Here is a 115,343-nt window from a genome sequence, read left to right as displayed (position 1 = left end):
CAAGGCCATCTATCTTTCGGGTGCTGGTGTTGCGAACTACTCTTACGGTCTTCCTGATTTGGGAATGACCAGCTTAGACAATGTCTTGGAAGATGTACGTCGTATTACCGAACGTGTAGATACACCACTACTGGTTGATATTGACACAGGTTGGGGTGGGGCATTTAACATTGCACGTACCGTGAAACAAATGATTGCTGCTGGAGCTGCTGCTGTCCACATCGAAGACCAAGTGGCACAAAAACGCTGTGGTCATCGCCCAAATAAAGAGATCGTGACCCAACAAGAAATGGTCGATCGTGTCAAAGCTGCTGTTGATGCCAAAACGGATTCAAACTTTGTGGTGATGGCACGGACTGATGCCCTACAAAAGGAAGGCCTACAAGCAGTGATTGACCGTGCATGTGCTTGTGTGGAAGCAGGTGCTGATGCGATCTTTGCCGAAGCAATGACAGATATCACGATGTACAAGACCGTCTGTGATGCAGTCGGTGTCCCTGTACTGGCGAACATTACCGAATTTGGCGATACTCCATACTACACCAAAGAACAACTTGCAGAACAAGGCATCTCGATGGTGCTGTATCCGCTGTCACCGACCCGCGCTATGCAAAAGGCAGCACTGGAAGTGATGCATGCTATTCGCAATGACGGTACTCAGGTCAATGTACTGGATAAAATGCAACAACGAAAAGAACTCTATGAATTTCTCGATTATCACACCTTTGAAAACACATTAGATAAGCTGTTTAAACAGGAGAATTAAAAATGGCAGAAGGAAAAGTCCTTACAGGCGCAGGATTGCGTGGACAAGTTGCGGGAAAAACGGCACTTTCAACTGTAGGTAAAAGTGGCGCAGGCTTAACCTACCGTGGTTACGATGTGCAAGATTTGGCAGAAAATTGTCAATTTGAAGAAGTCGCTTATTTGATCTTCTTTGGTGAACTACCAACAGCAGAACAACTTATAGCCTACAAAGCGAAACTTAAATTACTACGCCAATTACCGCAAGCGTTGAAAGAAGTGCTTGAGCGTATTCCTGCAGACTCACACCCAATGGATGTGATGCGCACAGGCGTGTCCATGCTGGGTAATCTAGAAACGGAACACTCTTTTGCCGAACAACAAGATGTTGCTGACCGTATTCTTGCAACACTGCCTGCGATTATTTGCTACTGGTATCGTTTTAGTCATGATGGCGTGCGTATTGAAGAAAATACTGATGATGATTCAATTGGCGCTCAATTCCTGCATTTACTGCATGGTGAAAAGCCAAACGAATTGCATGAGCAGGTAATGAATGTATCTTTGATCCTTTATGCAGAGCATGAGTTCAACGCCTCTACATTTACTGCACGTGTGTGTGCTTCAACTTTATCCGATATGCATTCATGCATTACGGGTGCAATTGGTTCACTACGTGGTCCATTACACGGTGGTGCCAATGAAGCTGCGATGGAAATGATTGAAAACTGGACATCAGCTGATGAAGCTGAGCGTGAAATGTTGGGTAAACTAGAGCGTAAAGAAAAGATCATGGGCTTTGGTCATGCAATCTACAAAGACAATGATCCGCGCAATGGCATCATTAAGATTTGGTCAGAGCGCTTAGCCAAAGACGTAGGCGATACAGTGCTTTATCCAGTATCGGTACGCTGTGAAGAGGTGATGTGGCGTGAGAAAAAATTGTTCTGTAATGCAGACTTTTTCCATGCATCGGCATATCACTTTATGGGTATTGCAACCAAATTATTTACCCCAATCTTCGTGATGAGTCGTGTAACAGGCTGGGCAGCACATGTGATGGAACAACGTGCGGATAACCGTATTATTCGTCCGAGTGCAGACTATACTGGGCCTGAGCTACGTAAAGTTGTGCCAATTGAAGAGCGTACAGCTGCATAAGTGTGTCAACAAAAAAGCCTCTTCGGAGGCTTTTTTTATATCAATATCTGTTTCAAAAAAGTGCTTAGATGTCTGGACTGCTGTGATTATTTTTTAATTTCATATAAATGTTTAATTTTCATGAAATATTTTATAAATAGAAAAATATAGTTGCTATAATTTCGACCATTTTCATTCTTATTTTTCTCAATTGTAATTGATTTTATGAAGCTTAAATTTTTGTGTGCATCTGCACTATGTTTTGGGTTGTCTAACTCTGTCTTTGCTATGCCTTTTGACCCACTGATTGGGACGTGGAAGGTTATTGATGACCGAACAGGTTCTTATATTTCAGATATTGTGATTCGTAAGAACTCAAAAACAGCACAATATAGCGCAGTAGTGACGAAATATTATCCTTTGGCTGGCGCACCGATCAGTGATGTTTGTACAAAATGTCAGGGTGGGCTCAAGGATAAACCAATCTTTGGTATGCAAATTTTAAGCGGTTTAGTAGCTGATAAAACAGGCCAGACGTTTGCAAAAGGCGTATGGATAAATCCTCAAGATGGTCGTACATATAATATCAATACGGCACAAATCAACGCAGGTAAAGACCAACTGAAAGTACAAGCTTCAGCAAAAGATGCGAAGGGTGTGAGCAACATGACTTGGAAAAAGTTGTAAAAATCTCAAGATAAGGTAAAGATCGCCATCACACTTGAATGTGGTGGCTTTTTTGTAGGAAATCGCTCGACGTATGTGCTTTATAGGAAAGCTGACTACGCGTATTTGGAAGGGTGACCTTGAAAGTATATTTTTAAGAAGTCGAACTGACCACAATATTGTTTAAGTGAATATTTATTAAAATGAATTACTCATTGAAAATGATAACCATTATTATATGTTAATATTCGTTATCACATGATTTTGTACATGAAAAATGACTCATTTTTATAGAAAGACTTTAAATATTGTATTGGCTTCGTTATCCCTGTTGGGGTTTAGTTCAGGTTTATATGCAAAGCCAGAAATGAAACCTCTAGCTGCGAATATCGCAGAAGTGGGCTCTGAGTATTATAATTTTAAAATTAAAGAGTTTGCATCTAAAGACCCACAAAAAACATATAGAGTGTGGTTAGGTATTCCTAAAACAGCACAAAATGAACAAAAAGCTTATCCATCTGTTTTTATGTTGGATGGGAATTCTGCGATGTCTCATTTGAATGAGGATGTGCTGAAATCTTTACTGGAAAATGATGCGCCTATATTGGTTGCTATAGGTTATAAAACCAATTTGCCATTTGCCACAGCATTTCGCTCGCTGGACTATACGCCAGCGGATTTAGTGACTGGAAAACCTGCGCATGATCCTAGGAATCCAGAGCGGATGAGCGGGGGAAGTGCTGATTTTAGAAATGTGGTTTTGAAGGATATCGCCCCTTGGGTTGAGCAGAATGTAAAGTTGGATGCGCAAAAAAGAGCGTTATGGGGGCATTCATATGGAGGGCTTTTTGTGCTTGATAGTTTGCTTGATGGGCGCTATTTCAGCCATTTCTTTGCTGCAAGTCCATCTCTTTCTTGGGCTGATCAGCGTATAATGAAAAAAACTAAGAACGCAAAAATAGCCCAAGATTCGAAAAAGCATCTATTACTGATGGAAGGCGATCTTTTAGCAAATGTAGGCAGCCAGCAGAGTCCTAATTTTGATGCAAGTGGTATCAACAACAATAGAGAGGTGCTTGCTATAACTAAGCAACATGGAGTGGATGCTAAATTTTTAATCTATCCAAATTTAAAGCATGGTGAGGTGTTTAAAGCGTCTTTATTAGACGTGCTTTCAAATCAATGGTATTGATGGTATTTAAATTATCCGAACATAAAGAAAAGCCTGACCATATGATCAGGCTTTTTATTTTAAACAACGTTAAACAGGATTTTGTTCCAGTAGTACTTGGCCATATTGGGCGCGGAGTTCACGTTTTAGCATTTTACCCGTACCGCTCAGTGGAATATTGTCGACAAAAATCACACGGTCGGGAATCTGCCATTTCGCAATTTTGTCGGTATAGTAGTCTAAGACACCTTGTTCAGTGACCGTGCTATCGGGTTTCTTCACAGCGATGACAATAGGACGTTCATCCCATTTTGGATGTTCGGCTGCAATAACCGCTGCCATAAGAATATCTGAATGTCCCATTGCAAGGTTTTCAAGTTCAACCGATGAAATCCATTCGCCGCCAGACTTGATTAAATCTTTAGAGCGGTCACTGATGCATAAGAAGCCATCTTCATCTAGGGTTGCAATATCACCTGTGTCAAACCAGCCATCGGTCGTGAGTGCGGATTCATCTTTACCAAAGTAACTGTCAATAATCCAGTGACCCTTAATTTGTAGATTGCCAATCTGCTCACCATCGCGTGCAATTTCGTTGTTGCCTTTTTCTTCATCGGTCAGGCGTAAATCCACGCCAAAAGGCGGACGGCCTTGAGATAGACGCAGTTGGAAACGCTCTTGTTCAGAGAGCTGTTGATGTTTGGCTTTAAGTTGGTTGGCAGAGCCTAGAGGACTGGTTTCGGTCATGCCCCATGCATGGATGGTTTCACAGTTATATTCGGTTTTAAACGCCGCTAACATGGAGGGTGGGCAGGCTGAACCACCCACAACGTTGCGGTTCATACTTGTCAATTGACTACCTAATTGTTTTGCTGCTGCCAGTAAACCTTGCCAAATGGTTGGAACACCCAAAGCCACAGTAACTTTATACGAGTCAATCATATTCACTAGACTCGGCCCATCTAAACCAGGTCCAGGCAATACAACTGTACAACCTACCATAGCAGCGGCATAAGGTGTACCCCAAGCATTGACATGGAACATTGGCACTACAGGCAACATGATGTCATTTGCAGACAGATTAAGTGAGTCGGGTAGGCTGATGGCAAAACTATGCAAAATGGTGGAGCGGTGGCTATATAGCACACCTTTTGGATTTCCTGTTGTACCTGATGTATAGCACAAAGAGCTTGCGGTTTGCTCATCAAAGCTTGGCCATGTGAACTGTTCAGACTCTTTGCTGACCAAGTCATCATAAAATTTCACATCGGCGATTTTTTCTGTAATAGCCTCATCTGAGGCATCTAGGCAAATAAAGTGTTCAACATGTGGTAAATGTGCTTTTACCGCTGCAATGAGTGGCGCAAAGGTTTTATCAAATAACACCACACGATCTTGCGCATCATTGATAATAAAAATCAGTTGTTCTGGAAACAAGCGTGGGTTGATGGTATGGCAAATGTAACCACTACCAGAGATGGCATACCAAGATTCTAGGTGACGATGATTGTTCCATGCGATGGTCGCCACACGGTCGCTTTGCGAAAGCCCTAAACCTTTAAGCACATTGGCAAATCGTTTAGAGTTGGCTGCGACTTTGGCCCAGTTGGTTTCAGTAATACTGCCGTCTGTATTTTTAGAAATAATGGCTGTGTCGGCATGATAGCGTTCTGCGTGATCAATCAGATTGCTAATCAATAGCGGTTGAAACATCATACGTCCAAGCATGTATAAATATCCTTATCGTTGCTTTTTTATGAAATTATTTATTGGTTTCTCAAAACATCTGCTTTGAGCATTCATTGTATTTTTATCCTAGCTTGATCCAAATTTAAATCAAGTTTTGTTTCATCTTCTGCCGCATTTTTAAAAGTGATGTGAAGCAGAACTACAAGTAAATGAAACGCATCATTTAAAAAAGTAAATGACCATTGATCACTTTATGCTGTTATTCGACAAAAGGCACTTGAAATTTATAAAAAGTATGTTTAAAAATGTGTATAGCTCATGAAACATGAGTTGTGGGTATTTCAGGACGATATACTCGTTTTAAGAAGCTAATTTTTAAAAAATCACTTACAGGAGTTAAAAATGCTTCAGTTGTTTAAAAAATTATTTTGCATCCACGTTTATGAATATGAACAAATGACTGAAATCGGGGAGCATATGGAATGCCGGAAGTGTGGGGATTCTAAAACCGACTAAATTAAGTAAAAAAGTGAGCGCAGGCTCACTTTTTTAATGTCTATATTTTATGGCTTAGTTTGACTGAATGCAGTCAAAATTGCTTACAATAGCCTGATCACAGTGTTTAGCGTACCTAGATGATGACTAAAAATTTTCAAGCACAGACTTATATTGTTGATGATAATTTGAGTGATACCTTAAGCTGGCTGTGTCAGCATCAAGAGTGTTTTGATTCTTTTCACTATGATGCGATTCGCCAAACATTAATTGTACGCCATGCCAATGGTGAAGATGAGATCTTCCAAGGCGATTATCTGAATGCCAGTTATGGTATTTTAATTACTGCACATAATTTTGCTCAGTCATCTGAACGTTAAACAGATAGAGATTAAAAAAGCCCCTTATTGAAATAAGGGGCTTTTTTGTGCTTAGCAAATCTTGGGAATTAGCTTGCCATGGCATCTAGGCTCAGGTCCGCCACTGTCGGTTTTGGCTTTTCAGCCACTAAACCTAGTTTGCTGAACAGTTGACGGTCTTTACCTTCGCCTGCATTTGGTGTTGTTAGTAGTTTCTCACCCGAGAACAATGAGTTTGCACCCGCCATAAACGCAAGCGCTTGGTCTGAGTCAGAAAGTGCTTCACGACCTGCAGACAAGCGGATATAGCTGTGCGGCATGATAATACGTGCAACAGCAATAGTACGAATCCATTCTGTCACATCGAGTTTTTCGACATCTGCCAATGGCGTGCCTTCAATTGGAACCAACATGTTGATAGGTACAGATTCTGGGTGAATTGGCATTGTTGCAAGTTCTTGCAATAAACCAATACGGTCTTCTTTCTTTTCACCTAGACCAACAATACCACCGCTACACACCTTCATGCCTGCTTGGCGGACATATTCTAAGGTATTTAAACGGTCGTCAAAGGTACGTGTACTAATAATATGTGAATAATACTCGCGTGAAGTGTCGAGGTTATGGTTGTAATAATCTAAACCTGCATCTTTTAAACGTCCAGCTTGAGACTCATTCAGCATCCCTAAAGTCATACAAGTCTCTAAACCGAGTGCTTTTACTTCTTTAACCATTTCTAGTACATAAGGCATGTCGCGCTCATGTGGATTACGCCAAGCTGCGCCCATACAAAAACGAGATGAGCCTGATGCTAACGCTTCTTTTGCCTCAGAGATGACTTTGTCTACAGCAATGCGTTTTTCTGCTTCAAGTTTTGAGTCATAACGTGCTGACTGAGAGCAGTATTTACAATCTTCAGGGCATTTGCCTGTTTTAATCGACAATAAAGTACTTACTTGAATGGTATTGGCTTGGAAATGTTGGCGATGTACGGTCTGCGCTTGAAAGACGAGATCAAGAAAAGGCTGATCATACAAAGCTTCGATTTCTTCACGCGTCCAATCATTGCGTAGGTTCATAATGGCGATCCATTTTTAATTCTAACTTGTATACATCATACATTTAACGTGCCAACTTAAAAGGCATTATTGCTCAGTTTTAATAGTATCTCCCGATTATGTTTCTAATTTTATCTTTTTATGAGATTATGGAAATAGTTGCAAAGTTGAGCACTTTTCTCGAAATTTGGCTGCAAAATTCTATTTCTATGAATCTGTGGATGTGTTGAAAATGCGGCTAAATAGATAAAATAGATAAAATTATGCAAGCAACTGGCTGTTTGATTAAACCCTTTTGGATGGAGGGTGTTCGAAGCAAGTTTTACGACTTTTTCATCAGTTGCTCTTGGATGGCCCAGTCAATATGGACTTGCACAATATCGTTAAGCTCTGAGCGAGAAGTGTGTAATTGTTGCAAAATTTCATCCGAAAATGGTGCGTTGCCCAAACCAATCGCAACATTACGCATAAAGCTTTGATAGCCTGTTCGCCGCAGAGGACTCCCTTCAGTATTTGCCATAAAGGTACTTTCATCCCATTGCCAAAGGTCAAGCAGTTGGATGTCATCCAAGCCATGACGCGGGTTAAAATCATCAATCGGCGTGGTTTTGGCAAAGCTATTCCACGGGCAAATGAGCTGGCAGTCATCGCAACCAAACACACGGTTGCCGATACCACGGCGTAGTTCTACAGGGATAATGCCTTGGAACTCAATGGTTAAATAGGCAATGCATTTACGTGCATCTAGCAAATAAGGTTCAACAATCGCTTGAGTCGGGCAAATATCAATACATGCGCTACATGAGCCACAGTGTTTGGTCGTTGCTTGGTCAAAAGGTAACTCTAAAGAGGTAAAGAGTTCGCCTAAGACAAAAAATGAGCCTGATGTTTTATGGATGAGTAAGGTGTGTTTACCCACCCAGCCCATACCTGCATTTTCAGCCAATGATTTTTCAAAAATGGGTGCCGAGTCTGCGAAGGGGCGAGATTCAAAATCACCCACTTTGGCTTTGATTTTCTGCGAAAGGGTCTTTAAACGTCCACGCATGACTTTGTGATAGTCACGTCCACGTGCATAGCGCGCAATAATGGCACTATTTGGTGCAAAAGGCACAAGACGGGGTTCAGGCACGGCAACTAAATAATCCATACGCACACAAATAATACTTTTGGTGCCTGGAACAAGCAGGGTTGGATCTGCACGTTTTTCTAAGTTTTCAGCAAGAAAATGCATGTCACCATGATAACCAAGCTCTAAATATTTTTTAAAACGTGGCAATTCAACTTGAGCATCTGGTTTGGCGATGACACAATCAGAAAACCCCAAAGCCAGCGCTTCAGCTTTAATCCAAGCCTTAATTTGCTCTGGATTATATTGATCTACAGGGATTTTTGAGGAAGATATGAGTGTTGTCATAACCAAGAACAAAGGAAAAATCATGCATCAGCAAGTGTACCACAGCAGTGAGATTCAAGCATGGGAAGGGCGTTGGTTTGCGCAACAAAATAGTGCTTATGGGTTGATGCAACAAGTCGCATGGTCAACAACTGAGCAGGTGCTGCCTAGGCTTAAACAGCAGCAAGTCAAAAGTGTTGCGGTGTGTTGTGGTCAAGGCAACAATGCAGGTGATGGTTACTTAATTGCATCGTATCTAGCCGCGCAAGGTTATGATGTTGAAATTTATGCAGCGGCTTTGGGTGCATCTACATCACTGAAACAAGCGCATGCAGCGGCTGTGCAACAGGGGATAGTGATTCATACAGGCTTTGCTTTTCAACGTGCTTATGATGCGTATATTGATGCTTTGTTTGGGATTGGTTTAAACCGTGAACTCAGTTCAGACTGGCAAGCAGTGATTCAGCAAATCAATAGACAAGCAGGTTTAAAAATTGCCATCGACCTTCCGAGTGGTTTACAAGCCAACACGGGGCAGGCTTTACCTTGTGCTATTGTCGCTGATTATACCTTTACGGCTCTAGGTTTAAAGGCAGGTTTATTTACTGGACAGGGGAAGGCTTTTGCGGGGGAAGTCACGCTTGTTTCACTGCTTCCAGTAGACAGCGAATTAAAGTCTTTAGCGTCACTTGCTCCACAGCATGTGCAGCTTGAACGGCGTCAAGCCTTTGGGCATAAAGGAAGTTATGGGCATGTACTGGTGATTGGAGGGCATGCACAGATGGGCGGTGCAGTGATGCTGGCTGCAGAAGCTGCCTTTCATGCGGGTGCAGGCAAGGTGACGGTGGTGTGTGATGCAAAATACCATACTGCAATTTTAGCCCGTGCACCGAATATTATGCTGCGCGATATTAACCAAATGTCGCTCCAAGAACGTGAAGCATTGCTAGCACATGTGGATGCAGTCAGTTTTGGTATGGGGTTGGGACGAGACTCGTGGGCTCAACAGCAGTTTGAGGCATGGTTTCCACTCATTCAGATCAGTGCTTTACAGGTGGTGCTAGATGCAGATGCCTTATGGTTTTTGGCCTCAAAGCCAGTAAAGCTTGGTAAACAGGTCTACGCAACACCGCATCCGGGAGAAGCAGCGACTTTACTGGGCATAACTACTTTGGCGGTAGAATCTGACCGCATTGCAGCTGTTTATGCTCTACAAGAAAAATATGCAGGGCAATGGGTGCTGAAAGGTTCAGGAAGCTTGATTTTAGATACGCAACTTTGGATTTGTACCGCAGGTAATCCGGGGATGGGGACAGGTGGAATGGGGGATGTATTGGCAGGCATGATTGCCAGTTTAAAAGCACAGTTGCAAGATGACATTGCGTTACATCAAATTGTGACTTTACATGCCCAAGCAGGCGACCTTTTGGCTCAGCAAGGTGAGCGTGGTTTACAAGCACAGCATATGAGTCAGGCTATTTATACGGTCGTGAACCGAGAGCATACGGTATGAAAGCAGTAAAACTGACTATATTGGGCAAAGTTCAGGGTGTCGGATATCGACGTTGGTTTGCACAACATGCTGTTGCTTTAGGTTTAAAGGGTTATGTACTGAATCTGGATTCAGGTGCAGTTGAAGGATTGCTTTTGGGTGATGATGGTACGGTTGCCGAACTGGTGAATTTTGCTAAAGTCGGGCCAACTCATGCGTTAGTCCAGGATGTAGTCATCGTAGAACTGGCTTTAGAGCAGCAATCATTTACCGCTTTTGAAATACGTCGCGAATGACTAAGTATTCAAAATAAAAAAGGCGGAAGTTAAACTTCCGCCTTTTTTCTAAGCGTGTTAAATCTTAGTGATGGTGACCACCAGCACCGTGCGCATGGCCGTGCTGTAATTCGTCTTCAGTTGCATCGCGGATTTCTACGATTTCAACTTCGAAAGTTAAGTCTTGACCAGCAAGTGGGAAGTTCGCATCAACAATTACGTTTTCGCCTTCAACTGCTTTTACAGTTACGATTTGAACGCCATCATCAGTTTGAGCTTGGAACTGCATACCCGCTTGGATGTTGTCAACGCCTTGGAACATTTGCGCTGGAACTTCTTGAACAAGTTCAGGGTTGTATTCGCCATAACCTTCAGCAGCAGGAACAGTAACAGTGAATTTTTCACCTACAGTTTTGCCTAGCAATGCATTTTCTAAACCTGGGATGATGTTACCTGCGCCGTGCAAATATGCAAGTGGTTCACCTTGTGATTGGTCTAGCGTTTCGCCTTCTGCGTTAGTCAATTTGTAGTTGAAAGAAACCACGTGATCATTTGCGATAGCAGTCATGTTTTTCGTCCATTCATTTAGAATTTAAGGGGTATATCATAAAGTGAAAAGCAGCTTTTGTAGACTAAATTTAGTAAAAAACTGCATTTTCCACGTTCTTATGGCGTTTTTTTATTAGTGGGGACACATTTTTAGATTTCAATGCAATTTTATTTTTGGACCGACTTTTTTATTCATCAGATCCTTTGCGGTCATTAATCCAGCTTGAGTATAACCATGTAGGGTCGCTTGATGGAGTCGATATAAAGAAACATACATGGATTTTGCCAGCACGCCTTGCACATTGACTTGTCCAAGGAGTTCGCCGACTGCTTTATATTGGCTGAGGGAAACCAAAGAACCTTTGTCAGAAAATTTAAACATCGGCAAAGACTGACCGTGAATGCGCGCTTTGAGCGCTCGAACCAAAAAGGCAGCTTGTTGACTAGCCACTTGAGCGCGTGGGCCAAGAACTGGTTCATCGGCAGCAGGTTGGCAGTGCGCACAGTCTCCAAAGGCAAAAATATTGGGATCAGTACGAGTTTGCAATGTCGCGTAGACGATTAAGCGACCAATCTTATCTTTTTGGAAACTTTCAAGGCTATTTAAAACTTGAGGTGCTTTAATACCTGCCGCCCAAACTTTTAAATCAGCATCAATTTGTTGACCATCGGCAAAATAAATATGGTCTTTGTCTAATTTTGCAACACGGTGATGAGTGAGGACTTCAACACCAAGCTTTTCCAATTGCGCATGAGTGTGATTTGCCATTTTGGTGGATAGGGCGGGAAGAAGACGATCCGCTGCCTCAATCAAGGTGACTTTCACTTTGTTTGGGTCAATTTTATTGAGACCGTATTTAAAAAAGGTGCTTTTCGCATGGACCAATTCGGCAGCAAGCTCAACTCCTGTGGCACCTGCACCAATAATAGCAATATTGAGTGCGCGTGTTTCGGGACGGTTTTGTGCATCTAAATACAAATGTAGAAGGTCTTGCTGGAAAATTTCAGCTTGTTGGCGACTGTCGAGGAAATGGCAGTAATGTTTAGCGCCTTCGGTCGCAAAGTCGTTAGAGGTCGAACCAACTGCAAGGACTAAGCTGTCGTAGTTGAGTTCAAACTGCGTGGTTTCACTGCTTTGTTTGGCATATTGGCGTGCTTCAAGTTTTACTTGTTTATGTTCTTGGTCTAAGCCGACAAAACGACCCAAAACAAACTCATAATGATGTTTAGAGGCATGGGCAAAGTAATTGATTTCTTCAACACTAGGGTTGAGTGTACCAGCCGCAATTTCGTGGAGTAAGGGTTTCCAGATATGCGTCAGGTTTTGATCGACAAGGGTGATTTTTGCTTGTTTGGATTTTCCTAAGCTGTCTCCGAGTTGTGTTGCTAACTCTAGACCACCTGCACCGCCACCAATAATGACAATATGGTGTGGCACTTGTTCTGTTTGTACAGCCATATGAAGCAACCTATTTTATTATTAAAAAAAAGAAGATGACATTGAATATGCCATCTTCTTGATTTAATGATAATTAGATTGTCTTACAAGTTACATAAAGTATAAAACTCAAGATATGTCTTAAACCTAGCCTAGAGTATAGGTTTTGGCCTGAGGTTCATCGCTCGATAAAAATGGAAACAGGTTTTTGAACCAGATCATGAGTCTCTGGAAAATATTGGCTTCTTCAATATGTACGTCATCTTCTATAGTAAAAGTTTGAATAAGCTGGTTATTTTGATAAACCTGAACTTTAGCCAGTTGCATTACTTCTGCAAGTGGTGCAGTTAGTTTGTTCTGTAAAACTTCTATATTAAAATGTGTTTTAGTCGATTCTAAAGGTGCGATCGGTTGGATTGTACCATTGCCTGTATTGAGCATAATACGTTGATTGGTTTGATCAAAGGCATGTAAATCAATTGCATAAGGTTGATCGTACAATGATGTGGTCACAATTTTCGGTTGTTTGCTTTCGACTTTGAAAATTTTCAAAGTTGATTTGACAACGGGAAGTTCCGCAATGATTTGTTTATCCTTCAGCGCAACTTCGTTGCGTGTGTAGGTATAAGACAAATTCATGAGATTGTGCGCAACCTCTGCACGTTTTGCTGCACTTTGCGTTCCTAATACAATCACCACCAAACGACGGTTTGGGTTTTCAGGGTTCATTGTTGGGCGGTTCGCTGTTAGGGCTAGGTTATATCCCGCTGCTTTGGTATAACCCGTTTTTAAGCCATCGACTGTTGGGTCTTGTTTTAACAGAAGATTGGTCGCACGGTGAAAGCGTTGGTTATAACTAAAACTTTGCTGTTTTGAATAGTACAAATAGTCGGGTGTTTCATTCACTAAGGCTTGACCTAACAGCGCTAAGTCATGTGCAGTCGAATAGTGTTCGGGCATGGTAATACCTGCTGGGTTCTGAAAATGTGTTTCAGTCATTCCCAGTGCTTTGGCTTCTTGGTTCATTCGTGCCACAAAGTGAGGAATATCACCAGAAATACGTTCTGCCAAAGTCACCGCTGCATCATTGGCCGACATCACCACTAAACCCGCTAAAAGCTGATCAACTGAAATCTGTTCACCTTGTTTTAAATACATTTGCGACTCATCCCACATCACCGTACTAACCACAGGTGTCGCGGTAAGAATTTCGCTTTTGTTTAGTTTTCCTGCATTAATTTCTTTCAGTGCAATGTAGGCAACCATCATTTTGGTGAGCGAAGCGGGAGCACGCTGCACATGACTATTGTGTTCTGCAATGACTTGCCCTGATTGGCTGTCAAAAACGGTCCAAGCTTGAGCTTCAACTGTTTCAGGAACAATGTTGAGCAATGCGGCTTGAGTGAAACTTGAACACAAGGCGAAGAGTGTAGCGATAAAGTAGATGACAGCTTTCAATGAAATTCCCTAACTAAGCCATTCCGTGACTTTTAAACCGAAAACAGCTGCAAATGCTATGCCTTTTTTTCGCCAATGACCAGTCAAAAATGCAGACAAATGTGACTGTGACGCAAAACTGGCTTAAATAATGCTAAGCTAAGTTATAACTCATTTCATTTTATTTTGTATTGCCCATTATGTTGCATTATCAGATCGAATTTGACGATTATCGTCAGCACCTTATACACGTGACTTTACGTTTTGTAGCAGACCCAACACAGGTACTTTCATTACCGACTTGGATTCCGGGTAGTTACCTCATTCGTGAGTTTTCAAAGCATATTGAATCGGTTCGTGCTTATGATGAAGAAGGGCGGTTATTACAAATCCAAAAATTTGAAAAGAATAAATGGCGTCTTTTTAATACCGATCATGAATTGATTACGGTTGAATATGATGTATATGCTTATGATCTGTCGGTGCGCGGTGCGTATGTAGATCAAACCCGTTTATATGTCAATCCTGCATGTGCATGTTTAGGTCTGGAAGGTCAAGAGGATAAAGCTGTTGAAGTTGAACTGTTCCTTCCTGATGAGCTGAAACACTTCCAATTAGCGACAGGTATGGCTTCAAAAAGCCTTGTTAAAGGTCGTTTTACCTTAAAAGCCAAAAACTATGCTGAGCTAATTGATGCACCATTTGAGTTGGCAGAGCAGACTCGTTTTGCTTTTGAAGCCAATAGCATTCCACACGAGTTTGTAGTGTCAGGCAAACATGCCATGAATGCTGCACGTATGCAGCAAGACATTGAAAAAATCTGCGCAACAGAAATCTCAATGTTTGGCTCAGCGCCATTTGCAAACTACACCTTTATGACGATGGCTACAGCAAATAGTTATGGTGGTTTGGAGCATCCAAATTCAACCAGTTTGATTAGTCCACGTGAAGACTTGCCCAAAGTTAATGAGCCTGAAGAACCATCTGAAGACTATCAACGTTTCTTAGGTTTATGTAGTCATGAATACTTCCACTCATGGTTGGTCAAATTCATTCGTCCTGAAAACTTTGTCAATTATGATTTAAACAAAGAAGGCTATACCTCTTTGCTTTGGATTTTTGAAGGTTTCACGTCTTATTATGATGACCTGATTTTGCTGCGTAGCGGTGTGATTTCTCAAGCCTCATATATCAAACTACTCAAAATTCAGATTGATCGTTATTTACAAAATCCAGGTCGTTTTGTTCAGTCTGTGTCTGAGTCTAGCTTTGATGCATGGGTGAAATTTTACCGTCAGGATGAAAACTCGAACAATGCAGGCACCAGCTATTACAACAAAGGTTGTTTGGTTGCCCTATGCTTAGACTTGGGTTTACGGTTACGTGGTTCAAGTCTAGACTCGCTTATGCGTAAACTTTATGAAAACGCGCAAAAGGGCATACAAGTACATGAGCGTACAATTGTTGAGTTGTGTAATGAACTGACGGGTGATAACTGGATTGAGCAAATCAATCACTTAATTAACACCACAGATGAGTTGCCACTGGATCAACTTTTCCCTGAGTTTGGTTTAAGTTATAGCCTGAAAAATGACAAGTCATTACCGTTGGGTTTAAAGCTTGTAGATAAGCCAGAGGGTGTGTTGGTGCAAAGTGCGCGTCGTGATGGCGCTGCTGCTCAAGCTGGTCTTTCTGCCCATGATGTGATCATTGCGATTGATGGTCTCAAAGCAACGGTGAAATTGGTAGAAAAATACGCCAAGCAAGACGATACCTATAGCATTCTGGCATTCCGCCGTGATGAGTTGCTGAGCTTTGATGTAAAAGCTGCTGGTTCAGAACTGACCGAAGTTGAATTGAAAGTCGAAGATCAAGCGAAAGCAGAGAAGTGGCTCAAGCTTTAATGCTTAACCCACTTTATTTGTCATTCTGTTGAGGTAAAAACCGATGCCTAGGCATCGGTTTTTATATTTGTTCGTTTGTGAATGTTAACTACCACGATAAGTTGAATAACCGTACGGACTGATCAATAACGGAATATGATAATGATCCAATGAGCCATCAATCACAAAGACAACAGGTACTTCTGGAAAAAAAGAGCGCTGATTTTTTTGACGAAACCAATCACCTGTTTTAAAAGTAACTTTATAGACACCTTTTTGTAGACTGGTATCTTTAGGGTATAAATCATTGATACGCCCTTGATCATCCGTTGCCGCTGAATTGATTTCAGTCCATTTATCATTTTGTTGTGCTTCAAGCGTTACTTTGACATTAGCTGATGGTAAACCATTTTCTAAATTCAGTACGTGTACACTTAATGGGTTCTGTGCAAAACATAATGAAGAAAAACCAAGTCCAATGAGAGGAAGGAGTATTTTCATCATCTAATTGATCCTTAATGTTGCATAAAAGTATTAAGTTTAACCAAAGTCATAAAAATCATAGGTTTAAAAATGTAAAATTGGTTTAATAAGAAATAAATTTTTTGGCTTTTTTCTTCATCGAGTTTGCGAGTCTAAGCTCTATAATGAAGCAAGTGATTCTATTTTTCTCTAAATTCGCACTGTTTTAGGGATCTTGTTGTCAATTTGCCAGAAGATTGTAGAGCGTTTGCGGAAAACAGGAAGGATTAGAGTAAATATTCAGCATCATTTTTTTTCGAAATGTCGTTATCACAGGATATTACGTTGACTGAAAAGCAATGAAAGCCGATACTTTCAGGGTTTTATTCAAGCACATCGGTTCGCAGGGGCTGAGCCAGAAGCTCATCACCCTAAAAAACTCAATCTAACGCAAGGGGCTATATATGGCTGGTGGAAAGTCAACCATCATTTACACACTGACCGACGAGGCGCCATTGCTAGCGACTTACTCGCTACTGCCGATCATTGAGACCTTTACTAAACCTGCTGGTGTAGAGATCGTTAAAACTGATATCTCTGTTGCCGCACGTGTTCTCGCAGAATTTTCTGAATACCTAAAAGAAGAACAAAAAGTTCCAGACAATCTTGCAGAACTTGGTCGTCTTACACAAGATCCTGATACTAATATCATCAAACTGCCAAATATTAGTGCCTCTGTTGCTCAGCTAACAGCATGTATCAAAGAGCTTCAATCAAAAGGCTACGCGATTCCTGATTACCCAGAAAACCCTACTACTGAAGACGAAAAAGCGCTTAAAGCACGCTATGGTAAATGTCTTGGTTCAGCAGTGAACCCAGTATTACGTGAAGGTAACTCTGACCGTCGTGCGCCTGCTGCTGTTAAGAACTATGCGAAAAAACACCCGCACTCTATGAGCGAGTGGAAGCAATGGTCTCAAACTCACGTTTCTCACATGGATGAAGGTGACTTCTACCATGGTGAAAAATCAATGACTTTAGACCGTGCCCGCAATGTGAAAATGGAACTCGTGACAAAGTCTGGTGAAACCATCGTTCTTAAGCCAAAAGTTGCGCTTCAAGATGGCGAAATCATTGATTCAATGTTTATGAGCAAGAAAGCGCTTTGCGATTTCTATGAAAAAGAACTTGATGATTGTAAAGAAGCAGGCATTTTGTTCTCTTTACACGTGAAAGCAACCATGATGAAAGTTTCACACCCGATCGTTTTCGGTCACTGTGTGAAAATTTACTACAAAGATGCTTTTGAAAAACACGGTAAATTATTTGATGAGCTAGGTATTAACGTTAACAACGGTATGGCGGGTCTTTACGAGAAGATTGCAACTTTACCGACATCGTTACGTGAAGAAATCATCGAAGACTTACACGCTTGCCAAGAACACCGTCCAGCACTTGCAATGGTTGATTCTGCGAAAGGCATCACGAACTTCCATTCACCAAACGATGTAATTGTAGATGCTTCTATGCCTGCAATGATCCGTGGTGGCGGTAAAATGTGGGGCGCTGACGGCAAACCTTATGACTGTAAAGCAGTCATGCCTGAGTCAACTTTCGCACGTATCTACCAAGAAATGATCAATTTCTGTAAGTGGAATGGTAACTTTGACCCACGTACTATGGGTACAGTGCCGAACGTTGGTTTGATGGCGCAAAAAGCGGAAGAATACGGTTCACACGACAAGACCTTTGAAATCTCTGAGGCAGGTGTTGCAAACATCACTGACTTAGAAACTGGCGAAGTGTTGATGTCTCAGAACGTGGAAGAGGGTGACATCTGGCGTATGTGTCAGGTGAAAGATGCACCAATCCGTGACTGGGTGAAACTGGCAGTAACACGTGCGCGTAACTCAGGTATGCCTGCGATCTTCTGGCTTGACCCATACCGTCCACACGAAAATGAATTGATCAAGAAAGTACAAACGTATTTGAAAGATCATGACACAACTGGTTTAGACATTGAAATTATGTCTCAAGTCCGCGCGATGCGTTATACACTTGAACGGGTTGCACGTGGTCTAGATACGATTTCTGTAACGGGTAACATTCTGCGTGACTACCTCACTGATTTGTTCCCAATTATGGAGCTTGGTACATCTGCGAAGATGTTGTCTATCGTTCCGCTTATGGCGGGCGGTGGTATGTACGAAACTGGTGCGGGTGGTTCAGCGCCTAAACACGTACAGCAGCTTGTTGAAGAAAACCACTTACGTTGGGATTCTTTAGGTGAATTCTTGGCACTTGCTGTATCTTTAGAAGAGATGGGTATTAAAGAAGATAATGCGAAAGCAAAACTTCTTGCGAAGACTTTAGACCAAGCGACAGGCCAGTTACTGGATAATGATAAGTCTCCATCACGCCGTACTGGTGAGATTGATAACCGTGGCAGTCATTTCTACTTAGCGAAGTTCTGGGCTGAAGCTTTAGCAGCTCAAGACGAAGATGCTGACTTGAAAGCGAAGTTCGCTCCTCTTGCAAAAGCGCTTGCTGAAAATGAAGATAAGATTGTTGCTGAGCTTTCTCAAGTTCAGGGTCAAGCTGCGGACATCGGTGGTTACTATGCTGTAGATACTGCTAAAGTAAATGCTGTAATGCGTCCAAGCACGACTTTGAATGCAGTACTTGAAGCGATCTAAGTCAAAACTAAATCGGTAAATTTGCCGATGAAGTAAAAAAAGCCGATGTGAAAACATCGGCTTTTTTTATACTAAAAAATATTTCAAATGGCTAAAAAGATGAATAAGAAAAATTTGAATAGGGTTATAGCAATTTCAGTCATTTGGTTGGGTGGGATTGGCTTAACTTGGATATTTGGAAGTTTGAAATCACCAGAATCACTCAATAAATTAGGTGATTTCCTTGCAGGTGTTTTTGCACCTATTGCATTTCCTTGGTTAATTTTAGGTTATATCCAGCAAGGTAAGCAGTTAGATCAAAACACGAGAGCTTTGGAACAACAAGAAAAGGCGCTCAATTTGCAAATTGAGGAAATGCGAGAAAGTGTTAAGCAATAAACTGAATTAGCAGAAATTCAGCAAAAACAATTTGATGCAATCAATTATGCTTCCAATCCCAATTTATTGATTAGCTCATGTGAGTGTGAAATATACTCTGGGGGATACTCAGAGGAAGAAAACGAAGTCAATAATTTATGTAGTTTAAACCTCAAAATATTTAATAAAGGTATTGGGGAAGCTTTAGATATTAGGATAGAAGTAAACAATAAAAAATTTTTGATAAGTGAAAGAATTTTTGTAGATGAAGTCATTAATGTAGTAATTTATCTTGACCCTGATCTGGTTAAACTATCTAAAAATTTAGATTTTTTAAATATTGAGTTTACTCTTATTTGTGCAAATAAATTCAACTCTCAAATAAAAGAGCATTATGAAATTGAGGTATATTTTATTGAAGATTCATGGGAAACAGAGCGAGTAAATATTATAAAGAGATAAAATTATTGTTTAGATATTTATGATAAAAAAGCCCACTTTCGTGGGCTTTAAAACAATCAAATCTTAACGACCATTACGTCCACGACCACGTGGCGCTTTCGTATTGGGGCGAGTAGTACCATTGGTTTTACGTTTTGGCTTCTCGCTTTCGTCCATTTGCCAAATACGCTTTGTACCTGACTTTTTCACAGAACCATCTTTGTTCTTACGAACCATAGGCTTACCGCCTGTACCACCCGGTTTTTTCACATAAGAACGTGAACGGTAAGGTTCTTCAGCAGGAATATTTTGAAAGTCAGGGTATAAAAGTGGCTCAATTTCTTTAGTTTCACCAGGTTGTAAACCCATTTGAACCAGATCAATTGCACCAATTTTAGTACGGATTAAACGTAAAGTAGGAAAACCTACAGCAGCAGTCATACGACGTACTTGGCGGTTACGGCCTTCACAAATTGAAATTTCAACCCAAGATGTCGGCACGGATGCACGAAAACGTACAGGAGGATCACGTTCCCATAACCATTCAGGTTGTTCAACTTTAGATGCTTCAGCAGGTAAAGTCATACCATCTTTAAGTTCCACACCTTTACGCAACTGCTCAAGGGCTTCTTCAGTGACATCACCATCGACCTGAACCAAATAGGTTTTAAATTTTTTATTGGCAGGGTTGGTAATGTATTGGTTTAAACCACCATGGTCAGTTAAAAATACTAAGCCTTCAGAGTCCATATCCAAACGGCCAGCCAAGCGCAAAGTCGAGTCGCTGACAAAGTCAGACATCGTCATATGTGCTTCATCTTTACGGAACTGGGAGAGGACGTCATAGGGTTTATTCAAGATGACGATTTTCATTATAACCTACTAAAATATATCAATTAATTCTGATGTGGTTTCCTGATTACCCGTTTAAGTACCCGTTTTGGATGAGGTAGGGTGAAAATTAGGAATAAAATGCCCACTAAATTGTGGGCTACTATATCAGATTTAGGCTTATGCTCCTCAACTTTATTCTTAACGTAGGAGGAATACTAGAACACATCCTTATTAGAGAGTCTAACTGGTTGCTGGATATCTCCTGCATTAACCATGTTGTAAAACTTATCTTTTCCAATAGCTAACAGCTGCTTATGTTCACCTAGAATCTAGTTCACAATTAAATTTATTTTTAATAAACAATAAATTTAAATACTTAGGTTGCTAAAACAACAATTTATAAAATATTTGGTCCATGAACCTAGCTATGAATACATAGCTTCCTACTAAAAAGGTCTTAAGAATAGACTAAGTTTGTCTAGGAGAGTGGTGGTAGTCCAACCACTAACTAAAAGGTGTCTACAAAATCGGTGGCTATTCACTCTAAAGATATACTTGATGGCTATAGGGTTTTTATTTAAAGAAAGAACCAACAAACATAACTAAGACACCAGGTAACATTCCTAAGAAGCTTGCTGCCTTTGCATCCATATGATTATTTACTTTTTCACGAAATACATGAGGACCAATAAACGTCCCTACAATACTGATGATTAGTCCAATAAATATTAAAAAATCTCCCACAGCCTTTCCTTCCTTTTTTATTTCGTATAACGTGCATTATGTTAATTTTAGAATAACTTAAAGTTCTGCAAGCACTAATTTCGCTTGTGAGTGCCCATTATTAGTGGCTTTTCTATACCACTCAAGTGCCTTTTTATCATCTTTTCCTATACCTTGACCATTCTGATACAGTGATCCAAGATTATACTGTGCCTGAGCATTACCTTGATTAGCCGCCTTGCTATACCATTCAAATGCTTTTTCATAATTTTGTACAACACCTTCGCCATTGTCATACATCAAGGCAAGGTTAGTCTGTGCTAGATCATCTCCCTGTATAGCTGATTTTTCATACCACTCAAATGCCTTTTTATTATCTTGCGCTACACCCTGACCGCGATAATACATCAACCCAAGGGTATTTTGTGCCATCGCAAATCCTTGATTAGCTACTAAACTGTATAGTCCAAATGCTTTTTGATCATCTTTTTCTACACCTTGACCATTCTGATACAGCAGTCCAAGATTATACTGTGCCATTGCAAACCCTTGATTAGCTGCCCTGCTATACCACTCAAATGCTTTTTCATAATTCTGTATAACACCTTCACCATTGTCATACATCCATCCAAGGTTATATTGTGCCAACACATCACCATTTTCAGCTTCTCTTAATAAATCATCTGAGAACGTTGGATTCGCTAAGATTTCTATGGAAAAGACCAACCCAAAAGTAATAGCGATAAGTTTGAAAAATTTCATTTTCTGCCTTTGAATCGAAATAATATTTAATTCGTTAGATTATTAATAATACTTTATAAGAATGGAAATTTGAATGTATTTAACTTATGTTCACCTAGAATCTAAAAATGGGAGCTTTTAGCTCCCATTTTTAATTTCGTATCAGTGTATTATGCTAATTTTAGAGAAAATAAAGAATCATTTGGACTAATCAATGACATTAAAAGCGTTATATATAGAACTTTATTATGGAGAATATTCTCACTCAGAAACGATAAAAAAATTAATTGAATACGTTGATAAAAATGAAAGTATTCCTGTTGAACTACTAGAGTTATATCCTAACTATGAACCACTATTACTTAATGTAATACAGGCAAAAGATTCTGAATTTTCATCTAATTGTTTAGAGGCTGAAATAATGGCAGCTAATTTCTTTTTAGATGTTTTAGCTGACTATAAAAATGGTAATTTAAGCCCTCTTAAACTATGTACAATTTTTAGTAATTTAGAAAGTGGATTCCTTGATGCTCCACGAGGACTTAAAAATAGCATAGCTTACTATCCGGAATGGATAGGTGACCTCTATGATGCTTGTGACTGGTGCGATGAAACATGGACAATCGAAAATTCGCCTCATTTAATAGATGCTATACAACATCAAATTAATGTAATTCATGAGTGGCTTTTGAAGCCCCATTTAACATAATAGCACTTATATGAAACTCTTGAAACTTTAATATAAGTATCAATGTCTTAGTTATATATGTTCTAGTGCTTAGTGGGCTTGAACGTATTTTTTGGTGATTTCTATAGTTGTAAAAAAAGCTCTCAAGTGAGGGCTTCCAGTCTCTCATTTTTGATTCGGCTTAGGAGGCTGTATTAATTATAAAATGAGAATAAAAATCATTTACGTTTGGTGTTTGTTTTTGTACTATACATGCGGCAATTAGGTAGTCAAATCTCTCCAATGGACACAAAAGGTAAATATTGATCGTGAATAATTCAAAAATGAAAATGAAGCCTTTAGCTTACTCAATAATATTAATTACAAATATTTGTTTTATACATCCATCTTTTGCCGAACAGAATACGATTGATACAGTTCAAGATAACAATTCTCCTGAGACCTTACCTGTCATTAATTTAAAAGCTCAGGAATCGACTTCTAATTTAAGTAAAAAAACACAAACTGGTGTGCTGGGTAACAAATCAATTTTAGATACACCATTTTCTATTACAGTGGTCGATAGCAGCGATATAGAAAAAAGAGGTGCTGATACTGTTGGTCAAATATTTATTAATGATCCTGCTGTCTATAGTCAAAGTGCAGCAAAAGCTACTAACTGGTGGGGCACATCAGTTCGCGGTTTAGGAGTAAAAAACTTTTATATTGATGGAATGCCGATGAGTCTCAATTGGGGTGGTGACTACCCAGCAGAGTTTGCCGATAGTGTTACTGTACTGAAGGGGTTAACAGGATTTATGTATGGGTTTGGCTCACCAGGTGGTGCCATCAGTTATCAATTAAAACGTGCTAAAGAAAATCCTGAAACTGATATTACGGTTGGCTACCGTAATCCAACATTATTTAATGTTTTGGTTGATCATAGCGATCATGTAGATGCTATTGATATGGACTATAGGGTTACTCTTGGAGGGGAGAAAGGCGAAGCATATAATGGCAGTGATCAAAATCGTTTCATAGCATCATTAGCTTTAGATAAGAAAATCTCAGATAACCTAACCTGGAAAGCAAATATTTCTTATGAAGATAAGAAAACTGAACATGAACCACCAATATTTTCTTTAAGTAAATTAACAGATGGTTTGCCTAAAGCTACGTATGACTATGATAAGTTAATCGTCGATAATTCATTTTATAAGACTAAGTTATTTACCGCTAATACAGCAATAAATTGGCAATTTGATCCAGATTGGTCACTTGATTATCAAGTTGGATATACGCGTAAACTACAGCAATCCAATCTTGTTTTTAATTATTTAACCAACACATCAGGCGATTACACTGGAAGTTTATATCAGTTTGCATATCTTGAAAAAAGCTTTATTAATCAGATTGTTCTTGCAGGGAATTTTTCAACAGGTAGTGTTAAGCATGAACTAAACACGGGTTTAGGTTATACAAATAGCACTGTTCAAAATTCTAATTATTATTGGAATGGTAGTCTAACAGCAGATGGCTATATTGGAAATATTTTTGAAAATCAGAATTATATAATTACACATCCTAAGGATTATTCACTAAAACCTAAAAGCTCTGACATTAGTCAATCCTATGCATTTATAAGCGATACTTTGAATTTTAATGATAAATTTCAAGCCATTTTAGGTGCTCGTTATACGTATTACGATTCTGAGGATCTTGATTATAATCCAGCATCAAATTCGGGGTATAGCACAAAAGCAACTACACCTACTTTTGCATTGATATATAAACCAACAAAAAATAGTACGACGTATTTGAGTTATGTTGAGAGTCTTGAGAATGGAGGGATTGTAGGCTCAACCTATAAGAATGCTGGAGAGGTTTTAGATGCGACGATTAGTAAACAATATGAATTAGGGCTTAAGTATGATGCAAATCTATTTTCTGCAACAGCTGCTATCTTTAAAATTCAACGTGCTGCAACTATCACAGATGCAAATAATTATTTAAGTCAAGATGGCATAACGAATTACAATGGCATTGAACTTAACACCAATTTTAAACCTACATCTAAGTTAAAAATTGGTGCGGGTATGATGTATATGGATGCAGAGATTGATAAGGTTAGTGCATCTAATATTGCTTTGATAGGTAATCGTCCAGCAGGTGTTGCAAAGTGGACTGGTACTTTAAATGGAGAGTATTTAATAGATAGTATTGCTGGCTTAAGTTTACATGGCAATGTTAGATATAATGGTGATTCTTATACAGCTAATACAAATACAGTAGAAATACCATCATATATCTTAGTCAATGGCGGACTGGCATATCAATTTAATCTGGGTGGGCATGATGCTACTTTGAATGCCAATATGAATAATATTTTAAATAAAAAGTATTGGGCATCAAGTGGTACATGGGCGAGCATTGGCGAGGGTAGAAATGGTGTGGTGTCACTGAATGTTAAGTGGTAATTTAAAATTAGAATATTCCATATAATATATTATATTCAGCAGACTAAATAATGAGGGTTATACATTGGCTCTCATAATTTAGTTACTGTACTTCAGTAGATCGATAATTAGGATTTACTTAAAATAAGCTGTCTAATCTTAACTGCTTTCTCAAAAGTGATCTAGTTTGTGCTTTAGGTTCCATCAGTTTGTAGTCTCCATCAATAGTTCTGGTTTATCGTTTTTATTTTTGAAGAAAGCATAAAATGATAGACCAATATTTTCTATCCTTGTCCCAATTTCCGCATAACTCCCAGTCAATTACTGGTGTGGATTTAGCTTTCATTGCTTGCGCGAGCATAAAGGGTAACTGTATGAGGGGGGTGATACTTTCATAATTTATGCATTCCAACTATCAATAATATCAGCCCAATCTTGTAGCATTTTTCTACGATCATTTAAATACTTGGCATGATTGTATGCTGCCCGTGTTTTATTTGCTTCAGCATGTGCAAGTTGTGTTTCGATCCAGTCAGAATTGTAGCGAAGGCTATTTAATTCGGTTGATGCTGTAGCTCTGATGTCATGAGCTGTTACTTGATTTAAGCCGATATAAGTCAGCATCTTGTTTAGTGTAGTTCTAGAGATCATGCAGTCTCTTTTTTGTGGAGAAGGGAATACATATTTTTGGTCTTTAGTAAAAGCATACTGTTCATTCAAGATATTAAGCAGTTGATCAGAGATGGGAACGATATGAATTCTATTTTTCTTCATTGTACGTTCTTGTTTTAAGCGTTTTGAAACTTTTGGGAATTTGATAATCCTTTCTTTAAAGTCCACAAAGTTCCATTCCATTTTTCTAATCTCAACAGTTCTGAGCGTAGAATAGAGCATTGCCAAACATGCATTCTTGACCGTTGTAGAACCACCATAAATGTCAATCTTTTCTCGTAGAGCATTCTTCTCATGCTTTTCGAATGGTCGATCATGTTCTATCTTAGGAGACTCAATGGCTTCGCTTACAGCATAGGTGGGATCATTCTCAACACGAAGAGTCACAATTGCATAACGCATAACTAAACCAATAAATCTACGATTAATGTTAGCTGCAGATTCACCTGTACCATGCTTTCCTTGGTTTAATACACGTTCAACGGTGTTCTTCATAATGGATAAGATATCTGCTGAGCTAACGTCTTTAATTGGTTTATTGCCAAAGGCTTTGTAGACATCCTTTTCCATTGAGTTGTTAAAGCGTGCAATATAGTCCTCAGATTTATATTCCATCTTTTCTTGAACGTATTCTTTAGCGATAGCTTTAAACGTGGGGATATTCGCTCTTTGAATAAAAATTAAAAACCCGAAAAATGGTAAAGACATCATTATAAAAGATGTGATTGCCGATGCGTTCTTGCAACAGATTTTAATGCGTCCTGCAGATTACTCAGTGATTGCGACTCTAAACCTGAATGGTGACTATATTTCTGATGCGCTGGCTGCTGAAGTCGGAGGGATTGGTATTGCGCTGGGTGCGAATATTGGTGGGGCGATTTCTGTTTATGAAGCCACGCACGGAACAGCACCAAAATATGCTGGTCAGGATAAAGTCAATTCAGGTTCTATTATTCTTTCTGCTGAAATGATGCTACGGGATATGGGTTGGGTAGAAGCTGTAGATTTGATTATTAAAGGTATTTCAGGAGAAATTGAGGCGAAAACGGTCACTTATGATTTTGAGCGTTTAATGCCGAATGCAACCTTATTACGTTGTTCAGAGTTTGGTGAGGCTATTATTGCCAATATGGAATAAGTCTTAATTGAACAGACTGTAAGAAAACTCGCACTTGTTGCGGTTTTCTTTTTATAAGTTGAAAATAGCTATTGAAATATGTTTGCAATGTAAGACTAGGTTAAGACATTCGTGCTTTAGGTGAGTGAAAGTACAGTCTAACAACACGATAGTTTGATTTATAAAGGGAAATTAGAATTGTCATTACATTGAAGTACTTTGATACAGCTTATAGCTTGGGTTTTTGAGCCAGTGTTGTATGGTGGTCTTTGTCGAATGTTACGGCAGATGATCAAAGGAGTAGTCTCGTGGCTAATCAACAAAATCAGCAGCAGCGTCAACAGCAACCCAATCAACCGCAACAAAAGCCAGATCAGCAACAACAGCAACAGCAGCCAAATCAAGGCCAGCAAAAACAACCGAACCAAAACCAACAGAATCCAAATCAGCAACGTTAAAGTTGTCGTGATTTAATGAATTTATCTTAAAACACAGCACGGAGGAATCACGCAAAAGGAATTGGACTAACAGGAGGACTCTATGTCGAATAATGTTGTGAAAACATTAAAACAGAAGATCAAAGCTCGTTTAAAAAAGATTTCTAAGCATCAGTCTAAGCTGAAAGCCTTAGAGAAAAAACTGAAGAAGCGTAAGTAGTTTTACGTAGTTTATTTGAAGAAAAGCCCTCATTTTATATGAGGGCTTTGCCGTTACATATATAAGATATCTTTCAATATATGAAGCATTTAGTATGAATAAGTAACTTTATCTTATTTGCATATCTAAAAATTAGCTGAGTAGTTGAATCATGTCTCGTTTAGTTCTGAGTGGAGCTATTTTAAGTACAAATCTGCTGATGAGTGGATGTCAGCCACCGGCTTCGGGTGAAGCAGCGGGTTTGAGTTACCCCTATTTATATTGGCAGTTATATAAGACGCCTTTAGCGAAAAATTTAAATGTGCCTGTAGAAGGAGTAAGCCACAAGCAGATACAGGACACTTGGGGGGCTGCACGTGGGCAGGGACGAAAACATCAAGGTATTGATATCTTCGCTAAACGCGGAACACCAGTCTTAAGCGCCACATCAGGCATTGTATTGGATGTTGGGATCAATAGTCTAGGTGGACAAGTGGTGTGGGTGATGGGACCTAACTTAAGCCGTCACTACTATGCACATTTAGATGCTTATGCGCCTGATATTCAAACGGGGGATTGGGTTGAAGTGGGAGAGGTATTGGGCTATGTCGGAAACACGGGCAATGCTAAGAATACGCCACCACATTTGCACTATGGAATTTATAGGACTGGAAAAGGAGCTGTGAATCCTTATCCGTATTTAACTTTAAATGCATTGAAATAGCCAAGTTTTGATCTACAGTTGTAAAAGTTCGAATGCATTCATTGTTTTGCTCATAGATGGTTCATCAATTTTTTTCTTATTCTTACATCGTTCATTTGTAATATTTAGGGGTAAGTTAAAATATCACACGTATTTAACATGGACGACCCTCTATAAAGTAACCTACTAACGCAAGTAGGTTACTTTTTTGATTCTCTTTAATATGAAGGCTTAAAAGGCCTTCTTTTTACTGGTTGGATTGGAGGTGGATGTCGTACGGGTAAAATAAAACAATTGCAGTGTTCCTAAACCGAGGACTCCAGCAGCAAGCATAAACTGAAAGTGATATGACCAACCCAAATGCTGCAAGGTACTAAAACTTAAACCACCAACCAGCTGTACCGTTGCAAAGCTAAGTGTTGCCATACTCCACAGTTTTTTATAGGCCAAGCCGTAGAGTTGTAAGATGGTGTAGGAGGTGAGAAAGACCACTGCAGGGTTCAGTAGGCCTGTGAGAAATGAAGACAGGAGCGTAAATACAGGCGAAAAACTCAGAACTGCAATAAACACTGCCGCAATATAGACACTGTATAAAATCTTTAAAGCCAGAAAGTTGCCAAATTTACGTGCTAAAGCATAAGCTGTTGCAGCACCTAGAGCACTGCCTAGGCCATATAAAATCCAGTTAAAATTGATCCAATATAAATTTAGCGTTAAAACATGGCTTAAATAATCAATCCAAAACAAAGAATGGGGAATATACGCAAAGGCGCTGCAGGCATACACAATGAGTAAGCTATAGTAAATTTTATTCACTGTATGAGTCTGGGGCTGGCTTGTAGGAATACTGTGCAGTTGCTTTTGGAAAGGACGAACCAGTGTCCATAATAACCATGTAATGACAAATGCAAAGCCACAGAGAATGAACCATGCGCTGGTGATGGCAATGCGGTCTAAATACGGCATAAACAGCGTGGCTGCCAATACACCAATTCCTATTCCGCTAAATCCAATTAGATTAATTTTAAAACGGTGCTGTAACTCACTGTACTGCGCCACAATGCTGGGCGATAGAATCATCAGCAAACCACCGCTGATACCTGAAATGATGCGCCACACCAAATACCAAACTTCATTAAAATGTGCAAATGCACAGGCAAATAGGCTGATTGAACCAAACAACGCAGCAAAAATGATATAGATCGGCATTTTTGCATTTTGTGGCAGCCTCATCGCCCAGAACGCGCCGATCAGATAGCCCAGCAGATTAGCACTACCGAGTAGGCTGGCGAAATTGTGTGACCATTCATAGGCTTCGCGAGTGGACGGCAGTAGAGCGGTATAAGAAAAACGTAAGATGCCAATTCCCAAGCACATACTCAGGCAGAGAAAGAGACTCAGTTGTACGGTGCTCGAGAACGTCCTGTTCATCATCATTTGACTATTTGTTTAAAAAACACACTTGAACTATAAGGTGAAATTTACAATAAAACAATCGAGTAATGTTCGCCTTTAGTCGAGCGGAGTAAAGGTGAAGCCAATTTACTCAGTGTCTTTAAGTGTATTGATATCCACTGCATCACCAATGGTATAAAAATGTCCGCCTGCAACATGATGGATACTTTTCCATTCCTCTGCGGCTTCATGGTAGTACCAATGCCCATCTCTAAAAACGCGATCATCTGCATAAGCGGCAATGACTTTGCCAATAAACAAGTCATGCTGCTGCTGATTATGCGGTTCAGGAATGAGTTCACACAGAATCCATGCGCTACAGCCTTTGACCACGGGGATTGGGCTGTGACCAAACTGAAAAAGTTCGACCCCACACTGACGCAACTTTTCAGGCGCATCATATTGACTGATCATGCCGAGTGCGTAGACCATTTTCAGCTGTTTAAGTGTAGGGACTTGCAGTGCAAATAGACCTGATTTTTCAATAATACTGCGGGTTTTCGTCGATTTGTCGAGTACGACCGTCACTTTGGCGGGGCTAAACTCTAGGGCGCATGCCCAAGCTGCAGTCATGACATCAGTGCTTTCATCATCTTGACTAGAAACCAGCACGGTTGGGCCGTGGTTGAGTAGCCGATATGCTTTTTCTAAAGGCACGGGCAGAATGTGAGGATTAAGCAGAGATTGATTCATGTAAAAGAACACTTTAACAGCCGTTTAAATGCTTTATACCACATTCTAAAACTGCCAATTCAGCCTAAATTTGTACATTCAGCGTGGAATATGGCGCAAAACAGTAAGCCCGTTTAAATTTTGATTTATAATTATGACAGCATCATTTAGGGAAACAATATGAATATCCCCTTAATCGTCAATGTCATCATTTTTATTGCATTGCTTATTTTACTTGGTCAAACCCGTAAAACCGATTGGAGTTTAGCGAAGAAAGTACTGGCAGGTCTCTGTCTTGGTATTGTTTTTGGTCTCGCTTTACATGGGTTTTATGGTACGCACTCGCCTGTACTGCAAGAGTCGGTACAGTGGTTTAATGTGGTCGGTAAAGGCTATGTCAAACTATTACAAATGGTGGTAATGCCTTTGGTGTTTGTTTCCATTTTAGGCGCTGTGATTAAGCTGCACGATGCAGGTTCATTGGGTAAAATTAGTTTTATTAGCATTGGAACCTTGTTATTTACCACAGCGATTGCTGCATTTGTCGGCGTGGTGGTGACCAATTTGTTTGGCTTAACTGCGGCAGGTTTGGTACAAGGGACACAAGAAACTGAACGTTTAAATACGATTCAAACTGACTATGTCGGGCAAGTGGCTGATTTGCAAGTGCCTGATTTATTTCTGTCATTTATTCCGAGCAATCCTTTTGCCGAGCTGACAGGGGCACATCCAACTTCCATTATCAGTGTAGTCATTTTTGCAGTGTTTTTAGGCATTGCAGGCTTGAACCTAATGAAAGCGGATGCTGAGAAAGGGCAAAAGCTGTTGTCTGCAATTGAGATCTTACAAGCGTGGGTCATGAAGTTGGTGCGTTTGATTATGATGCTCACTCCTTACGGTGTGTTCGCACTCATGACCAATATTGTGGCCAACTCTAAAATGGCGGACATCTTAAACTTAGGTGGCTTCTTGGTTGCGTCTTATATCGGCTTGGCGATTATGTTTATCGTGCACGCCGTGACTTTGGCGCTCACAGGTATGAACCCAATTCAGTTCTTTAAAAAGGTTTGGCCTGTGCTGACTTTTGCGTTTACCAGCCGTTCAAGTGCTGCCAGTATTCCTTTAAATATTGAAGCACAAACACGACGTCTGGGCGTACCTGAGTCAATTGCCAGCTTCTCAGCCTCATTTGGTACGACCATTGGGCAAAACGGCTGTGCTGGGCTATATCCTGCAATGTTGGCTGTTATGGTCGCACCGACAGTAGGTATTAATCCACTCGATCCGCTTTGGATTTTGACTTTGGTTTGTGTCGTGACCTTGAGCTCGATTGGGGTGGCAGGTGTAGGTGGTGGTGCAACATTTGCAGCGCTGATTGTCCTGCCAATGTTGGGCTTGCCTGTGACTTTGGTTGCACTGCTCATTTCAATTGAGCCTTTGATTGATATGGGTCGTACGGCTTTGAATGTGAATGGTTCGATGACCGCAGGTGTCGTGACCAGCCAAGTTTTAGGTCAAACAGATAAGCGCATTTTTGAGCAAGACAATGTGGACTTAAAAGAAGTCTAAGCTGAGTAATATATCGCCGATGAACTGAAAAGAAGCCTATCTTCATGATTAGGCTTCTTTTTATTGGGGGTGTATCCATAAATGACAAAAAACTGTATCTACTTTTTTGCTCAGTTTTTTGCAAAATAAAGCCTCAATTTAGGAGAAAAACGATGAAAATGTATCAAGTCGATGCCTTTACAACTGAATTATTCAAAGGTAATCCTGCAGCTGTGATTGTGCATGATGAATGGTTAGCAGTAGATTTGATGCAGAATATTGCCTTGGAAAATAACTTGGCAGAAACGGCTTTTGTGAAAGTCATTGATGCTGAAAACTTTGAAATTCGCTGGTTCACTCCTCAGGTTGAAGTGGACTTTTGTGGGCACGCGACTTTAGCCAGTAGTTTCGTTCTGTTTCGTGATTATACCGATGCTAAACGTATCCAGTTTCATGTCAAAGACTTGGGTGTTTTTATCATTGATCAAGATGCTGACGGCAAGATTCATATGAATTTTCCAATTCGTGCACCGCAAAAGTTAGAAGACTATCCTGCGGAAATTCATGAGTTGGTCGATTGTGAAATTAAAGAAGTCTATTTAAACCCACAGGCTTATATTTTAGTCTGTGAGTCTGAGCAGGCAGTTAAAGATGCCAAGCCGAACTTAGATAAAATTCGTCAAATGGCAGAAAAGCATAAAGTCAGTACTGCGATTACGGCTGAAAACTTAGATGTTACCTTGACTTCAACGTCGCAAGATTATGATTATATCGCGCGTTATTTCGCACCGCATAAAGGCATCAATGAAGACCCTGTGACAGGCTCCATGCATACAGGTCTTGCACCCTTGTGGGCGGAGAAGTTGGGTAAAACCTCATTGCTTGCCTATCAGGCATCGAGCCGTGGAGGATTGCTTTATTGCGATATTCAGTCTGAAACGCGGATCCAAATTTCTGGCTATGCCAAGTTATATATGACGGCTGAATTGTACTTAGATTAAGTTGTAATTCTCTTAAAATAAAACTACTGGTGAAAAATAAGCATTGATTAAAATGCTGTTTTTCACCAAATTACTATAAAAATAATTTCACTTTCCTCTATGATGTTGAGAATCATTCATATTTTGTCGAATTATTTGGAAAAATAATGTTAATGCGTTTTAAAACATTGAGTTTGTCGGTATTGCTACTTGGCTTTGGGGGTACAGTATGGGCACAACCCGTATTGGTAAAATCGGAACAGAAAATTGAAGAATATAAATTAGATAACGGTTTACGCATTATTCTTGCGCCAAACGATAAAGAAAATAAAGTGTATATGAATATGGTCTATTTGACTGGTTCATTGAACGATCCTAAAGGAAAGGGTGGTTTAGCGCATCTATTGGAACACTTAGCATTCAAGGGAACTAAAAATGTGCCAGGAGACGAATTTCAGCGCCGTTTAGATCAATACGGTTTAATGAATAATGCCAGTACAGATTATTATTCAACCAAATATATTAATGTGGTTCGTCCTGAACAAAATGCGATTAATGAGCTGATTCATCTTGAAGCTGAGCGTATGGATGGCTTGGTGCTCCAAGAAAAATATGTACCGTCTGAAATCGCGATTGTAAAACGTGAGCGTGAAGTCCGTATGGATCAGCCTTTTTCGGTACTCATGGATCAAATGTGGAAGTCTGCTTATGGTAATCAATATTTAGGGCGTTTACCGATTGGTGATTTAAACGAGTTACAGTCAATCAAAATGGCTGAACTGAATAAGTTTTATCGTGACTGGTATGCACCGAATAATGCGGTGTTTGTCATTTCAGGGAAGTTTGACCAAGCTGCTGTACTGAAGCAGATTGATGAAAAGTTTAGTGCGATTCAAGCGCGCGCTGTGCCTGCGAAAGTTAAAGTACCTGTCTTAGATGCCAGCAAGATTAAAGATCGCCAGTTTGTCGTGAAAAAAGGCAGTAACTTCGCCAAATACAATATTTACCTGAATGGTAAAAACGAGAACATTAAGACCGCGCTGGCGGTGTCGCCGTATTTATATACCATGCAACCTAGCGGGCATTTGTACCAAAGTATTGTAGAAACGGGAACGGCGACAGCAGTTCAGTCAACCACGTGGTTAGACCAAGATTTCAATATGGTGTTTATGGGCGCAGTTTATGCCCCCAACCATGATGTGAAGAAAGTCGAGTCAGCTTTGGTTGCTGGGGTCGAAAAAACACCAAAATTCAACGAGGTTGAGCTTAACCGTGTGAAGAGCATGATTAAAAATGCACAAGAAAGCATGTTCAGTAGTGCAACGGCAGTCGGTGGCATGCTCAGTGACTATGTGGTTTCTGCCAATGGTGATTGGACACAATACTTTAAAGATCAGCAACAGTTACAACAGCTTACCGTTACGCAAGTTAATCAACGTTTAGATGACTTTTTGATCCCAGAGCATCGGATTTCAGGTACTATTTTACCGACCCCAGAAGATCAGAAAAAAGCACTTGAACAAGCGGCAGCAGCCACCCCAGCAAAAACTTTAGATCAGCAAGCCGTTGCTGAAGAGCCATTGAAAGATGCAAGTGTGTATAAAGCGGAAGTTGCTGAGTATGTAAAAAGTTCAAAGCAATATTTAGAAAGTGCTGAAAAACAAATTCAGCGTGGCAAGCTAAAAAATGGTATGCAATATGCGCTGTACCCGAGTACCACGCGTGACGATAAGACCTATGCCACCATTTCGATTGACTTTGGTACGGCAGAAAGTTTGTTTAATAAGGCCGAGTTATTAGACCTGACTTCTTATTTACTGCTCAGAGCGTCAACTCAATATAGTTTGCAAGACATTGCTGATCATTCTATTGATGCGGGCGGTGGTGCAAGTGCAGCAAGTAATGGTAACGGCATCAATATCTCAATCGTGGCGAAGAAAGAAAAGTTTGATGAATTTTTTAACTTTGTTGTAGATGTCCTTAAAAATCCAACTTTTGAACAAAGCCAGTTTGATTTGATTAAGTCACAAAGCTTAGCAAGTCTAGATCGACCATATACTGAGCCTGAAACTGTAGCGGCTTTAACCATTGCGCGTTTACTTGAAACTTATCCAATGGGGGATATCCGCCATCACTTTGAGCCTGAATATGCCAAGAAGCAGTATCAGGCTGCAACACAAGCACAGGTTAAACAGCTGTATCAGCAATTTTTTGCAATGAATCATGCACAAATTTCGGTGACGGGTGTGATTGATACGAAAAAGATGAAAAAGACTTTAAATCAGGCTTTTGCAAACTGGAATTCGGCAGCGCCTTATCAGCGGATTACTTCTGACTTTACGGCATATAAAGCGCAGCGGGTACACGCGCTGTCAGAGCAGCGTGAGTTTGGTAGCTATCAGAGCATTATGACGTTCCCAGTGGGCACGTATCACCCAGATGCACCTGCTTTACAGGTACTCGAGCACATCTTAGGTGAGTCGCAGTTGTCCTCTCGTTTGGCGCAAGAGCTACGTGAAAAGAATGCCTTGGTCTATGGTTTTGGCAGTAGCATTTCGTTGGATGACTGGACGGAGTCAGGGGCGTTGACGATTGATGCAAACTATAGCGCAGGCAAATCAACTCAAGTGTCTCAAGCCGTGTATAAAGTGTTGAATGAGTTACTGGCAAAAGGCGTTACTGAACAGGAAGTCGAAGCTGCAAAGGCTGATATTTTGAAAAAGCGTGTGACTGCACTTGAAGATAGTCGCAATATCCATCGCATGTTGATTCCTCAAATGAAGCGCAATCGTACTTTACTGGATCGTGAGCAACGCGATTTAGCTTTGGCTAAAATCAGTAAAGCCGATGTTGATACGGTGATTCAGAAATATATTCAGCTGGATCAGTTGGTTGAAGTGATGGCTGACCAATATGGCAAAGCGCAGCCAGCGTTGAAAAAGTAAAGATCTCAGTTCTCACCTAAAAAGAACCCCTCAATATAGAGGGGTTCTTTGTTATAAGCCTTATGAAGCAGTTTTCTTAGTTGTCTATTCAAGCCGATAAAACTGTTTGGCATTGTGATGAAATACGCGCTCTAAAGCATCAGGGTCATACGCTGCGACGACATCACTAAAGGCATCAATAATATTGACCAACGATGTACTGACTGAATCCATCGGAAAGTTAGAGGCAAACATCACTCGATAGGTGCCAAAACAGGCGAGAGCATGCGTAATCATGGGATGTGCCAGATCAAAGACTTCTTGTTTGGACGCCAATCGGTCTTCTTTATGAAAACGATGTCCTAATACCGGCATGAAGAGTCCCGACATTTTGGTATAGACGTTTGGACAGCTTGCAAGCTCAGCTAAGTCGTCTTTCCAACGGAAGAAAATATTTTCCCGCGCTGTTTGTGTCATCCCTGTATTTGCACCAATTGGACCAAATAAACCTGCGGGTGTACCCAAATGGTCTAGCACAATGGAGGTTTCAGGGAACTGCTTGGCTAGATAAATCACATCTTCAAGCTGTGTGGAATAAACCCAAGCATCAAAACTCAAGTTGTATTGGGACAGTACTTCGAAGCCTTTGAGAAATTTTTTATTGCGATATAAGTGTGGCTCATCTGTCCACGCATGGATTGCTTTGTCTTCATGAAAAGACGCCATTTTACGAATACCACGAAAGTGTGGTGAAGCTTTATGGTGTAATTTTAGGATCTTCTTAAAGTTACGATCACGCGGATCAGCTGTTGCGACAATGCCACCCAATTTGACCGTATCTACCCCAAAAGCTAAAGACTCAATAAACTGAGTTTCCTCAACCACACCTTTGCCTTTGCTGTGATGCCAACTGGCTTCAACATGTACCACTTGTTCTACTGTGTATGGGCCAGTATCGTGTTTATAGTCATGAGGCAAATAAGGACGTGTGATATGACGGGTTAGACCGACAGTTTCAATCAGATCTTTAGGTTTCACCAAACGAACCATTTTGTCCAAAAGCTTAGGATGCTTGCCCAATAATTTGACTGCCAAAGCCGCTGCATGTGGCGTGTTATAGGGGTCCCACTGGTGAATGTGCGGATCAATGAGTGCAAAGTCCAAATGCTGCATGTTTTTCCCTAAATTATATTCTTTCAGGATTACCTTACTGCAAATTGAGGTATTGCAACATTGTATTTCATTTCAAATACGACGAAATGAAAAAAGCCTGCACGAGGCAGGCTTTGATTGATCAGTGATCGTGTTTGTGGTCATGCTTATTGGCATGAAATTCTTCGTTATGACGGAAACGAAGATAGTTTTCAAACTGTTCACAATATTCATCATAGTTGTCTTCCAGCATCATTTGGAATTGCTGCAAAATATAAGACATGACTTGCTCTTTGGCATCACGCATTTCGTCGCCATCTTTAAAGTTGTTGGCTGCTACCCACGTGTTAAAACGGGCTGTACCAAACAACATTGCTGCGCTGACTTGGCCACGCATTTCAGCAGGTTTCACTTGTGAACCTTTTTCAGTGCGACAAAAATCGTTTGCTTGCTTAATAAATTCATCTGCACGTTCAAAGAATTTAGCATTCAACGCTTCTTCTTCGGTGACATCTGTTGCTTCAATCTTCTGAACCATGAACTTGTCCTAAAATACATAAATAACTCAGACTGCATTATAGGCAAAGCCTTGCAGAAACTAAACCTTTGCCTTAATCTAAAAATAGCCTAAGCAGTAAAATAGAGAATATTCATGCAAGATGCGATTGCGGTACAAAGTTTAAAAAGTGATATTGCATTATTGCGTCAAAACATTTGGCCACCACAAAATTTGGCCAATGTCGAAGGCTTACCGATTTATTACGCTACAAAAGCAGAGGTCGAAGACTACTACCGTCAGTGGACGGGTTTGATTGAGCGGGCGCAAGACTTATTCCAACCCTTTATGGAAGATGAGGTACTGGACGCGATTCATTTACCCAGTCATTTGAATTTACCGCTATTTTATTTTCACGTCGATCGTATTCGGATTAATAAAACCCGTGCCAAAGAGTCTAAAAGTTTTCGCGGTATTGCGAGCTTAATCGAAAAATGTGGGCAGTTTGAACCCGAGCAAATCCAAGCCATGCGCACTTGGTTAGACAGCGATGATAACGCAGCCTTGGTTGCGCATAGGGAGTTTATTGACCTCAGAACCTATGTGTTTCAGCATGGGCAGAGTGAATATACCCGTACCCGATTTTATGTAAATGGTATCGTGTTAAGTACCGAAGCACACTTTGAACTGGTCGATGCGCGAGACAAACCACGTAAACAGCGTAGCGATAGTTATAATGATCCACTCGCAGATAACAACACGTGGAAAGTATACGGCAAGTATCGCTAACTTAGGTGCTGGCAGAATTCACTTATAGAAGAACCTTTCACTGCTGATGTGTGTTCTGATTTAAACGTCTATTTTAACTTTTTGGTTTGACTGAACTGCATCAGCTGTTGTTCAAGCAATTTCAACATTCTATTTTTTTCCGCAGCCATCCAGCCCGCAGCAAAACTATAGGCAACATTGGGTTCTGTAGCTTGTTGAAATAAGGCTTCTGCAACGACCAAATCGTTATAGTATCCCAAGCTTTCTTGCACTACTTTGAGATTTTTTAAATAGGTTTTTAACGCTTTTGCATCGAGTAGAGACGCCACAAACTCAATGCTATAACGCAGTTGTTTGACTTGTTTGCGAATACGGTGTTTTTCTTCATCCTCAAGCTGGCTAAAGTGCTCGGCATGTGCACATATTTTATCGTGTAAAGCATGGATTACTTTAAGTGCATGCTTTTTCAGTTTGGCTTTTGAAGGCGAATCTAGTTTTTGCTCTGTAAATAAAATCAATTCAAGCCAAAGTTGCGTCGTTTCGGGTCGTTGAAATAGGGCAGAGATATCAGTGATGACTTCTGTACTTGGCGCAAGATGATCTAATGGATAACCTGCCTCAATCAGTTGAGGAAGTAAATCTTCATTTAAGGCATCAATGTCGCGGGTTCCACCTAAGGCTTGAAAAATAGTGGTAAGTTCCGTTTTCCAGTGCGGTTGAATGGCGTCCGACCATGCAGCAAAACTTTTCAGTGCGCTACGTAATCGGCGGATTGCCACGCGGGCTTGGTGGACATGTTCACTAGAGTATTGCTGTCGCGCAATTGAACTAGCATTAGGGAGTAGGTGCTGTAAGCAATTGGCCACTATGCTTTGCAGAGCCTCAACTTCGCTTGAGCTTCTGTCCAGTGCAAGAGATGTTTGATACTGCGCAGGAAAGTAACTTTGCTGACGGACAGCTAGAAGTCCATAGTCAGATTTACTGTGTGTGTCGAGCAACAGTTGATACTTTTGAATCCAAGGCCGTATAAGTGCGATAAGATCCTCTATAGCTCCTTGTTTTAATTCAAATTCGATCTCGAAAATATCTACACTGCTTTGTTCCTTAAAAATTTTTCCAATATCGAGTGCAATCTCAACTGTACTGTTCCCAACATCCTGCAAAACACGTAAACGTTGGATGTTAGTTTCAAAGAGCAACTTAAGGGTTGGAAGTGGAAGCCCCAAAGCGCGCTTTAATTGTTTATAGACAGCAGGATAAGCATCATAGCTATGTAAGTCGAGAGTCGTTGTTTCAGGTGGTGCTATATCAAATTCAAGTTCAAATCGACTCAGCGCTTTAGCGTTGTTCACGGCTTTGAAGGTTTGTTTCCATTCATCATTTTCCTGACGACGTCGAATCGCGATGCAATGTTTAGCAAGGGTTTGTTCAGCTGTATCAAAGTATTGTGCTGCCAGATGAATCGGTTCAGCCTTGAGCAAGCTAAAAGCTTTTTGTAAGGCCTTACGCTTCTTAACTGGAACTTGAAACTTAAACTCAATCTCTTGCATAGCGCTTACTCATAACGACCTGCATTTAACTATATGCTAAATCGAATAAAAAAAGACCAATTTTGAATAAATATAAGCTAAAAGAGCAGAAACAGTGTGATAGAGGTCACTTTTAAAATAATGAGGTGGAAGTTAAATGTATGAGGATTAGTAAGTACTGATAGTTGCCGTGAAGTGACGATAACTTTACATTGAGTAGGAATGTATCGCCTTACTTTTTAAGAAAAAAAATGAATATAACCTGTATTGTTCTGATGATAGGCCGTTTTGCCATAGATAAATTAGTGGTTTGGAAGATAACAACCACGATTTTCTATCGTGGTTTTACGACTTTTCAGGTCTTGTGGAGGGGCGATAGCAGTCATATATTTATATAACTGCTTATTATGGTATGCAGAGCGTTATTTCAAGAATTTACGGCTGACTAAGAACTGTTCTGTGGCATCTAAAAGTTTATCTGCATAGACTTCAAGTTTTGCTGTGAGCCAGCCCAAAACAAACCAATCACTGGCTTCAAGTTCTGTCTGTTGAATGTACGTAGCAGAAGTCGCTAAGATTTGATATTCATGTGCGGCTTGTTGGGCATCATTTAACGCTTTACTGTATTTCTGCAAATTTTTCACATCATAAATTGACGTTAAAATAGGAAAGCTAAACTTCAGTTCCTTAATTTTCTGTGCCAATACATCTAAGCTTTCAAAGTGACTAATATCCGCAGCATTTAAGCTTTCTTGTAGCTGTCGATATTGGTTTTGCAGGGTGTTATGTGCATAGGTTTTTAAATCTTGCTTTTGCACTTGATCATGTGAGCTTAAACTAAACGTTAATAATTCAAGATAATGATGGACGTTTTGGGTCGATTTAACTAAATTTCCAAGCTTTTCTTGAGCATACAATATGTCTTTAGCAAGATTTTCTGTTGTGGTTGGATTTTGTAAAAATGCACCTAAGGTATCTTGCATGTGTTGCAAATGCTGTAGTTGGTCGAATTGATGCTTAAATGCACCCAGTTGCATTGCCCATTTATCAGAAATATTGCTATTCCAGTCTTTGAATAACGCTAGCGTTAGTTGTAAGTGCTCTAAAGCAGTTTGTGCTTGATCAATATGACTTTGCTCAGCAACACCTGCCGAAATTGCGGCAATATTGGGCAGTAAGTGCTGCATTTGCTGACCAATCAGCAAACTCAGGTTATGTGCCGCACTTTCTTTTTTTGATAAGACAAATTCCTTTTCAAAACGTGCTGGGCTAACGGTTTGCTCAAGTGCCAGTAAGTTACCCATTTCGGCTTTACTACGAACATCTAACCACAGTTGATACTTCTTCACCCATTCAAAACTAAAAGCCAAAAGCGACTGCACAGAGCCTGATTTGAGTTCAAACTCTACTTCATGGATGGTCTGTTCTCGACCAGATGCACGAACCACACCGACATCCAAACAGACTTCAATTTCAGCATCCTCAAACTCAATAACGCGATAGGTACGTTGGATATCCGTTTCAAAGGTGAGCTTTAACGCAGTTGCATCTGATCCTAAAGCTTGGGTTAAAATCTGTTGAGCTTCTGGAATAGCTTCATAAATACTGAGGTCGAGTTCAGGAGATGACTCTAACTCACCCAAATTGTGATTATGTTCAAAACGGTGTAAATGACTTTTACCTGCGGCTTTGAGTGTTTGAATCCAGCAAGTGCCTTCAAGACGCTGACGCAAAGCAGCGCCGTGTTGAGCCAAAAGGCGGTCAGGCGTATCAAAATACTTGGCTTGAAGTTGAATATTTTCAGATTTTTTAGGATCTAAAGCTTTAAGAAGGGCGGTACGTCGTGCTTCGCTAATCTGAAATTTTAATTCAATTTCAACCATGAAAAATTCCTAATTTGAGGGGCTAGGTCAGTGCCAAGCCTTTATGTATTTAGATGCATGATCTGTAGTTTGTTTTATGTGCGCTAAAGGCACACCAATGGACAACTGAATTGTAGCGAAAAAGAGACCGTATGTAAGACTTGACGACACAATAAAACAAAGTTGCAGTGAGAGATTGATCAAAAAACAATTCTGTTTTTATTGGAAACTTTCTTAGAGGCGATTGCACTTTGCAGACTGAACATTTTCGGCTATGTTGGTAGAAAACCATCAGGATGATGACAGATGAATGCACAGGTTGAACCGAAACAGGAACGTGATGTAGAACCTAATTTTCAGTTGCCGATTAAGGACTTTCAGCAGTTTTATCGTTTTTATCTAACAGAACACCGTAACATCATGAGCCGTCGGTTGCATGTCACGGGCAGTTCGATGGGGCTGTACTTTTTCTCTAAAGCCATACTTAAACGCAAACCACGTTATTTTGTATACGGTTTAGTCTCTGGCTATGCCTGTGCGTGGGTAGGTCATTTTGTTTTTGAAAAAAATAAGCCAGCCAGTTTTAAACAGCCTGTGTATAGTTTTATCTCGGATTGGCGCATGTTCTTCGATGTGTTACGCGGAAACCTTAGCTTACAAGATCGTACTTTGGATAAAATTCCAAGTGAGTGAAGTACTTTATGACCAAATGATGAAAATATTCGTCGCAACCCGAAATTAACAGTTGCAATGTTAAAGTGAATGTTCTAATAATGAAGTCGTTGTATATATTTTCATCTTATTGCAAGTAGGCACATTTAGCTTATCTTTGCTTTGAGTTTTCCAAGCCTAGAGTGACCTTCTCTAGGCTTTTTTTATGTCATATTCAAATAAAATACGCGGCTTTTTAGCTTTTTATGATGTTGTTTGAACATCACTGGTTTAAAAAGCTAAAAAGCCGTTTAGATCGCTGCTCATCTCTTATTCTTGTTATGAAGTTGTTATTTTAATTTTGTTCTTGTTACCTTATGTATCCATTAAACTGCGAAAGCGTTGGGGTGGCTATCACTGATAATAGGTATTTTTAGACGGCACTTGTTTAGTCGCGACTTTTTTGTACAAAGCAGTATGTTTTCAATCTCAATTCATTAAGGTTAGATTGATTTTTAGCTTTATAATAGAACAACATAACCCAAAGGTAGAATTAAATGCGCGGTTTATATCTAATTACAAATGATGATCCATTAGAGCTACTTTTGGCTAAGTTGGAGGGTGCGATGGCAACTGGTGAAATTGCGATTTTGCAATATCGTCGTAAGAAAGTACCCAAAGAACAGCAAGACTATGAAGTTGAGTACATGAAAGCTATGTGTGCTGAATATCGAGTTCCTTTTGTGATTAATGATGACTTGGAAATGGCGGTTAAGTACGGCGTTGGGGTGCATTTGGGACAAGATGATGGTGAAGTTGCTGAAGCTGTTGCCCGTTTGCCTCAAGGCGTGGTTATCGGTCGTACTTGTCTAAACTCGATTGAACTTGCTGAAAAAGCGATTGCTGAAGGGGCAACTTATGTGGCTTTTGGTGCAATATATGCAACTCATACCAAGCCAGAAGCAGGTCATATTGGTTTGGAGACTTTAAAAGAAGCCAAAGCCAGATTGAATGTGCCCATTTGTGCAATTGGCGGTTTAACAGTTGAAAATTCAAGTGAAGTGATTGATGCGGGTGCCGACCTTTGCGCAGTGATTAGTGATATATTAGGTCGATCAATGTCTGCGATTCCCGATCGTATTGAACAGTGGGCTGATTTATTTGCATCTAAAGCTTAAGTGTTTTAGATGTCTTTTTATTTTTTGAGTTGAGTAATTTCATGAGCTTATCTCCAAAGCAAGAACAATTGTTTAAACAAGCTAGCAAACATATTCCAGGTGGTGTGAACTCACCTGTACGTGCCTTTAATAGTGTAGGTGGAACGCCTGTCTTTATTGAAAAGGCGCAAGGTGCGTATTTGTATGATGTGGATGGTAAACGCTATGTGGACTACGTAGGCTCATGGGGACCAATGATTTTAGGTCATGCTCATCCTGAAATTATTAAAGCTGTACAAAGTGCTGCGGTAGATGGTTTAAGTTTTGGTGCACCTACTGTACATGAAACGACTTTGGCCGACATTATTTGCGAAATTATGCCGTCAATTGAGTTGGTACGTATGACCAATTCAGGTACTGAAGCAACTATGACTGCGATTCGTCTTGCGCGAGGCTACACAGGTCGTGACAAGATTGTCAAATTTGAAGGCTGTTACCACGGTCATTCAGACTCGTTATTGGTTAAAGCGGGTTCAGGCTTGTTAACCAATGGTGAGGGGGAAGCCACCTCAGCGGGCGTTCCTGCTGACTTTGCCAAACATACGCTCACACTTCCATATAACGATATTGCGACCTTAAAAGAGTGCTTTGCTAAGTTTGGTTCCGAGATTGCAGGGGTGATTGTTGAACCTGTAGCAGGGAACATGAACCTTGTGAAACCAATTGATGGATTCTTGCAAGCGATTCGTGATGTGTGTGATGAATATGGTTCTGTTTTTATCATTGATGAAGTGATGACAGGTTTCCGTGTTGGGCTAGGCGGTGCGCAAGCTCACTATGGCGTGACCCCAGATTTAACCACCTTGGGCAAAATTATTGGTGCAGGCTTACCTGTTGGTGCATTTGGCGGTAAACGAGAAGTGATGGAGTGTATTGCTCCACTGGGTAAAGTTTACCAAGCTGGAACATTGTCGGGGAATCCACTTGCAATGCGTGCAGGGATTGAGATGTTTAAGCACCTGCGCCAAGAGGGATTCTACGAAAAATTGACAGCGCAGCTAGAAAAACTTCTTGCTGGTTTACAAGTAGCGGCCAATGAAGCAGGTATTGCTTTTAAAACACAACAAGTAGGTGGTATGTTTGGTTTGTACTTTACCGATCAAGAAGACATTACCAGCTTCGACTCGATGCTCAAGTGCGATATCGACGCATTCCGTAAATTCTTCCATGGCATGTTAGACCGTGGCGTGAACCTTGCACCTTCAGCATTTGAAGCAGGTTTTATTTCTGCCGCACATACAGATGAAGACATTGAATTTACTCTTCAGGCCGCAAAAGATGTTTTTGCCAGCATGAAGTAAATTTTCAGTTCTATCATTATACAGCCCATCTTAATTGATGGGCTTTTTTGTATTAGGTATTTGGAGGAATGAAAAATGAAAATCAAACATTGTTTAACGTTGGTAGATGCTGAATTTATACTAAGTCATGCTTTTGATTATGCTCAGACGCATGAACTTAATGTAAGTATTGCTGTTGTAGATGAAACAGGAGTTTTACTGACAATGAAGCGAATGGATGGAGCATCGCCTATGACAGCAAATTTATGTATTGAAAAAGCCAAATGTTCAGCAATGAGTCGTCGCCCATCAAAGTTATTTGAAGACTTGATTCGATCTGGGCAGATGGGTTTTCTGAGCATGCAAAGCTTTTCGGGAATGCTCGAAGGTGGCGAACCGATTATGTATGAAGGGCAATTGGTTGGAGCAATCGGAGTATCAGGTGCAAAATCTTTTCAAGATGCTGAAATTGCGCAACATGCACTTTCTATATTTTTTGCACAGTTCAATTTCGAAACTTGAGGGCTTCAAAGCAGCTACAAAATATGGTTGAGTAAAATTCGCAAGGATGCGAGCAATTTTAAAATTCTAGTTGTGAACTAAATCACAATATAAAAAATGGATTATTAAAACAAGATTTTTTTTAAAAATAAATAAATCATATATTTATATTAATATGTAAAAACAAAATACATATAATAAAAATTATTTTAAATATTACATGGGGTTTTTGTTACACGAAAAAACATTAATTTCGACTATTTTGGTTGGTGATATAAAAATTAAATAATTTTGAAATAAATAATATTCATTTTTATAAATACAACCAATATATTTGCATTTATATTTTCTGAGGCGTATTTTAACAGTTGGAAAATAATTCTTAGTTTTAACAATAAGCCTAATAATAAAAGTGAGTCCATAATATGATTGAGTGGCTACAAGGTGAATTAAAACATAGTCCCGAAATTCTATTGTTTTTGTCTTTGGCAATAGGCTTTTGGATTGGTCAATTTCAATTTGGTAAGTTTCAATTTGGTGGTGTCGCAGGATCATTGCTGGTTGCAGTGATTCTCAGTTTGATTGGTGTCCCTGTTGATAATGGTGTGAAAGCCATTCTGTTTGCCCTATTTATTTATGCGGTTGGGTTTGAAAGTGGGCCGCAATTCTTCAAATCTCTCGGACCTCAGTCGATTAAAGAAATTTTACTGGCTGCCTTTATGGCCATTTGCGGACTTATCACCGTGCTTGCTATGGCAAAAATCTTTGATCTAGATAAAGGTTTGGCTGCAGGCTTAGCCGCTGGTGGTATGACACAGTCTGCCATTATTGGCACAGCAGGCGATGCTCTCTCGCGCTTAGATTTGCCCATGGCAGAGATTCAACGACTGCAAGCCAATGTCGCAATTGGCTATGCCGTGACTTATATTTTTGGTTCTCTAGGTGCGATTATTATTTGTGTGAACATCTTGCCGAAATTTATGGGGCGAGAAATTCATGATGATGCACTTAAAGCGCAGTCTGAGCGTTTAAAAGGTGCTTTTGAACTTGCCCCAGGTCAAGAACTGGCGATGCCAGAAATTGTAGGACGGATTTATAAAGTCCAACAAGCCTCTGGAAAAACAATTGCAGAATTAGAAGCCCAAAAATCAGGCATTACCATTGAGCGGCTTAAACGTAAAGATCAGTTTATTGATGTATCTCCTGAAATTACGTTACAAACAGATGATGTGGTTCTCATTGTCGGTCGCAGAGCAAGTGTTGTTTCTATTGCAGAGAATATTGGTTCAGAACTCCAATCGTCCCAAGGCATGGAAATGGTCATGGATACGACGGATGTCATTTTAAGAAATTCTAAATACATCAATCGAACACTAGGCGATGTCAAAGCCAAGACGCCTGATTATCTTAAACACGGTATTTATGTATTGGGCATTAAACGTCAAGACGAAACACAACTCTTAAATGATGAAACCATGTTGCGTCAAGGCGATGTGGTGACCGTATACGGAACCAAAAGTGATCTTGAGCGTTTAGTCAAAGAAGCAGGTAAGGCCTTACCAGAGAGCTTAAAAACAGACTGGATCTTCCATGGCGCGGGTTTAGTGGTGGGTCTATTAATTGGCTTATTCGTCGTGCGTATCGGTGATGTTCCTCTGACGCTTGGTGCTGGCGGTGGAGCACTTTTATCAGGTCTGTTGTTTGGTTGGTTACGTAGCCGAAATCAAGTTCATGGCAATATGCCTCTAGCCGCTTCGCAGTTACTTAAAGATTTAGGTCTTGCAGGATTTGTGGCTGCTGTTGGTTTACAGTCAGGCTTACAGGCCATTCAAACCATTAAAGACAGTGGCTTGTCATTATTTATGATTGGTGTGGTGGTCACCGTTGTGCCACTCATTCTTTCGATGCTTTTTGCACGTTATGTTCTGCGTTATGACAATGTCGCAGTCATGGCAGGTGCCTTAACTGGTTCACGCAGTGCAAACCCTGCATTTGGTGGAGTGCTTGATAAAGCAGGCAATTCAATTCCTACAGTTCCTTTTGCAATTACCTATGCATTGGCCAATGTTTTCCTCACCTTGCTGGGTCCACTGATTGTGGGTTTAGCTTAAAAATTGATGTTTAACAATAAATCTTTGGCTTCACTATAATTAAAGGAGACTTCCCATGGGGAACGTTGATTACTCAAAATACGCAAAACTAAGCCCATTTGAATTAAAAGATAAACTGATTGCACTCGCAGAAAGTCGAACTGATCGGATGATGCTGAACGCAGGTCGAGGAAACCCAAACTTCCTTGCAACTGTGCCTCGTAGGGCTTTTTTCCAGCTGGGTTTATTTTCTGCAACCGAATCTGAATTTTCATTTTCATATATGCCAGAAGGGCTCGGGGGCTTTCCACGACCTGTCGGTTTGCAATCTCGCTTTGATAACTTTGTACTTGAAAATCGTGATAAGCCAGGCGTAGTGTTTTTAGGAAAAGCAATTTCTTACGTCAGAGACCAGCTGGGCTTAGATCCTGATGCATTTTTACTGGAAATGGTTGAAGGTATTTTGGGTTGTAATTATCCTGTTCCAGATCGCATGTTACGCCTCAGCGAAACCATCATTAAAGAATATGTGCTGCGTGAAATGGGCGTGCAAGGTATGCCAAAAGATGGCTTAGATCTGTTTGCTGTAGAGGGCGGAACAGCAGCAATGGCATATATTTTTAACTCGCTTAAAGAAAATAAAATTATTGCTACGGGTGATCGAATTGCTATTGGTACCCCGATTTTTACCCCTTACTTAGAGATTCCAAAACTCAATGATTATCAGCTAGAAGAAGTATTGATTGAAGCAGATCCAAAACAAGGATGGCAATACCCAGAGTCAGAGCTCCGCAAACTAGAAGATCCATCAATTAAAGCTTTCTTCTTGGTGAATCCAAGTAATCCGCCCTCAGTTAAAATGAGTGATGAAGGCTTGGCGATTTTGGCAGATATTGTTAAAAAACGTCCTGATCTGATTATTTTGACCGATGATGTGTATGGAACATTTGCTGATAATTTCAAATCATTATTCGCCATTTGTCCAGATAACACCATTTTGGTTTATTCGTTCTCCAAATACTTTGGTGCGACAGGCTGGCGTCTTGGGGTCATCGCCATGACCAACAATAATATTTTGGATAAGAAGCTTACTGAATTATCTAAAAAAGACAAAAAAGAACTAGAAGAACGCTATTCATCACTTACGACTGACCCATCGAGTATCAAATTTATTGATCGTCTGGTGGCAGATAGTCGTAATGTGGCCTTAAATCACACCGCTGGACTGTCTACACCACAACAGGTTCAAATGGTTTTATTTGCGTTATTTAACTTAATGGATTCACGTCAAAGTTATAAAAAAGCAGTTAAATCTGTGGTGCGTGAGCGTGATGCAGCACTGTATCGACAACTGGGTGTTGATGTTCCTCAAGATCCAAATGCAGTCGATTACTATACACTGGTGAATTTGGAAAATACTTCGCGGACGCTTTATGGTGATGAGTTTGCAGACTGGGTTATGAAAAATAAAAACCCAACTGAGTTACTTTTCCGTGTAGCGGATGAAACGGGCGTGGTTTTACTTCCAGGCTCTGGTTTTGGTGTACAACATCCTTCCGCACGCGCATCTTTGGCAAATCTGAATGAATTTCAATATGCAGCCATTGGTGATTCATTACGACGCTTTGCGGAAGAGTCTTATCAGGAATATCTAAAATCTAAAAAGAAAAAGTAAGCTTGAACGGTGTGGATTAAACCAGTTGTAAAAAAGCCCATCTCATTTGATGGGCTTTTTTATATTATTTTAGATGCAGAATAAAAAAGAGACGTTAGGTAGATAGGGACGAAAGCTTTTCAATATGCGAAGAGTAGAAAATATATAATTCAGTATTTCTTTACTTGACTGAATTTTTAAATAAAGCATCTGATAGAACAGAAAGGCTATAATTTTCATGAAATACTTGATAATCAATGTCTTGGATATATTTAATATGCTTATTTCACTATAAAATGGATGGTTTAGGAGTAAGTATATAAAATCCATTAATCTCTATTTTCACAATTGGAACTTTCTGGGAATCTAGATGAAGTCACTTTTAGGGGGGTATTAATTACAAATTACGTTGATTAACTCTTGAATGTGAACATCTAAGGTATCCAAAGTAGTGAGCGGTAAAATAGTATCTTTAAATATTAAAGGCAGTTCCGTACAGCCTAATATAATGGCATCAATATCATCTTCCTCATGCATTCGTTGCACAATTTGGAGCATCTGTTTTTGTGTTTCAACGGAAACAATCCCATGTTCTAATTCGCTAGAAATTTTGTCTGCAATAAATAACTGCTCATCCGCGTGAGGCATTACAATATTTATTCCAGCTTCTACAAAAGGCTTTTTAAAAAACGTTGCCTGCATTGTAAACTGTGTTCCGAATAGCCCAATTTTTGCATAATTTTGACGTTGTGCTTCTTTTTTTGTCGCCTCCACAATACTTATTAAGGGTACTGTTGAATTGGCTTGAAGTTGATCAAACACAATATGAGGGGTGTTGCCTGTTAAGGCAATAATTTCTGCACCACCAGCAATGAGGCTATTAATTCCTTTCATTAAGTATGAAATCAGCCCTTCAAAATCTTCATGCTCACAGAACGCTAAAACTTCAAATACATTTAGGCTTTCGATTGCTAAGTTGGGGAAGAATGTTGGTCCAACTTTTTCCTGTAAGGAATAAACCAGTTTTTTATAATAAAGCAGGGTAGATTCGGGTCCAATACCACCAATTAATCCAAGTTTTTTCATTTTTGAGCCTCTAGTCGACGTTCTGTTGTGGTTTTCCCCGCGACACCCCAATTGTCCATTTCAACTTCATCAATAATGACCATCGTTGTTGCTGGATTTTTATTTAAAACGGTGACTAAGAGCTGAGTAATCCCGTCAATAATTTGCTTCTTTTGTTCAATCGTAGGCGCTTCATTTCCACCTGTCACTTTCACATTTACGAAAGGCATCGACATCCTCTACACATTATAAAATTAAGGTCTCGAATGTTAGAGGGTATTTTTCTTCAATAAAATTAAATAATATTGAGTAAATCGTTTAATTTTATTGAATCATGGAAATTAGCCAACTTAAAACACTTATTGTGCTTATTGAAACTGGAAGTATTACTGGTGCAGCCAAAAAGTTAAACCGAGTACCTTCCGCAATTACTATTCGCTTACAACAGCTTGAGGAGTATTTGGGAGTGTCACTTTTTATTCGAGAGAAAAAAAGTTTAGTTGCGACACCCAAAGCATTATTACTATATCAATATGCAAAGCAAATCGTAGCACTGGCGTATGAAGCTGAAAATACAATCAAAGCTGATCAGCCTAGTGGGCCTTTACGAGTGGGTGCATTGGAAAGTATGGCGGCAACAAGATTACCCGCACCACTGGCTCAGTTATATTCGATTTATCCTGCAATTAAATTGGAACTGGTTACAGGTATACGCGATGGTTTATATCAATCTTTACTGGATGGCGAGTTAGATGTGGTTCTAATTGGAGATGCTCCTCAAAATCCACTGTTGAATCGTTCGCTCATTTATGATGAAGAACTTATAATTATTGCGCCTAAGGAGCATCCTAAAATTTTAATGCCGTCAGATGCTGAAAGTGCAACTATTCTTGCATTTAAAGAGGGTTGTTCTTATCGGGATCGACTTTTAAACTGGTATCAGTCCTTTAATATCACACCAAAAAGGATAGCTGAGGTTGCATCCTATCACGCAATTCTAGGTGGTGTAGCCGCGGGCATGGGGATTGCGATTATTCCTAAAACGATGTTAGATACTTTTCCAAATCAAGATTTATTGTCCGTACATTATATAGATTCAGCATTAGGACGCATCCAGATTGAATTAATTTGGAGAAAAGAATTAATTTCTGCAAATATTCAAGCTTTAGAAAAGTGCCTCCTGAATAGGACGTAAATGATTGATTTAATCTTATTCTCGTATGAAACTTTTGGTGATCTTTTTTGCATATTTTATTGGTCAATCTTATGATGTTTCTAGCGTTTGAATAGAAACTATTGAATTCAAAAATAAAAATGGGGGAAGAGTGGATAAATACTTACTGGTCGCCTTGGTGGTTGGTGCATGTATACTTTTGGTGATTTACACTCAACTTGCACCAACAGGTGGGCAAAAAAACTTTAAGCAAATTGTGCAACAGGCATTTAGTCGTTATAAAGTGATTGAAAAAAATTACACCATTATGATTTGTGAGATCAACCATCGCAATGAACCAGAAGAGTTGGTCTTTATCCGTATTGACCCTGCTCAAAAGAAAAATTTGCGCACTTCGGGAAGAATGCTGATCGCTACTTATCCCAAAGCACCTTCGGTACGTGAAATGCGTAAAGATTTTAAAGGCTATGTCACTTAATTCATTAGCGTCGACGAGAGCTACTACGGCTGCGTCCACGTGCCATGCCGCCTAAAGCATTGAGTACAGCAAGTTTGGTCATACTGCCCGAAGCATGCGCATGACAGATGGCAGCAGCAAGCGCATCGGCGGCATCTTGCTGTGGTTTGATGCTTAGGTTTAAAAGTTTCATCACCATCATTTGTACTTGTTCTTTATCTGCAGCACCGTAACCGACCACAGACTGTTTAATTTGACGGGCTGTGTATTCGGCAACTTGTAAGTCTAGGTTTACTAGTGCAGCAATTGCGGCACCACGTGCTTGCCCGAGCTTCAGTGCAGAGTCAGGGTTTTGTGCCATAAAGACTTGTTCAACAGCAGCTTCAGTTGGACCATGAAATTTTACAATACGATCAATCCCTGCAAAAATACGCTTTAGACGCTCAGGCATTTCAGCTGTTTCAGTACGAATGGTGCCAGCATCGACAAAAATTAGTTTTTGACCTTCTTTTTGAATAATACCGTAGCCTGTGAGGCGAGAACCGGGGTCAATACCAATAATTAATGACATGCAAGCCCTTTAAAAAAAATAATATGCCCATATTGTTACATAAGCGGATGAAAAAAGCTTGATGTAGATTGAGCAGTTGATCATTGCACCTTATTCATTTTGTTGAGATTAGATTAATTTTCATGAAATTATTTCTTTTTATATTGGCTGGTGTCATTCTCGAAGTTTTCGTATGGATTGGCGTGGGCGACCTCGTTGGTAGTATGTGGTACGTATTCTTCTGGTTTATTGCTGCTTTCTTTATTGGTATGAGCCTGATTCGCAAGTACTCAGCAGGTTTAATGCCGCAAATGCAGCAAATGCAAACAGGGCAGATGAGCGGTGATCCTGCATTAACCAGTAATCTACCTAAAATTATTGCAGGTTTTCTTTTATTGATTCCTGGTTTGCTAACGGACGTGCTAGCTGTGCTTTTACTTATCCCTGCGGTGCAAAAAGCCATGACAGGCGCATTGATGAAAGTGATGATGAAGCGTCAACAAACGATGATGGAAAAAATGATGGGTGGCATGATGGGCGATATGAATGGCATGGGCGGTGGGGCTCAAGGTCAAAACCCATTTGCAGACATCATGCGTCAGATGCAGGAAATGCAGCAACAGCAGGGTGGTTCAGGCTACCGTGACTCGAGTATTATTGATGGCGAAGCACGAGAAGTAACGCCCGATGCGAAAAAAATTGAAATGAAAGATGTGAATAAATAATTTCATGCCTAATTTTAAAGCCGAGTTCAAACTCGGCTTTTTTTATTGCTTTAAAAATGTTGAGGTGTTGATGATTTAAAATAAATATAACAAACGATATAATTATTTTTTAAAATTATACTTCTTTTTATGTCATTGCTTTTCACGATTTGTGCTTTGCATTTTGTTGCACAGCTTAGTCCCGGTCCTGATGTTTTACTGATTGCCAAAAGTTCAGCTTCGACCACACAAAAAAATACGTTAAAAACTATCTTAGGTATTTCCGTTGGCATCGTGGTTTGGGTGGTTTTAACCTTGTTAGGTTTTACTGTACTCATCGACAAAATGCCATGGATTCAACAGCTATTGATGTTGGTTGGTGGGGTGTTTCTCGCACGTATGGGCTGGTTCATGTTGAAAACAGGCATCAACACAATACAGCAAGACGCAATGCTGGATGATGGTCAAAAACTGGCTACACCGAAGGCCAACCATTATTTCATGTCAGGGTTGCTGACGAACTTGTCCAACCCGAAAACGCTGATTTATTTTAGTAGTGTGTTTTCACTAGCCTTGAGTTCTAGCGCAAGTCCTTACTTAAAAATGCAGCTTGCGGTGATTATTCCAATTCAAACTTTTATGACTTTTGCATTGTTGATGATGCTTTTGTCATTACCTAAAATTAAGGCGGCTTATCAGCGTTCAGGAAGTTATATCGACATTTTTTCTGGTGGGTTGTTCCTGATTTTTGCTTTATGGCTTTGGTATGATGCTCTTGCAATCTACATCTAAGTTCTCTTTAAGTTCTTTAGATGATGGGATCTGTTCCAAGGTGGAGGCCTCGTCTTTTTTACTCTGTGTATAACGGTTAGGCTGCAATGTCGCTTCGGTATTTTCTGAGCCCTTATAGCTACGACTACGGTTGGCACGTTCGCGTAAACCGCCTTTTTTGATCAACTGAACCATTCTTTCTTCCTCATCGTTGCATCGTATTTTAATAAACAATCGCTAGAAAACTAAAGGGTTTTAAGCAAATATGATGGAATACGTCAAAAACTATTATGTTACAAAATGAAATTGTCATGATTGGGTGTTATAACAAGGAATTGTTTTTAATTCAGTTGATTAGTTTTACGGTGTAAGTTTTTGCTGACAGCATTTCAGGTTAATGGTACTTGTGCCTCAACAAATACTCACATAAGATAAATTAATCTAACATTCTGTGAGGCAGGGTGATGGACAATAAAAACAAGAAAGTAAGAAAACAAAGGGGGAAAGTTATGCTCTATCAATATCACTGCGCTTGTTGCGAAACAGTTGTCGCATCAACAGACAAAGACTGCCCAAACTGTGGATCACACAATATTAGAAGCCCTTTTGGATTTTGGATTTTCTGTATTGTTGCATGTTTAGCAGCGGCCATTATTGTTAAATCTGTACAAGTTTATTTGACGGATCGAAATAGTGAACCTACCGCTGTGACTTCACTTTTTGATGTGCTTAATCATGAAAATAAACCAAAGTAAGTGATGTTCAATGACTTCACGATTGAACTGATGGGCTATTTTCCATCAGTGAAAATAAAAAAACCCGCATTAAGCGGGTTTCTTTTGGAATCAAACTTATAGACCAGCTGCAGCTTTAAGCGCTTCCACTTTGTCAGTTTTTTCCCATGTAAATGCAGTATCTGAACCTTCGCGACCGAAGTGACCATAAGCAGCAGTTTGCTTATACATCGGTTGAATGAGGTCAAGCATACGAGTGATACCGTATGGACGTAAGTCGAAGTGTTCACGGACTAATGCAATGATCAGCTCTTCAGATACTTTTGCTGTATTGAAGGTATTGATTGAAATAGACGTTGGCTCAGCCACACCAATGGCATACGACACTTGGATTTCACATTTGTCTGCAAGACCCGCAGCTACAATGTTTTTCGCAACATAACGACCTGCGTAAGCAGCAGAACGGTCAACTTTAGATGGATCTTTACCAGAGAAAGCACCACCACCGTGACGTGCCATACCACCGTAGGTGTCTACGATGATTTTACGGCCTGTTAAACCACAGTCGCCCACTGGGCCACCAATCACAAACATTCCTGTTGGGTTGATGTGGAATTTGGTGTCTGCATGGAACATCTCAGCAGGAATTACTTTTTTCACGATTTCTTCAATCACAGCTTCTTTTAAGTTGCTTTGAGAAATTTCAGGATCGTGCTGGGTAGACAGAACCACTGCGTCTAAACGAACAGGCATGCCATTTTCATAAGCAAAAGTCACTTGGCTTTTTGCATCTGGACGTAACCATGGTAAAGCACCACTGCGACGTAGTTCAGCTTGCTTTTCCATTAAACGGTGTGCGTATGAAATTGGAGCAGGCATAAGCACGTCAGTTTCACGGCTTGCATAACCAAACATTAAACCTTGGTCACCTGCGCCTTGATCTTCAGGCTTTTGGCGGTCTACACCTTGAGCAATCTCTGGTGACTGTTTACCAATCATGTTGATCACAGCACAGGTTGAACCATCAAAACCTAGGTCAGAATGGTGATAGCCAATGCCATTTACGGTTTGGCGTACTACTGCTTCAAAGTCAACATTTGCAGTTGTTGTGATTTCACCGGCAAGTACTACCGCACCCGTTTTTACAAGCGTTTCACAAGCAACCCGCGCATATGGGTCTTCTTTTAAGATCGCATCCAAGATAGCATCACTGATTTGGTCAGCCATTTTATCTGGATGGCCTTCGCTTACAGATTCCGAGGTAAATACAGCGTACTCGCGCATAAGTCCTATCACAGTTAATTTAAAAGACGCAATATGGTACATCGACTTAGCCGTTTGAGCCAGTTCTACACGACCAAAATGACTGAATTTATTTCAATTCAACGACTTTTTATCTGATATAGGCATCTAAAAAATTGATATAGCGTTTATTTTTAGTTCGAAATGGCAAATTAACGGGTTTTTCTTCAAAATATAGAGGCATGTATTTTGGAGTGTTATGCGCTGTTTATATTTTAATATAAAACAAAAACTTGACTTGTTTTTTATTGGTTTTCTTGTTTTAGCATTAAATAAAAAATGCTCAAAATATGTATCAGAAAAGAATCTATAATTTGTCCTAATTCATGAAAAATCTAAAAAAATGAATAAAATTCACCATGCGTGTTTAATTGTATGTAAAAAATACAAATGTATGCTGTGATGTGTTTGATACTCAAAGATAACGGTTTGTTCTGATTAGTGAATAGGATGATTGAGCTTTGTTTTTAAAAGTTGAAGATTCTATCGTATGGGATTTGAACCAGAGAAAAGCTAGTGAGGCATTTCTGAGTGAAATTGTTGTGATTTTAGGCAATGCCCGCATTTATTAGACATTGATGATGAATAAATAGCGAAATATTGTCCATTAGGCTTTACCCATTCCTCTTTTTTTAAGACAATACACCTATCTTTGAATTCTATTCATCTTACTCTTTAAATCATTTGTTTGGACTCTGACCTATGACAACCCCGCTTAACGAACGTCGTATTGCAAACGCAATTCGTGTATTGGCAATGGATGCTGTGCAAAAAGCAAACTCTGGACATCCAGGTGCGCCAATGGGGATGGCTGATATCGCTGATGTGGTATGGCGTGAGTTTTTCAACCATAACCCGACTAACCCACAATGGGCGAACCGTGACCGTTTTGTACTATCAAATGGTCATGGCTCTATGCTGCAATATGCGTTATTGCACCTTACGGGCTATGATTTATCAATTGAAGATTTAAAAGCATTCCGTCAACTGCACTCTAAAACGCCGGGTCACCCAGAATTAGGTTATGCGCCAGGTATTGAAACTACGACTGGTCCGCTTGGTCAGGGGATTGCAAACGCAGTTGGTTTTGCTTTAGCTGAAAAAACTTTAGCAGCGCAGTTCAATAAAGATGGCTTAAGTGTTGTTGACCATTTCACTTATTGCTTCTTAGGTGATGGCTGTTTAATGGAAGGTGTTTCTCATGAAGCATGTTCACTTGCAGGTACTTTAGGTCTGGGTAAACTGATTGCTTACTATGACGACAACGGTATTTCGATTGATGGTGAAGTAGAAGGTTGGTTCTCTGACGATACAGAGCAACGTTTCTTGGCTTACGGTTGGCAAGTTCTTAAAGCTGATGGTCATGATGCAGATGCATTACGTGCTGCAACTTTGCAAGCAAAAGCTGAAACGAAAAAACCAACGATCATTATCTGCAAAACGATTATTGGCCTAGGTTCACCAAACAAACAAGGTAAAGAAGACTGTCACGGTGCGCCACTTGGTAATGACGAAATCGCATTAACACGTGAAGCATTAGGTTGGGCAGAAGGTCCATTTGAAATTCCTGTTGACGTTTATGCAGCATGGGATGCAAAAGCAAAAGGCACAGCTTCTGAAGCGGCTTGGGATGAGTTATTTGCGCAATATGCAGCAAAATATCCAACTGAAGCAGTTGAATTGAAACGTCGCCTTTCAGGTGAATTGCCAGCTGAATTTCTGGCTCAAGCCGATGCGTTTATTGCTGAAACTAATGCAAAAGCCGAAACCATTGCTACACGTAAAGCAAGCCAAAACACATTGCAAGCATTCGGTCCATTATTGCCTGAATTATTAGGCGGTTCTGCGGACTTGGCTGGTTCTAACTTAACACTTTGGAAAGGTTGCCAAGGTGTTCAAGACAATCCAGCGGGTAACTACGTACACTATGGCGTACGTGAGTTTGGTATGACTGCAATTGCAAACGGTGTTGCGCTTCACGGTGGTTTCATTCCTTACGTTGCAACATTCCTTATGTTTATGGAATATGCGCGTAATGCAGTACGTATGTCTGCGTTGATGAAACAACGTGTAATCCATGTATATACACATGACTCAATTGGTTTGGGTGAAGATGGTCCAACGCATCAACCTGTAGAGCAAATTGCATCTTTACGCGGTACACCAAACTTAAATACTTGGCGTCCATGTGACACCGTTGAAGCCGCTGTGTCTTGGAAATCTGCACTTGTACGTTCAGAAGGCCCAACTGCGTTGATCTTCTCTCGTCAAAACCTACCATTCCAAGCACGTACAGATGCACAAATTGCAAATGTAGCGAAAGGTGGTTATGTATTGGCTGAAGAAAAGGGCGAATTAAAAGCGATTATTATCGCGACAGGCTCTGAAGTATCTTTAGCAATGGAAGCACATGCACAGCTTGAAGGTGTGCGTGTCGTATCTATGCCATGCGCAGAAGAATTTGTGAAGCAAGATGTAGCGTACCGTGAAGCGGTTCTTCCATCAAATATTCGTGCACGTGTTGCTGTTGAAGCAGCGCACGTAGACTACTGGTGGAAGTTTGTAGGTCTTGATGGTCGTGTAATTGGTATGACGACTTATGGTGAATCTGCACCAGCGAAAGACTTATACCAATACTTCGGTATTACCACTGAAGCGGTCGTTGCTGCAGTAAAAGAATTGACAGCTTAATCCCCCTCGGTTGACTGTTAAAAAGACGCCCCAGTTTAGGGGCGTCTTTTATTTTGAATGACATATACAACATGCAAAATACTGATGCCAGTAGTTGCATAAATTTTAGGTGAAGATATGAGCTTATATGATCAAATTCATGACGAAGTCGTGTTAATGGATGCGGGCGAACAGAAGTGGATTGGACCAGATCTACCTTTGGAAGCGATGGTGGCGGTTGAACTACTATTGCAAGACTTGGCAGAGGATAAGCAAATTAAGATTCGCCGTAAAAACCATGAAAAACAGACGGGTATGAAGCTGATTGATCGGATTTTGATTGAAAAATTATGATGGTTTTCACGTCTAAAAGAAGCCTTATTGAAGTGATTCAATAAGGCTTTTTCTTTGGGTAGATTTCGGTTTAAATATGAACAATAGAAAAACGAAATGTTACGAAAGATCGGATCAAAATAAGATGTAGAAAAATATTCAAATTGTGCGACTGGACGAAATAAATCAGTCCTATTGGCTGGTGTTGTAGCAGGCCTATCAACGTTTTATCTGGCTGATCTGGATCAGTAAATCTTTGAACATACATGGAATAAACTTACCGATCCTAAGCTTGTACATATGTATGGTTTTTCCACGAAACTCGATGAGCAAATTGTAGGCATTGTGCATGTGATCGAACATGATAGTTGTTGGACGTTAAAGCCTTATGCATATCTACAAGATCTATTTACGCATGAGGAGTATCGTGGGCTAGGGGTTGCAAGAGCTTTAATCGAACATGTCAAAATGCATACCGAAAAGCGAGCATGTGATCGAGTCTATTGGCTTACCCATCAGAATAATTTAGTCGCTCAGCAACTCTATAATAAAGTCGCGAAGAAAACAGGTTTTATTCAATATAAAATGTAGTGCTAAGACTACATTTTAGAACAAATTTATCGTTCTAAACTTGCAACATATCGTTTTATCTTTATGGGTGTATTCGCTGTAAAACTCTATAAACTAAACAGTATTCCAGTGTGAGATAAAAACATGAACTTTAAAGCTTTAACAATCGGTTTGGCTGTTGCAACTGCAACGACATTTGCTATGGCGAAACCTGTAGCATATCAAATTGACCCTACACATACTGCAACAGTGTTTTCATGGAACCACTTCGGTTTTTCAACACCATCTGCAAACTTTAGCGACATTCAGGGTGTCATTAATGTTGATAATGCAAAACCTGCAAATTCGTATGTGAATGTAACGATTCCATTATCTAGCTTGAATACCAATGTAAAAGCTTTGGATGAGCACTTACAGGGTGCAGATTTCTTTGATGCAGCAAAATATCCAAACATCACTTTTAAAAGTACTAAAGTACAAGCGGTTGGTGCAAACAAATACAAAATCACAGGTGACTTAACTGTTAAAAACGTGACTAAGCCTGTTGTATTGGATGCTGTATTGAATAAGCAAGGTGAGCATCCAATGACGAAAGCTCAATCTATTGGTTTCAATGCGACAACTTCATTTGACCGTTCTGCATTTGGTGTAGGAGCTTATGTGCCGAATGTAGGTGATAAGATCACAGTGAATATCACGACTGAAGCATCGGTTGCAAAATAATTTTTGTAATACAAAAGCTTATCAAGGAAGGAGAGAGCCTTGGTAAGCTTTTTTGTTTCTAACATCCTTACAAAAAATGTGATCGTTCTGCTCAAAATAATAATAAAACTAATAGGTTTATAGAAATTTTACCCAAAATGCGAGTATCGGAATTTATTTAACGTGGTTTAAACTTGTGCATTACTATGATTTTTTAGAAGTAATGCTATTTAATTATTAGAAATTCAGCAAAAAAATGCGCAGACAGCAGTCCAAAAGCTTCTTGAACTTAATAGTTAGTGGAAAAGTCATAAAATCAATTGGTGAATTTCACACTAATGATTTCCTCCCTTAGAAAAGCATGTATGTTGAATAGAATAACTATGTATTTACTGCAAATATTTATTTTAAGCTGAATATTAGAAAGATCCTTTTTTAATTAAAATACTTATTTGATGGGGAATCATAAATTTTTCATCTATATAGAGGGGGAATTTAATAAAAAATGGCTAGATTAATCTGACACACCCACCCATTATGATAGAAAAATAAAAGTGAGTAGCTGATTTATTGATTAATCTTTACGGCTTGCAATGTTTGATTCTTTTGGGGTTATCTTAAAACCAAATATGTGGATGAATAAAGCCTTTTTTAGGGCTTTATTCATCTAAATTATACTTGGATATATGAATTAAGCTGTTATGGCGTTACTTTTGTTAAGGATGATATTAATTTGGTTTCGTAGTCATTTAGGACATTGTCAATATTTTCAATCCATTTGGTGCCATTGGCAACTTGTGCAGATTTAACTACTTTACTGTAAACATGAACAGGTTCAGCAGCTAAATTTTTTGTATTGCTAATATCTGTGTCAATTTCAGAATGGATTTTGATGGATGCAAATCCTGGTTGGAACCATGACCAAAACTTATTGATTTTAATGTTGAGAACAAAGTCGGCATTTGCTCGGTTAGTTTCATTATTTTCAAGAACTACATACCCAGATCGTTCGAGAGCGAGGGTAGTACGTTTTTGTAATAATTCTGAGACAGTTTCTTTTTCTAACAAAATATCGCCTAAAGCTTTTCCATATCCATTTCTTTTACGAGCAACAGCTTTTGCTTTATCTGCTTCAGTTGCCTTAGCCAAGCCATCTTTTAAAGATGGGATGTCGGCAGTTGCAGGTTTATCTTCGAAAGTTCGGTCATCTTCAACGAGTGCAATCACTACTTTTTTAGAATTTGCTACTTCTTGATAAGATGTAGGATTATGAGGTGTAGGGACTTGAATCAGTCCACGAGATGTTGCACAACCAGAAAGTGTAGTTATTAACAGCCCCAAAGTAAGAATTATGAAAGAGTGTTTCACTAGTACCCCTAAATATTTATATAGTTGGAAAAACGGGATAAATATAAAGAAATAACCCATAAAATGAAAGAGAATTATTCTCATTTGTTAAATTATTAATTGTCGTTGAATATTAAAATATAAAGTCTAGAGTTCTGTGTTTGAATTGAAAGAGCGCCTGCTAATAAGAACTTCTTTATATGCCCCTAGTTGAAAATCATTGGACTTTATAAATAATACTTTATTTATTTGTAAGATTTTCTACATATTCTTGCCATTCGATGCTTTGATTTTATTCTTATCTGAAATATCACTATATTTTTCTGGAGCTGTATATTTATAACTAACTTAGTTACTCTTTTTATTTTGAGAAAGATGAAAATATGTGCTTTGAATATTGAGCTCACACCGTAGCCCAATAGGGTTAAAAAATAAGTGATATATTTTAAAAAAGCACCTACTAGAAAGAGTTCAGAGGTGCTTTTTTATAGCATGTCAGATAAGCAATACTAAAAGAATGGGTAAGGTATCACTATACTCTATAAAGTTTGAACTCGTTTTCATTTGTATTAAGAAGCAGTTTTCACTTCAACCAGCTGTTGCATGTACGTTGCTATAACCTGACCTGAGACTTGCTCTAAGGGTGCTGCAAAACGTAGATTGTCTGCACGTAGGGCTGGAATATTAATCCGTGCTTGGCGCAGCTCTGCGGTATGCCCGATCAACCATTTTTCTAAACCATCGGTGGCGACTTCAGGGTGGAACTGTAAACCGAGAATGTTTTTGCCTACACGAAACGCTTGGTTAGGATAAACCTCTGAGCTGGCTAAAAGTTCAGCCTGCGCAGGGAGTTCAAACGTATCTCCATGCCAATGCAGGACTTCAGTTCCTTCAAGTGCTTGTAATGGATTATGCTCAAGAGTATGGAGCTGTAACTGACTCCAGCCAATTTCTTTACTATGACCTGCATACACTTTTGCACCCAAAGCATGTGCGATTAACTGTGCACCGAGGCAAATGCCTAAAGTGGGTAAATTTTTTTCTAAACGCACTTTCAGTAGGTCTATTTCTTGTTGTAGAAATGGGTAGTCTTCGGTTTCATACACCCCGATAGGGCCACCTAAGATGACGGTTAAACCGTCATAACTTAATGCTTTAGCTAAGTCATCTTTACCTGCTTCAAAATATCGTACCCGATAACCCAATTGATATAACACATCTTCCCATGCGCCTAGATCTTCAAACGCAAGATGCTGAATGGCGTAAATAGTATCAGGTAATACAGTCATGACAGGCTCGTTTATTGGTACTAAGGAGCCTAAAAATGTACAGGGAAATGAGCCGAAGTTGAAGTCAAGAACGAAGAAAATATGTAGAAAAACACGACAAATGGAATCATTCACTTTGTTTAAGTTGCAACATATTTTTAATCATCCATTTACTTGAGTTTAAGATCTCATGTTGTAAATGTTCATCAGCCATGCTGCGTGCCATGACAATAGCTCCGACCAGTTGGCACAGTACAGCCCAAGCTTGTGTTTCACTGCCCAGATGCTGTGTAAATAAAGCATGACCACGAAGCATTTCCTGTTGAAAGCATTGTTTTGTGCTTTCGCTACTACGTGCAACTTCTGTTGCCAAGGCGGGAATGACACAACCATGATCTGGGCGCAGGACATGAGAGAAAGCTAAATAGCGATCTAGTTCAAAATCAATCCAGTCAGATAGTTTTTCATGAGGATTGGCTTGCCATGCCTGAAAACTGTGTTGTAGCTCTGACTCAATGAGTGCTTCAAATAATTCGTGTTTTGACGAAAAATGTGAATAAAAAGCGCCGCTGGTCATTTGAGCGGCTTGCATAAAGCTATCGACACCAGTACTGGCAAAACCTTGTTTTTTGGCCAGTTGGCCACTGATTTTAAGTAACTCTTTACGTTTTTCTTCTTTATAGCCTGTTTTGTAGCGCATAGTGATTTCATCAAAATATTATTGACTGATTTTGAAAACTATAACATAGTGATCGTTATAATAACGATCGTTATTTTATAAAAGGGAAATATTTATGGATAGAACACAGCAAGAACAACAGTCGCAATTGACCGAAGCTAAAAAGAAAGTGGCATTGGTGATTGGTGCAGGCGATGCAACAGGGGGGGAAATTGCAAAACGTTTTGCCCGTGGCGGTTATATTAGCTGTATGACGCGAAGAAATGCCGAAAAGCTCCAGCCCTTAATTGCAGAAATAGAAGCTGAAGGGGGGATTGCGTATGGTTTCGCTTCCGATGCACGTAAAGAAGATCAAGTCATTGCTTTGGTGGAAGAAATTGAAGCCAATATTGGTGAAATTGATGTTTTGGTGTTTAACATTGGGGCGAATGTGCCGTGTAGTATTTTAGAAGAAACTGCACGTAAGTATTTTAAAATTTGGGAGATGGCATGCTTCGGTGCATTTTTGACAGGGCGTGAAGTAGCGAAGCGAATGGTACTGCGGGAGCGAGGGAGCATTATCTTCACAGGGGCAACCGCAGGAATAAGAGGTGCAGCAAACTTTGCCGCTTTTGCAGGTGCAAAGCATGCATTACGTGCTTTAGCCCAAAGTATGGCGCGTGAATTGGGACCTAAAAATATTCATGTAGCCCATGTGGTGGTTGATGGTGCAATTGATACAGACTTCATCAAAGACACTTTCCCGGAGTTGTATGCACGTAAAGAGCAGGATGGCATTTTAAACCCTGTACATATTGCAGAAAATTATTGGCATTTGTCGCAGCAACCGCGTGATGCATGGACGCATGAGTTGGATTTAAGACCTTGGATGGAAACGTGGTAAAAGGACAAAGCATGAAAACCGTAGAATTTTATTTTGACTTGGGCAGCCCGTATAGTTATTTGGCCTACTATCGGTTACGGCAAATGGCCGAGCAACAAAGTTTTCAAATCATATATAAACCTATTTTATTGGGTGGCGTATTTAAGGAGACAGGGAATAGAAGTCCGATAGAGATCCCGAGTAAAGGTATTTATTCCATGTTAGATATGCAGCGTTGGGCGGATTATTACGGCATTCCCATGCAAATGAACCCACATTTTCCCATGAATACTTTAACCTTGATGCGTATTTTGACAGGCGTTCAATTGTTGCATTTAGAAAAGTTTGAGCAAGTTTTAAAACTTTTATTCGATGCGATGTTTGGTACACCCAAAAACCTTAATGAACCTGCTGTCTTAGCAGAGGTGTTAAAACCAAGTGGCTTTTCTGTAGATGACATCATGAGTATGGTTCAGTCGGATGTGGTGAAGCAAAAACTGATCACTGAAACGGAACTGGCCATTCAACGGGGCATTTTCGGTGCACCGACATTCTTTGTGCGGGATGAGATGTACTGGGGACAAGATCGCTTACATTTTGTTGAGCAAGCACTGCAAAAGTAAGTTAGATAGAGAGCAGATTAGCCAAAGTAATGGCTAATCTGCTTCAGAATTAAAATAAACGTTTAGGGGTATGCGCAGTGTCCAGACTCACCATTTCGTGTTCGTCTTTTAGCTCAACCCCAGAATAGCCAAGTTTTTTTGAACCACGCATGAGTGACATTAGCCGTTGTGTTGCAATTAGAATACTTAAACCCGCAGGACGAACATTAGAAATACAGTTTCTTTTTGCGTCTAGGGTACCAGTACTAGCTTTCCATGTGTAATAAATCCCCATGCTGTCTGGTGAGCTGAGACCAGGGCGTTCTCCAATCAGCATGACCAACATTGTAGCGTGTAGGCATTCGGCAACTTGGTCACCCAAAGCAACTCGGCTGCCTGTTGCAATAACGATAGGAGCAATAGACCAATGCTCAGCTTGCAAATGTGGGATGAGGTGCTGAATAAACGGTACGGCATTTTCTTCAATTGCACGTGCAGAAAGACCATCCCCAATCACAATACAAACATCATAAGCTTGTGGGTTACTTGCTTTAAATGTTTGTAAGCCACGATAGGATTCACTATTAAGCAAACGCCCTAGATCTGGACGTTTTAGATATTCCTGCTTGTCTTCGGCTTGGCTATGTACGGTTAAACTATCCAAACTTTGGTTTTTAAAACTAGAGACCAATAGATCGACATCTAAAGCTTGATGTACTGCATCCTGTGCTTCAGCATGGGCCAGTTGGAATTTCAGCATTTCATGCGTAGGAATACTACAACCTGCACGTCCGATTGCAATTCGTGCATCGGTAAATTTTTTAAGATTTTCCCAAACATCCTGATGCTGTTCGGATTGATAGTTTTCGAGAGGAACAAGTGACATAGGTTGCTCCTTATATATGTAAAAGTTTTTCAAACTGAGGTGGCATGTGTTCAGGCCACTGAATGTATTGTTGCTGTTGTTTAAAAATCCCTTGTTCGGCGAGCCACGTATCAAATTCAGGTGCGGCTTTTAGACCCAGAAGCTGTCTTAAATACAAGGCATCATGAAACGATGTGGTTTGATAGTTCAGCATGACATCGTCTGAACCTGGAATGCCCATAATAAAGTTCAACCCTGCTGCACCAAAGAGGGTGAGTAATACATCCATGTCATTTTGGTCAGCATCGGCATGGTTGGTATAGCAAATGTCACATCCCATTGGTAAGCCGAGAAGCTTGCCACAAAAATGATCTTCTAAACCTGCTCGGATAATTTGTTTGCCATTGTATAAATATTCTGGACCAATAAATCCAACCACGGTATTGACCAACAGAGGGTTAAATTTACGTGCGACTGCATAAGCGCGAACTTCTATGGTTTGTTGATCAACGCCGTGATGGGCATTGCTGGATAAAGCACTGCCTTGACCCGTTTCAAAGTACATCACGTTTTGTCCCACAGTGCCGCGTTTCAAAGCGAGTGTCGCTTCATAACCTTCACGGAGTAACTCAAGATTAATCCCGAAGCCGTCGTTGGCAAGTTGAGTTCCTGCAATAGATTGAAACATCAGGTCAATCGGCACATTTTTTTCAGCCAGTTGAATGCCTGAACTGATATGGGTTAGCACACAGGATTGGGTTGGAATTTGATGCTCTTGAATAATATGATCGAGGAGTTTTAAGAGCTCTGATAAATTTTGGAGGTTATCCGTTGCGGGGTTAATCCCTATGACTGCATCACCATTGCCATACATCAGTCCGTCCAAAATACTGGCCGATATCCCCAAGAGATCATCTGTAGGGTGATTGGGTTGCAAACGAGTGGAAAGATGCCCTTTTAAACCGATGGTGTTGCGAAATTGGGTGATGACTTCACATTTGCTGGCCACCAAAATCAAGTCTTGATTACGCATAATTTTACTGACAGCGGCTACCATTTCAGGTGTTAAACCTAAGGCAAGTTGCTGTAACTTTTCTGTGCTTGCATCTGCACTGAGCAACCAGTTGCGAAAGTCACCTACAGTGAAATGTGAAATAGGGGCAAATAAATCACTACGGTGCTCATCAATGATTAAGCGTGTGATTTCATCTTGTTCATAGTCAATTAATGCTTCAGTTAAAAATTGTTTGAGTGGAACCTCTGCCAAAGCCATTTGTGCAGCAACACGTTCCGTTGCATGTTCAGCTGCAACACCTGCCAATTGATCTCCCGATCGCAATGGTGTTGCCTTTGCCATAAGCGTTTTTAAGTCATTAAAAACATAATGTTGATGTCCAATCAAAGTTTTATAAGCCATTTTGAAAGGTCCTCTTATAATTCTTGCTCAGCCTTGCGAATATTTTCAAACTCTTCTTCAGGTGTTCCTTGCACCAGTTTATGCCGACTATAAAAGATGAAGTAAGCAATAAATACCACATAGATACCAGCCGCCATAAACCAAACTTTAGGGTCGACCACAAAGCCTGCAATTACTGCGATACTGGCTAAAATTAAGGCAATAGATGAAGTCGCAATGCCACCTGGTGTTTTGTATGGGCGTGGTAGTTCAGGGCGACTGATGCGGAGTTTGATGTGGGACAGCATCATTAAAACATAGGAAATAGTCGCACCAAACACGGCCATTAAAATAAGTAGATCACCTTCACCAGTTAGCGACAGTAAAAAGCCAATGATGCCAGGGATGATAATGGCTAAATAAGGTGCTTTATTTTTATTTGTGAGTGACAGGGATGTCGGTAAATAACCTGCACGAGATAATGCAAAAATTTGGCGTGAATAGGCGTAGATAATAGAGAAGAAACTTGCAATTAAGCCAGCCAAACCCACAAAATTGACAAAACTAGCAAGCCACGTATTTGGTCCATAGACTGCAACAAGTGCATCGACCAATGGGGCACCTGATTCTTTTAATTGATCTGCACCAGCTGCTCCAACACCAAGAAACAAAATGAGCATGGCAAATGCAGCAAGGATAAGCATGGAACCGATTAAACCACGCGGGAGTGATTTAGATGGATCTTTAGCTTCTTCTGCTGCAAGTGGTACACCCTCAACGGCTAAGAAGAACCAAATTGCATAAGGCACGGCAGCCCATATCCCAATATAGCCCATAGGTAAGAAATTGCTTGCCCCAATATTTTCAGTTTGAGCAATATTAAACAGATTGGCACTGTTGAAATGGGGTGCCATTGCGACGAAAAATACAAATAAGGCCACAGCAGCAACTGCGGTAATCACAAAGATGATTTTCAGTGCCTCACCCGCACCTTTGAGATGAATGCCCATAAAAATCAGATAGCAGATCAAATAGATGATCCATCCACCGATACCAAATAATGATTCACAGTAAGCACCAATAAAGCAGGCAATAGCAGCAGGTGCGATGGCGTACTCGATTAAAATTGCAGTACCTGTGAGATAACCGCCTAAGGGGCCGAAAGCTGTGCGGGCGAAACTATAACCTCCACCAGCTGTGGGAAGCATGGTCGCCATTTCAGACATGGCAAGGCACATACATAGATACATAATGGCAACTACGACTGTTGCAATGAACATACCGCCCCAGCCACCTTGAGCTAAACCGAAGTTCCAGCCTGCAAAGTCACCAGAAATGACATAAGCCACGCCTAAACCGACTAAAAGTAGCCAGCCGACAGCACCTTGTTTAAGTTGTCTTTTTTCAAAATAATCGTCAGAAGTTTGCACTGTTTGTGTTGATAAAGATATTGAATCTTTAAGCGGAGAGTCTGTCATAGGAAGCTCCATATCTTAAGTTTTTATAGATGGCTTGGTTCATACAATGTTTAAGCAATTTCAGTACCAAGCAATCAGACATCCTGTCTAATTTTGTGTGTAACGCAGAGATAAATTATTATTTTTGAAGGTTGAAGGTTGAAGGTTGAAGGTTGAAGGTTGAAGGTTGAAGGTTGAAGGTTGAAGGTTGAAGGTTGAAGGTTGAAGGTTGAAGGTTGAAGGTTGAAGGTGTTTAGGGTAACGAATCACCCTAAACACATCATGCACAAATATATTTATGCTTAGAAGAAGCCCATTGGCTTAGTGGCATAGCTTACAAGCAAGTTTTTAGTTTGTTGGTAATGATCAAGCATCATTTTGTGGTTTTCACGACCAATGCCAGATTTTTTGTAACCACCAAATGCCGCATGCGCAGGGTAGATATGATAACAGTTGGTCCAAACACGACCCGCTTCAATTGCACGACCCGCGCGATAAGACGTATGAGCAGAACGTGACCATACTCCTGCACCTAGACCGTAAATGGTGTCATTTGCAATTTTAATCGCATCATCAAAGTCTTTGAACGTTGTAACCGAAAGCACTGGTCCAAAAATTTCCTCTTGGAAAATTTTCATGTCGTTTGTGCCTTTGAAAATGGTTGGTTCGATATAGAAACCTGTACCCACTTCATTACGTTCACTACCACCCGTCAGTAATTGAGCACCTTCATTACGTCCTGTTGCGATACAGCCTAAAATTTTCTCTTGTTGTTCTAAAGAAGCTTGTGCACCAATCATCGTTTCAGTGTCTAGTGGGTGACCTGTTTTGATGCGTTTGACACGTTCAATTGCTTTTTCCAAGAATTTATCGGCTATGCTTTCTTGAACTAATGCACGTGAAGGGCAAGTACAAATCTCACCTTGGTTCAACGCAAACATAGCAAAGCCTTCAAGCGCTTTGTCAAGATAATCATCGTCTTGATCCATAATATCTTCAAAGAAGATGTTAGGAGATTTACCACCAAGCTCTAAAGTTACTGGAATAATATTTTCAGTTGCATACTGCATAATCATTTGCCCAACAGCGGTTGAGCCTGTGAATGCAATTTTTGCAATACGTGGGTTAGTTGCAAGTGGACGGCCTACTTCAACTCCATAACCATTTACAATGTTTAAAATACCTGGTGGGAGTAAGTCTTGAATCAGTTCAACCAAGACTAAAATACTTACAGGCGTTTGCTCAGCTGGTTTAAGAACAATACAGTTACCTGCTGCAAGGGCTGGAGCAATTTTCCATGTTGCCATTAAAATTGGGAAGTTCCATGGAATAATTTGTCCCACAACACCTAATGGCTCGTGGAAGTGATAGGCAATAGTGTCTTCATCAATTTCAGAAATACCACCTTCTTGTGCACGAATACAACTTGCAAAATATCGGAAATGATCAATTGCAAGTGGAATATCTGCAGCTAAGGTTTCACGTACTGGTTTACCGTTATCCCAAGTTTCAGCTACAGCCAATTTCTCTAGATTTTCCTCTAGACGATCAGCAATTTTAAGGAGTAAATTAGAACGTGTAGTTGGAGAAGATTTATTCCATTGTGCTTTAGCTTTGTGTGCAGCATCGAGAGCAAGCTCAATATCTTCAGCAGATGAACGTGGGATTTTAGTAAAGGCTTTACCGTCGACAGGAGAGATATTTTCAAAGTATTCACCTTTTATTGGAGCAACCCACTCGCCACCAATAAAGTTTTCATACTGTGCTTTAAATTCTACTTTTGAACCAGGTTGGTTAGGGTCTACGTAGCGCATATTGAAGTTCCTTTGCTTATTGATTTTTTAAAAGCATCTACAGCTTTGGTATAAGGTACATCAGTACAATATTTAAGTAGCATACCTAATATAAGGTTGGAAAAAGGTTGGAAGGATGCAGGTTTACAAGCTTCCGACAAATGTTTACAACCATGCAATACAGTGGATGTGTATCAGGAATTGTTTTGAGAATAAGGAATGATGGCAATGCAACATTTAATACAGAAAAGACAAGAAATAGAAAAGCTTAGAACCAGCAGCAGTATTTCGACGGTACAAGCTGAACAGCTCGGAAAAAGCATTGCAAGTTCGTGGCAGCGTTCTAATTCGGCAGAGATTCCTAAGGATCGTTTTGCAGCGCCCATTTCTGAAGGTTCGATGTCACAAGGTTCAGCATTACAACATGCTTTAAGTTACTGCGCGGATGAGCTCAAGCATATTGCACAGCAGTCCTCAATGGTCGTTGCTGTGGGTGATATTGGTAGTACGATTATTTGGAGTGCTTCAAGTAAGCAAATGCGTAATGCTGCGGAAAGTGTACATTTTGTAGAAGGCGGGCAGTGGAGAGAGGAGTTGGTGGGGACTAATGCATTGGCATTGTCACTTAAAACCCAACAATCGAGTTGTGTGTTTTCTAATGAACATTATATGAGTTCCATCCATGATTGGGTTTGCTATGCAGCACCAATCATCGACCCCTATTCAAAACATGTTTTGGGGGTAATTGATTTATCGACCACATGGAAAAATCATAATAGCCTTGGTTTACTGGCAGCAGAGCGCTGTGCATCTATCATTCAAACAGCATTATTGGAATACCAGCGTCAACAACTGTATATTCGTGCTTTTGGTGTGCCACAAGTGCTTTTTAATGGCAAAGTGATGGTGCTCACACCACGTCAAATTGAAATTCTGACTATTTTAGCGCTATGTCCACAAGGTATGACTTTAGATACCTTACATCAGGCTTTATATGGTGAGCGAAAAGTGAGTATAGGCACACTTAAAGCAGAAATGTCGCAATTAAGGGATTTGTTGGGGGGAATGTTGGGATCTCGTCCTTACCGAATTTTGGCGCATATAGAAGCAGATTTCCTACAAGCAGAGCAGGCATTAGATGCTGCATATATCGAGACGGCTTTAAAGCTTTGCTCAGGTGTGTTATTGCCTAAAACAGAAAGTCCGTTTCTTTGCGCATGGCGCGACTGTTTGGAGTCACGTTTAAGTAGCGCGATTTTTAAAGCCAATGAAACTGATATGCTCTTTAAGCATGTAGCACGCTACCCAGAAGCAATTGATGCTGTTGAACGACTTATTGAGCTGACACCGAGTGGACACCCGGCGCATCAGCTACTTGAGAAATACAAAATTTAATAGTTTTGATTTGAGTTATGGAATAGGTTAATAAAAATTTTGCGATTAAATCTTCTTTTGTTCTAGCCACTGAAATAACTTGGTATAGACTTCGGCACGAACATCTGGTGCAGATAAGACTAAGTCGTGTAAACCATTTTGAATGGTCTCGACACAGATGTCACCTTGTAGATTTTTCGCCTGTTTTTCAATGTCTTTGACATCTAAAATTACATCACTGGTTTGTGCAGCTACGCCCCATTTTTTTGGGTTGAGTGTTTGATGTGAATGCATAATCAGTGCAGGAACAGAAAGCTTTAAACCGCCACAATGAATTTCTTTTTGCGCTTCATGGATGGCACGGACAAAACTGATGCGAACCATAGAATAACTTGGTTGTTTCCACTGCAAATCAAAGTTCCACTCGCCGTGTTCACTCTGATGTAGGCTTGGTACATACCATTTATTCAGTTCACTTGGAAATTTTAAGTCTGGGAAATGCTTTGCAAGTCGGCTGAGTTGTGGCACGCCAAGTTTGCGTTTAATTGGATGCATATTAAAATCATAAAAAGGACTGTTGGCCCATAGCGCTTTGATTAGAGGGTGTTGTGGATGGTGCGCTGCATATAGTGTGGTAATCAAACCGCCAGTCGAGTGTCCTGCCAGTACAACAGAAAGATGACCTTCAGCACCAATAATCTCAAGAGCTTGAGTAATTTCATCGTCATATTCGCGCAGATCACGGACATTGTAGTAGTTTTGGTGGCTTAAACGGGAGCGACCATATTTTCTTAAATCAAGTGCGTAAAAGTCGTAACCATGCTGATTGAACTGTTCAGCCATTTCTGTTTGGAAGAAGTAGTCAATAAATCCATGAATATACAGCACTGCTTTGGTTGTGGTTTGCGTGGCTTTTTTACGAATGAGAGTTGCGCAAACTTCACCTTCGTAGTCATTAGCAAAACTGAGTTTGAGTTGTTCGTAGTCTTCACCAAGGACATCTGGTTGATACGCAAGCGGGTTTTGTAGTGCTGACATAGTTCACTCTGGTTGTTATTGTCATGAGTTCCCTTATCCTTGATGAAGTCAGAATTTTTGTCAACCACAAATAAAAAAAGACAATTTAAGTGCAAAGGTAAGCAAGGATTAGGCTTACCCGAATGAAACAGTATGGACGTCTGTTTCATTCCACTTAAATTGTCAAAGCAAACAAAGTGTTAAGGAGAGAACTTAGACAGCCGCTTTAAAATCTACTACTGAAGCACTTGATTTGAGCGCCGCTTTAAAGATGTCAACCACTTGAGCATGGGTTGCTTTACGAGGGTTAGTCAGCATGCAGGCATCTTTTTGCGCGTTTTCAGACATAATGCCCAAATCTTGTTCTTTTACACCCAGTTCAGACAAGCTTGATGGAATACCAATAGATGCAGATAATTCACGAATCGCATCAATGGCAGCATAGCCAGCTTCTGTCACAGTTAAACCTGCGGTGTTGACTCCCATCAGTTCTGCAATACGTGCATAACGATCAGGGCAGGCAATTAAGTTGAACTCACATACATGTGGCAGTAAAACTGCGTTACATACACCGTGTGGTAGGTTATAGAAACCACCAAGTTGGTGTGCCATTGCATGAACATAACCTAGAGATGCATTGTTAAATGCCATACCTGCTAAGTATTGTGCATAACTCATGGCATCACGTGCTTCAAGGTTCTCACCGTTTGCAACGGCTGGGCTTAACCACTCACTGATCATCGAAATGGCTTTCTCGGCACAAGCATCGGTAATTGGGTTAGCAGCTGTTGATACATAAGCCTCTACCGCATGTGTTAATGCATCCATACCTGTTGCTGCTGTTAAGCTTGCAGGTTTTGCAATCATCAGTTTAGGATCATCAATTGCAATAAGAGGAGTACAGCGCCAGTCTACAATCGCCATTTTTACATGAGTATCTGTATTGGTAATAATACAGAAACGCGTCATTTCTGAAGCTGTACCTGCTGTTGTGTTGATTGCAATCAGAGGAGTCATTGGAACGGTGCTTTTATCAATCCCTTCGTAGTCACGAATATGACCACCACCAGCAGTGACAAGCCCAATACCTTTTGCGCAGTCATGAGACGAACCACCGCCTAAAGACACGATAAAGTCACAACCTTGCTCATTATAAGCAGTTACACCGTTATGTACGTTAATGTCAGTTGGGTTTGGTTCCGCACCTGGGAAGATATGACTATCAACACCAGCATCTTTGAGATATCCTGCGATGGTGTCTGCTACGCCAAATTTGAATAAGCCAGCATCGGTTACGATCAGTGCTTTCTTCGCACCGAGGTTTTGTGCTTTACCACCAATTTCTTTGGCACAGCCTGGGCCAAACAGTGAAACACAAGGGATATAAAAACCGTTCGTTTGATCTGCAATATTTTTAAAAGCCATGGTGCGATTCCTTCTACCATATTTATGTTGTTATCGGTGCTCATTACCGTTTTTAGAGTATCGAATGATTCAAAAAACTTGTGTACCTACCAAATACCTACCATGCGTAAGGAAATGGAAAATACTGATTCTAAATCGAAAAAATAGCTATGATGAAAAGGCATAGCCTGCATGTGTGGAATTGTTTATATTGGTTTTGAAGCGGGATGAACGTCGCCAAATTCGATGAGGATTCACTGTGGACAGAAACGATAGGATTAAGCAATATCAAAACTTTGCCGTCGTGTTAAGGCAAGTTGTTCCGAGTGTTCAGCAGCTTTATCATGAGCAGTCTATGTTTCTCTCCACGCTCAGTGTGCACAATGTTTTGGGGATTGATGCAAAGCAACGCCAGATTCAAATTTTAAACCATTGCTTTCATATTCAGTTCTATCCACCGACCGAAAACAAAACGATTTGTGTCCCACAGTTTATGTATAAGGGGCACTACGCTGAATCACTTGAAGAGTTTTGTTTACATGACATTGTCTTCTGGGTGGGTGAGCAGACTCCACAGCATTCTTTGTATTTACGTAATAAAGTAAAACAGTTACGCCAGTTGTTATTGCAACAGGTTTTTGTTGTGGTTGGGGGGCTAAGCCGGATCCAAACGATTTTGACTGAAATAGAGCACAGCCATGCAGAGCTCTTTCAGCAACTGTGTAAATATATGGGCAGAATAGAACTTTCAGCAACGGATAACAATTTGCTGACTTTACTTGAGCAGTTATGTTACTTAGATGCAGATCAAGCAGAGGATATTCTGCCTATTCAGTCCTTGATGCATAGTTATGATGAGCTGTGTTTTAGTGCCAAGCAATTTCTAGAACCACATGTTTATCGCATCGTAGAAACAGCATTTCCTGAACGTTTTTGTTTACAAGAGCTGATAGATCATGGGCATGATATTTATTTGTTGTATCCGCATGCGAAAGAGCAGCCTGAACTGTTGGGTTTTGCACGTTTAATGAATCGTGATCTTTGGTCATTGCCTGATTTGCTGGCAAAGCAACATTTTTTAGAGGTGCAGACTAAAGTTTGGCAAAAAAAAGTTGCTAAACTCCCTATTTTCGATGAAAAACGTACAGTGAATTGGTTATTCAAACAAAAAGCTGTCGTGACAGACTGGGTTAGCCACAACATTCAACATAGTAGTGTACGTGTTGCTGTGACTGCTTTGAGTTATTTGGATACACAGTCTTATCATCCTGAAATTATTTTAGTAGCTTTAAGGTACTTTCAGCATGTTGCAGCACGTTTGTTTATCCAAAGCTGTTATGAACATGCTATAGAACAGCAATGGTTTGAGTTGGAAGCCAACCAGCATGTCGTCTTAAAAAATAGACGCCAAGATATGGATGATCAGCGTATAGCAATCAGCCCGTCGATTTTGTATTTGGATGAATGGTTAGAACTACTGCACCGTGTAGTACAGCAGCAACCCGAATGGGGTAAAAAAGTTTATACAAAATTGAGTCGAGTCATGCAGGCTTACATTCAGCATTTAGATAAAATTGCACAAAAACTACCTGCTGAATTAGTGATTTATTTCAGTGAAGAAAACCAACAACATCGTGATTTTTATCGCCAATTGCAGCAGTACAAACTGCCTATCGAAAGCTTTAGACAACTTTTTTATCTGAATCATCCGCCATTGCGGGTTGCGGTGTTTGATGCTTATGTCCGAGATTATTTACCTGAACATTTCGAGACGCAAAAGGATGTTTTAAAAAATGTCACATGGAATGGCCTATTTCATCAGGCTGTGCAATGGCATGATCAATTACATAGCCAAGAGTTACTTGCTGAACTGAAACGGAAAGTCGGCCATGTGTCATGGCAACCGATCAGTCATGAAGCTTATTATTTTATTGAAAGTTGGGTATTTGAGGAGCTTAAAGATATTGATCGCATCATCGCAGAGTCTCGTCGGTTTAGACATTGTTTAGCGGCAAGCTTTGCTGAACGAATTATTGTCAATGAATACGTGGCCTTTCATATGAGTCATACTGATGCACAGCGCCACTTAACACTTGGCTGCTATTATATCGCGGGACAGTTGTTATTTGATCAGTTGGAATATCCAAACAACCAAAAGGCACTTCCTGACGATGTGTTAGTGGCAGAGCAGTTTATTGCGATGCTCAACCAAGAACGACAAAAGGGCTGTTAAAATTTCAACAACACTCGACTTAATTTGTCGCACAAGAACTTCTATATGACGAGATCTGCTTAACTTTTTAGCAAAAACTCGGTAGGCTATAGCCGTTCATCAATGGTATAGGTCTTATGAAGCAAGAAACTGCACTCAAACTTCTAAAAGCGGGCGAAAATGTCTTTTTAACTGGTTCCGCTGGTGCAGGAAAAACCTATACATTGAACCAATACATTAATTACTTAAAAGCCCGTAAAGTGCCTGTGGCGATCACAGCCTCTACAGGTATAGCTGCAACACATATGAATGGTATGACGATTCATACTTGGGCTGGTATAGGTATTAAAGATGCGTTAGGGGAAGATGAACTCAAACGCATGAAAGAACGTAAATATTTAAAAGAGCATTTAGAAAATGCCCAAGTGTTAATTATTGATGAAATTTCGATGCTACATGCGAAACAGCTCAATTTGGTCAATAAAGTTTTAAAATTCTTTAAAGAAAGTGAAGAACCATTTGGTGGAATTCAGGTCATTGTTGCAGGGGATTTTTTCCAGTTACCGCCCGTGGGGAAAAATGAAGAACGTAATCGCGATAAGTTCTGTTTTATGTCTGATGCTTGGGTGGAAGCCAAGTTTCGTGTGTGCTATTTGACCGAGCAGCACCGTCAGGGCAATGACTACCTCAACGATATTTTAAATGCTATCCGTAGCCAAACGATCCGCTCCGAGCATTTGCAAGCTTTACAAGCCACACGTCAGCAGGATATTGGTGAAACATTCACACGTTTATACACCCATAATATGGACGTGGACACCATCAACTTCAAACATTTGAATGAAATTGAAAATGAAGGTCGTCAGTTTGAGGCGGTGTGTGATGGCAATGACAAGCTTATTGAAACGTTAAAGTCGTCTGTGCGCGCACCTGAAAACCTCACTCTCAAGAAAAATGCCAAAGTGATGTTTGTAAAGAACAACTTTGACGTGGGGTATATTAACGGTAGTTTGGGTGAGGTGGTTGGCTTTGAAGAAGATGATGATTTCGGAGTCTTACCAAAAGTAAAACTGACTGATGGTACAGTACTGGTGGTTGAGCCTGAAACATGGTCGGTGGACAATGATGCAGGTAAAACCATTGCCAGTTTTCAGCAGATTCCATTGCGCTTAGCGTGGGCCATCACCATTCACAAATCTCAAGGCATGACTTTAGCAGCAGCAGAAATTAACCTGAGCCATACTTTTGAAAAAGGACAGGGCTATGTGGCTTTGTCACGGTTAAAGACTTTGGATGGTTTAAGACTACTGGGTTTTAATGAACAAGCCTTAGAGCTAGACAGTCTTGCCATTAAAGCAGATCGACGTTTCCAAGAACTTTCCGATGAAGCCGAAACACACTTTGAGGTCATTGATCTAGAGCCACAACACAAGGCCTTTATTCGTCACTGTGGCGGAACGCTCAATGAAGTTGAGATTGAGCGTAATGAAAAGAAAATTGCCCGTAATGCAGGTAAAGCCAACTATGCTTCTGCAACACTCGATGAAACACGTGAACTTTTTGAAGGTGGTTATGAAATTGCCGATATCGCCCAAGAGCGAGGGTTGACGGCTGCAACGATTATCAACCATTTGGCGAAGCTACATAAAGAACAGGGCTTAGACATTTCTGTAGCTCATCCAGGCGAAGAAGTGGTAGAGCAAGTGCGAAAGATTTATAAACGTCTCATGAAACGTCAGCAAGCTGAACACTTTAGTGAAGATGGCGCAATTAAACTACGTCCGATTGTAGAGTTAACCAATCCGCGTATGGGCTATGACCAAGTGCGCTTGGCCTTACTCTATATTGAATAATGCTGCCGCAGTTGTACGATTCATACCGAAATTTCTTACTTACTTTGCTGTTAAGTTCGGTTAAACTGAATTTTAAGGGATAAGAATAACGTAAAATCGTAATGAAATTGACAGCTTGGTACATGTTACGCAAATTTGTTTATAACAATTTGCATAATGAAGACTATGAGACACCCTTAAGCCGAGGGCTGAACTATTTCCTCATTGTACTGATTATGAGTAATGCTGCTGCTGTGCTGTTGGAGTCGGTACAGAAGTACTATGTGTTGTATCAGGACTTTTTTTATTATTTTGAAATCTTCTCGATCATCGTTTTTACGATTGAATATCTCTTACGTTTTTGGTCAATTGCTGAAGCTAATAGTTTTGAGTCGGATTGGAAAAACCGCCTAAATTGGGTCAAAAGTGGTGGGGCAATTATCGACCTCTTGGCGATTTTACCTGCATATTTAAACTTCTTTGTTCAGTTCGATTTACGTTTTTTAAGAATCGTTCGTTTGCTTCGACTTCTCAAGTTAACCCGCTACTTTGTCTCTCTACAAATTCTATTGAGGGTCATTGAGCGCGAAAAAGGCTCATTTCAAGCGGTTATTTTCATTTTAATGATTATGATCATTATGGCAGCTGCGGGGGTGTATTTGATTGAAAGTCAGGCACAACCTGAGGTTTTCAGCTCTATTCCAGCTTCCATGTGGTGGGCTGTGGTTACACTGACCACCGTAGGATATGGCGATGTGACACCTATTACACCGCTAGGACGTTTCTTGGGTGCGATCATTACTATTTTAGGTGTAGGTTTAGCAGCATTACCCGCAGGTATCTTGGCAAATGGTTTGGCCAATGAACTAGAGCAGCGCAAAGAACAACTAGAACTCAGATTTCGAGAGTTAATCCAGAATAGCGACATTGACTTTGTCCTAGAAACAGAGAAAATTGAGGAAGTTCGTAAAGAGGTTGGACTGACCAAAGAACAAACACAAGATATTATTTTGCAGCTTATACGTGAGCAAAAAGAAGAGTCATTAAAACAAGAGCGTGATCAGTATGCGTATTGTCCACATTGTGGGAAGAAGCTACCTGAATAAATCGGTGTAAAGAGGCATGTGTATCAACGTTCAAATCGAATGTTGATACACATGCCTTACTTTATCTGAATAGAAATCTAGATTGGTCTAACAGGTTTGATTTACATCATCTTTAGATATAGACATTGACTTTTTTTCATGCTGAAAGGCGAGTAGCAAGATGATTAGACCGCCTAGACTTAATAAGGTACCTACCCAAATCGGTGCTAACCAGCCCAGATTTTGGCTAATGAGCCAGCCACCAATAAAAGCACCAAAAGCATTGGCAATATTAAAGGCAGAGTGATTGAGTGAAGCAGCTAGACCTTGGGCATGACCAGCAACATCCATTAAGCGGGTTTGCAGTAAAGGTCCTAGACCAGCAATACTGAAACTCACTAAAAATAGCGCAATAAGAGCCGTCGCAAGATGATCCATTGATAATGCACAAAGCACATAAGAACAGGCATTGGATATCAATACCCAAATGATGGCTTTGTTTAGGTTTTTATCGGCAAAGTGTCCTGCAACAGCACCTCCAATCACTAAACCTAGCCCGATACATGCCAGTGCAAAAGGAACAACTTGAATGCTGGCATGGGTATATTCAGTCAAAATGGGTGATACATAACTATAAACCGAAAAGAGTCCACCAAAACCAATTGCCCCTACAGCAAGAGTCATCCACATTTGTGTATTTTTAAGTCCGCGGAGCTCATTTTGAATGCTTGCAGTGTGATCACGTTGCATTTGGGGTAGACCAAAACAAATCGCGACAACAGTTAAAAATGCGATAGATGCCGAAAACTCAAAACCTGCCCGCCAACCATAGAGTTGTCCGAGCCAAGTTGCAAGAGGTACGCCAATCACGGTCGCGACATTTAGGCCCATCATCAGCATTGCAACAGCAAAAGCACGCTTTTGTTTTCCTGCAAACTCTGCTACCACCAAAGCGGCAATACCAAAGTATGCGCCGTGTGGAAAGCCTGCAATAAAACGTGAGATCAGCATAGACTCATAGCTGTTTGCGAGTGCTGTACTGGCATTGGCAATACCATAAAACAACATGAGTCCAATTAAGAGTGTTTTACGCGGAACTTTTGCAGCCAAAATGGCAATGACAGGTGCACCAATGGTCACGCCTAAAGCGTAGGCACTAATGAAATGTCCTGTGATAGGAATACTAAGCTTGAAACTCTGCGATATCTCTTGGATGAGTCCCATCGCAACGAATTCAGTCGTACCAATACAAAAACCACCGAGTGCCAAGGCTAAAATAATGACAGATAAGTGACCTGTTGATGGGCTGCTATTTTTTTGAATGGACATAAATAGAGAGTGAAATGAAAAATATTATACGTTCTTTATCACATAAAAATTAGGTTGTTCAAAAATATTATAAGTTAATTCAATAACACTAAAATCTATGCGATGCCTGAGTATTCTTAAATACAGTATCTATTGGTTTGTCTACATTTAATTGATTATTCCATAAAGTCATGCCTAATTTAGATAAAGCAAAAATAGCGCCAACTCAGTGAATATTTGAAATGTGACTTCAGCTACGATACATGTATTTAAGATTGTCCCGTCCCAATTAATAAGGTCAGTAGACCTGCGGCAATTAATGGGCCCACAGGTACACCACGCAGTAATGCAACCCCTGCTACAGTTCCAACCAACAGACCTGCAACTACATCTGGTTGATTCGACATGAGTTTCACACCGCGTCCACCTAACCATGCAACTAAAACGCCAATCGCAATCGCTAATAATGATTTAAGGCTTAAGAAAGATTTAAAAATACTTTCACCGCTAATTTTACCACTGGCAATAGGAACTAAAACGGCAATCGTTAAAATAATAATGCCGATATTTAATCCATGTTGTTGGATTAGTGGGAAGTATTCGCTCAGTGGCGTCATGCGTAAAATAATGAGTACAGCCGCAGCAATGGTTACCGCAGAATTGTGACTGAAAATACCGCAAGCCAGCAGGATGAGGAGGACGATCAGGTTCAAATCTAAGTTCGGCATAGGGGGGGAGACTGGTCAAAAAAACATGTGCATTGTAACGTTTTTTTAGCCAGTCTGCCGAATGATCCGAGTCCTTTGATTGATGTTCCTGTATTTCAGTATAAAATGAGCCTTTATTTGAAAAAGTGGTGTGCTGATGCTGTTGGAAAAAATGTTGCAGTCGCAAGGATTCGGTTCGCGGAAGCATTGCCAACAGTTGATTAAAAATGCAACCATCGAAATTGATGGGCAGATCATTACAGACCCTAAACATAAACTCAAATTAGATGGTTTGCACTTTAAAGTACATGATGAGAGTTTTGAATATCGTGAAAAAGTCTATATTGCCTTAAATAAACCTCAGGGTTATGAATGTTCACATCAGGCAACACACCACTTTAGTGTTTTCGATTTGTTTGATGATGTGCTCTTGAATCGTGGTATTCAGTGTGTTGGACGTCTGGATCAAGACACGACTGGCATGTTGTTGCTTACTGATGATGGTCAATTCTTACAGGCATTGACACATCCTAAAAAGCATGTGGCCAAAGTGTATCGCATGCAAACGGCTGATCCTATTACAGATGAACAAATCCAGCAGTTAGAACAAGGCGTTGAGTTACGTAATGAAAAAGGGATATTTGCAGCAACAGGGGTAAAACGATTAGCTGAATGTGAACTGCAAATGACGGTGCATCAGGGAGTGTATCATCAAGTAAAGCGTATGCTTGCAGCTGTCGGCAATAAGGTGGAATGTTTGCATCGTCAGCAAATTGGAGAACTCGACTTAATCACATTGTCTGATTTAGTCGAGGGAAGATGGGTGTATTTAAATGAGGAACAAGTCGCTTTAGCCAAGACTCGTCATAGCGGCCCTCATGAAAACGGCATATAAATCAGTAGCTATAAGAAGCAATGATAGGTTTTAAATTCGCTATCCGCTACAAAACCCATAGCCTCATATAGGCTGTGGGACTGGTAGTTATTTTTTTGCGTTTCAAGTGTTATGCGAATCGCTTTTTCATGACGAGCAAACAAAATTGCGGTATCAATGAGTTGTTTTGCAGAGCCATGACGACGATGTGGCGGTGAGACATAGACATCATCTAAAATATAATACGTTGCACAAGCCACGGAAGAAAAGCCTAAGTATAATAAGACAAAACCAGTAATCACATCGTCTTTGACATGAATAAAAATCACGCTTTGTTCATTTTCAAGACGAAGTTTGAGGAACTTTTGGGAAAGGCTTAAGTTGGAAGATGCGCCATAGAATTGGCGATATTCATCGAATAATACAGCAAGTTTTTCTAAGTCTTCTAAGGTGGCACGTCTTACGATCATGTATTACTCCATGCTGTTTTTTATAATGTTTACATGAAGCATACCGAAGTTTTGAACAGGATATTTCTAAAATTTGTTTAGAAATGCAACACTGTTAAGTTTTGTCACTTTCACCCAAAATTGCAGCTAATTCTTCAAATAGATCAATGTGTTCATCATCGGCAAATAAATCATTAGTGGCTGTAGAGTCGGGGCTTGTGATTTGTTCGACTGCTTTTTGTTCTTGCTTTAACTTACGTAATTTAATGAGTTGCTCTAAGTTGATGTTCTGATTTTCAATTGAAAATGGGATAGATTTGGTTAAAACCACTTGTTTGAAGAACAAACGAACGGCTTGTGCAGGTGTAATCCCCAATTGTTTAAACACGGCAAATGCTTGTTTCTTTTCTTGGGAATCGAGTCGAATTTGATAGACTTCTGTTTTTCTCATGATTTATTAAATAATTTGAATCACTTAAAGGGTAGAAGTTATTTTAATCAATTTCATTGTAATTTCAATATTCATACAATGGAATTTTAAATTGTTTTGTAATGACAATTATATTACAGTGTCAATTCAAAGTGAGAGTTGAACAGCATAAGTTGTTGAGTTATTGGGTCTTTAAATGATAATTTCTTGGCTAAAAGCTGTAATGGTTGGCTGAAATCATCGTCGGTTTTGTGTACAACTTTAGGATAGAACGGGTCATTTTTAATCGGGCAGCTTAAAGAATTAAGGTGTACACGCAGTTGATGCTGTTTTCCTGTATGTGGTTTAAGCTCGTATTTTGCCCATGTTGAGTCATATTCCAACAGCGAAATATCTGTTTCACTATTGGGTGCTTTGTCTAATACCCGCATAGTGTAGAACGGTTCACCTTTTTGCATGTGTACCCTTACAGTTCGTGGGAAATTAAGTTCTGGGTTAAAAGGTGCAATTGCATGGTAGGTCTTTTGCACCCGCCGTTCCGCAAACATTTGTTGATAAGCCCCACGCGTTTCAATGCGCTTGGAGAAAAGTACTAAGCCTGCAGTTTCACGGTCTAAGCGATGGATAGGGGTTAAATGCTCAATACCTGTCTGTTGTTTTAGGCGAACTAAAAGAGTTTGTTGAACATATTGTCCCGTTGGACTGATAGTTAGAAAATGTGGCTTATCTACCACTAAGAAATGATCATTTTCAAATAAAATCTCATGCTGAAATGGTACTTCAATTTCACGCGCTAAAAAGCGGTAATAAAACACATGTTGATTTTCAAGATATGCCGAATCTGTGCTGAGCACATTACCTACAGCGTCATAGACCAAGCCATCATGAAAACGCTGTCGCCATTCCGCAGCTTCAATGTGCTGAAATTGCGCACATAAATAAGCAAATATGCTTTTAGGCATAGGTTGAAGTTTAGGTAAGTACACCTTACTGGCACTGACGCCATTGAGCATAGGTGGACAAAATTCAGAAGTTTGGTGGTTGGACATGTTTTTTGTAGGTAATATCTAGGCGGTTGATACAGGAAAATACGAGTTTTCAAACTTGCGACTTGGGCATTTTATGGGTGCGATGCTATCATAATTACTCTTTTGCCACTTGTCGTGAGTATTATGCAGTATTCATTCAACTTAACACTCAATAATGAACAAGATACCCAAAATTTAGCGAAAATTTTGGCACAGCATTTTACGACGGGTGTGGTGTATTTGATTGGGGATTTGGGTGCGGGTAAAACTACGCTAACACGCCACTATTTACAGCATTTAGGGCATCAAGGTTCAGTGAAAAGCCCAACCTATACCTTGGTTGAACCTTACCAAGTGCAAGGGCATGATATTTTCCATTTTGACTTGTATCGTTTAAACGATCCGTATGAGTTGGAGTTAATGGGCATTCGTGACTATTTAGAAACACCCAATGCACTGTTTTTATTTGAATGGCCATCTAAAGGGGGAGATGAAATCCCTGCGGCGGACTTAATTATTGATATTCAAAAATCTGAAGATGAGCTGACACGACATGCCACATTGAGTTTTCAGTCAGTAGCATTATTACAAGCTTTAGAGAGCCAATTAAACAATGCGTGATGATTTAAAGATACGTCGTATTCATACTCTAAATCCTGCTTTAGCCAACCAAATTGCAGCAGGTGAAGTCATTGAACGCCCTGCGTCTGTGGTCAAAGAGTTACTCGAAAACTCGATTGATGCAGGTGCGACAGAGTTGATTATTCGGGTAGAGCAAGGCGGCAGTACTTTAATTGAAATCATGGACAATGGTCGAGGGATTCACGCTGAAGATCTCCCTTTGGCGGTGATGCGCCATGCGACCAGTAAAATCCAAACTGTAGAAGATTTACATGCAATTGTCAGCTTGGGTTTTCGTGGAGAGGCTTTGGCGTCTATTGCCGCAGTTTCGCGTTTAACCTTGACCAGTAGTCAAGCGGATGATGGGATTGGCTATCAAGTCGAAGTTAATGGAACTGCATTTGACCATCAAGAGATTCAGGCTGTAGCTGCACCGAAAGGTACACATATTCGGGTACAAGATTTATTTTTTAATGTGCCTGCACGTCGCAAATTTCTCAAAAAACCTGGCACAGAGTTTGGTCATATTGAAGAAATCGTTCGACGTTTAGCATTGACTCATTTCGATATTCGTTTTGTGCTTGAACATAATCAAAGCATCAAGTTGAACTTACCGATTGCTGATAGTGGTGAGTTACGTTTTCAGCGCGTACAACAGTTACTCGGTCGTGCATTTACTGAAAATGCGTATTGGATGGATGCGGATAGTATCAACATGCGTTTAACAGGTTGGTTGGGACATCCCTCCGATGCGCGGGCTCAGGCTGACTTGCAGTATGTTTATGTGAATGGTCGAATTGTTAAAGATAAAACTATCTCTCATGCGCTACGTATGGCTTATGACGGTATTTTACATGGTCATCAGCACGCAGGTTATTTGTTGTTTTTAGAAGTCGACCCTGAAAATATTGATGTCAATGTACATCCAACCAAACATGAAATTCGTTTTTTAAATCAGCGTGAAGTGCATGAGTTTGTCCGGCACTATGCCAAAGAGACTTTATCGCAGTTTCAAACGGCAACCGCAGATTTATCTGATGCAATGAAGATTGCAGAGGATCAAGTTTTGATGTCTGTGCAGCCTCGCTATCAAGAGCCTTTGCAGTTGCATCGTCATGTTGAGCCTGAACAAACTGGTGAGCAAGCCCCATCGGATGTGCTCACTGACTTTAGTTCAAATCAACCGCAAGGTGTTCATTATTCTGCGCAAACCTCGCGTTATCAGGGTTCACAACAGCTTAATAATGCCTTGCAAAGTTATTTAGCGCCTTTGCGTGATACGTCATCTAGTGTTGATCAAGCTCAGCCTTTGGCTGATTTTACAGTGCAAAGCCCTAAAGTCGATGAACATCCGTTGGGAATAGCCATTGCACAATTGCACGGTATTTATGTGTTGGCTCAAAATACAGAAGGACTGATTATTGTTGATATGCATGCAGCCCATGAACGTATTCTGCTACAGCAAATGAAGTCCGCATGGGATAAACCAGAGTTCTGGACTTCTCAGCAGTTACTCATTCCCAAAGTGATTAATATCACACGGATGCAAGCGACAAGAGTGGAAGAGCTCAAAGATCAATTGGCGCGTTTAGGTCTTGAAATTGATCAATATGGTGATGAGCAGGTGATTGTTCGTGGTGTGCCTGCGATTTTACATAAAGCCAATTTTGAGGCGCTGGTACCTGAATTACTTAATGATTTGGATCCAAATGATGAAGCGCAGGGCTTACTGCAAAAGCGTGATCAAATTTTAGCGGGTATGGCCTGTCATGGTGCTGTCCGCGCGCATCGCATTTTAGGTCTTGCTGAAATGAATGCTTTGCTTCGTCAAATGGAACAAACTGAATTTGCCAGCCAATGTAACCATGGTCGCCCAACTTGGCGTGCGTTTCCATTGGCTCAACTAGATAAGCTTTTTGCTCGAGGAGAGTAGTTGTACATGTCAACTCAATTGCCGGTCATCAATTTAATGGGGCCAACTGCAAGTGGTAAAACTGCTTTGGCATGTCAGCTCTATGAGCAAGGGAATTTTGAACTCATTTCTGTAGACTCAGCACTGGTCTTTAAGGATATGGATATTGGTACAGCTAAGCCGACCAAAGAGGAGTTGCTGCAATATCCACATCATTTGATTGATATTATTACACCTTTAGAAGTGTATTCCGCTGCAAATTTTGTTGAGGATGCTTGTCGCCTGATTGACGATATGCATTTACGTGGCAAAACTCCGATTTTAGTCGGTGGAACCATGCTCTATTTTAAAGCACTATTAGAGGGGCTTTCGAGTAATTTACCTAGTGCTGATTATGCTGTTCGTGCCGAGATTGAGTCTAAAGCTGAAAGTGAGGGTTGGAACGCAGTTTATGCAGAATTATGCAGTGTGGACCCTTTGGCGGGCGATAAATTTAAAGTGAGTGATAAACAACGGATTATTCGTGCTTTAGAAGTTTATAAGTTGACTGGGCAGCCCATTACTAAGCTTCAGGCAGAACAGCCTAAAAATGTACCTTATCGTTATAGTTTTCATAATTATGCCTTAGTGCCAGATCGAGCTGAATTGCACCAAAGAATTGCACAGCGCTTGAAAATTATGTGGGATATCGGATTTTTAAATGAAGTGGAAGCTCTTATGAAAAAATACGATTTAAAGGAAAATTTACCTTCTATGCGCTCAGTTGGGTATCGACAAGCACTCGAATTTTTACAAAAAGGAGATAAAACTGTCGAAAAACAACAAGAAATGGAGCATAAAGCACTTTTTGCGACACGACAACTTGCCAAACGTCAATACACTTGGTTAAGATCTTTGCAAGAAGTACATAAATTTACAACCTATTCAACGATCACGCAGGCACAAGAAGACTTGCGAAACTGCTACGGATAAAGCAAAATTTAGCTACTGTCTTTTTTATAATTTTTAATTGAAAAATAAAGATAGTTTTTTGCGCTGATTTTTAATTTTTTTTGGAGTTATAACATGTCTAAAGGTCAAACTTTGCAAGATCCGTTCTTAAATTCTCTCCGTAAAGAACGTATTCCTGTATCTATCTTCCTTGTGAATGGTATTAAATTACAAGGTCATATTGAATCTTTCGACCAATATGTTGTTTTATTAAAAAATACGGTAAGCCAAATGGTTTACAAACATGCAATTTCTACTGTTGTTCCTGCACGTAATCCACGTCCTGCTGGTGCGCCTGCTGGTGCTGGTCAACAAGGCGGCTTTGGTGGTCAACAAGGCGGCTTTGGTGGTCAACAAGGTGGCTTTGGTGGTCAACAAGGTGGCTTCGGTGGTCAAGGTGGCTTCGGTGGTCAAGGTGGCTTCGGCGGTCAAGGTGGCTTCGGCGGTCAAGGCGGCTTCGGCGGTCAACAAGGTGGCTTCGGTGGTCAAGGCGGCTTTGGTGGTCAAGGTGGCTTCGGTGGTCAATCTGCAGGTTTTGATGGCGAATCAAAATTTGAAGACTCTCAAGACGACGAAAACAATCGTTAATTGATAAAAAAAGCCTCTCTGCTGAGAGGCTTTTTTTTATTTAAAATTTTTTAAATGACTTTGTCATAAAAAACCAGCATGAATGCTGGTTTTTTTGTGCCACATTTTAAGACTTGTTATTTTTACGGTCTAAATTTGGATCTTTGATCTCAACATAAGCTTTGTTTCGAATTTCACGTAACCAACTATCTAGTTCAGCATCAAATTGACGTTCACCTAAAACTTGACGTGCCATGCGCTCTTGGTATTCAGTCGTCATATCTTGCTGACGTGTTTCTGTCACTTGTAGGATATGCCAACCAAACTGAGTCTGGAATGGTTTGCTAATTTGTCCAACAGGGGTATTCTTCATGGTTTCTTCAAACTGAGGCACCATGACGCCAGGGCTAACCCAACCAAGACTACCACCATCACGTGCTGAACCTGTATCGTTTGAATAGGTCGAAGCTAAAATTGCAAAATCTTCCCCCTTTTCTACACGATTATACAAGTTGTCGATCATTTGTTTTGCGTTTTCAGGGCTAACTACTTCTGATGGCTGAATAAGAATGTGACGTACTTTATATTGGGGTACAATGGCTTTTTGCTCTGCACCTTTACGTTCAACTAACTTTAAAATATGTACGCCGTCACGGACTGTAATAAGGTCAGTGGTTTGTCCAACTTGGAGTGGACTCACACGTGCAGCAAGTTCACTTGGAATATCAGAAAGTGCTCTAAAGCCCATATCTGCACCTTCAACTTTGGTGTTGGCTGTGCTGAATTTTTTAGAAATTGCAGCTACATCATTGTCGCTTGCGAGAACGTTTTTGACTTGTTTCGCCACAGCGTCAGCATTGTCACCAGAAACACGCACATGTAAGACATGTACTTGATTGCCTAATGCGGCTTGACCTTGTGGGGTATTTAAGAAGTTCTTAACGTCTTGATCTGAGATTTGAATACGAGAGGTGACGATTTGTTGGCGTAAACGGCTAATCGCTAAATCTTCAGCAATACGACTACGCAAAGAGGCATAGGTTCCTGGTGCCATTTTGTCCAACTTTTGTTGAAATGCTTCTAGGCTTGTTGTTCCAGATTGTTTTGCGACATTTAAAACAGCATCATTCAAGCTTTTTTCATCAGGTTGAATGTTGTAGCGTTTAACCTGTTCAAGCTGGGTTTGACGAATAATCAGTTGTTCTAAAGCTTGCTGTGCTAAATACTGCTCAGGTGGAACTTGTTTTTTCTGACTTTCAAGTTGGTGCTTAACTTCAGCCATGCTTGCTTCTAAGTCACTTTTTAAAATAACACTGTTATCGACAACAGCAACAACTTCATCCGACGCGTGTACAAAAGTTGGAATAGCGGTTGCGAGAGCTAAAGCTAAAGCACTCGCTTTAAAAAATTGTTTGAACTGTTTTGTCTTCATTAACGGTCTGTCCAAGTCTGATTAATATTGTTAAAGCCTAGAATACGATTTTCTAGTAATGATGAAAGTTTGCTGTTTAGTCCTCCTAAGCCTTTTAGGGTGACTTCAGCCATAATTGCACGGTTTGGTTTTACACTTGAATCGCTAACGTCATCTAAGTCGTTGTAATACTCGCGCCCATACACCGAGATACCCCAGCAACATGCTTCATAATTGACGCCTAGTAAGTATTCGCGCGCGACATTATTGTCAAGGTCATACTGAGCATGGCCCATAATACGCCAGTTGTTATGTACAGGTTGTACAAAAGATGCAACCACTTGATCGTAGTGCTCTTGGCGGTTCGCGATTTCTTTGCGGTAGTAATAGCCCACATTGTATAAATTGCCTTTATCCCCTGTGTAATACAGCTGTAAATCTCGTTGAGCATTGTCGCCATTTGACATCCAAGCCGAATTAGCACCAAGGGTAAAGTTTTGTGAGAGTTGGCTTGATACGCTAACAATTGGACCAGTATGTTTTTCGTTATCAAACAAATCTGTGGTTTGATCAAGAGTCACACGACGGTCTTCAAAATAATAGCTTTGACCAACACTTGCTTTTAAGCGTTCCAGACCGACAGTATCAAATAAGCTATAACTGAGCCCTAACGACAAGAAGTTATTGTCTTCTAAGCGGTCATGACCGTAGAAACGATTAGGGCTAAATAGTTGATCATAGTTAATGGATGCGGCTACAGAGTCAAAGTTTGGTGCACCATCTTGATTTTTATATGGAGCATACGCATAGAACATGCGCGGACTGAGGGTTTGTAAGAATGTGCCTTCTTTTTCAAAGGTTAAGCCAGCATCAAAGGTAATTTGTGGAACAGTATATGATTTGTCTTTTGATGAACGATTCGTGCTATCAAATTCATTTATCGTGTCTTGGTCATAGAATGTATTTACATTACGAATAGAGATCTGTGGGATCGCAAATGCCCAAGGTGTACGATAGTTGTAACGTACAGAAAAGTCATTGTAGACACGTGTACCACTTGGTTCGAAACTGTCGTTGGTATCGCCATCAATCGTACCAAAATCCTTTTTAAAGTAGGCTGTATCATTATTAAATTCGTATTCTAAGCCTAAAGCATTACCAGTTTTATAGTTGAGTAAAAACTGAGGTAAGCGGGCATAAGGACGGTCAACGTAGGGTGTTGTTTCATCCAGTGTTTGGAAGTCTTCAATTTTAAGCTGAGCTTTTAAGCCTGGGATCCCATTTTTATAGTTGAGTTCCCATGCACGACGAAGATTTAGATCTGTTTTTGTATTTGGATTATTACTTAAGTCCGTAAAATAGTCTTTATCTGATGCGTAGTTATATTCGAGGTTTGTCGAAAATTGTTCGTTAATTTGCCAGTTATGTAAAAAGTGTAAGTCTTTACGGTCTTGATCATCATACTTGCGATCAGATGAAAGGAAACCACCCCAAATTTGGCCAGAACCGAAATTTTCAGTGAGATATCTAAACTCACCTTCAATCATAGGTCCGCGGTCACTGATGTAACGAGGCGTAATGGTTGCATCGTAGTTTGGTGCTAAATTTAAATAAACAGGGACTGCAAGTTCGATGCCTCCATCATTGGTGAAGCCGAAACTTGGTGTCAAGATACCTGTAGTGCGTCGGTCATCAATAGGGAAGTTGAAATAAGGAACTGCGAGTACAGGCACATCTTTAATATAAAGTTTGGTACCACGCGTTTCACCACGGCCTGTTTCTTGATTGAGTTTTATTTCATCTGCTTGAATTTTCCAAGTCGGTGCTTTTTCTGGCGGACATGTACTATAAGTTGCATTTTTTAAGGTAGTGGTTGTTTGCGACTGACGTAAAATTTGTTCTGCACGTCCATGCGCATGTTGTTCTTCAGCAATATAAAAACTATTTTTTAAGTCACCTTGCTGGGTTTTGAGGTTGTAATTGATTTGATCACTTTGAGCCAATAATCCACTTTGCGCCATTTGCACACGACCTTCTGCATTGGCAAAAGTCTGTGTCTGATCAATGGTGATTTTATCGGCACGAATTTGACGCCCTTCTTGGTCAATAAGCACATTGCCTTCAAGAACAGAGTTGCCTTGTGGATTGTAATGACCATAATCCGCAGTGATTGTAGAGGTTGCATTGGTAGCATCAACAGCTTTGGTTTCAGGGCTTACAGGCGTCAACCATGTTCCTTGACAATAGGCTGAGCTTAAATACTTGCCTTGTCGCTGCTGGGCTTCAGGAGACGATTTATCAACATAGTATTGCTCGTAGAACTTTTGCCCTGGATAGCTTTCTTGTAAAGCTTGTTTCAGTGATTGTTGTTCGTCTGAAATAGAAGTAGACGATGTTGCAGCATAGCTTGTGATTGAGCTACCACAAAGAAGGGTAAATATCGCAGTCGCTAAAGGATTAAATTTAAACTGATGCTTCATGTGTCTCATTTACCAAGTATGCTTAATCGCAATTAATTATTGTCGCATCATAGAGAAAAAGTTGATAAGTGGCTACACTTAGCACTTTAAAAACTCAGCCTGTATTAGAATTTATCGCAAATGAATACACAACGTGAACAATTGATACAAACTTGGATTTCATCTGTACTTGGTTCAGATCAATTTGAAATTAACTTTTTAGCAGGCGATGCAAGCTTCCGTCGTTATGCAAGAATCAAATTGAATAATAAAACATTTATGCTCATGGATGCACCACCAGAAAAAGAAGATTGTGTGCCTTTTGTGACGATTGATGAATTTTTCGATGCTAATGGTGTTCGGGTACCGCATATTGTTGCGAAAGATTTAAATCAAGGCTTCTTGTTGCTTGAAGATTTTGGAGATGTTTTGCTGTCTACACAGTTGGATGATAATACGGTCGATGCTCATTATGAGCAGAGCTTTAAGCAGTTGATTCAATTGCAATCCATTGATGGTGAAGGGCATTTTCCTGCATATTCTTATGAAAAATTAATGACGGAAATGAGCCTGCTGACGGACTGGTTACTGCCTAGTTTACAGATTAAACCCTCCGATGCTGAATCTGCGCTGATTAAACGTACCTTTGCGATTTTAGCCAATGCTGCTTTAGCACAGCCACAAGTGATTGTGCACCGTGATTTCCACAGTCGAAATTTGATGCTTTTGGCCGATGAGCAAGAGCAAGGTGTGATTGACTTTCAGGATGCGGTGATTGGTGCGGATACTTACGATCTGATTTCAATTACACGCGATGCATATGTACAGTGGAATCCTGAGCGGGTTTATCAGTGGTTTAAAGTGTTTTATGGCTTGTTGCCTGCTACAGCAAAAGAAGGGCGTGACTTTGAGCAGTTTAAGCAAGATGCTGATTTAATGGCGATTCAAAGACATATTAAAATTTTGGGCATTTTTGTACGTTTATTTGAGCGTGATGGCAAATCAGGTTATCTCAAAGATTTACCACGGGTGATGTGGTATTTACTTGAAGAAAGTAAACCTTATGCAGAACTACAACCTTTTATGCAGTTTATGTGCGATAAAGTGATGCAGAAGTTTGAAGCAAAATATGGCAAATATGAGGTTGTTGCATGAAGGCGATGATTTTGGCAGCGGGGCTAGGCAACCGTATGCGCCCCCTCACACTGTATAAACCTAAACCCTTGCTCGAGGTCGGTGGCAAGCCCTTAATTGTTTGGCATATTGAGAAGCTCAAACAAATTGGGGTCACAGAAATTGTAATCAATTCAGCTTGGCTGGCGAATATATTGATTGGTGCTTTGGGTGATGGTTCACAGTTTGGGGTCGATATTCGCTGGACTCGTGAGGAAGAAGGGTTGGAAACGGCAGGTGGCATCATTAATGCTTTGCCACTTTTGGGTACGCAACCTTTTATCTTAATCAATGGTGATGTCTGGACGACTTTTGACTTTGCATCATTACTTAATGTTGATTTGGGAGAGGATTTAGCTCATTTGGTTTTTGTTGCCAATCCAGTGCAGCATCTCAAAGGAGATTTTATTTTAAATCAAGGACGGGCTTATACCTTTGAACAAGAGCAGTCGGGTGAGGCGCTAACTTATAGTGGTGTTGCTGTGCTTCATCCACGTATGTTTGATGGACTAGACGCAGGTAAGCGACCATTGGCACCTTTGTTAAAAGAAGCGATGTCGGCTGGTAAAATTTCTGCTGAAAAAATGCAGGCAACATGGGTAGATGTTGGCACACCTGAGCGATTAAGTGATCTAGATCTACAGATTCGTCAAGGTAAGTATGTTTAAGTGCATAATCACTAAGCGTTAACTACTGTTCCACGGCTTAGAAATCGGTATACTTCAGTTTAATTTTATTGAGATGTCTTCTTTATGCATCCATTTTTTCAAGACTTAAAGCAAGGTAGTCAAAAGCTTGGCTTAGATTTGAGTGAAGAAGCATTAAATCTATTGCTGAAGTATCAAGATGCCCTTGTGCTGTGGAACAAAGCTTACAATTTAACAGCGATTCGTGATCCTAAAGAAATGCTGGTAAAGCATTTATTAGATAGTTTAAGTATTTTAAGAGATTTACCGCAGGGCCGTTTACTGGATATTGGGACAGGTGGTGGCATGCCAGGCATGATTATTGCTCTTTGCCAACCTGAGCGTCAATGTGTTCTGCTTGATTCAAATGGTAAAAAAATTCGTTTTTTAAAGCAGTTTATTGCAGACTTAAAATTGACCAATGTAATTGCGGTTCAAACGCGTGTTGAGAATGAAGAGAGCATTAACGAGCTTGGGCAGTTTGATGTTATTACCAGTCGCGCATTTGCATCTTTAACGGATTTCATCAGTGCATCTAAACCATATATGCATCAAGACAGCATTATTGCGTCGATGAAAGGTTTGATCCCACAGGATGAAGTCGAAGCATTTAAAGATGAATTTAGCTGTGAAATTATTGCGTTAAAGGTTCCACGTTTGGACGAACAACGCCACTTACTTTTATTAAAACGTATCTAAAAAATTCAAAGGATTGGGCGGGTCATGGCACAAATTATTGCGATTGCGAACCAAAAAGGTGGTGTTGGTAAAACCACAACCGCAGTAAATTTGGCTGCATCTTTAGCAGTACTGAAAAAGCGGGTGTTATTGGTTGATATGGACTCGCAAGGCAATGCGACCATGGGTTCAGGCATTCAAAAAAATGACTTACTATATTCAGTGACCGATGTGTTGCTGGGCGAAGTGCCGATTGAAACTGCAATTACCAAAGCTGAGGTTGGCTATAAAGTTTTGGGTGCAAACCGTGATTTGGCTGGCGTAGAGTTGGCGATTGCTGAGCAAGAAGGTCGCGAGTTTATCCTTCGCGAGGCATTGAAAGAGGTCGAACAAGCATTTGACTACATCATTGTAGACTGTGCACCAAGTTTAAGTCTGATTACGGTCAATGCTTTGGCCGCAGTGGATGGTGTGATGATTCCAATGCAATGTGAATACTACGCTTTAGAAGGTTTGGCTGATTTAACACAAACGATTGATCGTATTCAACAAGCATTGAACCCAGAGTTAAAAATTATTGGTGTATTACGTACTATGTATGATGCACGTAATGCTCTGACACGGGATGTATCTGAAGAATTAGAACAATACTTCGGTAAGAAACTCTATGACACGGTCATTCCGCGTAATGTGCGATTGGCTGAGGCGCCAGCACATGGTTTACCTGTGATTTATTTTGAAAAAAGCTCAAAGGGCGCAGTGGCTTATTTACATTTGGCTGCTGAAATGATTAAGAAAAGCAAAGTGAAAAAAGGAAGTAACGCATGACCGTTAAGAAACGTGGACTAGCAAAAGGTCGTGGTTTAGATGCCTTACTTGGCTCAATCCAAAAAGAGAAATTACAACTTGAAGCACAAGCGCTTGATCATGGTCAACTCAAGCAGATTGATGTTCATTTATTACAACGCGGTGCATATCAACCACGTCGTTTTATCAATGAGCAAGACTTACAAGAGCTAGCTGCATCTATTGAAAAACATGGGGTGATGCAACCGATTGTGATTCGTCCAATTGACAATGAACAACATCCTTATGAAATTATTGCGGGTGAACGTCGTTGGCGTGCGGCGCAACTTGCAGGCTTAACAGAAGTTCCTGCTATTGTGAGGGACTTGAGCGATCAAGTTGCCATTGCACTGGCTTTAATCGAAAACATTCAGCGCCAAGATTTAAACCCTGTCGATCAGGCGATGGCATTACAACGTTTTCATGATGAATTTGGCTTGAGCCATCAGGAAATCGCTGACACGGTGGGTAAGGCGCGTACCACAGTAAGTAATTTACTTCGTTTATTGAGTCTTGCTGAACCTGTGAAAGATTTTATGCAACAGGGTTTACTCGATATGGGGCATGCGCGTGCCATTTTAACATTGAAGGCAAAAGATCAGCTCAAAGTTGCAGAGTTAGTAATTGAGAAGAGTTTGTCTGTACGTCAGACTGAACAATATGTTCGTGATTTTAATGCACCTAAGCAAGAAAAAGAAAAAACGGAAATTGCGCCTGATATTCAACAGTTGACGCAACGTTTGACGGATCGTTTTAGCGCAAATGTCAAAATTGATCATAATAAACAAGGCAAAGGTAAGCTCACGATTCATTATCATTCACTCGATGAGTTGGATGGTATTTTGAATATTTGTTTGGCTGAATAATTTTATTTTCAATTTATAAATACTTGGGGAAGTGTTATGTGGGAATTGGTAAAAGCAGGGGGGTGGCTCATGCTCCCCCTTGTACTCTGTTCAATCTTTACTGTTGCGATTAGCTTGGAGCGTTTTATTCGCCTGAAAAGATCGACGATTCTACCTAAAGATTTACTTTTGACTCCATCACAAAGCATACAAAGCATTTTGCCTAAACTTAAACAGTCTGATTTACAGACGACAACATTAGGGCGAATTTTGGAAGTGGGTTACCAAAGTAAAACTCAAGGTGAACAGTTTGCACGTGCACAGATGGAAGCAACAGCGTCTCAGGAAATTGGCTATCTTGAAAAAAATATTAATTTTCTAGGTACACTCAGTGCTGTTGCTCCGTTGTTAGGCTTATTAGGAACAGTACTTGGTATTATCGAGTCGTTCTTAATGATTGATATTGGTAACAGTAGTAATCCAACTTTGATGATTCCAGGGATTTCAAAAGCTTTGATTACGACAGCGGCAGGGATGTTCATTGCGATTCCAGCACTGTTTGCTTACCGCTATTTTCAGCGTTTAGTACAAGAATATATTGCTGAACTGGAACAGCAATCGACCTTGTTTCATGCCGCTTTATTTTATAAGCAATCAGAAACGTTGCTTGAAAATCATGATGATGTTGTGGTTAAACAAGCGAGCTAAGGTGAACGATGAAATTCAAGCGCACACAAGTTGAAGATATTCATATCAACCTCACACCAATGATTGATTGCTTATTGTTTATTTTGGTGTTTTTATTGCTGACCACAACATTTAATCAATTTAGCCGTATGAATTTAACCTTGCCCGATGCGCAGGGAGTTCCGCCCAAGACATTTGATCATAAAATTGAAGTTGTTGTTGATTCCACAGGACACTATTCAATCAATGGTCAGTCGATTGCATCGAAAGATACATCAGAATTAAATACCGCAATTAAACAGATTTCTAATGACCGTCGTGATCTAATGTTTGTGATTGCTGCTGATGCTAAAGCAACTCATCAAGATGTTATTCGTGTAATGGATGTGGCTGGTCAGCTTGGATTTGTAAATGTCAATATTAGTACGAAAGTGCCTTCCCGAGGTTATTAGTGAAACACGATTTTAAAGTTTATCTACGTCTACTGAGCTATTTAAAACCGTATTGGGGCGTAGCGATTCTTGTATTTATTGGTTTTGCTATAAATGCAGCGACAGAGGTTTCTGTCGCTAAATTGCTTGAAAAAATTATTGAGGCAATTCAGCATCGTGATCAAAGTTTCACTTCGCTATTTCCATTATTGGTTGTACTGGTGATGTTTTTTCGTGGGCTAGGTTTGTTTATGGGTGGCTATTTTACAGCCGTGATCTCAAGAAACTTGGTTTTTAACATTCGCCAAGTCGTCTTTGCTAAATTATTACGCTTGCCCTCACAGTATTATCTCGATAATAACAGTGGTCATATCACTGCAAAAATCATGTTTAATGTTGAGCAGTTAACGGCTGCATCTTCAGAGTCCTTAAAAACCATTGTTCAACAAGGCCTGATTACCATTGCTTTACTTGGCTATCTCATTTATAGCAATTGGCGTTTGACTTTATGTATTTTGATTTTTGCCCCGCTGATAGGTCTGCTTATTCGTAAAGCTGCGAAGCGTATGCGTAAGTTATCTATTCAAGTACAAAATACCATGGGTGATGTGAACCATGTTGTACAAGAAACAGTCAATGGTCACTTGGTGGTCAAAGGTTTTGGTGGTCAGACTTATGAGCAACAGCGTTTTAAAGATACGTCTATGGAAAATTTGCGACGTGGCTTAAAAATGGTGGTTGTACAACAATTAAATAGTCCGATTGTACAGCTTATTATGTCCATTTCGCTAAGTGTAGTGATGTGGATTGCGTTGCGTCCAGAAATCATGCAAGACACCAGTGCGGGCCAATTTGTGGCTTACATTACAGCAGCAGGTATGTTGAGCAAACCGATTAAAGCACTGACAGATGTGAATGAGAAGATTCAACGTGGTATGGCTGCGGCGCATTCTGTTTTTGAAATTTTAGACTTACCAGAAGAGAGAAATACGGGCACTTTAACGCCTGCGCTAAGAGGTAATATTGACTTTAAAGATGTTAATCTGGTGTATACCGATGGTCATCATGCTCTACATGATTTTAACCTCAGTGTAAAAGAGGGTGAAACTGTTGCGCTGGTGGGGCGCTCAGGTGCTGGTAAAACGTCTTTGGTAAATTTGTTGGTTCGCTTCCAAGATACGACATCAGGCCAGATTCTATTTGATGGTATAGATATATACGACATTGAAATCAATAGTCTGCGTAATCAAGTTGCAATGGTTAATCAACAAGTGGTTTTATTTAATCGTACTGTGCGTGACAACATTGCCTATGGTCAGCTTGAAAATGCCTCTGATGAAGAGGTTGTTGAGGCAGCAAAAGCTGCGTATGCACATGATTTTATTATGGCATTACCGCAAGGTTATAACACTAAGTTGGGTGCACAAGGTCTTAATCTATCAGGTGGACAACGTCAACGTATTGCGATTGCTCGTGCAATTTTGAAAAACGCGCCTGTATTAATTCTAGATGAGGCAACCAGTGCACTTGATAATGAGTCTGAGTATTTTATTCAACGTGCTTTTGATGCAGCCATGCGTGACCGTACAACGATTGTGATTGCCCATCGTTTATCGACGATTGAAAATGCAGACCGTATTGTGGTGATGGATAAAGGGCGTATAGTAGAACAAGGTAGCCATGCCGAGCTTATTGCAAAACAAGGTGCCTACTATCAGCTCCATCAGCGTAATTTTGAGGAAAACTAAACCATGTCAGGTGCGCAGTTTATTCAGGATGCTTGGAACTCACAGGCAAAGTGGTTAATTGTGCTTCGACCCTTGTCTTGGTTATATCGAGGTGGTTTTCTTCTGAACCGAAAACTGTATCGGTGTAATATTAAAAAAGCCTATACCGCTCCTGTTCCTGTGATGGTGATTGGCAATATCACCGTAGGCGGGAGTGGTAAAACACCGCTGTTGATTCATCTCGTCAGTTATTTGCAAAGTAAAAATATTCGAGTCGGAGTCATTAGTCGTGGTTATGGTGCAAAAGGGCCTTTTCCAGCACTGGTAGACTTAAACTCGGTGCCCGAATATGTCGGTGATGAGCCTACTTTGATTGTGCAGTCAACAGATGTACCTATGGCTGTGGGACCAAACCGACAAGAAAGCATAGAGCTCCTGTTATCGCATTCTCCTATTGATCTAATTATTAGTGATGATGGTCTGCAACACTGGGCATTGAACCGTCAAATTGAATGGATTGTGTTGGATAATAATCGTGGTTTAGGTAATGCGAAATTATTGCCTGAAGGTTATTTGCGCGAACCAAAGTCAAGGCTCAATGAAGGAACAGTAATTGAGCATGCCGATCATCCTACATATAGGATGCATATGCATTTAGAGGTCGCAGAGCCTTATTTGTTGAACAGCACTGAAGCCAAAGTATTTAATCGGCAAGATGACTTTTATGCTGTGGTGGGGATTGGATTTCCTCAGCGCTTTTATCGCACTTTAGAAGGGATGGGCGTGCAGCAGTTCCAGTGTCATGAATTTGCTGATCATCATGAATATGAATTAGAAGATTTGGTCTTTGATGATGCCAATCCGATCATTACTACTGAAAAAGATGCTGTTAAAATTTTAGCTTTGCTGAAACAAAACCCAAGTTATTCTCGTGATATTTGGGTTGTTCCTGTCGATGCTGTTTTGTCAGCCACATGTTATGACACTTTGCATCAACAACTTGCCTCTGTTGGTATTAAAATTTCTTAAGGTTTTTTATGAAACACATTGTTATCCCTGCGCGCTTTGCGAGCACACGTTTGTCTGGTAAACCTTTGCTTAAAATTCATGGTCGTGAAATGATTTTACGAGTGGTTGATCAGGCTAAAAAGGTAGAGGGTTTTGATGATTTGTGCGTCGCAACAGATGATCAGCGAATTTATGATCTCTGTAAAGCTGAAGGGGTGGATGTGGTGTTAACTTCGACAGATCATCCATCTGGTACAGACCGCCTAAGTGAAGTGGCAAAAATTAAGGGCTGGGCCAGCGAAGATATCATTGTGAATGTTCAAGGTGATGAACCGCTATTGCCTGCAAGTTTAGTTAAGCAAGTTGCACAGCTTTTAGAGTCTCAAGTTGATTGTTCAATGTCGACTTTGTGTGAGCCCATTCAGCATCTAGATGAGTTTAAACGTGACAGTATTGTTAAGGTTGTGATGTCGAAATACAAGCAAGCACTATATTTCAGTCGTGCCACTATTCCTTATGACCGTGATGCAGCAAAACAAGCAGAACCAAGCTTACATCATCAAGCCTATCGCCATTTGGGGCTGTATGCTTATCGTGTGAAATTGCTTCAAGAGTATGTGACATGGGACATGGGGTCACTTGAAAAACTTGAAAGCTTAGAGCAACTACGTGTTTTAGAAAACGGTCATCGTATTGCGATAGATGTTGCAGAAGCGAATTTACCGCCAGGTGTCGATACTCAGGAAGATTTAGACCGACTCAATGCCATGGATGTGGCTCATTTTGCATAATTGGACTTAGGTTTTAGACATGAAACAAACCCTGCCTGAGCAGATTTATCCGTGGCATCAAAGTGTTTGGGAAACGTTGACGACACGATTTCCCAATATTGGTCATGGCTTATTGTTTTATGGCAGAAAAGGTTGTGGTAAAGAGACTTTTGCTGAGCAGTTTTTGGCTTGGGTGTTGTGTGCTAATCGACAAGCTAAGCAATTAGCCTGTGGTGAGTGTGGAAGTTGTCAGTGGTTAAAGGCGGATACACACCCTAACTATGTTCACATCACCACAGATGAAGACAATAAAAAGCAAAATGCCAAAATCAAAATTGAAAAAATCCGTGATCTTTTGCCTTTTGTACAACAAACCGTGGATGGTTGGCGTGTTGTCATGATTGAGCCGGCCGAAGCATTGAATATTGCATCAGCCAACGCGCTACTAAAAACGCTTGAAGAACCGGGTGATCGTGTTGTTATCATCTTATTGGCAGACCACTATTTAAAACTGCCTGCAACGATTCGTAGTCGTTTACAACACTTTGCTTTGGATCGGATTCAACCGCAACAAGCAGAGCAATTTTTAAATCAACATTTGCCCAATAGTGACTTAGCACAGCTACATTTGCTGATGAATTTATCTAACCACATGCCTTTGCAGACTATTGTATTATCTGAGAGTGAATGGTTGGCTCAACGGGCTGAATTTTTAAAAGATTGGCAAAAGTTGGTGGTGGATAAAAATATGCCAATGGCAATTGCGACCAAGTGGAATAAAGTGCTCGCATTCAGTGATTTTATTCAAATGTTTGAGTACTTGTTGTCAGATTTGATTTGTGTCAAGCTAAATCAACAGTTGAAAAACACTGATTTGGATTTCAGTGTGCTAGCAGAACAGTATTCACTTGAAACGTTGTTTTCAATTTATGCTGAGCTGCAACAGTCAAAACAATATATTGAACAAAATGTACAAACTAATTTAGTGCTCGACCAATTGTGTATTCGGTTGATGGATGTTTAAAACAGGGGAATTTTATGCAACCACGTATGGGCGGAATTATTCAAGCCAATATTCCAGATAAAGCAACGTTATATGCCAGTTATATGCCTTTTGTTGTAGGTGGTGGTTTGTTTATTCCATCTAAGCAGCCTGTGAAATTGGGCGAGGAAGTCTTTGTTTTGGCAACATTGCCAGAACAGTCGCAAAAAATTCCACTGACGGGCAAAGTTATTTGGGTTTCTCAAAAACAAAATGGAATCAAACTTCAAGGATTTGGGATTCAGCTTTCTGGAGAGAAAGGGGTTTATTACAAATCTGAGGCGGAAAAATTGCTTGCAGGTCTTAAGTCTGAAGGTCGAACTAGTTACACTATGTGATTATGTAAGTGAAGTAGGAAACGCCTGTGTTTGTAGATACGCATTGCCATTTAACCATGTTGGATTTAACGCCTTATGATGGGAGTTTAGATTTAGCATTAGCGCAGGCACGTAAAGCTGGCGTTCATCGCTTTATGAGCATCTCGGTTGATATTGATGACCATATTGAATTGGCAAAAATAGCGGCTCGTCATAACGATGTAGGTTATAGCGTTGGTGTGCATCCTTGTGAAGATCCTGAAACTATGGCGCGTGCAAGTACAGATTATTTAATTGAACTTGCACAACCTGAAAAGGTATGGGCGATTGGTGAGACTGGGCTTGATTACTTTCATAGCACAGATTTTATTGCAGAACAAAAAGATTGTTTTGCACGACATATTCATGCTTCACAAGCCGTAAAAAAACCAGTTGTTGTGCACACCCGTTCGGCGAAACAAGATACTGTGGATATTATTCGTACTGAAAAATCAACGCATGGTATTTTGCATTGTTTTACTGAAGATTGGGAAACAGCCAAGGCAGTTTTAGATTGTGGTTATTATGTGTCATTTTCAGGTATTGTTTCTTTCAAAAATGCGCAAGACCTGCGTGATGTTGCAAAACAAGTTCCTTTAGATCGCCTCTTGATTGAAACGGATAGCCCCTATTTAGCGCCTATGCCGTATAGAGGAAAGTCTAATGAACCAAAGTACGTTCCTTATGTAGCAAAAGCCTTGGCAGACGTATATGATAAGTCCTTGGAAGAGATGGCTTTCATCACAACGCAGAATTTTGAAAACCTTCTCAAGATGAAGTAAATAAAATTGAAACGATAAAAGCGTATAAGAGAGTGATAGGGTGAAGATGGATCGTCAGGCTCAGTTTCGAGCGAGAGAAGCGTTAATTTTTCAAGTGGCTGAGCAGTTGCTTTTAGAAAATGGCGAAGCAGGAATGACCCTTGATGCATTGGCAGCAGAATTGGATCTGGCAAAAGGTACGCTTTATAAGCATTTTCAAAGTAAAGATGAACTGTATATGTTGCTTATTATTCGTAATGAGCGCATGTTGCTTGAAATGATTCAGGACACGGATAAGCAGTTCCCTGAACATTTAGCTTTTTTTATGCTTCATCATTTGCATCATCCTGAACGGACGGTGTTATTTCACCAAATCGAAGAGCGATTATCGACGACTGGTGTTGGGATCTATCATTTATTTACCGAGCTTTATCAAGTGCGTAAGCAACGTTTGCGTTTGATTATTCGTATGACGGAGCGGTATTTAGAGTCGATCGACAGCCAAATGACGGTACGCGATTATTTGGCTTCTATTTGGTCTTTAACGCATGGTGCTGCAGCCATTTTAAACTCTAGTTTTTATCAACGTTATTTGGGTTCGCGTGATACCTTGCGTGTTGCTTATATTGACCAAGCTTTGGCGATGCCTAAACAAATGGGTGCCGCGGGATATCTTGCTTAGCGGATTAGATCTATGAAACAGAAACCACCTTCAAGGATTCAAGGATTTACACTGGTTGAATTGATGGTGGTGATTGTGATTATGGCCATTATGGCATCATTGGTGATGTTGAATATCAATGGGGTTGATCAACGTAAAGCGGCGCAAGCCCGTGATTTTTTCATAATGGATGTGCAGAAAATTGCACGCGAAGCCAATGATCAGGCACGTGTGTTGGCATTAGAAATTCATCCTGCAACTGATGTCGCCGATTTTTCATATAATGTGATTGAATATAAAAATCCACAACTAACAGCTTTTACACCACAACAAAATAATACGATGCAAAATCAGCAAAAGTGGCAAGCATATACAGAGTTTCCTCAGCAAGTTTTAGCCAAGAATGTTTCTTTCGCAGTGCAATCTTTAGATTATGACGCTTCGAAAGCGGGAAATAATGATTTAATCCAAGAAAATGCCCCTAAATTGATTTGGCTGGGAAATGGGGAGGCTAAGCCTGTACGCGTTCAATTTTATTATGCGAATGAACCAGTGGGGGCGGAAATTGAAATTGATCATTTAGGTAAGATTAATGCGAGCTAAAAGTTTACAACATTGCCTGCATTCTTGTGCTCGGATGAAACAGTATTTCATGACTCCTCGTCCCTCAAACATAGCTTTGAGTCTTTCTTGCGAGGCAGTGCCCCTTAGATCGAATCTTGCTCGAATTAACCACTTCTCAGGATTTACATTGTTGGAGGTGATGGTTGCTCTGGCTATTTTTGCTACCGCAGCGGTCGCTTTAACCAAAGTAGGTATGCAATATACCCAGTCTACAGCACATGCAATTTTACGAACCAAAGCTCAATTTGTTGCTTTGAATGAAATTTCCATGATGGAAATCAATCGTGATTGGTTACAAGGTACAGCCTCTAAACAAATCACTCAGCAAGGAGAAACTTGGCAAATTGATAAATCGGCTCAGGCAACGATTAGTGCCAATGTCCAACGCGTCAATGTTCAAGTGAGCTTGGTGAATATTGAAACTGGAAAAGTGGATTCAGGTGTTACGAGCTTGGTCTTTTTTAACCATCGTGATGGAAGCCAGCCATGAAACAACGCTCAGGCTTCACTTTGGTTGAGTTATTAGTGGCGATAGCAATTTTTGCTGTATTGTCCGCTTTGGGCTGGAAAGTGTTTGATTATCTAATCAAGATCAAAGATCGAAATACGCAACATGAGCAACGTTTAGGGCAGTTACAAGAAGCTTATCAGCAATTGCTACGTGACTCGGTACAAATTGTTCCAATTACAGCCAATGTGGCTGATCAAATTCAGCCTGCTTTGGTACTGCAAGATGGGCAGCTTAGTTTTAGTAAAACGGGTGTGACAGATCCTTTAATGCAAGGTATACCACCTGAAGAATGGGTTGAATATGTTTACAAAGCAGATGAAAAAAAACTGTATCGTTATAAATATAAAAACTTAAATCAAATAGGTCATGACCAACCTGAAACCAGTGTCTTAATGGAGTCGGTCGATCAATTTCAAGTGATGGTGCTCAATCCAAATGAATTAGCACAGTGGCCTGAAGCAGCATTAAATGATCATGATCTAGCACAGGCCAAGCTGTTGCCTCGCGGTTTAAAAATAAACCTCACAGTCAATGATGAGCGTTATGAATGGGTGTTTAGTTTGTTAAATACCGACTTTTTAAAACAAAAAGATTAAGTTGTAGGATATGAAACATACGGGCTTTATACCAAACCATTTGTTTTTAAGTATATTCGTTGCGAATAGGGGCACCTTTTGATGCGGTTTCAGCGTGGTATTGCACTGATTACGATTTTGGTGATGGTGGCTTTAGCAACTATCCTCGCAGCGACTATTGCGAAACATCAGCGCAATACGGCTGAAAGTACTGCTTATCTAATGAGACAAAACCAAGCCTTGTTATATGCAAAAAGTGCTGAAGCTTTTTTTGCTGAATTGTTGGTGGATGATGCGCAGAATGCTGCGGATGTTGATCATCTACAAGAAACGTGGGCAAAGCCTATGCCTGCTTTTCCAGTAGAGGACGGTTTTGTTTCAGGGCGTCTGGAAGATCAGTCGGGTAAATTTAATTTAAATGGGCTGCTTAAATCAGACGGAACAGTCAATGAAGCTGCAAAACTCTGGTTTGAAAAATTGTTAGAGCGTGTTGGATTGCCTGCACAACTTTCAGAAGCAGTTATTGACTGGCAAGATGAAAATGACGAAGTCAGTGGGTCGATGGGCGCAGAATCGACTTATTATCAAAGTTTAGCTCAAGGTTATTTACCAGCAAATCGACCTTTTTATAATATCGAGCAGTTGAAGTTGGTTCGTGGTTTTGAAGGTCGTAATTATCAACTCATCGCACCTTATGTCAGTGCATTATCGAGCAATGCCTTAAAGGTGAATATAAATACAGCACCTGCGTTGGTATTGGCAAGTATTGACCCGAAACTAGATATATCAGCTATTCAAAACATGCAAAAACAACAACAGGCCAGTCTTAAACATTTTTCTAATGTCAGTGAGTTGTGGGAAATTGATCCGTTTAATCAGATTGAAGAAGAGCAGCGGGCTACGGTTAATGATTTTCTGGGTGTTCAATCCAATTATTTTAAAGTAAGAATAGACGTGATGCTCAATGAGCGTAAACGTCAATTTAGTAGTGATTTGGTGCGAAAAGAACAAACAGTTTATGTGGCATATCGAAGTATGGCACCGTTTTAAACGTCGTTGGGCAGGTTGATATGATTTGTCAATCGACTTCAACAATAAAATAAATGAGCATCTATTAACTTTTGCTTTATAATTAAAGTTAATCCTCAGAAAGTTTGATTGCATTACGACATATGTTAATTCGTAAGTTATTTAAGTTTGAAAATGCCCATATTGTACGTAATTGTACTTCGGATCGTTGTAAGCGTTCGATTCATGGTCATAGCTACAAAGTAGAATTACTTCTCAAAGCCTCTAAATTAGATCATGGTCAAATGGTCTATGACTTTGGTTTGCTCAAAGGTGTGATTAAAGATCTTTATGATTCTTTTGATCATGCAATTTGTTTTTGGCAAAACGACGATCCTGAATATATTCAAGCCTGCAAAACATTTAGTGCGCGTTGGGTATCTTTACCAGTTTCACCATCAGCTGAGCAATTTTCGCGTATCTTCTTTTACCTTGCCCAACAAGTACTTGCTTCGACTGTAACTCAAAACGGTGAGGGTGACGTGGAAGTGTATTCTGTGATTGTGCATGAAACAGATACGGGTTATGCGCAAAGCTTTATTGAAGATATTGAAAATGAGCAGATGGGGCTTTTAGCTCTTAATGAAATAGAATTTTCAGAGCAAATTCAAGCAGAATGGAATGATACTGAAATGTATAGCAGGTTAAAAGAAGGTATCAAATTTCATAATCCGAATGTAGAATTGCAAGTCAAATTGTGAAATTTGTCACAGAATATAAAGTCAAGGAATAAGGCGCAAGTATGTCTTTAACAGAACAACAGCAAACCAAGCTTGATAAAATTCAGCTGGATGCCAGTTGGAAATATGGATTAAGTGATTTTTTACTGAGTCCAAAAATGGATGCGTTAAAGCAATTTCTTGTTACAGAAATCAAGGCGAATAAAGTGATTTATCCGCCAAATGCACTGATTTTTAATGCATTTAATACAACACCATTGTCAAATGTAAAAGTAGTGATTCTAGGACAAGACCCGTATCATGGACCCGATCAGGCGCATGGACTCAGTTTTTCCGTACAAAGAGGGCTTGCTTTACCGCCATCTTTACGTAATATTTTCCATGAGTTAAATAAAGATTTAGGTATTGAAATACCTAAACATGGGGATTTAACTCGTTGGGCGCAGCAAGGTGTTTTGCTGTTGAATAGTGTATTAACCGTTGAAGCTGGTCAACCGACATCACATCAAAAACAAGGTTGGGAAGACTTTACTGATCATGTGATTGATGTGTTAAATGAACAGCGAGAGCATATTGTTTTTATTCTTTGGGGAGCATATGCGCAGCGGAAAGGACAACGGATTGATCAAGAAAAACATTTGGTGTTAAAGGCGGCACATCCGTCACCTTTGGCAGCAAACCGTGGTGGATTCTTCGGTTGTAAAGTTTTTTCAAAATCCAATAATTATCTTAAACAACATGGCATTGAGCCTATAGACTGGCAGCTGGACGCATGACATATTCTCCCGTTTCTAAAAACTACCATCCAGATTTGATTGTAGAAGAAGCAAAAAATGGTTGGCGCATTGTTCGTCTGAATCGACCAAAATCACTTCATGCTTTGGATGAAACGATCGTTTCTGCTCTATTTGAAGTATTTCAAGACTTTCATAATGATGATGCTGTTAAAGCCATTTGGTTAGATTCTACGACCCCAAAAGCATTCTGTGCGGGTGGTGATGTGCGTAAGTTGCGTCAATTGGTGATTAATGATGAAGTAGCGACAGCAAATAAATTCTTTGAACAAGAATATGCACTGGACCTACTATTGCATAATTATGCAAAACCAGTATTGGTGTGGGGCGAAGGTTATGTGATGGGTGGTGGTTTAGGTCTGTTTATGGCTGCGCCATTCCGTTTGGTCACACCGCATTCACGTTTGGCGATGCCTGAGATTAATATCGGTTTGTATCCAGATGTTGGCGCAACGCGCTTCTTGGCAGATCGTGGTGCTATTGGCTTGTTTACTGGCTTAACGGGTTCAATTATGACGGCAGCTGGCGCATATGGTATAGGCTGGGCCACCCATATTTGTGATACGCAACGTAGTACCGTGCTTGAAAAGTTGATCAATATTGATTGGAGCCATTATCCAGCAGGTGACTTTAGAGCGATTGATGATACCTTAAATAGTATGCACCGCCCGGTAGGTCCAGGCCCACTACAAAACTCGTTGGATGTGATTCATAGTGTATGTCGTGGTGTGAACTTTGAGCATGATTATGATGCTATTGTCGGTTTAAGTGATGCGCGTAGCGATTGGCTTCGTCAAGCCAGTGAGAACTTGCAAAAAGGTTCACCTACAACTGCTGCATTAACATGGTTGTTATGGCAGTGGGGTAAACAGGTTCATTCGTGGAATGAAGTTTTTGAGCTTGAGACACAAATTTCTGACTGGAAAATTCGCCATGCAGATTTCGTTGAGGGTGTACGCGCGCGCTTAGTGGATAAAGATTTGTCACCAGCATGGAAACAAGGGGTTAATAATAGCTTAAAAGGTATTTTTGCTGGAAATCCGCCAACGACAACTATCGCAAGTTGGAACGAACTTCTTAAGCATTACGACCTAATCTAATTTGACTTTATGACAGATGTTTTAAAAACGGACAGTGAATGGATGCAGCTTGCTTTAGAGCAAGCTGCAGTTGCCGCTTCAAAAGGAGAAGTTCCTGTTGGGGCGGTCATCGTGAGCCAGAATAAGGTTATTGGTTCAGGCTTTAATGCACCTATTTCATTGAATGACCCTACCGCACATGCAGAAGTTCAAGCTCTTCGAGATGCTTGTCAAAATATACAAAATTATCGTTTACCTGATGATGCGGTCATATATGTGACGCTTGAGCCATGCACCATGTGTGTGGGTGCTTTAGTGCATGCACGTGTTGCAAAAGTGGTTTTTGGAGCAACTGAACCCAAAGCAGGCTCTTTAATCAGTGCCCGTAAACTATTTGAAACAGGGTATTATAATCATCAGTTTTTGTTTGAAGCAGGTTGCTTGCATGAGCAATGCTCGTTGCAACTTAGTCAATTTTTTAAAATGCGTCGCGAGCAAAAACGACTATCTCGTTTACAAGAAAAGTGACAGAGATGTTTGTATAATGCTCATTTCATGTAAAATAAAATGACAATTAAAATTGTCAAATAATATATTGGAATCGACCATGAATTATATTCAGATTAAGAAAGAGTTTAGTGCGCCTTTAGAGCAGGTGTTTGATTTACTGTCTAAACACTCCACGTATAACGTTGCATTTGCACCAGTCCAAGTGGTTCGGGTAAAAGACTCGGCAGATCCAGAACGCCCTGATGGTCTAGGTTCTGTTCGTCGTATGGGCTTCGGTCCTATTAAGCCTTTACAAGAACAAATCACATTAATGAAAGTGAATGAGCGGATTGAATACAAAATTATTAAAAATCCACTCATCAAGCATCATCTCGGGATTATTGAGTTCGAAGCAATTGATCCAAATAAAACTTTAGTGACCTATACGATTGAATTACAGGCACGTGTACCTTTTGTCAGTAAATTAATCCTTGCACAGCTTAAATCTGCGATTAAACTAGGTTTTTCAAAACTCGCTAAATCTGTATAACAAACTTTGGGTAAGCAATGACAGTTCAAATTATTACGATTGATGGTCCAAGTGGTTCGGGCAAAGGCACGCTCGCTGCAAAAATAGCAGCGCATTATCAGTTTCATTTGCTCGATTCAGGTGCACTCTATCGTCTGTTGGGATTGTCCTTACATCAGCATGATTTGTTAGATGTTGTGGCGACAGAGTTGGCACAATGTGTGGAAATTGCTACACATTTAGACATACAATTTTTAAGCACTGCGCAAGGCACACAAGTCTTGCTTAAGGGTGAGGATGTTAGTCAAACCATTCGCACTGAGCGAGTTGGTGAGTTTGCATCAAAAGTTGCAACGATTCCTGAACTTAGAGCTGCACTGGTTGATCGCCAGCATGCTTTTGCACAGCCCCCTGGTTTGGTTGCAGACGGTCGAGACATGGCTACATCTATCTTTCCTGAAGCACAAGCGAAGATTTATTTAACTGCTTCAGCCCAATCTCGTGCTGAACGAAGAGTAAAGCAGTTGCAGGGTATGGGGCTGGATGCTAAAATAAACGATATTTTAGCTAATATTGAGGCGCGTGATAAACGTGACATGGAGCGAGAAGTTGCTCCACTCAAACCAGCGGCTGATGCTTATCTCATTGATAGTTCTGAATTGAACATTGATGAGGTGTTTCAGCTCATGACGGCTTATATAGATAAGCAATTAGCAAATTAACGAATTTTATATTCAGCAGAAGCATAGCTTGATCAGTTCAATATGGACTATGTAGACGCTTAACTAAACCGGCCTTGTCTGATCCAAGACCGCTGACTTTATCAGGTATATCATGACCGAATCTTTTGCAGCCCTCTTTGAAGAAAGCGAATTAAACCTCAACGTTGAAAAGGGTGCTGTCATCCAAGGCGTTGTAGTAAACATCGATTCTGACTGGGTAACAGTTGACACTGGCCTTAAATCAGAAGGTATTGTTGACCGCGCTGAATTCTTAAATGAACAACGCGAACTTGAAGTTCAAGTTGGCGACACTGTTGATGTTGTTGTTGAAGCTCTTGACAATGGCATGGGTCAAACAGTTTTATCACGTGAAAAAGCGAAACGTGCTGAAACTTGGACTAAACTTGAAAAAATCTTTGAAGACGGCGAAATCGTTACTGGTGTTATCTCTGGTAAAGTTAAAGGCGGTTTCACTGTTGACATCGGTCCAGTTCGTGCGTTCCTTCCAGGTTCTTTAGTTGATACTCGTCCTATTCGTGATACTACTCACTTAGAAGGTAAAGAGTTAGAATTTAAAGTAATCAAACTTGATGCTAAACGTAATAACGTTGTTGTATCTCGTCGTGCTGTTATGGAAGCTGAATCTTCAGCTGACCGTGAAGCTCTTCTTGCTCAGCTTGAAGAAGGTCAAACAGTTACTGGTACTATCAAAAATCTTACTGACTACGGCGCATTCGTTGACCTTGGCGGTATTGATGGTCTTCTTCACATCACTGACATGGCTTGGAAACGCATCAAGCATCCATCAGAAGTGGTTGAAGTTGGTCAAGAAGTTACTGTTAAAGTACTTAAATTTGACAAAGAACGTAACCGCGTATCTTTAGGTCTTAAGCAATTAGGCGAAGATCCATGGTTGGCGATCATGAGCCGTTATCCTAAAGGTTCTATCGTTAAAGCTCGCGTAACTAACTTAACTGACTACGGCTGTTTTGCAGAAATCGCTGAAGGCGTTGAAGGTTTAGTACACGTTTCTGAAATGGACCACACAAACAAAAACATCCACCCATCTAAAGTTGTTCAGATTGGTGATGAAGTTGATGTTATGGTTCTTGAAGTTGACGAAGAACGTCGTCGTATTTCTCTTGGTATCAAACAAACTCGTGCTAACCCATGGGAAGAGTTTGCTAAGAACCACGACAAAGGTGAAAAGGTTTCAGGTACTATCAAGTCAATCACTGACTTCGGTATCTTCATCGGTTTACCAGGCGGTATTGATGGTCTAGTTCACTTGTCTGATATTTCTTGGAACGAACAAGGTGAAGAAGCGATTCGTCGTTACAAGAAAGGTGATACTGTTGAAGCGGTTATCCTTTCTGTAGATGCTGAAGGCAACCGTATCAGCCTTGGTATCAAACAAATGAACAGCGATCCGTTCAACGATTTCTTAGCTGCTAACGAACGCGGTGCGCTTGTTAAAGGTACTGTAACTGCTGTTGACGCTCGTGGCGCAACTGTTAAGTTAGCTGACGAAGTTGAAGCGACTCTTAAAGCATCTGAAATCAATCGCGACCGCGTTGAAGATGCAACTAAGTTCCTTGAAGTTGGTCAAGAAGTTGAAGCTAAAATCATCAACGTAGATCGTAAATCTCGCTCTATCAACTTGTCTATCAAAGCGAAAGACGAAGCTGAAGAGAAAGAAGCAGTTGCTAACTTGAAGACAGCAGCTAACGGTCAAGACAATGGTCCTAAGACTATTGGTGATTTGATCAAAGCTCAAATGGGCAACTAAGTAGATGTTTAAATTGTATTGTTAATGTAAGTTAACTAATACTTTTTACACAAATACAATAAACGGTAGCGTAGTATTCACTTATTACGCTACCGTTTTGTATTTAAACAGGTTATTATCATTCTATCTACATGGTAGCTTGATAATTAAAGAGGTCGCAGATGACTACGGAAGCACTTAATAAGTCTGACTTAATAGAGCGTATTTCTCTAAAAAATCCACACTTAGCAGAGCCACTAGTGGAAGAAGCTGTTAAGATTATGATTGATCAAATGATTGCATCACTATCTTCTGATAGCCGTATTGAAATTCGTGGTTTTGGGAGTTTTGCACTTCACCATCGTGAGCCTCGTGTAGGTCGTAACCCTAAAACAGGTAAGTCGGTAGAGGTGGCTGCTAAAGCTGTTCCACATTTTAAACCAGGTAAAGCATTACGTGATGCAGTAAACGATTCTGCAGACTAATAAAATTTATCGGGGTGTTTATGCGTTACGTATTATTCGCATTATTAATTGTACTGTTTGGCTATTGTTTAGCTTTAGTACTGCAAAACGGAACTGAGCTGACTGTTGATCTGTTGTTTATACAGGTTCCAGCAATGCGTCTAGGTTTGTTGTTATTGTTAACAATGGCGCTAGGGATTGTTTTGGGTTTGTTGATTGGTGTTCAGGTATTTCGTGTATTCCAGAAAAGTTGGGAAATTAAGCGATTACGTAAAGATATTGATCACCTCCGTAAAGAACAAATTCATGCGGCGCAGTTGGCTGCTGCTGAAGCTGCAGCACATACAAGACATGAAAAAACGGTGTTAGATATCAATCCGAATGATCGTCCATCTACACCGCTTTGAGCCACAATATGAAGTAGGGTTTTTGTTTTACCAAATATTGAAGCTAGTTTGATTTAAACGCCTTTGGATATATGGCCAAAGGCGTTTTTTACTGTGCATTAATCTATTGATAATGATATAAAATTATATGAATAAAGAGCTTGGTTTGAATTTTGAATAGTTTTTAGAAAAAATAGTCTTGGTCGTTTTCGGCTTAATCCGTATAATGCCATAATTTTGTCAGTTTGAAGGGTCTCCTCATGAGTATTATCGTTGCCTTAGATGCAAAAAGTCATTATGACGCAATGACGATTGCTGGGCAATTAGACCCTCAATTATGCCGTGTGAAAGTTGGTAAAGAATTATTTACCCATGAAGGCTCATCTATCGTTAAAGCTTTACATCGTGAAGGCTTTGAAGTGTTCTTAGATTTAAAATTTCATGATATTCCAAATACCACTGCGCAAGCGGTGTGTGCTGCGGCAGAAATGGGCGTTTGGATGGTGAATGTCCATGCTTCAGGCGGCCGAAAAATGATGGAAACTTGTGTCGAACGTTTAAAAGCGGGAAATTATAATACCCAGCTCATTGCAGTAACGGTCCTGACCTCGATGGGTCGTGAAGATTTAGCCGATATCGGCCTCGATATTGAACCCTTTGAACAAGTTAAACGTTTGGCTAAGCTGACCAAAGACAGTGGTTTAGATGGCGTAGTGTGTTCAGCACAAGAAGCAAAAATGTTACGCGAAACGCTTGGTTCAGAGTTCGCATTGGTAACTCCAGGTATTCGCCCTGAAGGTTCGAGTGCAGATGACCAAAAACGTATTGTAACGCCAAAGCAAGCCATGCTAGATGGCGCAACTCATTTAGTCATTGGTCGTCCAATTACACAGTCTGCTAACCCATGTCAAACGCTTAAAGACATTCTAGCAACGCTCTAAATATAAAACTCTAAAAAGCCTTTCATTTGAAAGGCTTTTTTTATACATTCTTTTTTAAAAGAATCATTTGAGCTTAAGCTGACTATACCAAAGCAAAATACTGAATTACGCAGTGCGACTGTAAATGAAGCCACTGAAATGAAGCAGGATTTAAAAGAACAAGATGAAGACTCCACGAAGTCATCTGCTTGGGTATCAGCCATAGCTGTTGTTCAGCTATCAGCTAGGTGCAACAATGGTTGAGGCGGTGGGTGATCTGGTGAAAAAGATTGATATAAACTGAGTCAGTTTATTTTAAAAGATGAAAAGAGAAATGTTGAGTACAGCATCACACCTCATGTGAAGAGGCGTGATGATCGTGAGATGACTTATACTGCTGCCAAGACACTGACAACAATAGGCGCCAGCACAGACAAGATAAAACCGCTTACCATGGCATGTGGGATAAAATCATTTCCACACGCTTGTTTGACCATAGGTAGGGTAACATCCATGGCAGTAGCTCCTGCGGAGGATATGGCAGAGCGTGGATATCGCCAGCCAATAATGTACATGAACACAATTGCAAAGATTTCTCTAAACAGGTCGTTCATGAGGGCAATACTACCCAAATGTGCATTTTTTAATTCCGTGACCACAATCCCCGTCATCGAGTAGAAACCATAGCCTTGAGACAGCATAATTAGATCTTTTAATTGCAAATCAGGTACAAAATAAGCAGTCACAAATGCACCAATTAATGAACCAAGGATACAACCAAGTGGCACGAGCAGTATTTGCCAATTTAACCATGAGCGATCGAGTGGTGAATAGGCCAAATCAAGCCCAATGAGGAACATGAAAACCAAGAGTAAGTTCCATGTGCTGATATGAAGGGTATAGCCGAAACTTGATGATAGCTCTGCCAAAGCATAACCCAATCCTAATGCAATAAATGCATAACTGATATTGATTAAAGACTTAGTCACTAGACTCATGGACACTT

The 115,343-nt window shown here is 40.2% G+C and carries 111 protein-coding genes and 3 pseudogenes (2 of these 114 running past the window's edge); 74 read left to right on the top strand and 40 right to left on the bottom strand.

Translation table 11 applies throughout. The features are described 5' to 3' along the window. The 4 genes from prpB to B9T36_RS14770 all read left to right on the top strand — a co-directional run. Positions 1-766 carry the 3' portion of a methylisocitrate lyase gene (gene prpB / locus B9T36_RS14785; RefSeq protein ID WP_086210224.1) on the top strand. It extends 119 nt beyond the left edge of the window, so the window shows 766 of its 885 coding nt (coding positions 120-885); the start codon falls outside the window, past its left edge; it ends in the stop codon at positions 764-766. A gap of 2 nt (positions 767-768) precedes the next feature. Next, a complete protein-coding gene (gene prpC, locus B9T36_RS14780; RefSeq protein ID WP_086210223.1) occupies positions 769-1,905 on the top strand; it encodes a 2-methylcitrate synthase in 1,137 nt (378 codons plus the stop codon). A 204-nt stretch (positions 1,906-2,109) separates the two neighbouring features. Then, positions 2,110-2,571, top strand: coding sequence for a DUF2147 domain-containing protein (locus B9T36_RS14775; protein WP_086210222.1), 462 nt, complete (start codon positions 2,110-2,112; stop codon positions 2,569-2,571). A gap of 256 nt (positions 2,572-2,827) precedes the next feature. After that, positions 2,828-3,742 carry an alpha/beta hydrolase gene (locus tag B9T36_RS14770; protein WP_086210221.1) on the top strand — a complete coding sequence of 305 codons (915 nt, stop codon included), beginning with the start codon at positions 2,828-2,830 and terminating at the stop codon, positions 3,740-3,742. Between the two features lie 69 nt (positions 3,743-3,811). Here B9T36_RS14770 and B9T36_RS14765 read toward each other — a convergent pair whose 3' ends face one another. Further along, entirely contained in the window at positions 3,812-5,449 is a 1,638-nt protein-coding gene (locus tag B9T36_RS14765) for a long-chain-fatty-acid--CoA ligase (RefSeq protein ID WP_086210220.1), read from the bottom strand. A 599-nt stretch (positions 5,450-6,048) separates the two neighbouring features. On the opposite strand from B9T36_RS14765, the gene B9T36_RS14760 reads away from it, so the two are divergent. Next, positions 6,049-6,285, top strand: coding sequence for a hypothetical protein (locus B9T36_RS14760; protein ID WP_086210247.1), 237 nt, complete (start codon positions 6,049-6,051; stop codon positions 6,283-6,285). 68 nt (positions 6,286-6,353) lie between these two features. Here B9T36_RS14760 and bioB read toward each other — a convergent pair whose 3' ends face one another. Together bioB and queG are read right to left on the bottom strand one after the other, a co-directional pair. Continuing rightward, positions 6,354-7,343 carry a biotin synthase BioB gene (gene bioB, locus B9T36_RS14755; RefSeq protein WP_086210219.1) on the bottom strand — a complete coding sequence of 330 codons (990 nt, stop codon included), beginning with the start codon at positions 7,341-7,343 and terminating at the stop codon, positions 6,354-6,356. Positions 7,344-7,644: 301 nt separating this feature from the next. Continuing rightward, positions 7,645-8,739 carry a tRNA epoxyqueuosine(34) reductase QueG gene (queG, locus tag B9T36_RS14750; protein WP_086210246.1) on the bottom strand — a complete coding sequence of 365 codons (1,095 nt, stop codon included), beginning with the start codon at positions 8,737-8,739 and terminating at the stop codon, positions 7,645-7,647. A gap of 22 nt (positions 8,740-8,761) precedes the next feature. On the opposite strand from queG, the gene B9T36_RS14745 reads away from it, so the two are divergent. Together B9T36_RS14745 and B9T36_RS14740 are read left to right on the top strand one after the other, a co-directional pair. Beyond that, on the top strand, positions 8,762-10,231 hold the full coding sequence (locus B9T36_RS14745; RefSeq protein WP_086210218.1) for an NAD(P)H-hydrate dehydratase: 1,470 nt from the start codon (positions 8,762-8,764) through the stop codon (positions 10,229-10,231). After that, the gene (locus tag B9T36_RS14740) at positions 10,228-10,506 is read left to right on the top strand and encodes an acylphosphatase (RefSeq protein WP_086210217.1); all 279 of its coding nucleotides are present in this window, start codon (positions 10,228-10,230) and stop codon (positions 10,504-10,506) included. Before B9T36_RS14745 ends, B9T36_RS14740 begins: the two co-directional genes overlap by 4 nt. A gap of 64 nt (positions 10,507-10,570) precedes the next feature. Here B9T36_RS14740 and B9T36_RS14735 read toward each other — a convergent pair whose 3' ends face one another. The 3 genes from B9T36_RS14735 to B9T36_RS14725 form a co-directional block, all read right to left on the bottom strand. Continuing rightward, on the bottom strand, positions 10,571-11,053 hold the full coding sequence (locus B9T36_RS14735; protein WP_058951812.1) for an FKBP-type peptidyl-prolyl cis-trans isomerase: 483 nt from the start codon (positions 11,051-11,053) through the stop codon (positions 10,571-10,573). A 138-nt stretch (positions 11,054-11,191) separates the two neighbouring features. Further along, positions 11,192-12,493, bottom strand: coding sequence for an NAD(P)/FAD-dependent oxidoreductase (locus tag B9T36_RS14730; RefSeq protein ID WP_086210216.1), 1,302 nt, complete (start codon positions 12,491-12,493; stop codon positions 11,192-11,194). 126 nt (positions 12,494-12,619) lie between these two features. Next, positions 12,620-13,930: a D-alanyl-D-alanine carboxypeptidase PBP6B gene (locus tag B9T36_RS14725; RefSeq protein ID WP_086210215.1), complete on the bottom strand. Its 1,311-nt coding sequence runs from the start codon at positions 13,928-13,930 to the stop codon at positions 12,620-12,622. A 179-nt stretch (positions 13,931-14,109) separates the two neighbouring features. Between B9T36_RS14725 and B9T36_RS14720 the strand changes: the two genes are divergently transcribed. Further along, positions 14,110-15,813, top strand: coding sequence for a M61 family metallopeptidase (locus B9T36_RS14720; RefSeq protein WP_086210214.1), 1,704 nt, complete (start codon positions 14,110-14,112; stop codon positions 15,811-15,813). A gap of 84 nt (positions 15,814-15,897) precedes the next feature. On the opposite strand, the gene uraH is transcribed toward B9T36_RS14720, so the two are convergent. Then, entirely contained in the window at positions 15,898-16,296 is a 399-nt protein-coding gene (uraH, locus tag B9T36_RS14715) for a hydroxyisourate hydrolase (protein ID WP_086210213.1), read from the bottom strand. A 422-nt stretch (positions 16,297-16,718) separates the two neighbouring features. On the opposite strand from uraH, the gene B9T36_RS14710 reads away from it, so the two are divergent. The 3 genes from B9T36_RS14710 to B9T36_RS14700 all read left to right on the top strand — a co-directional run bounded on the left by B9T36_RS14710 (position 16,719) and on the right by B9T36_RS14700 (position 19,769). Then, entirely contained in the window at positions 16,719-18,950 is a 2,232-nt protein-coding gene (locus B9T36_RS14710; RefSeq protein WP_086210212.1) for an NADP-dependent isocitrate dehydrogenase, read from the top strand. A gap of 99 nt (positions 18,951-19,049) precedes the next feature. After that, a complete protein-coding gene (locus tag B9T36_RS14705) occupies positions 19,050-19,328 on the top strand; it encodes a hypothetical protein (RefSeq protein ID WP_086210211.1) in 279 nt (92 codons plus the stop codon). A gap of 66 nt (positions 19,329-19,394) precedes the next feature. Next, the gene (locus B9T36_RS14700) at positions 19,395-19,769 is read left to right on the top strand and encodes a hypothetical protein (protein WP_086210210.1); all 375 of its coding nucleotides are present in this window, start codon (positions 19,395-19,397) and stop codon (positions 19,767-19,769) included. Positions 19,770-19,832: 63 nt separating this feature from the next. On the opposite strand, the gene B9T36_RS14695 is transcribed toward B9T36_RS14700, so the two are convergent. The 3 genes from B9T36_RS14695 to B9T36_RS14690 form a co-directional block, all read right to left on the bottom strand. Next, a complete protein-coding gene (locus B9T36_RS14695; protein ID WP_086210209.1) occupies positions 19,833-20,621 on the bottom strand; it encodes a pseudouridine synthase in 789 nt (262 codons plus the stop codon). A 534-nt stretch (positions 20,622-21,155) separates the two neighbouring features. After that, positions 21,156-21,326, bottom strand: a complete 171-nt coding sequence (locus tag B9T36_RS19105) for a hypothetical protein (protein WP_162622360.1) — start codon at positions 21,324-21,326, stop codon at positions 21,156-21,158. A gap of 57 nt (positions 21,327-21,383) precedes the next feature. Then, on the bottom strand, positions 21,384-22,067 hold the full coding sequence (locus B9T36_RS14690) for a tetratricopeptide repeat protein (RefSeq protein WP_086210208.1): 684 nt from the start codon (positions 22,065-22,067) through the stop codon (positions 21,384-21,386). A gap of 193 nt (positions 22,068-22,260) precedes the next feature. Between B9T36_RS14690 and B9T36_RS14685 the strand changes: the two genes are divergently transcribed. Both B9T36_RS14685 and B9T36_RS14680 read left to right on the top strand, forming a co-directional pair. Then, positions 22,261-22,755, top strand: a complete 495-nt coding sequence (locus tag B9T36_RS14685; RefSeq protein ID WP_086210207.1) for a hypothetical protein — start codon at positions 22,261-22,263, stop codon at positions 22,753-22,755. Positions 22,756-23,042: 287 nt separating this feature from the next. Continuing rightward, complete coding sequence (locus B9T36_RS14680) at positions 23,043-25,190, top strand: TonB-dependent siderophore receptor (protein WP_139841369.1); 2,148 nt, start codon at positions 23,043-23,045, stop codon at positions 25,188-25,190. Positions 25,191-25,297: 107 nt separating this feature from the next. On the opposite strand, the pseudogene B9T36_RS19275 reads toward B9T36_RS14680, so the two are convergent. Further along, positions 25,298-25,490 (bottom strand): annotated as a pseudogene (locus B9T36_RS19275) (DUF6500 family protein). A gap of 78 nt (positions 25,491-25,568) precedes the next feature. Next, the gene (locus B9T36_RS14670) at positions 25,569-26,552 is read right to left on the bottom strand and encodes a tyrosine-type recombinase/integrase (protein WP_228147008.1); all 984 of its coding nucleotides are present in this window, start codon (positions 26,550-26,552) and stop codon (positions 25,569-25,571) included. Between B9T36_RS14670 and B9T36_RS14665 the strand changes: the two are divergent. The 3 genes and pseudogenes from B9T36_RS14665 to B9T36_RS14660 all read left to right on the top strand — a co-directional run. Continuing rightward, positions 26,515-26,979 (top strand): annotated as a pseudogene (locus tag B9T36_RS14665) (isocitrate/isopropylmalate family dehydrogenase); the annotation flags it as partial. The gene B9T36_RS14670 and the pseudogene B9T36_RS14665 sit on opposite strands and share 38 nt — an antisense overlap. A gap of 287 nt (positions 26,980-27,266) precedes the next feature. Beyond that, the gene (locus B9T36_RS19100) at positions 27,267-27,416 is read left to right on the top strand and encodes a hypothetical protein (RefSeq protein WP_171264481.1); all 150 of its coding nucleotides are present in this window, start codon (positions 27,267-27,269) and stop codon (positions 27,414-27,416) included. Positions 27,417-27,766: 350 nt separating this feature from the next. Beyond that, complete coding sequence (locus B9T36_RS14660; protein ID WP_086210205.1) at positions 27,767-28,318, top strand: M23 family metallopeptidase; 552 nt, start codon at positions 27,767-27,769, stop codon at positions 28,316-28,318. A gap of 210 nt (positions 28,319-28,528) precedes the next feature. On the opposite strand, the gene B9T36_RS14655 is transcribed toward B9T36_RS14660, so the two are convergent. Together B9T36_RS14655 and B9T36_RS14650 are read right to left on the bottom strand one after the other, a co-directional pair. Further along, positions 28,529-29,731, bottom strand: coding sequence for a YbfB/YjiJ family MFS transporter (locus B9T36_RS14655; RefSeq protein WP_086210245.1), 1,203 nt, complete (start codon positions 29,729-29,731; stop codon positions 28,529-28,531). 108 nt (positions 29,732-29,839) lie between these two features. Then, complete coding sequence (locus tag B9T36_RS14650) at positions 29,840-30,445, bottom strand: flavin reductase family protein (protein ID WP_086210204.1); 606 nt, start codon at positions 30,443-30,445, stop codon at positions 29,840-29,842. A gap of 159 nt (positions 30,446-30,604) precedes the next feature. Between B9T36_RS14650 and B9T36_RS14645 the strand changes: the two genes are divergently transcribed. The 3 genes from B9T36_RS14645 (at position 30,605) to B9T36_RS14635 (ending at position 35,897) form a co-directional block, all read left to right on the top strand. Further along, the gene (locus tag B9T36_RS14645) at positions 30,605-31,993 is read left to right on the top strand and encodes an L-cystine transporter (protein WP_086210203.1); all 1,389 of its coding nucleotides are present in this window, start codon (positions 30,605-30,607) and stop codon (positions 31,991-31,993) included. A 152-nt stretch (positions 31,994-32,145) separates the two neighbouring features. Next, a complete protein-coding gene (locus B9T36_RS14640) occupies positions 32,146-32,973 on the top strand; it encodes a PhzF family phenazine biosynthesis protein (protein WP_086210202.1) in 828 nt (275 codons plus the stop codon). 146 nt (positions 32,974-33,119) lie between these two features. After that, entirely contained in the window at positions 33,120-35,897 is a 2,778-nt protein-coding gene (locus B9T36_RS14635; RefSeq protein ID WP_086210201.1) for a M16 family metallopeptidase, read from the top strand. A gap of 84 nt (positions 35,898-35,981) precedes the next feature. On the opposite strand, the gene B9T36_RS14630 is transcribed toward B9T36_RS14635, so the two are convergent. Both B9T36_RS14630 and B9T36_RS14625 read right to left on the bottom strand, forming a co-directional pair. Next, positions 35,982-37,049, bottom strand: coding sequence for an amidohydrolase family protein (locus B9T36_RS14630; RefSeq protein WP_086210200.1), 1,068 nt, complete (start codon positions 37,047-37,049; stop codon positions 35,982-35,984). A gap of 121 nt (positions 37,050-37,170) precedes the next feature. Further along, a complete protein-coding gene (locus B9T36_RS14625) occupies positions 37,171-37,566 on the bottom strand; it encodes a DUF3144 domain-containing protein (RefSeq protein WP_086210199.1) in 396 nt (131 codons plus the stop codon). Positions 37,567-37,680: 114 nt separating this feature from the next. On the opposite strand from B9T36_RS14625, the gene B9T36_RS14620 reads away from it, so the two are divergent. Continuing rightward, complete coding sequence (locus B9T36_RS14620) at positions 37,681-38,313, top strand: hypothetical protein (protein ID WP_086210198.1); 633 nt, start codon at positions 37,681-37,683, stop codon at positions 38,311-38,313. Between the two features lie 68 nt (positions 38,314-38,381). Here B9T36_RS14620 and B9T36_RS14615 read toward each other — a convergent pair whose 3' ends face one another. Continuing rightward, positions 38,382-39,842, bottom strand: coding sequence for a CHAD domain-containing protein (locus tag B9T36_RS14615; protein WP_086210197.1), 1,461 nt, complete (start codon positions 39,840-39,842; stop codon positions 38,382-38,384). A 401-nt stretch (positions 39,843-40,243) separates the two neighbouring features. Then, positions 40,244-41,704, bottom strand: coding sequence for a CYTH domain-containing protein (locus B9T36_RS14610; protein WP_086210196.1), 1,461 nt, complete (start codon positions 41,702-41,704; stop codon positions 40,244-40,246). 285 nt (positions 41,705-41,989) lie between these two features. Between B9T36_RS14610 and B9T36_RS14605 the strand changes: the two genes are divergently transcribed. From B9T36_RS14605 to B9T36_RS14580, 6 genes are all read left to right on the top strand, one after another. After that, on the top strand, positions 41,990-42,376 hold the full coding sequence (locus B9T36_RS14605; RefSeq protein ID WP_086210195.1) for a DUF962 domain-containing protein: 387 nt from the start codon (positions 41,990-41,992) through the stop codon (positions 42,374-42,376). 515 nt (positions 42,377-42,891) lie between these two features. Beyond that, positions 42,892-43,512, top strand: a complete 621-nt coding sequence (thiE, locus tag B9T36_RS14600) for a thiamine phosphate synthase (RefSeq protein ID WP_086210194.1) — start codon at positions 42,892-42,894, stop codon at positions 43,510-43,512. 41 nt (positions 43,513-43,553) lie between these two features. Continuing rightward, positions 43,554-44,852, top strand: a complete 1,299-nt coding sequence (gene hemL / locus B9T36_RS14595; protein WP_086210193.1) for a glutamate-1-semialdehyde 2,1-aminomutase — start codon at positions 43,554-43,556, stop codon at positions 44,850-44,852. 75 nt (positions 44,853-44,927) lie between these two features. Next, positions 44,928-45,353, top strand: a complete 426-nt coding sequence (locus B9T36_RS14590; RefSeq protein WP_086210192.1) for a GlcG/HbpS family heme-binding protein — start codon at positions 44,928-44,930, stop codon at positions 45,351-45,353. Between the two features lie 404 nt (positions 45,354-45,757). After that, on the top strand, positions 45,758-47,443 hold the full coding sequence (gene aspT, locus B9T36_RS14585; protein WP_086210191.1) for an aspartate-alanine antiporter: 1,686 nt from the start codon (positions 45,758-45,760) through the stop codon (positions 47,441-47,443). Between the two features lie 55 nt (positions 47,444-47,498). After that, positions 47,499-49,097, top strand: a complete 1,599-nt coding sequence (locus B9T36_RS14580; RefSeq protein WP_086210190.1) for a bifunctional aspartate transaminase/aspartate 4-decarboxylase — start codon at positions 47,499-47,501, stop codon at positions 49,095-49,097. Between the two features lie 372 nt (positions 49,098-49,469). Here B9T36_RS14580 and B9T36_RS14575 read toward each other — a convergent pair whose 3' ends face one another. Further along, positions 49,470-50,162: an aspartate/glutamate racemase family protein gene (locus B9T36_RS14575; RefSeq protein WP_086210189.1), complete on the bottom strand. Its 693-nt coding sequence runs from the start codon at positions 50,160-50,162 to the stop codon at positions 49,470-49,472. Continuing rightward, positions 50,159-50,371, bottom strand: a complete 213-nt coding sequence (locus B9T36_RS14570) for a tautomerase family protein (protein ID WP_086210244.1) — start codon at positions 50,369-50,371, stop codon at positions 50,159-50,161. Before B9T36_RS14570 ends, B9T36_RS14575 begins: the two co-directional genes overlap by 4 nt. Positions 50,372-50,475: 104 nt before the next feature. On the opposite strand from B9T36_RS14570, the gene B9T36_RS14565 reads away from it, so the two are divergent. Together B9T36_RS14565 and B9T36_RS14560 are read left to right on the top strand one after the other, a co-directional pair. Further along, on the top strand, positions 50,476-51,336 hold the full coding sequence (locus B9T36_RS14565) for a LysR family transcriptional regulator (protein ID WP_086210188.1): 861 nt from the start codon (positions 50,476-50,478) through the stop codon (positions 51,334-51,336). 130 nt (positions 51,337-51,466) lie between these two features. Then, positions 51,467-51,793 carry a hypothetical protein gene (locus B9T36_RS14560; RefSeq protein ID WP_086210187.1) on the top strand — a complete coding sequence of 109 codons (327 nt, stop codon included), beginning with the start codon at positions 51,467-51,469 and terminating at the stop codon, positions 51,791-51,793. 4 nt (positions 51,794-51,797) lie between these two features. Here B9T36_RS14560 and ruvC read toward each other — a convergent pair whose 3' ends face one another. Next, positions 51,798-52,343 carry a crossover junction endodeoxyribonuclease RuvC gene (gene ruvC, locus B9T36_RS14555; RefSeq protein WP_086210186.1) on the bottom strand — a complete coding sequence of 182 codons (546 nt, stop codon included), beginning with the start codon at positions 52,341-52,343 and terminating at the stop codon, positions 51,798-51,800. A gap of 122 nt (positions 52,344-52,465) precedes the next feature. Here ruvC and B9T36_RS14550 point away from each other — a divergent pair, with 122 nt between their 5' ends. Both B9T36_RS14550 and B9T36_RS14545 read left to right on the top strand, forming a co-directional pair. After that, positions 52,466-53,047, top strand: a complete 582-nt coding sequence (locus B9T36_RS14550; RefSeq protein WP_086210185.1) for an FxsA family protein — start codon at positions 52,466-52,468, stop codon at positions 53,045-53,047. A 129-nt stretch (positions 53,048-53,176) separates the two neighbouring features. After that, positions 53,177-53,818, top strand: coding sequence for a LysE family transporter (locus B9T36_RS14545; RefSeq protein ID WP_086210184.1), 642 nt, complete (start codon positions 53,177-53,179; stop codon positions 53,816-53,818). On the opposite strand, the gene B9T36_RS14540 is transcribed toward B9T36_RS14545, so the two are convergent. Next, complete coding sequence (locus tag B9T36_RS14540) at positions 53,780-53,992, bottom strand: hypothetical protein (protein WP_086210183.1); 213 nt, start codon at positions 53,990-53,992, stop codon at positions 53,780-53,782. The two genes, B9T36_RS14545 and B9T36_RS14540, sit on opposite strands and share 39 nt — an antisense overlap. 314 nt (positions 53,993-54,306) lie before the next feature. Between B9T36_RS14540 and B9T36_RS14535 the strand changes: the two genes are divergently transcribed. Next, entirely contained in the window at positions 54,307-54,552 is a 246-nt protein-coding gene (locus B9T36_RS14535) for a hypothetical protein (RefSeq protein WP_162900260.1), read from the top strand. A 96-nt stretch (positions 54,553-54,648) separates the two neighbouring features. Here B9T36_RS14535 and metK read toward each other — a convergent pair whose 3' ends face one another. Further along, on the bottom strand, positions 54,649-55,815 hold the full coding sequence (gene metK, locus B9T36_RS14530) for a methionine adenosyltransferase (RefSeq protein ID WP_086210181.1): 1,167 nt from the start codon (positions 55,813-55,815) through the stop codon (positions 54,649-54,651). 720 nt (positions 55,816-56,535) lie between these two features. Between metK and tkt the strand changes: the two genes are divergently transcribed. The 4 genes and pseudogenes from tkt to B9T36_RS14510 all read left to right on the top strand — a co-directional run bounded on the left by tkt (position 56,536) and on the right by B9T36_RS14510 (position 60,129). After that, positions 56,536-58,524 (top strand): transketolase, encoded by a 1,989-nt coding sequence (gene tkt / locus B9T36_RS14525; RefSeq protein WP_086210180.1) that lies wholly within the window; start codon positions 56,536-56,538, stop codon positions 58,522-58,524. A 117-nt stretch (positions 58,525-58,641) separates the two neighbouring features. Next, positions 58,642-58,857 (top strand): hypothetical protein, encoded by a 216-nt coding sequence (locus B9T36_RS14520; RefSeq protein WP_004696769.1) that lies wholly within the window; start codon positions 58,642-58,644, stop codon positions 58,855-58,857. Positions 58,858-58,993: 136 nt separating this feature from the next. Next, positions 58,994-59,427 (top strand): annotated as a pseudogene (locus B9T36_RS14515) (GNAT family N-acetyltransferase). Positions 59,428-59,550: 123 nt separating this feature from the next. Further along, the gene (locus tag B9T36_RS14510) at positions 59,551-60,129 is read left to right on the top strand and encodes a YceI family protein (RefSeq protein ID WP_086210178.1); all 579 of its coding nucleotides are present in this window, start codon (positions 59,551-59,553) and stop codon (positions 60,127-60,129) included. 678 nt (positions 60,130-60,807) lie between these two features. Here the strand turns inward: B9T36_RS14510 and B9T36_RS14505 are convergent. The 3 genes from B9T36_RS14505 to B9T36_RS14495 all read right to left on the bottom strand — a co-directional run bounded on the left by B9T36_RS14505 (position 60,808) and on the right by B9T36_RS14495 (position 63,423). Further along, entirely contained in the window at positions 60,808-61,461 is a 654-nt protein-coding gene (locus tag B9T36_RS14505) for a flagellar biosynthesis protein (RefSeq protein WP_086210243.1), read from the bottom strand. A 563-nt stretch (positions 61,462-62,024) separates the two neighbouring features. Continuing rightward, on the bottom strand, positions 62,025-62,744 hold the full coding sequence (locus B9T36_RS14500) for a glutamine amidotransferase (RefSeq protein WP_086210177.1): 720 nt from the start codon (positions 62,742-62,744) through the stop codon (positions 62,025-62,027). A gap of 106 nt (positions 62,745-62,850) precedes the next feature. Then, positions 62,851-63,423, bottom strand: coding sequence for a TetR/AcrR family transcriptional regulator (locus B9T36_RS14495; protein ID WP_086210176.1), 573 nt, complete (start codon positions 63,421-63,423; stop codon positions 62,851-62,853). A gap of 94 nt (positions 63,424-63,517) precedes the next feature. Between B9T36_RS14495 and B9T36_RS14490 the strand changes: the two genes are divergently transcribed. Together B9T36_RS14490 and B9T36_RS14485 are read left to right on the top strand one after the other, a co-directional pair. Then, entirely contained in the window at positions 63,518-64,285 is a 768-nt protein-coding gene (locus tag B9T36_RS14490) for an SDR family oxidoreductase (RefSeq protein ID WP_086210175.1), read from the top strand. An 11-nt stretch (positions 64,286-64,296) separates the two neighbouring features. Then, positions 64,297-64,887 carry a 2-hydroxychromene-2-carboxylate isomerase gene (locus B9T36_RS14485; protein ID WP_086210242.1) on the top strand — a complete coding sequence of 197 codons (591 nt, stop codon included), beginning with the start codon at positions 64,297-64,299 and terminating at the stop codon, positions 64,885-64,887. Positions 64,888-64,936: 49 nt separating this feature from the next. On the opposite strand, the gene eutC is transcribed toward B9T36_RS14485, so the two are convergent. The 4 genes from eutC to B9T36_RS14460 form a co-directional block, all read right to left on the bottom strand. Further along, entirely contained in the window at positions 64,937-65,752 is an 816-nt protein-coding gene (eutC, locus tag B9T36_RS14480) for an ethanolamine ammonia-lyase subunit EutC (protein WP_086210174.1), read from the bottom strand. A 10-nt stretch (positions 65,753-65,762) separates the two neighbouring features. Then, a complete protein-coding gene (locus B9T36_RS14475) occupies positions 65,763-67,148 on the bottom strand; it encodes an ethanolamine ammonia-lyase subunit EutB (protein WP_086210173.1) in 1,386 nt (461 codons plus the stop codon). 14 nt (positions 67,149-67,162) lie between these two features. After that, on the bottom strand, positions 67,163-68,605 hold the full coding sequence (gene eat / locus B9T36_RS14470; RefSeq protein WP_086210172.1) for an ethanolamine permease: 1,443 nt from the start codon (positions 68,603-68,605) through the stop codon (positions 67,163-67,165). 281 nt (positions 68,606-68,886) lie between these two features. Continuing rightward, complete coding sequence (locus B9T36_RS14460) at positions 68,887-70,398, bottom strand: aldehyde dehydrogenase family protein (RefSeq protein WP_086210170.1); 1,512 nt, start codon at positions 70,396-70,398, stop codon at positions 68,887-68,889. Between the two features lie 198 nt (positions 70,399-70,596). Between B9T36_RS14460 and B9T36_RS14455 the strand changes: the two genes are divergently transcribed. Continuing rightward, positions 70,597-71,772: a helix-turn-helix domain-containing protein gene (locus tag B9T36_RS14455; protein WP_086210169.1), complete on the top strand. Its 1,176-nt coding sequence runs from the start codon at positions 70,597-70,599 to the stop codon at positions 71,770-71,772. 45 nt (positions 71,773-71,817) lie between these two features. On the opposite strand, the gene B9T36_RS14450 is transcribed toward B9T36_RS14455, so the two are convergent. Then, positions 71,818-72,789 (bottom strand): alpha/beta hydrolase, encoded by a 972-nt coding sequence (locus tag B9T36_RS14450; RefSeq protein WP_086210168.1) that lies wholly within the window; start codon positions 72,787-72,789, stop codon positions 71,818-71,820. A gap of 192 nt (positions 72,790-72,981) precedes the next feature. Then, on the bottom strand, positions 72,982-74,193 hold the full coding sequence (gene mdh / locus B9T36_RS14445; protein WP_086210167.1) for an iron-dependent methanol dehydrogenase: 1,212 nt from the start codon (positions 74,191-74,193) through the stop codon (positions 72,982-72,984). A gap of 238 nt (positions 74,194-74,431) precedes the next feature. On the opposite strand from mdh, the gene B9T36_RS14440 reads away from it, so the two are divergent. The 3 genes from B9T36_RS14440 (at position 74,432) to B9T36_RS14430 (ending at position 79,322) form a co-directional block, all read left to right on the top strand. After that, on the top strand, positions 74,432-76,405 hold the full coding sequence (locus B9T36_RS14440) for a hypothetical protein (RefSeq protein ID WP_086210166.1): 1,974 nt from the start codon (positions 74,432-74,434) through the stop codon (positions 76,403-76,405). 116 nt (positions 76,406-76,521) lie between these two features. Continuing rightward, on the top strand, positions 76,522-78,237 hold the full coding sequence (locus B9T36_RS14435; RefSeq protein ID WP_086210165.1) for an AAA family ATPase: 1,716 nt from the start codon (positions 76,522-76,524) through the stop codon (positions 78,235-78,237). Between the two features lie 101 nt (positions 78,238-78,338). After that, complete coding sequence (locus tag B9T36_RS14430; protein ID WP_086210164.1) at positions 78,339-79,322, top strand: ion transporter; 984 nt, start codon at positions 78,339-78,341, stop codon at positions 79,320-79,322. Between the two features lie 87 nt (positions 79,323-79,409). Here B9T36_RS14430 and B9T36_RS14425 read toward each other — a convergent pair whose 3' ends face one another. Together B9T36_RS14425 and B9T36_RS14420 are read right to left on the bottom strand one after the other, a co-directional pair. Continuing rightward, a complete protein-coding gene (locus tag B9T36_RS14425) occupies positions 79,410-80,630 on the bottom strand; it encodes an MFS transporter (RefSeq protein WP_086210163.1) in 1,221 nt (406 codons plus the stop codon). Positions 80,631-80,878: 248 nt separating this feature from the next. After that, positions 80,879-81,337 carry a DUF441 domain-containing protein gene (locus B9T36_RS14420; RefSeq protein ID WP_086210162.1) on the bottom strand — a complete coding sequence of 153 codons (459 nt, stop codon included), beginning with the start codon at positions 81,335-81,337 and terminating at the stop codon, positions 80,879-80,881. A gap of 136 nt (positions 81,338-81,473) precedes the next feature. On the opposite strand from B9T36_RS14420, the gene B9T36_RS14415 reads away from it, so the two are divergent. Beyond that, the gene (locus B9T36_RS14415) at positions 81,474-82,211 is read left to right on the top strand and encodes a pseudouridine synthase (protein ID WP_086210161.1); all 738 of its coding nucleotides are present in this window, start codon (positions 81,474-81,476) and stop codon (positions 82,209-82,211) included. 8 nt (positions 82,212-82,219) lie between these two features. On the opposite strand, the gene B9T36_RS14410 is transcribed toward B9T36_RS14415, so the two are convergent. The 3 genes from B9T36_RS14410 to B9T36_RS14400 form a co-directional block, all read right to left on the bottom strand. Continuing rightward, on the bottom strand, positions 82,220-82,660 hold the full coding sequence (locus B9T36_RS14410; protein WP_086210160.1) for a GNAT family N-acetyltransferase: 441 nt from the start codon (positions 82,658-82,660) through the stop codon (positions 82,220-82,222). 94 nt (positions 82,661-82,754) lie between these two features. Next, entirely contained in the window at positions 82,755-83,090 is a 336-nt protein-coding gene (locus B9T36_RS14405; RefSeq protein WP_086210159.1) for a type II toxin-antitoxin system RelB/DinJ family antitoxin, read from the bottom strand. A 113-nt stretch (positions 83,091-83,203) separates the two neighbouring features. Next, positions 83,204-84,118, bottom strand: coding sequence for a pseudouridine synthase (locus tag B9T36_RS14400; RefSeq protein ID WP_213033329.1), 915 nt, complete (start codon positions 84,116-84,118; stop codon positions 83,204-83,206). A gap of 123 nt (positions 84,119-84,241) precedes the next feature. Here B9T36_RS14400 and tsaE point away from each other — a divergent pair, with 123 nt between their 5' ends. The 4 genes from tsaE (at position 84,242) to hfq (ending at position 88,208) form a co-directional block, all read left to right on the top strand. Then, complete coding sequence (tsaE, locus tag B9T36_RS14395; protein ID WP_086210158.1) at positions 84,242-84,718, top strand: tRNA (adenosine(37)-N6)-threonylcarbamoyltransferase complex ATPase subunit type 1 TsaE; 477 nt, start codon at positions 84,242-84,244, stop codon at positions 84,716-84,718. Beyond that, on the top strand, positions 84,711-86,651 hold the full coding sequence (mutL, locus tag B9T36_RS14390; protein WP_086210157.1) for a DNA mismatch repair endonuclease MutL: 1,941 nt from the start codon (positions 84,711-84,713) through the stop codon (positions 86,649-86,651). Before tsaE ends, mutL begins: the two co-directional genes overlap by 8 nt. 6 nt (positions 86,652-86,657) lie before the next feature. Further along, entirely contained in the window at positions 86,658-87,602 is a 945-nt protein-coding gene (miaA, locus tag B9T36_RS14385) for a tRNA (adenosine(37)-N6)-dimethylallyltransferase MiaA (protein WP_086210156.1), read from the top strand. Between the two features lie 93 nt (positions 87,603-87,695). Then, on the top strand, positions 87,696-88,208 hold the full coding sequence (hfq, locus tag B9T36_RS14380) for an RNA chaperone Hfq (protein WP_086210155.1): 513 nt from the start codon (positions 87,696-87,698) through the stop codon (positions 88,206-88,208). 106 nt (positions 88,209-88,314) lie between these two features. On the opposite strand, the gene B9T36_RS14375 is transcribed toward hfq, so the two are convergent. Next, on the bottom strand, positions 88,315-89,619 hold the full coding sequence (locus B9T36_RS14375) for a peptidylprolyl isomerase (protein ID WP_086210154.1): 1,305 nt from the start codon (positions 89,617-89,619) through the stop codon (positions 88,315-88,317). Beyond that, entirely contained in the window at positions 89,619-92,078 is a 2,460-nt protein-coding gene (locus B9T36_RS14370) for an LPS-assembly protein LptD (RefSeq protein WP_086210153.1), read from the bottom strand. The genes B9T36_RS14375 and B9T36_RS14370 overlap by 1 nt, the downstream gene beginning before the upstream one ends. Positions 92,079-92,198: 120 nt before the next feature. Here B9T36_RS14370 and B9T36_RS14365 point away from each other — a divergent pair, with 120 nt between their 5' ends. The 28 genes from B9T36_RS14365 (at position 92,199) to pyrF (ending at position 114,358) form a co-directional block, all read left to right on the top strand. Next, positions 92,199-93,212, top strand: a complete 1,014-nt coding sequence (locus tag B9T36_RS14365) for an aminoglycoside phosphotransferase family protein (RefSeq protein ID WP_086210152.1) — start codon at positions 92,199-92,201, stop codon at positions 93,210-93,212. After that, positions 93,209-93,898 carry an N-acetylmuramate alpha-1-phosphate uridylyltransferase MurU gene (gene murU / locus B9T36_RS14360; RefSeq protein ID WP_086210151.1) on the top strand — a complete coding sequence of 230 codons (690 nt, stop codon included), beginning with the start codon at positions 93,209-93,211 and terminating at the stop codon, positions 93,896-93,898. Before B9T36_RS14365 ends, murU begins: the two co-directional genes overlap by 4 nt. An 84-nt stretch (positions 93,899-93,982) precedes the next feature. Then, on the top strand, positions 93,983-94,615 hold the full coding sequence (gene rsmG / locus B9T36_RS14355; protein ID WP_086210150.1) for a 16S rRNA (guanine(527)-N(7))-methyltransferase RsmG: 633 nt from the start codon (positions 93,983-93,985) through the stop codon (positions 94,613-94,615). A 24-nt stretch (positions 94,616-94,639) separates the two neighbouring features. Then, positions 94,640-95,422, top strand: a complete 783-nt coding sequence (locus tag B9T36_RS14350) for a ParA family protein (protein ID WP_086210149.1) — start codon at positions 94,640-94,642, stop codon at positions 95,420-95,422. After that, positions 95,419-96,306, top strand: a complete 888-nt coding sequence (locus B9T36_RS14345; protein WP_086210148.1) for a ParB/RepB/Spo0J family partition protein — start codon at positions 95,419-95,421, stop codon at positions 96,304-96,306. The genes B9T36_RS14350 and B9T36_RS14345 overlap by 4 nt, the downstream gene beginning before the upstream one ends. 36 nt (positions 96,307-96,342) lie before the next feature. Further along, positions 96,343-96,993 (top strand): MotA/TolQ/ExbB proton channel family protein, encoded by a 651-nt coding sequence (locus B9T36_RS14340; RefSeq protein ID WP_086210147.1) that lies wholly within the window; start codon positions 96,343-96,345, stop codon positions 96,991-96,993. Positions 96,994-97,001: 8 nt separating this feature from the next. Then, positions 97,002-97,424 carry an ExbD/TolR family protein gene (locus B9T36_RS14335; protein ID WP_086210146.1) on the top strand — a complete coding sequence of 141 codons (423 nt, stop codon included), beginning with the start codon at positions 97,002-97,004 and terminating at the stop codon, positions 97,422-97,424. After that, complete coding sequence (gene msbA / locus B9T36_RS14330; protein WP_086210145.1) at positions 97,424-99,151, top strand: lipid A export permease/ATP-binding protein MsbA; 1,728 nt, start codon at positions 97,424-97,426, stop codon at positions 99,149-99,151. The genes B9T36_RS14335 and msbA overlap by 1 nt, the downstream gene beginning before the upstream one ends. A 3-nt stretch (positions 99,152-99,154) precedes the next feature. Next, positions 99,155-100,159 (top strand): tetraacyldisaccharide 4'-kinase, encoded by a 1,005-nt coding sequence (lpxK, locus tag B9T36_RS14325; protein ID WP_086210144.1) that lies wholly within the window; start codon positions 99,155-99,157, stop codon positions 100,157-100,159. An 8-nt stretch (positions 100,160-100,167) separates the two neighbouring features. Continuing rightward, a complete protein-coding gene (gene kdsB / locus B9T36_RS14320) occupies positions 100,168-100,929 on the top strand; it encodes a 3-deoxy-manno-octulosonate cytidylyltransferase (RefSeq protein WP_086210143.1) in 762 nt (253 codons plus the stop codon). 19 nt (positions 100,930-100,948) lie between these two features. Continuing rightward, the gene (locus B9T36_RS14315) at positions 100,949-101,932 is read left to right on the top strand and encodes a DNA polymerase III subunit delta' C-terminal domain-containing protein (RefSeq protein WP_086210142.1); all 984 of its coding nucleotides are present in this window, start codon (positions 100,949-100,951) and stop codon (positions 101,930-101,932) included. 14 nt (positions 101,933-101,946) lie between these two features. Further along, entirely contained in the window at positions 101,947-102,288 is a 342-nt protein-coding gene (locus B9T36_RS14310) for a PilZ domain-containing protein (protein WP_086210141.1), read from the top strand. Between the two features lie 26 nt (positions 102,289-102,314). Continuing rightward, positions 102,315-103,088 carry a TatD family hydrolase gene (locus B9T36_RS14305; RefSeq protein ID WP_086210140.1) on the top strand — a complete coding sequence of 258 codons (774 nt, stop codon included), beginning with the start codon at positions 102,315-102,317 and terminating at the stop codon, positions 103,086-103,088. A 46-nt stretch (positions 103,089-103,134) separates the two neighbouring features. Further along, positions 103,135-103,749 carry a TetR/AcrR family transcriptional regulator gene (locus tag B9T36_RS14300; protein ID WP_086210139.1) on the top strand — a complete coding sequence of 205 codons (615 nt, stop codon included), beginning with the start codon at positions 103,135-103,137 and terminating at the stop codon, positions 103,747-103,749. A 12-nt stretch (positions 103,750-103,761) separates the two neighbouring features. Then, positions 103,762-104,331, top strand: coding sequence for a type II secretion system protein (locus B9T36_RS14295; protein ID WP_086210138.1), 570 nt, complete (start codon positions 103,762-103,764; stop codon positions 104,329-104,331). 124 nt (positions 104,332-104,455) lie between these two features. Then, a complete protein-coding gene (gene gspI, locus B9T36_RS14290) occupies positions 104,456-104,842 on the top strand; it encodes a type II secretion system minor pseudopilin GspI (protein ID WP_414632457.1) in 387 nt (128 codons plus the stop codon). Further along, on the top strand, positions 104,839-105,459 hold the full coding sequence (gspJ, locus tag B9T36_RS14285; protein WP_086210137.1) for a type II secretion system minor pseudopilin GspJ: 621 nt from the start codon (positions 104,839-104,841) through the stop codon (positions 105,457-105,459). The genes gspI and gspJ overlap by 4 nt, the downstream gene beginning before the upstream one ends. Positions 105,460-105,540: 81 nt before the next feature. Then, a complete protein-coding gene (gspK, locus tag B9T36_RS14280; protein ID WP_171264480.1) occupies positions 105,541-106,488 on the top strand; it encodes a type II secretion system minor pseudopilin GspK in 948 nt (315 codons plus the stop codon). Positions 106,489-106,610: 122 nt separating this feature from the next. Beyond that, positions 106,611-107,207 carry a 6-pyruvoyl trahydropterin synthase family protein gene (locus B9T36_RS14275; protein ID WP_086210135.1) on the top strand — a complete coding sequence of 199 codons (597 nt, stop codon included), beginning with the start codon at positions 106,611-106,613 and terminating at the stop codon, positions 107,205-107,207. 41 nt (positions 107,208-107,248) lie between these two features. Continuing rightward, positions 107,249-107,962, top strand: coding sequence for a uracil-DNA glycosylase (ung, locus tag B9T36_RS14270; protein WP_086210134.1), 714 nt, complete (start codon positions 107,249-107,251; stop codon positions 107,960-107,962). Continuing rightward, on the top strand, positions 107,959-109,080 hold the full coding sequence (locus B9T36_RS14265) for an enoyl-CoA hydratase/isomerase family protein (protein ID WP_086210133.1): 1,122 nt from the start codon (positions 107,959-107,961) through the stop codon (positions 109,078-109,080). Before ung ends, B9T36_RS14265 begins: the two co-directional genes overlap by 4 nt. A gap of 9 nt (positions 109,081-109,089) precedes the next feature. Further along, complete coding sequence (gene tadA / locus B9T36_RS14260; RefSeq protein WP_086210132.1) at positions 109,090-109,587, top strand: tRNA adenosine(34) deaminase TadA; 498 nt, start codon at positions 109,090-109,092, stop codon at positions 109,585-109,587. A 79-nt stretch (positions 109,588-109,666) separates the two neighbouring features. Beyond that, a complete protein-coding gene (locus B9T36_RS14255) occupies positions 109,667-110,098 on the top strand; it encodes an SRPBCC family protein (protein WP_086210131.1) in 432 nt (143 codons plus the stop codon). Positions 110,099-110,115: 17 nt separating this feature from the next. After that, positions 110,116-110,799 carry a (d)CMP kinase gene (gene cmk, locus B9T36_RS14250; RefSeq protein WP_086210130.1) on the top strand — a complete coding sequence of 228 codons (684 nt, stop codon included), beginning with the start codon at positions 110,116-110,118 and terminating at the stop codon, positions 110,797-110,799. Positions 110,800-110,911: 112 nt separating this feature from the next. Then, positions 110,912-112,588, top strand: coding sequence for a 30S ribosomal protein S1 (gene rpsA / locus B9T36_RS14245; RefSeq protein ID WP_086210129.1), 1,677 nt, complete (start codon positions 110,912-110,914; stop codon positions 112,586-112,588). Positions 112,589-112,749: 161 nt separating this feature from the next. Continuing rightward, entirely contained in the window at positions 112,750-113,052 is a 303-nt protein-coding gene (locus tag B9T36_RS14240) for an integration host factor subunit beta (RefSeq protein WP_086210128.1), read from the top strand. A gap of 20 nt (positions 113,053-113,072) precedes the next feature. Then, positions 113,073-113,438, top strand: a complete 366-nt coding sequence (locus B9T36_RS14235) for a lipopolysaccharide assembly protein LapA domain-containing protein (protein WP_086210127.1) — start codon at positions 113,073-113,075, stop codon at positions 113,436-113,438. A 239-nt stretch (positions 113,439-113,677) separates the two neighbouring features. After that, positions 113,678-114,358, top strand: a complete 681-nt coding sequence (pyrF, locus tag B9T36_RS14230; protein ID WP_086210126.1) for an orotidine-5'-phosphate decarboxylase — start codon at positions 113,678-113,680, stop codon at positions 114,356-114,358. A gap of 368 nt (positions 114,359-114,726) precedes the next feature. On the opposite strand, the gene B9T36_RS14220 is transcribed toward pyrF, so the two are convergent. Then, a protein-coding gene (locus tag B9T36_RS14220; RefSeq protein ID WP_086210124.1) for a lysine exporter LysO family protein crosses the window boundary here: on the bottom strand, positions 114,727-115,343 show its 3' portion. It continues 292 nt past the right edge of the window; the window shows 617 of its 909 coding nt (coding positions 293-909); its start codon lies beyond the right edge, outside the window — the gene reads right to left on this strand; the stop codon is at positions 114,727-114,729.

Source organism: Acinetobacter sp. ANC 4204, assembly GCF_002135205.1.
Taxonomy (GTDB): Bacteria; Pseudomonadota; Gammaproteobacteria; order Pseudomonadales; family Moraxellaceae; genus Acinetobacter.
This window is presented reverse-complemented; position numbering and strand designations above follow the sequence as displayed.

Excerpts from the sequence above, each read along its gene's own strand:
- prpC (WP_086210223.1), top strand. The coding sequence starts at position 769 with ATGGCAGAAGGAAAAGTCCTTACAGGCGCAGGATTGCGTGGACAAGTT.
- B9T36_RS14775 (WP_086210222.1), top strand. The coding sequence starts at position 2,110 with ATGAAGCTTAAATTTTTGTGTGCATCTGCACTATGTTTTGGGTTGTCT.
- B9T36_RS14770 (WP_086210221.1), top strand. The coding sequence starts at position 2,828 with ATGACTCATTTTTATAGAAAGACTTTAAATATTGTATTGGCTTCGTTA.
- B9T36_RS14765 (WP_086210220.1), bottom strand. The coding sequence starts at position 5,449 with ATGCTTGGACGTATGATGTTTCAACCGCTATTGATTAGCAATCTGATT.
- B9T36_RS14760 (WP_086210247.1), top strand. The coding sequence starts at position 6,049 with ATGACTAAAAATTTTCAAGCACAGACTTATATTGTTGATGATAATTTG.
- bioB (WP_086210219.1), bottom strand. The coding sequence starts at position 7,343 with ATGAACCTACGCAATGATTGGACGCGTGAAGAAATCGAAGCTTTGTAT.
- queG (WP_086210246.1), bottom strand. The coding sequence starts at position 8,739 with ATGACAACACTCATATCTTCCTCAAAAATCCCTGTAGATCAATATAAT.
- B9T36_RS14745 (WP_086210218.1), top strand. The coding sequence starts at position 8,762 with ATGCATCAGCAAGTGTACCACAGCAGTGAGATTCAAGCATGGGAAGGG.
- B9T36_RS14740 (WP_086210217.1), top strand. The coding sequence starts at position 10,228 with ATGAAAGCAGTAAAACTGACTATATTGGGCAAAGTTCAGGGTGTCGGA.
- B9T36_RS14735 (WP_058951812.1), bottom strand. The coding sequence starts at position 11,053 with ATGACTGCTATCGCAAATGATCACGTGGTTTCTTTCAACTACAAATTG.
- B9T36_RS14730 (WP_086210216.1), bottom strand. The coding sequence starts at position 12,493 with ATGGCTGTACAAACAGAACAAGTGCCACACCATATTGTCATTATTGGT.
- B9T36_RS14720 (WP_086210214.1), top strand. The coding sequence starts at position 14,110 with ATGTTGCATTATCAGATCGAATTTGACGATTATCGTCAGCACCTTATA.
- uraH (WP_086210213.1), bottom strand. The coding sequence starts at position 16,296 with ATGATGAAAATACTCCTTCCTCTCATTGGACTTGGTTTTTCTTCATTA.
- B9T36_RS14710 (WP_086210212.1), top strand. The coding sequence starts at position 16,719 with ATGGCTGGTGGAAAGTCAACCATCATTTACACACTGACCGACGAGGCG.
- B9T36_RS14705 (WP_086210211.1), top strand. The coding sequence starts at position 19,050 with ATGAATAAGAAAAATTTGAATAGGGTTATAGCAATTTCAGTCATTTGG.
- B9T36_RS14695 (WP_086210209.1), bottom strand. The coding sequence starts at position 20,621 with ATGAAAATCGTCATCTTGAATAAACCCTATGACGTCCTCTCCCAGTTC.
- B9T36_RS14690 (WP_086210208.1), bottom strand. The coding sequence starts at position 22,067 with ATGAAATTTTTCAAACTTATCGCTATTACTTTTGGGTTGGTCTTTTCC.
- B9T36_RS14685 (WP_086210207.1), top strand. The coding sequence starts at position 22,261 with ATGACATTAAAAGCGTTATATATAGAACTTTATTATGGAGAATATTCT.
- B9T36_RS14670 (WP_228147008.1), bottom strand. The coding sequence starts at position 26,552 with ATGATGTCTTTACCATTTTTCGGGTTTTTAATTTTTATTCAAAGAGCG.
- B9T36_RS14660 (WP_086210205.1), top strand. The coding sequence starts at position 27,767 with ATGTCTCGTTTAGTTCTGAGTGGAGCTATTTTAAGTACAAATCTGCTG.
- B9T36_RS14655 (WP_086210245.1), bottom strand. The coding sequence starts at position 29,731 with ATGATGAACAGGACGTTCTCGAGCACCGTACAACTGAGTCTCTTTCTC.
- B9T36_RS14650 (WP_086210204.1), bottom strand. The coding sequence starts at position 30,445 with ATGAATCAATCTCTGCTTAATCCTCACATTCTGCCCGTGCCTTTAGAA.
- B9T36_RS14645 (WP_086210203.1), top strand. The coding sequence starts at position 30,605 with ATGAATATCCCCTTAATCGTCAATGTCATCATTTTTATTGCATTGCTT.
- B9T36_RS14640 (WP_086210202.1), top strand. The coding sequence starts at position 32,146 with ATGAAAATGTATCAAGTCGATGCCTTTACAACTGAATTATTCAAAGGT.
- B9T36_RS14635 (WP_086210201.1), top strand. The coding sequence starts at position 33,120 with ATGTTAATGCGTTTTAAAACATTGAGTTTGTCGGTATTGCTACTTGGC.
- B9T36_RS14630 (WP_086210200.1), bottom strand. The coding sequence starts at position 37,049 with ATGCAGCATTTGGACTTTGCACTCATTGATCCGCACATTCACCAGTGG.
- B9T36_RS14625 (WP_086210199.1), bottom strand. The coding sequence starts at position 37,566 with ATGGTTCAGAAGATTGAAGCAACAGATGTCACCGAAGAAGAAGCGTTG.
- B9T36_RS14620 (WP_086210198.1), top strand. The coding sequence starts at position 37,681 with ATGCAAGATGCGATTGCGGTACAAAGTTTAAAAAGTGATATTGCATTA.
- B9T36_RS14615 (WP_086210197.1), bottom strand. The coding sequence starts at position 39,842 with ATGCAAGAGATTGAGTTTAAGTTTCAAGTTCCAGTTAAGAAGCGTAAG.
- B9T36_RS14610 (WP_086210196.1), bottom strand. The coding sequence starts at position 41,704 with ATGGTTGAAATTGAATTAAAATTTCAGATTAGCGAAGCACGACGTACC.
- B9T36_RS14605 (WP_086210195.1), top strand. The coding sequence starts at position 41,990 with ATGAATGCACAGGTTGAACCGAAACAGGAACGTGATGTAGAACCTAAT.
- thiE (WP_086210194.1), top strand. The coding sequence starts at position 42,892 with ATGCGCGGTTTATATCTAATTACAAATGATGATCCATTAGAGCTACTT.
- hemL (WP_086210193.1), top strand. The coding sequence starts at position 43,554 with ATGAGCTTATCTCCAAAGCAAGAACAATTGTTTAAACAAGCTAGCAAA.
- B9T36_RS14590 (WP_086210192.1), top strand. The coding sequence starts at position 44,928 with ATGAAAATCAAACATTGTTTAACGTTGGTAGATGCTGAATTTATACTA.
- aspT (WP_086210191.1), top strand. The coding sequence starts at position 45,758 with ATGATTGAGTGGCTACAAGGTGAATTAAAACATAGTCCCGAAATTCTA.
- B9T36_RS14580 (WP_086210190.1), top strand. The coding sequence starts at position 47,499 with ATGGGGAACGTTGATTACTCAAAATACGCAAAACTAAGCCCATTTGAA.
- B9T36_RS14575 (WP_086210189.1), bottom strand. The coding sequence starts at position 50,162 with ATGAAAAAACTTGGATTAATTGGTGGTATTGGACCCGAATCTACCCTG.
- B9T36_RS14570 (WP_086210244.1), bottom strand. The coding sequence starts at position 50,371 with ATGCCTTTCGTAAATGTGAAAGTGACAGGTGGAAATGAAGCGCCTACG.
- B9T36_RS14565 (WP_086210188.1), top strand. The coding sequence starts at position 50,476 with ATGGAAATTAGCCAACTTAAAACACTTATTGTGCTTATTGAAACTGGA.
- ruvC (WP_086210186.1), bottom strand. The coding sequence starts at position 52,343 with ATGTCATTAATTATTGGTATTGACCCCGGTTCTCGCCTCACAGGCTAC.
- B9T36_RS14550 (WP_086210185.1), top strand. The coding sequence starts at position 52,466 with ATGAAATTATTTCTTTTTATATTGGCTGGTGTCATTCTCGAAGTTTTC.
- B9T36_RS14545 (WP_086210184.1), top strand. The coding sequence starts at position 53,177 with ATGTCATTGCTTTTCACGATTTGTGCTTTGCATTTTGTTGCACAGCTT.
- B9T36_RS14540 (WP_086210183.1), bottom strand. The coding sequence starts at position 53,992 with ATGGTTCAGTTGATCAAAAAAGGCGGTTTACGCGAACGTGCCAACCGT.
- B9T36_RS14535 (WP_162900260.1), top strand. The coding sequence starts at position 54,307 with ATGCTCTATCAATATCACTGCGCTTGTTGCGAAACAGTTGTCGCATCA.
- metK (WP_086210181.1), bottom strand. The coding sequence starts at position 55,815 with ATGCGCGAGTACGCTGTATTTACCTCGGAATCTGTAAGCGAAGGCCAT.
- tkt (WP_086210180.1), top strand. The coding sequence starts at position 56,536 with ATGACAACCCCGCTTAACGAACGTCGTATTGCAAACGCAATTCGTGTA.
- B9T36_RS14520 (WP_004696769.1), top strand. The coding sequence starts at position 58,642 with ATGAGCTTATATGATCAAATTCATGACGAAGTCGTGTTAATGGATGCG.
- B9T36_RS14510 (WP_086210178.1), top strand. The coding sequence starts at position 59,551 with ATGAACTTTAAAGCTTTAACAATCGGTTTGGCTGTTGCAACTGCAACG.
- B9T36_RS14500 (WP_086210177.1), bottom strand. The coding sequence starts at position 62,744 with ATGACTGTATTACCTGATACTATTTACGCCATTCAGCATCTTGCGTTT.
- B9T36_RS14495 (WP_086210176.1), bottom strand. The coding sequence starts at position 63,423 with ATGCGCTACAAAACAGGCTATAAAGAAGAAAAACGTAAAGAGTTACTT.
- B9T36_RS14490 (WP_086210175.1), top strand. The coding sequence starts at position 63,518 with ATGGATAGAACACAGCAAGAACAACAGTCGCAATTGACCGAAGCTAAA.
- B9T36_RS14485 (WP_086210242.1), top strand. The coding sequence starts at position 64,297 with ATGAAAACCGTAGAATTTTATTTTGACTTGGGCAGCCCGTATAGTTAT.
- eutC (WP_086210174.1), bottom strand. The coding sequence starts at position 65,752 with ATGTCACTTGTTCCTCTCGAAAACTATCAATCCGAACAGCATCAGGAT.
- B9T36_RS14475 (WP_086210173.1), bottom strand. The coding sequence starts at position 67,148 with ATGGCTTATAAAACTTTGATTGGACATCAACATTATGTTTTTAATGAC.
- eat (WP_086210172.1), bottom strand. The coding sequence starts at position 68,605 with ATGACAGACTCTCCGCTTAAAGATTCAATATCTTTATCAACACAAACA.
- B9T36_RS14460 (WP_086210170.1), bottom strand. The coding sequence starts at position 70,398 with ATGCGCTACGTAGACCCTAACCAACCTGGTTCAAAAGTAGAATTTAAA.
- B9T36_RS14455 (WP_086210169.1), top strand. The coding sequence starts at position 70,597 with ATGATGGCAATGCAACATTTAATACAGAAAAGACAAGAAATAGAAAAG.
- B9T36_RS14450 (WP_086210168.1), bottom strand. The coding sequence starts at position 72,789 with ATGTCAGCACTACAAAACCCGCTTGCGTATCAACCAGATGTCCTTGGT.
- mdh (WP_086210167.1), bottom strand. The coding sequence starts at position 74,193 with ATGGCTTTTAAAAATATTGCAGATCAAACGAACGGTTTTTATATCCCT.
- B9T36_RS14435 (WP_086210165.1), top strand. The coding sequence starts at position 76,522 with ATGAAGCAAGAAACTGCACTCAAACTTCTAAAAGCGGGCGAAAATGTC.
- B9T36_RS14430 (WP_086210164.1), top strand. The coding sequence starts at position 78,339 with ATGAAATTGACAGCTTGGTACATGTTACGCAAATTTGTTTATAACAAT.
- B9T36_RS14425 (WP_086210163.1), bottom strand. The coding sequence starts at position 80,630 with ATGTCCATTCAAAAAAATAGCAGCCCATCAACAGGTCACTTATCTGTC.
- B9T36_RS14420 (WP_086210162.1), bottom strand. The coding sequence starts at position 81,337 with ATGCCGAACTTAGATTTGAACCTGATCGTCCTCCTCATCCTGCTGGCT.
- B9T36_RS14415 (WP_086210161.1), top strand. The coding sequence starts at position 81,474 with ATGCTGTTGGAAAAAATGTTGCAGTCGCAAGGATTCGGTTCGCGGAAG.
- B9T36_RS14410 (WP_086210160.1), bottom strand. The coding sequence starts at position 82,660 with ATGATCGTAAGACGTGCCACCTTAGAAGACTTAGAAAAACTTGCTGTA.
- B9T36_RS14405 (WP_086210159.1), bottom strand. The coding sequence starts at position 83,090 with ATGAGAAAAACAGAAGTCTATCAAATTCGACTCGATTCCCAAGAAAAG.
- B9T36_RS14400 (WP_213033329.1), bottom strand. The coding sequence starts at position 84,118 with ATGTCCAACCACCAAACTTCTGAATTTTGTCCACCTATGCTCAATGGC.
- tsaE (WP_086210158.1), top strand. The coding sequence starts at position 84,242 with ATGCAGTATTCATTCAACTTAACACTCAATAATGAACAAGATACCCAA.
- mutL (WP_086210157.1), top strand. The coding sequence starts at position 84,711 with ATGCGTGATGATTTAAAGATACGTCGTATTCATACTCTAAATCCTGCT.
- miaA (WP_086210156.1), top strand. The coding sequence starts at position 86,658 with ATGTCAACTCAATTGCCGGTCATCAATTTAATGGGGCCAACTGCAAGT.
- hfq (WP_086210155.1), top strand. The coding sequence starts at position 87,696 with ATGTCTAAAGGTCAAACTTTGCAAGATCCGTTCTTAAATTCTCTCCGT.
- B9T36_RS14375 (WP_086210154.1), bottom strand. The coding sequence starts at position 89,619 with ATGAAGACAAAACAGTTCAAACAATTTTTTAAAGCGAGTGCTTTAGCT.
- B9T36_RS14370 (WP_086210153.1), bottom strand. The coding sequence starts at position 92,078 with ATGAAGCATCAGTTTAAATTTAATCCTTTAGCGACTGCGATATTTACC.
- B9T36_RS14365 (WP_086210152.1), top strand. The coding sequence starts at position 92,199 with ATGAATACACAACGTGAACAATTGATACAAACTTGGATTTCATCTGTA.
- murU (WP_086210151.1), top strand. The coding sequence starts at position 93,209 with ATGAAGGCGATGATTTTGGCAGCGGGGCTAGGCAACCGTATGCGCCCC.
- rsmG (WP_086210150.1), top strand. The coding sequence starts at position 93,983 with ATGCATCCATTTTTTCAAGACTTAAAGCAAGGTAGTCAAAAGCTTGGC.
- B9T36_RS14350 (WP_086210149.1), top strand. The coding sequence starts at position 94,640 with ATGGCACAAATTATTGCGATTGCGAACCAAAAAGGTGGTGTTGGTAAA.
- B9T36_RS14345 (WP_086210148.1), top strand. The coding sequence starts at position 95,419 with ATGACCGTTAAGAAACGTGGACTAGCAAAAGGTCGTGGTTTAGATGCC.
- B9T36_RS14340 (WP_086210147.1), top strand. The coding sequence starts at position 96,343 with ATGTGGGAATTGGTAAAAGCAGGGGGGTGGCTCATGCTCCCCCTTGTA.
- B9T36_RS14335 (WP_086210146.1), top strand. The coding sequence starts at position 97,002 with ATGAAATTCAAGCGCACACAAGTTGAAGATATTCATATCAACCTCACA.
- lpxK (WP_086210144.1), top strand. The coding sequence starts at position 99,155 with ATGTCAGGTGCGCAGTTTATTCAGGATGCTTGGAACTCACAGGCAAAG.
- kdsB (WP_086210143.1), top strand. The coding sequence starts at position 100,168 with ATGAAACACATTGTTATCCCTGCGCGCTTTGCGAGCACACGTTTGTCT.
- B9T36_RS14315 (WP_086210142.1), top strand. The coding sequence starts at position 100,949 with ATGAAACAAACCCTGCCTGAGCAGATTTATCCGTGGCATCAAAGTGTT.
- B9T36_RS14310 (WP_086210141.1), top strand. The coding sequence starts at position 101,947 with ATGCAACCACGTATGGGCGGAATTATTCAAGCCAATATTCCAGATAAA.
- B9T36_RS14300 (WP_086210139.1), top strand. The coding sequence starts at position 103,135 with ATGGATCGTCAGGCTCAGTTTCGAGCGAGAGAAGCGTTAATTTTTCAA.
- B9T36_RS14295 (WP_086210138.1), top strand. The coding sequence starts at position 103,762 with ATGAAACAGAAACCACCTTCAAGGATTCAAGGATTTACACTGGTTGAA.
- gspJ (WP_086210137.1), top strand. The coding sequence starts at position 104,839 with ATGAAACAACGCTCAGGCTTCACTTTGGTTGAGTTATTAGTGGCGATA.
- gspK (WP_171264480.1), top strand. The coding sequence starts at position 105,541 with ATGCGGTTTCAGCGTGGTATTGCACTGATTACGATTTTGGTGATGGTG.
- B9T36_RS14275 (WP_086210135.1), top strand. The coding sequence starts at position 106,611 with ATGTTAATTCGTAAGTTATTTAAGTTTGAAAATGCCCATATTGTACGT.
- ung (WP_086210134.1), top strand. The coding sequence starts at position 107,249 with ATGTCTTTAACAGAACAACAGCAAACCAAGCTTGATAAAATTCAGCTG.
- B9T36_RS14265 (WP_086210133.1), top strand. The coding sequence starts at position 107,959 with ATGACATATTCTCCCGTTTCTAAAAACTACCATCCAGATTTGATTGTA.
- tadA (WP_086210132.1), top strand. The coding sequence starts at position 109,090 with ATGACAGATGTTTTAAAAACGGACAGTGAATGGATGCAGCTTGCTTTA.
- B9T36_RS14255 (WP_086210131.1), top strand. The coding sequence starts at position 109,667 with ATGAATTATATTCAGATTAAGAAAGAGTTTAGTGCGCCTTTAGAGCAG.
- cmk (WP_086210130.1), top strand. The coding sequence starts at position 110,116 with ATGACAGTTCAAATTATTACGATTGATGGTCCAAGTGGTTCGGGCAAA.
- rpsA (WP_086210129.1), top strand. The coding sequence starts at position 110,912 with ATGACCGAATCTTTTGCAGCCCTCTTTGAAGAAAGCGAATTAAACCTC.
- B9T36_RS14240 (WP_086210128.1), top strand. The coding sequence starts at position 112,750 with ATGACTACGGAAGCACTTAATAAGTCTGACTTAATAGAGCGTATTTCT.
- B9T36_RS14235 (WP_086210127.1), top strand. The coding sequence starts at position 113,073 with ATGCGTTACGTATTATTCGCATTATTAATTGTACTGTTTGGCTATTGT.
- pyrF (WP_086210126.1), top strand. The coding sequence starts at position 113,678 with ATGAGTATTATCGTTGCCTTAGATGCAAAAAGTCATTATGACGCAATG.